Annotated in this window: 97 protein-coding genes and 12 pseudogenes (2 of these 109 cut by a window edge); 47 read left to right on the top strand and 62 right to left on the bottom strand. The window is 68.9% G+C overall.

All coding sequences use genetic code 11. The features are described 5' to 3' along the window. Positions 1–130: pseudogene (locus E5671_RS03340) on the top strand (winged helix-turn-helix transcriptional regulator) (its annotated part extends 32 nt beyond the left edge of the window); the annotation flags it as partial. A 533-nt stretch (positions 131–663) separates the two neighbouring features. Here the strand turns inward: E5671_RS03340 and yicI are convergent. Continuing rightward, the gene (gene yicI, locus E5671_RS03335; protein WP_160502358.1) at positions 664–2,901 is read right to left on the bottom strand and encodes an alpha-xylosidase; all 2,238 of its coding nucleotides are present in this window, start codon (positions 2,899–2,901) and stop codon (positions 664–666) included. 23 nt (positions 2,902–2,924) lie between these two features. Here yicI and E5671_RS46895 point away from each other — a divergent pair, with 23 nt between their 5' ends. From E5671_RS46895 to E5671_RS03310, 6 genes are all read left to right on the top strand, one after another. Further along, positions 2,925–3,047, top strand: coding sequence for a hypothetical protein (locus E5671_RS46895; protein ID WP_272902813.1), 123 nt, complete (start codon positions 2,925–2,927; stop codon positions 3,045–3,047). 200 nt (positions 3,048–3,247) lie between these two features. Further along, positions 3,248–4,417 (top strand): xylose isomerase, encoded by a 1,170-nt coding sequence (gene xylA, locus E5671_RS03330; RefSeq protein ID WP_160509959.1) that lies wholly within the window; start codon positions 3,248–3,250, stop codon positions 4,415–4,417. A gap of 125 nt (positions 4,418–4,542) precedes the next feature. Beyond that, positions 4,543–5,808 (top strand): ABC transporter substrate-binding protein, encoded by a 1,266-nt coding sequence (locus E5671_RS03325; RefSeq protein ID WP_443032561.1) that lies wholly within the window; start codon positions 4,543–4,545, stop codon positions 5,806–5,808. Positions 5,809–5,818: 10 nt separating this feature from the next. Further along, positions 5,819–6,778, top strand: coding sequence for a carbohydrate ABC transporter permease (locus tag E5671_RS03320; RefSeq protein WP_160502356.1), 960 nt, complete (start codon positions 5,819–5,821; stop codon positions 6,776–6,778). 5 nt (positions 6,779–6,783) lie between these two features. After that, complete coding sequence (locus tag E5671_RS03315) at positions 6,784–7,641, top strand: carbohydrate ABC transporter permease (RefSeq protein ID WP_160502355.1); 858 nt, start codon at positions 6,784–6,786, stop codon at positions 7,639–7,641. 44 nt (positions 7,642–7,685) lie between these two features. After that, a complete protein-coding gene (locus tag E5671_RS03310) occupies positions 7,686–9,065 on the top strand; it encodes a GH1 family beta-glucosidase (protein ID WP_160502354.1) in 1,380 nt (459 codons plus the stop codon). A 57-nt stretch (positions 9,066–9,122) separates the two neighbouring features. On the opposite strand, the gene E5671_RS03305 is transcribed toward E5671_RS03310, so the two are convergent. After that, a complete protein-coding gene (locus tag E5671_RS03305) occupies positions 9,123–10,367 on the bottom strand; it encodes an ROK family transcriptional regulator (RefSeq protein WP_160502353.1) in 1,245 nt (414 codons plus the stop codon). A gap of 522 nt (positions 10,368–10,889) precedes the next feature. Here E5671_RS03305 and E5671_RS03300 point away from each other — a divergent pair. Next, a complete protein-coding gene (locus E5671_RS03300; protein WP_160502352.1) occupies positions 10,890–11,084 on the top strand; it encodes a hypothetical protein in 195 nt (64 codons plus the stop codon). A 36-nt stretch (positions 11,085–11,120) separates the two neighbouring features. Beyond that, complete coding sequence (locus tag E5671_RS03295) at positions 11,121–12,479, top strand: 2,3-diphosphoglycerate synthetase (protein ID WP_160502351.1); 1,359 nt, start codon at positions 11,121–11,123, stop codon at positions 12,477–12,479. 579 nt (positions 12,480–13,058) lie between these two features. Here the strand turns inward: E5671_RS03295 and E5671_RS03290 are convergent. The 8 genes and pseudogenes from E5671_RS03290 to E5671_RS03260 form a co-directional block, all read right to left on the bottom strand. Further along, positions 13,059–13,583 carry a hypothetical protein gene (locus tag E5671_RS03290; RefSeq protein ID WP_160502350.1) on the bottom strand — a complete coding sequence of 175 codons (525 nt, stop codon included), beginning with the start codon at positions 13,581–13,583 and terminating at the stop codon, positions 13,059–13,061. Positions 13,584–13,981: 398 nt separating this feature from the next. Beyond that, positions 13,982–14,722, bottom strand: coding sequence for a 2OG-Fe dioxygenase family protein (locus E5671_RS03285; protein ID WP_160502349.1), 741 nt, complete (start codon positions 14,720–14,722; stop codon positions 13,982–13,984). A 462-nt stretch (positions 14,723–15,184) separates the two neighbouring features. After that, positions 15,185–15,244: pseudogene (locus tag E5671_RS45975) on the bottom strand (hypothetical protein); the annotation flags it as partial. Further along, on the bottom strand, positions 15,241–15,432 hold the full coding sequence (locus E5671_RS45970) for a hypothetical protein (protein WP_237330077.1): 192 nt from the start codon (positions 15,430–15,432) through the stop codon (positions 15,241–15,243). The gene E5671_RS45970 and the pseudogene E5671_RS45975, both read right to left, overlap by 4 nt. Positions 15,433–16,017: 585 nt before the next feature. After that, positions 16,018–24,591, bottom strand: coding sequence for a type I polyketide synthase (locus E5671_RS03275; protein WP_160502348.1), 8,574 nt, complete (start codon positions 24,589–24,591; stop codon positions 16,018–16,020). 199 nt (positions 24,592–24,790) lie between these two features. After that, positions 24,791–25,795 (bottom strand): annotated as a pseudogene (locus E5671_RS47310) (IS110 family transposase); the annotation flags it as partial. 40 nt (positions 25,796–25,835) lie between these two features. Further along, positions 25,836–26,141 (bottom strand): hypothetical protein, encoded by a 306-nt coding sequence (locus E5671_RS03265; protein WP_160502347.1) that lies wholly within the window; start codon positions 26,139–26,141, stop codon positions 25,836–25,838. A 490-nt stretch (positions 26,142–26,631) separates the two neighbouring features. Beyond that, positions 26,632–27,135 carry an NUDIX hydrolase gene (locus tag E5671_RS03260; protein ID WP_160502346.1) on the bottom strand — a complete coding sequence of 168 codons (504 nt, stop codon included), beginning with the start codon at positions 27,133–27,135 and terminating at the stop codon, positions 26,632–26,634. Positions 27,136–27,190: 55 nt separating this feature from the next. Between E5671_RS03260 and E5671_RS03255 the strand changes: the two genes are divergently transcribed. Beyond that, positions 27,191–28,119 (top strand): IS5 family transposase gene (locus tag E5671_RS03255; RefSeq protein ID WP_202121526.1). Its coding sequence is split into 2 segments (ribosomal slippage): positions 27,191–27,227 and positions 27,227–28,119, totalling 930 coding nucleotides; the frame shifts between segments, so codons are not numbered across the junction. A gap of 15 nt (positions 28,120–28,134) precedes the next feature. On the opposite strand, the gene E5671_RS03250 is transcribed toward E5671_RS03255, so the two are convergent. Both E5671_RS03250 and E5671_RS03245 read right to left on the bottom strand, forming a co-directional pair. Next, positions 28,135–29,253 carry a fatty acid desaturase family protein gene (locus E5671_RS03250; protein WP_160502345.1) on the bottom strand — a complete coding sequence of 373 codons (1,119 nt, stop codon included), beginning with the start codon at positions 29,251–29,253 and terminating at the stop codon, positions 28,135–28,137. A gap of 7 nt (positions 29,254–29,260) precedes the next feature. Beyond that, the gene (locus E5671_RS03245) at positions 29,261–30,316 is read right to left on the bottom strand and encodes a ferredoxin reductase (RefSeq protein WP_160502344.1); all 1,056 of its coding nucleotides are present in this window, start codon (positions 30,314–30,316) and stop codon (positions 29,261–29,263) included. 87 nt (positions 30,317–30,403) lie between these two features. On the opposite strand from E5671_RS03245, the gene E5671_RS03240 reads away from it, so the two are divergent. The 4 genes from E5671_RS03240 (at position 30,404) to E5671_RS03220 (ending at position 33,603) form a co-directional block, all read left to right on the top strand. Further along, positions 30,404–31,555 (top strand): helix-turn-helix domain-containing protein, encoded by a 1,152-nt coding sequence (locus E5671_RS03240; protein WP_160502343.1) that lies wholly within the window; start codon positions 30,404–30,406, stop codon positions 31,553–31,555. A gap of 385 nt (positions 31,556–31,940) precedes the next feature. Next, a complete protein-coding gene (locus E5671_RS03235) occupies positions 31,941–32,279 on the top strand; it encodes a thioredoxin family protein (protein ID WP_160502342.1) in 339 nt (112 codons plus the stop codon). 383 nt (positions 32,280–32,662) lie between these two features. Beyond that, entirely contained in the window at positions 32,663–32,974 is a 312-nt protein-coding gene (locus E5671_RS03225) for a trypco2 family protein (protein WP_160502341.1), read from the top strand. 38 nt (positions 32,975–33,012) lie between these two features. Next, on the top strand, positions 33,013–33,603 hold the full coding sequence (locus tag E5671_RS03220; RefSeq protein ID WP_160502340.1) for a trypsin-like peptidase domain-containing protein: 591 nt from the start codon (positions 33,013–33,015) through the stop codon (positions 33,601–33,603). A 357-nt stretch (positions 33,604–33,960) separates the two neighbouring features. Here the strand turns inward: E5671_RS03220 and E5671_RS46890 are convergent, their stop codons facing one another. Further along, positions 33,961–34,086 (bottom strand): hypothetical protein, encoded by a 126-nt coding sequence (locus tag E5671_RS46890; protein ID WP_272902812.1) that lies wholly within the window; start codon positions 34,084–34,086, stop codon positions 33,961–33,963. Positions 34,087–34,135: 49 nt separating this feature from the next. Here E5671_RS46890 and E5671_RS03215 point away from each other — a divergent pair, with 49 nt between their 5' ends. Then, the gene (locus E5671_RS03215; RefSeq protein WP_160502339.1) at positions 34,136–34,606 is read left to right on the top strand and encodes a hypothetical protein; all 471 of its coding nucleotides are present in this window, start codon (positions 34,136–34,138) and stop codon (positions 34,604–34,606) included. Positions 34,607–34,667: 61 nt separating this feature from the next. On the opposite strand, the gene E5671_RS03210 is transcribed toward E5671_RS03215, so the two are convergent. Both E5671_RS03210 and E5671_RS03205 read right to left on the bottom strand, forming a co-directional pair. Then, on the bottom strand, positions 34,668–35,009 hold the full coding sequence (locus tag E5671_RS03210; RefSeq protein ID WP_160502338.1) for a dihydrofolate reductase family protein: 342 nt from the start codon (positions 35,007–35,009) through the stop codon (positions 34,668–34,670). Beyond that, positions 34,966–36,183, bottom strand: a complete 1,218-nt coding sequence (locus E5671_RS03205; RefSeq protein WP_160509958.1) for a CoA transferase — start codon at positions 36,181–36,183, stop codon at positions 34,966–34,968. Before E5671_RS03205 ends, E5671_RS03210 begins: the two co-directional genes overlap by 44 nt. 1,375 nt (positions 36,184–37,558) lie before the next feature. Here E5671_RS03205 and E5671_RS03200 point away from each other — a divergent pair. Next, a complete protein-coding gene (locus E5671_RS03200; protein WP_237330074.1) occupies positions 37,559–37,966 on the top strand; it encodes an SMI1/KNR4 family protein in 408 nt (135 codons plus the stop codon). Between the two features lie 4 nt (positions 37,967–37,970). On the opposite strand, the pseudogene E5671_RS03195 reads toward E5671_RS03200, so the two are convergent. The 3 genes and pseudogenes from E5671_RS03195 to E5671_RS03185 all read right to left on the bottom strand — a co-directional run. Then, positions 37,971–38,096, bottom strand: a pseudogene (locus E5671_RS03195) (IS21-like element helper ATPase IstB); the annotation flags it as partial. Positions 38,097–38,261: 165 nt separating this feature from the next. Beyond that, positions 38,262–39,197 (bottom strand): annotated as a pseudogene (locus E5671_RS47305) (IS630 family transposase); the annotation flags it as partial. A 132-nt stretch (positions 39,198–39,329) separates the two neighbouring features. After that, complete coding sequence (locus E5671_RS03185; RefSeq protein WP_202121000.1) at positions 39,330–39,836, bottom strand: GNAT family N-acetyltransferase; 507 nt, start codon at positions 39,834–39,836, stop codon at positions 39,330–39,332. Between the two features lie 694 nt (positions 39,837–40,530). Here E5671_RS03185 and E5671_RS03180 point away from each other — a divergent pair. Then, positions 40,531–42,216: a membrane-associated oxidoreductase gene (locus tag E5671_RS03180; RefSeq protein WP_160502336.1), complete on the top strand. Its 1,686-nt coding sequence runs from the start codon at positions 40,531–40,533 to the stop codon at positions 42,214–42,216. 190 nt (positions 42,217–42,406) lie between these two features. After that, positions 42,407–42,637 (top strand): hypothetical protein, encoded by a 231-nt coding sequence (locus tag E5671_RS45260; protein ID WP_202122780.1) that lies wholly within the window; start codon positions 42,407–42,409, stop codon positions 42,635–42,637. A gap of 36 nt (positions 42,638–42,673) precedes the next feature. Here E5671_RS45260 and E5671_RS03175 read toward each other — a convergent pair whose 3' ends face one another. Continuing rightward, on the bottom strand, positions 42,674–42,958 hold the full coding sequence (locus E5671_RS03175) for a nuclear transport factor 2 family protein (RefSeq protein WP_202120999.1): 285 nt from the start codon (positions 42,956–42,958) through the stop codon (positions 42,674–42,676). Between the two features lie 185 nt (positions 42,959–43,143). Here E5671_RS03175 and E5671_RS03170 point away from each other — a divergent pair, with 185 nt between their 5' ends. Then, positions 43,144–44,103, top strand: coding sequence for a LysR family transcriptional regulator (locus tag E5671_RS03170; RefSeq protein ID WP_237330072.1), 960 nt, complete (start codon positions 43,144–43,146; stop codon positions 44,101–44,103). A 182-nt stretch (positions 44,104–44,285) separates the two neighbouring features. Here the strand turns inward: E5671_RS03170 and E5671_RS03165 are convergent, their stop codons facing one another. Continuing rightward, positions 44,286–44,681: a nuclear transport factor 2 family protein gene (locus tag E5671_RS03165; protein ID WP_160502335.1), complete on the bottom strand. Its 396-nt coding sequence runs from the start codon at positions 44,679–44,681 to the stop codon at positions 44,286–44,288. A gap of 26 nt (positions 44,682–44,707) precedes the next feature. On the opposite strand from E5671_RS03165, the pseudogene E5671_RS47690 reads away from it, so the two are divergent. From E5671_RS47690 to E5671_RS45250, 3 genes and pseudogenes are all read left to right on the top strand, one after another. Next, positions 44,708–44,926: pseudogene (locus tag E5671_RS47690) on the top strand (TetR/AcrR family transcriptional regulator); the annotation flags it as partial. A gap of 117 nt (positions 44,927–45,043) precedes the next feature. Continuing rightward, positions 45,044–45,337, top strand: coding sequence for a hypothetical protein (locus E5671_RS45945; protein ID WP_237330071.1), 294 nt, complete (start codon positions 45,044–45,046; stop codon positions 45,335–45,337). A 276-nt stretch (positions 45,338–45,613) separates the two neighbouring features. Further along, entirely contained in the window at positions 45,614–45,751 is a 138-nt protein-coding gene (locus tag E5671_RS45250) for a hypothetical protein (RefSeq protein ID WP_202122779.1), read from the top strand. Between the two features lie 87 nt (positions 45,752–45,838). Here the strand turns inward: E5671_RS45250 and E5671_RS03155 are convergent, their stop codons facing one another. After that, positions 45,839–46,879 (bottom strand): hypothetical protein, encoded by a 1,041-nt coding sequence (locus tag E5671_RS03155; RefSeq protein WP_160502334.1) that lies wholly within the window; start codon positions 46,877–46,879, stop codon positions 45,839–45,841. Between the two features lie 519 nt (positions 46,880–47,398). Between E5671_RS03155 and E5671_RS03150 the strand changes: the two genes are divergently transcribed. Continuing rightward, positions 47,399–47,740 (top strand): SH3 domain-containing protein, encoded by a 342-nt coding sequence (locus E5671_RS03150; protein ID WP_160502333.1) that lies wholly within the window; start codon positions 47,399–47,401, stop codon positions 47,738–47,740. 504 nt (positions 47,741–48,244) lie between these two features. On the opposite strand, the gene E5671_RS03145 is transcribed toward E5671_RS03150, so the two are convergent. Both E5671_RS03145 and E5671_RS03140 read right to left on the bottom strand, forming a co-directional pair. Continuing rightward, entirely contained in the window at positions 48,245–49,474 is a 1,230-nt protein-coding gene (locus tag E5671_RS03145; protein ID WP_160502332.1) for an IS110 family transposase, read from the bottom strand. A 573-nt stretch (positions 49,475–50,047) separates the two neighbouring features. Beyond that, on the bottom strand, positions 50,048–51,058 hold the full coding sequence (locus tag E5671_RS03140; protein WP_160502331.1) for a transposase: 1,011 nt from the start codon (positions 51,056–51,058) through the stop codon (positions 50,048–50,050). A 159-nt stretch (positions 51,059–51,217) separates the two neighbouring features. Here E5671_RS03140 and E5671_RS03135 point away from each other — a divergent pair, with 159 nt between their 5' ends. After that, complete coding sequence (locus tag E5671_RS03135) at positions 51,218–51,943, top strand: nucleotidyltransferase domain-containing protein (protein ID WP_160502330.1); 726 nt, start codon at positions 51,218–51,220, stop codon at positions 51,941–51,943. 580 nt (positions 51,944–52,523) lie between these two features. Here the strand turns inward: E5671_RS03135 and E5671_RS03130 are convergent. The 14 genes from E5671_RS03130 to E5671_RS03065 form a co-directional block, all read right to left on the bottom strand. Further along, positions 52,524–52,631, bottom strand: a complete 108-nt coding sequence (locus E5671_RS03130; RefSeq protein WP_160509954.1) for a LacI family DNA-binding transcriptional regulator — start codon at positions 52,629–52,631, stop codon at positions 52,524–52,526. A 248-nt stretch (positions 52,632–52,879) separates the two neighbouring features. Further along, positions 52,880–54,934 carry a glycoside hydrolase family 6 protein gene (locus E5671_RS03125; RefSeq protein ID WP_160509953.1) on the bottom strand — a complete coding sequence of 685 codons (2,055 nt, stop codon included), beginning with the start codon at positions 54,932–54,934 and terminating at the stop codon, positions 52,880–52,882. Between the two features lie 177 nt (positions 54,935–55,111). Next, positions 55,112–56,644 (bottom strand): GH12 family glycosyl hydrolase domain-containing protein, encoded by a 1,533-nt coding sequence (locus tag E5671_RS03120; protein ID WP_160502329.1) that lies wholly within the window; start codon positions 56,642–56,644, stop codon positions 55,112–55,114. Continuing rightward, on the bottom strand, positions 56,641–59,400 hold the full coding sequence (locus tag E5671_RS03115) for a glycoside hydrolase family 48 protein (RefSeq protein WP_160502328.1): 2,760 nt from the start codon (positions 59,398–59,400) through the stop codon (positions 56,641–56,643). Before E5671_RS03115 ends, E5671_RS03120 begins: the two co-directional genes overlap by 4 nt. Before the next feature lie 160 nt (positions 59,401–59,560). Next, entirely contained in the window at positions 59,561–61,387 is a 1,827-nt protein-coding gene (locus tag E5671_RS03110) for an endo-1,4-beta-xylanase (protein ID WP_160502327.1), read from the bottom strand. A 643-nt stretch (positions 61,388–62,030) separates the two neighbouring features. Then, positions 62,031–63,530, bottom strand: a complete 1,500-nt coding sequence (locus tag E5671_RS03105; protein WP_443032558.1) for a SulP family inorganic anion transporter — start codon at positions 63,528–63,530, stop codon at positions 62,031–62,033. Continuing rightward, positions 63,527–64,117: a carbonic anhydrase gene (locus E5671_RS03100; RefSeq protein ID WP_160502326.1), complete on the bottom strand. Its 591-nt coding sequence runs from the start codon at positions 64,115–64,117 to the stop codon at positions 63,527–63,529. Before E5671_RS03100 ends, E5671_RS03105 begins: the two co-directional genes overlap by 4 nt. 223 nt (positions 64,118–64,340) lie before the next feature. Next, positions 64,341–66,683, bottom strand: a complete 2,343-nt coding sequence (gene secD, locus E5671_RS03095; RefSeq protein ID WP_160502325.1) for a protein translocase subunit SecD — start codon at positions 66,681–66,683, stop codon at positions 64,341–64,343. A gap of 62 nt (positions 66,684–66,745) precedes the next feature. Further along, positions 66,746–67,150 carry a hypothetical protein gene (locus E5671_RS03090; RefSeq protein ID WP_160502324.1) on the bottom strand — a complete coding sequence of 135 codons (405 nt, stop codon included), beginning with the start codon at positions 67,148–67,150 and terminating at the stop codon, positions 66,746–66,748. A gap of 523 nt (positions 67,151–67,673) precedes the next feature. After that, positions 67,674–68,393, bottom strand: coding sequence for a GDSL-type esterase/lipase family protein (locus E5671_RS03085; RefSeq protein ID WP_160502323.1), 720 nt, complete (start codon positions 68,391–68,393; stop codon positions 67,674–67,676). After that, the gene (locus tag E5671_RS03080; RefSeq protein ID WP_160502322.1) at positions 68,390–68,869 is read right to left on the bottom strand and encodes a cupin domain-containing protein; all 480 of its coding nucleotides are present in this window, start codon (positions 68,867–68,869) and stop codon (positions 68,390–68,392) included. The genes E5671_RS03085 and E5671_RS03080 overlap by 4 nt, the downstream gene beginning before the upstream one ends. 83 nt (positions 68,870–68,952) lie before the next feature. After that, the gene (locus E5671_RS03075) at positions 68,953–69,786 is read right to left on the bottom strand and encodes a helix-turn-helix domain-containing protein (protein ID WP_160502321.1); all 834 of its coding nucleotides are present in this window, start codon (positions 69,784–69,786) and stop codon (positions 68,953–68,955) included. 515 nt (positions 69,787–70,301) lie between these two features. Then, positions 70,302–70,493 (bottom strand): DUF4236 domain-containing protein, encoded by a 192-nt coding sequence (locus E5671_RS03070; RefSeq protein ID WP_160502320.1) that lies wholly within the window; start codon positions 70,491–70,493, stop codon positions 70,302–70,304. 407 nt (positions 70,494–70,900) lie between these two features. Next, a complete protein-coding gene (locus E5671_RS03065) occupies positions 70,901–71,908 on the bottom strand; it encodes a helix-turn-helix transcriptional regulator (protein ID WP_160502319.1) in 1,008 nt (335 codons plus the stop codon). Between the two features lie 92 nt (positions 71,909–72,000). Between E5671_RS03065 and E5671_RS03060 the strand changes: the two genes are divergently transcribed. Then, entirely contained in the window at positions 72,001–72,411 is a 411-nt protein-coding gene (locus E5671_RS03060; protein ID WP_160502318.1) for a VOC family protein, read from the top strand. Between the two features lie 549 nt (positions 72,412–72,960). Here E5671_RS03060 and E5671_RS03055 read toward each other — a convergent pair. From E5671_RS03055 to E5671_RS03040, 4 genes are all read right to left on the bottom strand, one after another. Continuing rightward, positions 72,961–73,341: a hypothetical protein gene (locus E5671_RS03055; RefSeq protein ID WP_237330070.1), complete on the bottom strand. Its 381-nt coding sequence runs from the start codon at positions 73,339–73,341 to the stop codon at positions 72,961–72,963. An 813-nt stretch (positions 73,342–74,154) separates the two neighbouring features. Further along, positions 74,155–74,499: a hypothetical protein gene (locus E5671_RS03050; protein ID WP_160502317.1), complete on the bottom strand. Its 345-nt coding sequence runs from the start codon at positions 74,497–74,499 to the stop codon at positions 74,155–74,157. A gap of 776 nt (positions 74,500–75,275) precedes the next feature. After that, on the bottom strand, positions 75,276–75,788 hold the full coding sequence (locus E5671_RS03045; RefSeq protein WP_237330069.1) for a zinc-binding dehydrogenase: 513 nt from the start codon (positions 75,786–75,788) through the stop codon (positions 75,276–75,278). A gap of 425 nt (positions 75,789–76,213) precedes the next feature. After that, positions 76,214–76,825 carry a TetR/AcrR family transcriptional regulator gene (locus tag E5671_RS03040; protein ID WP_030574250.1) on the bottom strand — a complete coding sequence of 204 codons (612 nt, stop codon included), beginning with the start codon at positions 76,823–76,825 and terminating at the stop codon, positions 76,214–76,216. Positions 76,826–76,969: 144 nt separating this feature from the next. Here E5671_RS03040 and E5671_RS03035 point away from each other — a divergent pair, with 144 nt between their 5' ends. The 3 genes from E5671_RS03035 to E5671_RS03025 are packed head-to-tail and all read left to right on the top strand — an operon-like array spanning position 76,970 to position 79,285. Continuing rightward, entirely contained in the window at positions 76,970–77,704 is a 735-nt protein-coding gene (locus E5671_RS03035) for an SDR family NAD(P)-dependent oxidoreductase (RefSeq protein ID WP_160502316.1), read from the top strand. Positions 77,705–77,736: 32 nt separating this feature from the next. Continuing rightward, complete coding sequence (locus tag E5671_RS03030) at positions 77,737–78,360, top strand: NADPH-dependent F420 reductase (RefSeq protein WP_160502315.1); 624 nt, start codon at positions 77,737–77,739, stop codon at positions 78,358–78,360. A 34-nt stretch (positions 78,361–78,394) separates the two neighbouring features. After that, positions 78,395–79,285 carry a TIGR03619 family F420-dependent LLM class oxidoreductase gene (locus E5671_RS03025; RefSeq protein ID WP_160502314.1) on the top strand — a complete coding sequence of 297 codons (891 nt, stop codon included), beginning with the start codon at positions 78,395–78,397 and terminating at the stop codon, positions 79,283–79,285. A gap of 520 nt (positions 79,286–79,805) precedes the next feature. Here E5671_RS03025 and E5671_RS45245 read toward each other — a convergent pair. Beyond that, complete coding sequence (locus E5671_RS45245) at positions 79,806–80,330, bottom strand: hypothetical protein (protein WP_202120997.1); 525 nt, start codon at positions 80,328–80,330, stop codon at positions 79,806–79,808. Between the two features lie 524 nt (positions 80,331–80,854). Here E5671_RS45245 and E5671_RS03015 point away from each other — a divergent pair. From E5671_RS03015 to E5671_RS47300, 4 genes and pseudogenes are all read left to right on the top strand, one after another. Further along, positions 80,855–81,070: a hypothetical protein gene (locus E5671_RS03015; protein ID WP_202120996.1), complete on the top strand. Its 216-nt coding sequence runs from the start codon at positions 80,855–80,857 to the stop codon at positions 81,068–81,070. Beyond that, positions 81,067–81,264 (top strand): hypothetical protein, encoded by a 198-nt coding sequence (locus E5671_RS45240; protein WP_202120995.1) that lies wholly within the window; start codon positions 81,067–81,069, stop codon positions 81,262–81,264. The genes E5671_RS03015 and E5671_RS45240 overlap by 4 nt, the downstream gene beginning before the upstream one ends. Positions 81,265–81,328: 64 nt before the next feature. Further along, positions 81,329–81,645 (top strand): annotated as a pseudogene (locus E5671_RS03010) (transposase); the annotation flags it as partial. 608 nt (positions 81,646–82,253) lie between these two features. Then, complete coding sequence (locus E5671_RS47300; RefSeq protein ID WP_336606032.1) at positions 82,254–82,610, top strand: chaplin; 357 nt, start codon at positions 82,254–82,256, stop codon at positions 82,608–82,610. A gap of 122 nt (positions 82,611–82,732) precedes the next feature. On the opposite strand, the gene E5671_RS03000 is transcribed toward E5671_RS47300, so the two are convergent. From E5671_RS03000 to E5671_RS02990, 3 genes are read right to left on the bottom strand one after another with little or no spacing between them, the layout of a single operon-like run. Next, entirely contained in the window at positions 82,733–83,950 is a 1,218-nt protein-coding gene (locus tag E5671_RS03000) for a beta-ketoacyl-ACP synthase II (RefSeq protein ID WP_160502312.1), read from the bottom strand. Continuing rightward, the gene (locus tag E5671_RS02995; RefSeq protein WP_160502311.1) at positions 83,947–84,300 is read right to left on the bottom strand and encodes an acyl carrier protein; all 354 of its coding nucleotides are present in this window, start codon (positions 84,298–84,300) and stop codon (positions 83,947–83,949) included. The genes E5671_RS03000 and E5671_RS02995 overlap by 4 nt, the downstream gene beginning before the upstream one ends. A 49-nt stretch (positions 84,301–84,349) precedes the next feature. Then, positions 84,350–85,498, bottom strand: coding sequence for an SDR family oxidoreductase (locus E5671_RS02990; protein ID WP_160502310.1), 1,149 nt, complete (start codon positions 85,496–85,498; stop codon positions 84,350–84,352). A 640-nt stretch (positions 85,499–86,138) separates the two neighbouring features. Here E5671_RS02990 and E5671_RS02985 point away from each other — a divergent pair. The 3 genes from E5671_RS02985 to E5671_RS02975 are packed head-to-tail and all read left to right on the top strand — an operon-like array spanning position 86,139 to position 88,560. Beyond that, positions 86,139–86,894, top strand: a complete 756-nt coding sequence (locus E5671_RS02985; RefSeq protein WP_160509950.1) for an ABC transporter substrate-binding protein — start codon at positions 86,139–86,141, stop codon at positions 86,892–86,894. Between the two features lie 41 nt (positions 86,895–86,935). Further along, on the top strand, positions 86,936–87,721 hold the full coding sequence (locus E5671_RS02980; protein ID WP_160502309.1) for an amino acid ABC transporter permease: 786 nt from the start codon (positions 86,936–86,938) through the stop codon (positions 87,719–87,721). A gap of 5 nt (positions 87,722–87,726) precedes the next feature. After that, a complete protein-coding gene (locus E5671_RS02975; RefSeq protein ID WP_160502308.1) occupies positions 87,727–88,560 on the top strand; it encodes an amino acid ABC transporter ATP-binding protein in 834 nt (277 codons plus the stop codon). 253 nt (positions 88,561–88,813) lie between these two features. On the opposite strand, the pseudogene E5671_RS02970 reads toward E5671_RS02975, so the two are convergent. Both E5671_RS02970 and E5671_RS02965 read right to left on the bottom strand, forming a co-directional pair. Continuing rightward, positions 88,814–89,245, bottom strand: a pseudogene (locus tag E5671_RS02970) (IS21 family transposase); the annotation flags it as partial. 1,102 nt (positions 89,246–90,347) lie between these two features. Beyond that, positions 90,348–91,166, bottom strand: a complete 819-nt coding sequence (locus tag E5671_RS02965; protein WP_160502307.1) for a TetR/AcrR family transcriptional regulator C-terminal domain-containing protein — start codon at positions 91,164–91,166, stop codon at positions 90,348–90,350. 86 nt (positions 91,167–91,252) lie between these two features. On the opposite strand from E5671_RS02965, the gene E5671_RS02960 reads away from it, so the two are divergent. The 5 genes from E5671_RS02960 to E5671_RS46885 all read left to right on the top strand — a co-directional run bounded on the left by E5671_RS02960 (position 91,253) and on the right by E5671_RS46885 (position 94,781). After that, positions 91,253–92,212: an ATP-binding cassette domain-containing protein gene (locus E5671_RS02960; protein ID WP_160509949.1), complete on the top strand. Its 960-nt coding sequence runs from the start codon at positions 91,253–91,255 to the stop codon at positions 92,210–92,212. Beyond that, complete coding sequence (locus E5671_RS02955; RefSeq protein ID WP_160502306.1) at positions 92,212–93,033, top strand: ABC transporter permease; 822 nt, start codon at positions 92,212–92,214, stop codon at positions 93,031–93,033. Before E5671_RS02960 ends, E5671_RS02955 begins: the two co-directional genes overlap by 1 nt. 153 nt (positions 93,034–93,186) lie before the next feature. Next, positions 93,187–93,819 carry an FMN-dependent NADH-azoreductase gene (locus E5671_RS02950; protein WP_160502305.1) on the top strand — a complete coding sequence of 211 codons (633 nt, stop codon included), beginning with the start codon at positions 93,187–93,189 and terminating at the stop codon, positions 93,817–93,819. A gap of 309 nt (positions 93,820–94,128) precedes the next feature. Beyond that, the gene (locus tag E5671_RS02945) at positions 94,129–94,650 is read left to right on the top strand and encodes a recombinase family protein (RefSeq protein ID WP_336605647.1); all 522 of its coding nucleotides are present in this window, start codon (positions 94,129–94,131) and stop codon (positions 94,648–94,650) included. Between the two features lie 2 nt (positions 94,651–94,652). Then, positions 94,653–94,781, top strand: a complete 129-nt coding sequence (locus E5671_RS46885) for a hypothetical protein (protein WP_272902811.1) — start codon at positions 94,653–94,655, stop codon at positions 94,779–94,781. Between the two features lie 100 nt (positions 94,782–94,881). On the opposite strand, the gene E5671_RS02940 is transcribed toward E5671_RS46885, so the two are convergent. Further along, positions 94,882–95,598 (bottom strand): TetR/AcrR family transcriptional regulator, encoded by a 717-nt coding sequence (locus E5671_RS02940; protein ID WP_160502304.1) that lies wholly within the window; start codon positions 95,596–95,598, stop codon positions 94,882–94,884. 98 nt (positions 95,599–95,696) lie between these two features. On the opposite strand from E5671_RS02940, the gene E5671_RS02935 reads away from it, so the two are divergent. The 3 genes from E5671_RS02935 to E5671_RS02920 all read left to right on the top strand — a co-directional run bounded on the left by E5671_RS02935 (position 95,697) and on the right by E5671_RS02920 (position 97,937). After that, a complete protein-coding gene (locus tag E5671_RS02935; RefSeq protein ID WP_160502303.1) occupies positions 95,697–96,899 on the top strand; it encodes an FAD-dependent monooxygenase in 1,203 nt (400 codons plus the stop codon). Positions 96,900–97,204: 305 nt separating this feature from the next. Continuing rightward, the gene (locus E5671_RS02925; RefSeq protein WP_160502302.1) at positions 97,205–97,546 is read left to right on the top strand and encodes a hypothetical protein; all 342 of its coding nucleotides are present in this window, start codon (positions 97,205–97,207) and stop codon (positions 97,544–97,546) included. A gap of 166 nt (positions 97,547–97,712) precedes the next feature. Then, positions 97,713–97,937: a hypothetical protein gene (locus E5671_RS02920; protein ID WP_160502301.1), complete on the top strand. Its 225-nt coding sequence runs from the start codon at positions 97,713–97,715 to the stop codon at positions 97,935–97,937. Here the strand turns inward: E5671_RS02920 and E5671_RS02915 are convergent. From E5671_RS02915 to E5671_RS45940, 3 genes and pseudogenes are all read right to left on the bottom strand, one after another. After that, positions 97,909–98,250, bottom strand: a pseudogene (locus tag E5671_RS02915) (DNA polymerase III subunit alpha); the annotation flags it as partial. The gene E5671_RS02920 and the pseudogene E5671_RS02915 overlap by 29 nt on opposite strands. A 48-nt stretch (positions 98,251–98,298) precedes the next feature. Next, the gene (locus E5671_RS02910; RefSeq protein WP_160502300.1) at positions 98,299–98,688 is read right to left on the bottom strand and encodes a VOC family protein; all 390 of its coding nucleotides are present in this window, start codon (positions 98,686–98,688) and stop codon (positions 98,299–98,301) included. A 268-nt stretch (positions 98,689–98,956) separates the two neighbouring features. Beyond that, positions 98,957–99,122, bottom strand: a pseudogene (locus E5671_RS45940) (IS5 family transposase); the annotation flags it as partial. A 275-nt stretch (positions 99,123–99,397) separates the two neighbouring features. On the opposite strand from E5671_RS45940, the gene E5671_RS02905 reads away from it, so the two are divergent. The 3 genes from E5671_RS02905 to E5671_RS02895 all read left to right on the top strand — a co-directional run bounded on the left by E5671_RS02905 (position 99,398) and on the right by E5671_RS02895 (position 101,596). Beyond that, the gene (locus E5671_RS02905; protein ID WP_202121517.1) at positions 99,398–99,742 is read left to right on the top strand and encodes a hypothetical protein; all 345 of its coding nucleotides are present in this window, start codon (positions 99,398–99,400) and stop codon (positions 99,740–99,742) included. Between the two features lie 167 nt (positions 99,743–99,909). Then, a complete protein-coding gene (locus E5671_RS02900) occupies positions 99,910–100,221 on the top strand; it encodes a hypothetical protein (RefSeq protein ID WP_336605646.1) in 312 nt (103 codons plus the stop codon). A gap of 310 nt (positions 100,222–100,531) precedes the next feature. Then, the gene (locus E5671_RS02895) at positions 100,532–101,596 is read left to right on the top strand and encodes a fatty acid desaturase family protein (RefSeq protein WP_160502298.1); all 1,065 of its coding nucleotides are present in this window, start codon (positions 100,532–100,534) and stop codon (positions 101,594–101,596) included. 794 nt (positions 101,597–102,390) lie between these two features. Here E5671_RS02895 and E5671_RS47295 read toward each other — a convergent pair. The 10 genes and pseudogenes from E5671_RS47295 to E5671_RS02840 all read right to left on the bottom strand — a co-directional run bounded on the left by E5671_RS47295 (position 102,391) and on the right by E5671_RS02840 (position 113,615). Next, positions 102,391–102,555: a DUF6300 family protein gene (locus E5671_RS47295; protein ID WP_336605645.1), complete on the bottom strand. Its 165-nt coding sequence runs from the start codon at positions 102,553–102,555 to the stop codon at positions 102,391–102,393. 1,106 nt (positions 102,556–103,661) lie between these two features. Next, positions 103,662–103,937, bottom strand: a pseudogene (locus tag E5671_RS02885) (transposase); the annotation flags it as partial. Positions 103,938–104,871: 934 nt separating this feature from the next. Continuing rightward, positions 104,872–105,619 (bottom strand): annotated as a pseudogene (locus tag E5671_RS02880) (transposase). Positions 105,620–106,354: 735 nt separating this feature from the next. Further along, positions 106,355–106,645 carry a hypothetical protein gene (locus E5671_RS02875; protein ID WP_202120994.1) on the bottom strand — a complete coding sequence of 97 codons (291 nt, stop codon included), beginning with the start codon at positions 106,643–106,645 and terminating at the stop codon, positions 106,355–106,357. Between the two features lie 33 nt (positions 106,646–106,678). Further along, the gene (locus tag E5671_RS02870) at positions 106,679–108,028 is read right to left on the bottom strand and encodes a TRAP transporter large permease subunit (protein WP_160502297.1); all 1,350 of its coding nucleotides are present in this window, start codon (positions 108,026–108,028) and stop codon (positions 106,679–106,681) included. Further along, on the bottom strand, positions 108,025–109,458 hold the full coding sequence (locus tag E5671_RS45935; RefSeq protein ID WP_237330066.1) for a class II aldolase/adducin family protein: 1,434 nt from the start codon (positions 109,456–109,458) through the stop codon (positions 108,025–108,027). The genes E5671_RS02870 and E5671_RS45935 overlap by 4 nt, the downstream gene beginning before the upstream one ends. Next, complete coding sequence (gene otnK, locus E5671_RS02855; protein ID WP_160502296.1) at positions 109,455–110,771, bottom strand: 3-oxo-tetronate kinase; 1,317 nt, start codon at positions 110,769–110,771, stop codon at positions 109,455–109,457. Before otnK ends, E5671_RS45935 begins: the two co-directional genes overlap by 4 nt. Further along, positions 110,759–111,646 (bottom strand): hypothetical protein, encoded by an 888-nt coding sequence (locus E5671_RS02850; RefSeq protein ID WP_237330065.1) that lies wholly within the window; start codon positions 111,644–111,646, stop codon positions 110,759–110,761. Before E5671_RS02850 ends, otnK begins: the two co-directional genes overlap by 13 nt. Beyond that, a complete protein-coding gene (locus E5671_RS02845) occupies positions 111,643–112,518 on the bottom strand; it encodes a hydroxypyruvate isomerase family protein (protein WP_160502295.1) in 876 nt (291 codons plus the stop codon). Before E5671_RS02845 ends, E5671_RS02850 begins: the two co-directional genes overlap by 4 nt. Before the next feature lie 89 nt (positions 112,519–112,607). Next, positions 112,608–113,615 (bottom strand): phosphoglycerate dehydrogenase, encoded by a 1,008-nt coding sequence (locus E5671_RS02840; protein WP_202120993.1) that lies wholly within the window; start codon positions 113,613–113,615, stop codon positions 112,608–112,610. Between the two features lie 120 nt (positions 113,616–113,735). Here E5671_RS02840 and E5671_RS02835 point away from each other — a divergent pair, with 120 nt between their 5' ends. Then, a complete protein-coding gene (locus tag E5671_RS02835) occupies positions 113,736–114,413 on the top strand; it encodes a GntR family transcriptional regulator (protein WP_237330064.1) in 678 nt (225 codons plus the stop codon). A 354-nt stretch (positions 114,414–114,767) separates the two neighbouring features. On the opposite strand, the gene E5671_RS02830 is transcribed toward E5671_RS02835, so the two are convergent. Then, positions 114,768–115,343, bottom strand: the 3' portion of a protein-coding gene (locus tag E5671_RS02830; RefSeq protein ID WP_160502293.1) for a winged helix DNA-binding domain-containing protein. 513 nt of this gene lie beyond the right edge of the window; the window shows 576 of its 1,089 coding nt (coding positions 514–1,089); its start codon lies off the right edge, out of view; the stop codon is at positions 114,768–114,770.

Raw genomic sequence — 115,343 nt, 5'->3', positions numbered from 1 at the left:
GGCGGGCAGCCGGTATGACCTGTTTCACACCGACTGCCCCGCGCGGGACGTGGTCGACCACGTGACCAGCAGGTGGGGCATCTGGGTGCTGATCTCCTTGCGGAGCAACGACCTTCGGTTCTACGAGCTGGTCAGGACGTCGGTGAGCCGCTGACGGACTTGTTCGACCGGGATCACACAGCGACTACCCCCGCGCAGCCCGGGATAGTGCGGTAGCGGTCGGCCTCGAAGGCGAATCCAGCGCGACCTAGTGACCTACGTTGATGCGTCGGCAGTAACACGCGACGTTGTCGAGGATCTGCTAGGCCGACCAGGACCTCCGGTCCAGTTCGGCGAGGAACTTCTTGAACTCCGCGGTGCGGTGCCGGCGGTGGAGCGAGCCGATCACCCTGCCGCTGGCCGCACCCAGTGCCGCGAAGAGGGTGGTGGTGCCCGAGCGGAGCCATCCGTGGCTGCGGAGTTCGTGTACCCGCAGCCGCGCCGCCGAGATCCCACCCGCTACGGAGTGCCACGCTGAGAGATGTGGCCTGCTGCGGGCAGCCGCCGAACGGGCGGGGAGTCAGGCCGCCTTTGCCCGTAGCCGCACTCCACGTGTGCCACCGGGACCGGCTCAACCGGCAGATGCCCCCGTCAGTGACGGGGGCATCTGCCGGGACCCGGACTTCACAGGTCGGCCGACACCACCGTGCGCGGCGCGCTGTGTCCTTCCGGCGGCGTCACGGTCACCGTCATGCCCGTCGCCTCGCGCGTCACCTGGTAAGCGGCGGCAGGGCGGCCGGCGTGGTCGGGGACAGTGACCGTGACCTGGTGTGCGTCGGGGGTGACGAGCAGGGTGAGGTCGTCGAGCCAGTCCCCGTCGGGTCGCTGTGTGTCGGAGCCGAGCGGGAGGACCGCTCCTGGGCGGACGTACAGGGGCAGGCTGTCGAAGCCGTGCCTCTCGCGGCGCCAGGCCGGGCCCCGGACATGTTCGCCGGTCAGGAGGTGGGTCCAGGTGCCCTCGGGCAGGTAGTACTCGACGACGCCGTCGGCGGAGAAGACAGGGGCGACGAGCAGGTCGGGGCCGAGCATGTACTGCCGGTCCAGGCCGCGGGCGGCGGGGTCATCGGGGAACTCGAGGAGCATGGGCCGCATCAGGGGCACGCCGGTGTGGTGTGCTTCGGCCGCGGCGCCGTACAGATAGGGCATGAGCCGGTGCTTGAGCCGCGTGAACCGCCGTGTCACGTCGACGGCTTCGTCACCGAACTCCCACGGCACCCGGTAGGAGCTGGAGCCGTGCAGGCGGCTGTGGGAGGAGAGCAGGCCGAAGGCGAGCCAGCGCTTGAAGACCGCCGGGTCCGGTGTGCCCTCGAAGCCGCCGATGTCGTGCGACCAGAAGCCGAAGCCCGACAATGACAGTGACAGACCACCGCGCAACGACTCTGCCATGGCACCGAACGACGACCAGCAGTCGCCGCCCCAGTGCACCGGGTACTGCTGGCCGCCCGCCGTCGCCGAGCGCGCGAACAGGACGGCCTCGCCCGTGCCGCGTTCCTTTTCCAGGAGTTCGAAGACGGTGCGGTTGTACAGGTGCGTGTAGTAGTTGTGCATGCGCTCCGGGTCGGAGCCGTCGTGCCACACCACGTCGGTGGGGATGCGCTCCCCGAAGTCGGTCTTGAAGCAGTCGACGCCCTGGTTGAGCAGCACCTTCAGCTTCGCCTGGAACCACGCGCAGGCCTCGGGGTTGGTGAAGTCGACGAGCGCCATGCCCGCCTGCCACAGGTCCCACTGCCAGATGTCGCCGTTCGCCCGCTTCACCAGGTGTCCCGCGGCGGCGGCCTCGTCGAACAGGGCGGACTTCTGCGCGATGTACGGGTTGATCCACACGGAGAGCTTCAGCCCCCGTCCCTTGAGCCGGGCCAGCATGCCTTCGGGGTCGGGGAAGACATCCGGATCCCACTCGAAGTCCGACCACTGGTACTCGCGCATCCAGAAGCAGTCGAAGTGGAAGACGCTCAGCGGAATGTCCCGCTCGGCCATGCCGTCGACGAACGACGTCACCGTCTCCTCGTCGTACTGCGTGGTGAAAGACGTGGTGAGCCACAGTCCGAACGACCAGGCGGGCGGCAGCGCCGGGCGGCCGGTGAGGGCGGTGTAGCGGCGCAGGATGTCTTTGGGCGTCGGGCCCGCGACGACGTAGTACTCCAGCGTCTGGTCCTCGACGCTGAACTGCATCTGGCCGACCGCCTCCGAGCCGATCTCGTAGCTCACCTTGCCCGGGTGGTTGACGAACACGCCGTATGCGCCGGCGGGGGAGACGTGCAGGCTGAACGGGACGTTCTTGTAAGCCTGTTCGCTGCTCGTGCCGCCGTCGGCCTGCCACATGTCCACGACCTGGCCGTTCTTGACGAACGGAGTGAAGCGTTCGCCCAGGCCGTAGACCTGTTCGCCGACGCCGAGCGCCAACCGCCCGGCCATGTGGTGCGCGCCGTCGCCGGTGGTGAAGAAGGCCGTGCCCTTGCGGCCCGCCGATGTCACCTCCCTGCCGTCCGCGTCACGGAACGACAGCGCCCAGGGCGCGGCTTGGTCAAGGCGTGCGGTGAGAGGGCCACTGGTCAGCTCGATCATGTCGCCGTCGCGGCGCACCTGACCGACCCCGGTGTCGGCGCCCGGCAGGCCGAAGTCCGGGCCGGGGTGGAGCTTGCCCGCCAGGTGCGTGGTGCGGACGCCGATGACGCCCTCGGCGGGGGAGAAGCAGTCGACGGTCAGCAGAGGGGAGTTGAGGGTGTCGCCGCGGCGCTCGACGCGCTTGATCGCGGCGTGGGCGGTGAAGCGGTCGGCGTCGGCTCGGACACTGCGGACCTCGGTCGCGTACGAGGCCTCGACCCCGTCGCGCATGAGCCAGAAGCCGTCGGTGAACTTCATGATCTTCCTCAGGGTGGTGCGGGGTGGCAGTTCGGGTCGCGGGAGCCGTCGGACTTGCCCTGCCGATGACGGCGCTGGTCGGTGGCGTGACGCCGGCCGGTGGCGTGGAGCCCCTCAACTGGCTTGCGATCTCGAAGGAGAAGTAGCTGCGCGGGCCATTTGATCGTACAGAAAACAAAACAGCAAGGGCCCTTCTTCGGCGTGAGTACGGAAGCGCTTCGATTCCTGATAGCGCCAGGTAGCGATGCTTTTGCAGGGCGTGAAGTTGGCGTCAGGGTCTAGCGTCGAAGCGCTTCGTCGCGTATTAGTCATGTCAGAAAACAAACTCGCAGCAAAGGGCCGCACCATGTCCGACCGCTTCACCCCCACCCCCGAAGACACGTTCACGTTCGGTTTGTGGACCGTCGGTTGGCGGGGCAACGACCCCTTCGGCGATACCACCCGCCCCGCCCTCGACCCCGTCGACTCCGTACGCCGGCTCGCCGAACTCGGTGCGTACGGCGTGACGTTCCACGACGACGACCTGATCCCCTTCGGTTCCTCCGACGCCGAGCGCGAGGCCATCGTCAAGCGGTTCCGTGCCGCCCTCGACGAGACCGGGCTCGCGGTGCCGATGGCCACCACGAACCTGTTCACCCACCCCGTCTTCAAGGACGGCGGCTTCACCGCCAACGACCGGGACGTACGCCGTTTCGCGCTGCGCAAGACCATCCGCAACATCGACCTCGCGGTGGAGCTCGGCGCCACGACGTACGTCGCCTGGGGCGGTCGTGAGGGCGCGGAGTCCGGCGGCGCCAAGGACGTGAGCGTCGCGCTCGACCGGATGAAGGAGGCCTTCGATCTGCTCGGCGAGTACGTCGTCGAGCAGGGCTACGACCTCCGGTTCGCGATCGAGCCCAAGCCGAACGAACCGCGCGGCGACATCCTCCTGCCGACCATCGGCCACGCCCTGGCGTTCATCGAGCGCCTGGAGCGCCCCGAACTCGTGGGCGTCAACCCGGAGGTCGGCCACGAGCAGATGGCGGGCCTGAACTTCCCGCACGGCATCGCCCAGGCTCTGTGGGCGGGCAAGCTCTTCCACATCGACCTCAACGGCCAGACCGGCATCAAGTACGACCAGGACCTGCGCTTCGGCGCCGGTGACGTGCGCCAGGCGTTCTGGCTCGTCGACCTGCTCGAGAGCGCCGGCTACCAGGGGCCGCGCCACTTCGACTTCAAGCCGGCGCGCACAGACGGTGTCGACGGCGTGTGGGAGTCCGCGAAGAACTGCATGCGCAACTACCTGATCCTCAAGGAGCGTTCGGCCGCGTTCCGGTCCGACCCCGAGGTGCGGCAGGCGCTGCGCGACTCCCGCCTCGACCAGCTCGCACAGCCCACCGCCGCCGAGGGCCTGGCCGAGCTCCTGGCCGACAATGGCGCGTACGAGGACTTCGACGTGAACGCCGCCGCCCAGCGCTCCATGGCCTTCGAGCACCTCGACCAGCTCGCCATGGAGCACCTGCTCGGCGCGCGCTGATCCCCGCACTCCGCGATCGAGCCCGTACGGCCGCGGCCGGAGCCGTACCGGGATCTGCGAACACCCCCGGCGGGACACGGGCGTCCCGCCGGGCCGGCCACCCCTCCCAGGCAAGGGCAACCACCGTGACAGCAGCACACATACCGCAGCGCGCGCGTGGCAGGCGTCGCCGCGACGGTCGGCGGGTGACGGTCCCGCTCACCGTTGTCTCCGCGCTCGTGGCCACCGCGGCGCTCGCCGGCTGCGGCCAGCAACGCGACGACGATGTCTACACCGTCCTCAACTCGTCGACCGACGACTCGTATCACGGCTGGGACGCCGCCACCCTGTCCCGCTGCAGCAAGCGGCTCGGCATCACCATCGAGCAGCAGAGCGTTCCGGCCGCACAGGTCATGACGAAGTCCCTGCGGATGGCGTCGTCGAAGTCACTGCCGGACGTCATCCAGTTCGACGCCTCCGAGATGCCGACGTTCGCCGAGGCCGGCGGCCTGATCGACCTGCGCACGCTGGGCCTGTCCACCCGGGACATCCCGCGGGGCATCGTCGACTTCGGCTCCTACAAGGGCACGTACTACGGGGCTGCGCGCACGGTGAACACCCTCGCCCTGTTCTACAACAAGGACACCTTGAAGAAGGCGGGCCTCGAAGTCCCCACCACCTGGGACGAGATGCGACAGACCGCCAAGAAGCTCACCAAGGGCAAGCAGTACGGCATCGCCCTGAGCGCGGGCGGCGCGGAGGACGGCGTCTTCCAGTTCACTCCGTTCATGTGGTCCAACGGCGGGGACGAGTCGCACCTCGCGAGCAAGCAGGTCGCCCAGGCGCTCGACTACTGGAAGAGCCTCATCAAGGACGGCTCGCTGTCCAAGTCGACCGTCAACTGGACCCAGGCCGACGTCAACGACCAGTTCATGGCGGGCAACGCCGCGATGATGATCAATGGTCCGTGGCAGGTCGAGACCCTCAACACCAAGAAGAACCTGGACTGGGGCATCGCCCGGATCCCCGTGCCGAAGGCGGGGGATGACTCCGTCGGCCCGCTCGGCGGCGCCGTGCTGACCGTGCCCAAGACCGGTGACACCGCGCGCGAGAAGACCGCCGCGAAGATCATCGACTGCATGGCCGGCGAGAAGGAGCAGATCACCTACGCGCGCAACAGCTGGATGGTCCCCGCCAACGAGAAGGCCGCCGCCGTCTGGCGCAAGGAAGTGCCCGAACTCGACGCCCTCGCCGACCAGGTGGCCACCGCACGCTCACGCACCGCCAAGGTCGGCGCGCGCTGGTCGTCGGTGTCGCTCGCCCTGCAGAGCGCCTTCCAGTCCGCCCTCACCGGGCAGTCCAGCGAGGCCGCGCTCAAGCGAGCCCAGCAGCGTGCCACGAGCGGGAAGTGACGTGACGAACATGTCGACCACCACAGCCTCCGCGACCGCACCCGCCGCCGATCACCCGGCGACCACCGTCAAGAAGCCCGACCCGGCACGCGCCCGGCGCCGCCGCAGGCTCTCCCAGTGGGGCTTCATCGCGCCCGCGGTCATCTTCATGGTGCTCTTCTTCGGCTACCCGCTCGTACGCAACGTCCTGATGAGCTTTCAGGACTACTCGCCCTCCACCTTCTTCGACGGCAAGGCCCCGTTCAACGGCACCGACAACTGGAGCAAGGTCTTCCAGGACGACCTCTTCGGCAAGGCGCTGTGGCACACCGTCGTCTTCACCATCGGTTCCCTGATCGGGCAGTTCGGCATCGGCCTCGCGCTCGCCGTGTTCTTCACCAAGAGATTCCCGCTCAACGGCGTGCTGCGCTCCCTGATCCTGCTGCCCTGGCTCGTCCCGATGGTCGTCTCCGGCATCGTGTGGCGCCGCATCCTGGACCAGGACACCGGCGTCCTCAACTCCTTCCTCGACACCCTCGGGCTGGGCGGCGCCACACCCTGGCTGACCAGCCCCGGCATGGCCCTGTTCTCCGTCATCCTGGTGAACATCTGGATCGGCATCCCCTTCAACATGGTGATCCTGTACGGCGGCCTACAGGAGGTCCCCAAGGAGCTGTACGAGGCCGCGTCCCTGGACGGCGCGTCCGCCTGGCGCACGTTCCGCTCGATCACGCTGCCGCTGCTGAAGCCGGTCATCACCGTGGTGCTGGTTCTCGGCTTCATGTCGACGGTCAAGATCCTCGATCTGATCCTCGCCCTGACCGACGGCGGCCCCGCCGACTCCACCCAGACCCTGGGCACCCTCACTTACCAGAACTCCTTCGTGCAGCTGGACTTCGGCGCGGGCGCCGTCGTCGGCAACGTCCTGATCCTGATCTCCGCCGTCTTCGCGGTGTTCTACCTGCGGGCCAACCGCTCCGAGGGGAAGTGACCGGCATGGCGACCACCACCGTCACCGAGACACCCGCCGCCCACGCGCCTGTCACCAGGGCGAAGCGCCGCTGGGGCGCCACCGTCGGCGGCGTACTGATCCTGGGCGTGATGCTCTTCCCGCTCTACTGGATGCTCAACACGGCCCTGCAGCCCGAAGCGGGCCTCCTGGAGGTCTCGCCCATCCCGCACGGGGTGGACCTGTCCGGGTTCACCTCCGCGATCCGTGAGCAGGGCGGCCACCTGCTTACCTCGCTCGCCGTCGCCTTCGGCGCCGTCACCATCTGCCTCGCGATCGCCGCCCCCGCCGCCTACGGGCTCGCCCAGTTCCGCCTCCGCGGCACCCGCACCATCGTCTTCGGCACGCTCATCACCCAGATGGTGCCGGGCATCGTCATCGCCAACGCGCTCTACAGCGCGTACGTCGATCTCGGCCTGGTCAACTCCTACTTCGGCCTCATGCTCGCCGACGCCTCGCTCGGCATCCCCTTCGCCATCGTCCTGATGCGCTCCTTCATGGTGGCCATCCCCAAGGAGGTCATCGAGGCGGCCGAGGTCGACGGCGCGGGCCGGCTGCGCACCTTCGTGCAGGTGGTGCTCCCGATGAGCCGCAACTCCCTGATCACCGCGGGCCTGTTCTCCTTCCTGTACGCGTGGAGCGACTTCATGTTCGCGCTCACGCTCAACACCACCGACGACGTCAAGCCGGTCACCCTCGGCATCTACCAGTACATCGGCGCGCACGTCGGCGACTGGGGCTCCGTCATGGCCGCATCCGTCCTGTCAGCGATCCCGGCAGCGGTGCTGCTCGTCCTCGCCCAGAAGTACATCGCCGCCGGCATCACCGGCGGATCCGTCAAGTAAGCCACGCACGCCAAGTAAGCCACGTACGCCAAGTAAGGCCATCCATGAGTGACTTGCCCGTCTTTCCCTCCGGCTTCGTCTTCGGCGCGGCCACCGCCTCCTACCAGATCGAGGGCGCCGCGCAGGAGGACGGCCGCGGCCCCTCCATCTGGGACACCTACTGCCACACCCCGGGCCGCGTCGACGGCGGCGACACCGGCGACGTGGCCTGCGACCACTACCACCGCTACCCCGAGGACGTAGCCCTGCTGCGCGGCCTGGGGGTCGACTCCTACCGCTTCTCCATCGCCTGGCCCCGCATCCAGCCCCCCGGATCCGGTCCCGCCAACGCCAAGGGCCTGGACTTCTACTCGCGGCTCGTGGACGAACTCCTCGAGGCCGGCATCGAACCGGCCGCCACCCTCTACCACTGGGATCTGCCGCAGGCCCTGGAAGACCAAGGCGGCTGGCGGGTGCGCGAGACCGCCGAACGCTTCGGCGAGTACGCGCAGATCGTCGCCGAGCACCTCGCCGACCGCGTACCCCGCTGGATCACCCTCAACGAGCCATGGTGCAGCGCGTTCCTCGGCTACTCCGTCGGCCGCCACGCCCCCGGCGCCCAGGAGGGCACCGGCGCCCTGGCCGCCGCACACCACCTGCTCGTCGGCCACGGCCTGGCGATGAAGGCGCTGCGCGCGGCCGGTGTCCGGGAGGCGGGCATCACCCTCAACCTCGACCGCAACGTGCCCGCGAACGACACGCCCGCCGACCGCGCGGCCGTCGTACGCGCCGACACCCAGCACAACCTGGTGTGGACGGAGCCGATCCTCGCGGGCCGCTATCCGGCGAGCGAGCAGGACACCTGGGGCGAGCTGATCGCCCGCCAGGACTTCCGCCGCGACGGGGACCTCGATCTGATCGCCCAGCCGCTGGACTTCCTCGGCATCAACTACTACCGGCCGATCGTGGTCGTCGACGCCCCCTACCGCGAGCCTGACCCCGCCCACCGCGTCGCCACGGACAACCGCTACCAGGAGATGGCCTACCCGGAGGTGCGGCGTACGGCCATGAACTGGCCTGTGGTGCCCGAGTCCTTCACCGACCTGCTGACCGCGCTGAAGGACACCTACGGCGAGGCCCTGCCGCCGATCCACATCACCGAGAACGGCTCGGCCGAACACGATGTGGTGGACTCCGACGGCGGCGTCCACGACGCGGACCGCGTCGACTATCTGCACAGCCACCTGACGGCTCTGCGCGCCGCCATGGACGCGGGCGTCGACGTACGCGGCTACTACGTCTGGTCGCTGCTCGACAACTTCGAGTGGGCGCTTGGCTATGCCAAGCGGTTCGGGATCGTACGCGTCGACTACGACACCCAGCAGCGCACTCCGAAGGACAGCTACCACTGGTACCGGAAGCTGATCGCGGCACACCGCGGCTGACATCGTCCCGGAGCGCGCGGCGCACCGACACCGCCAGGCCCTCCCCGGGCCGAGGTGTCAGTCCGCCACGCGCTCCACGTACGCAGCCGGGTCCGCCAGGACCTCGCGCACCACGCGCGCTGCCGCGCCCCGCGCCGCGTCACCGGACGAGGACGAGGCCCGCAGCCGCTTGCCACCCGGCGTCCACAGACCCGACACCACACGGGCGGTCAACTCCCCATCGGCGGCGGGGGCGAGCCACGGCATGAGGTCGCGGAAGACACCGCCCAGAATCACCGCGTCCGGGTCGATGAGATTCACCGCCCCCGAGAGCACCCGGCCAAGCCTGCGCCCGGCCTCCTCGATCGCGTTCCGGGCTTGCGGCTCGCCCTCGCGCGCCAGGCGCTCCAGCTCCGCGAGCCCGGTCAGGCCCGCGCTCTCGTCGAGACCCGCCGCCCTCAACAGCGCCGCCTGTCCCGCGTACTGCTCCAGACAGCCCCGCGCACCGCAGCGGCACTCGGGACCGTCCGGCTCCACCACAACATGCCCGATCTCACCGGCGAACCCGTGGGCACCGCGCAGGAGTTGACCGTTCAGCACCAGGGCGCCGCCGATACCGATCTCGCCGGTCAGGTAGATGAAGCTGGTCACGCGGTCGTCGCTGTCGCCGAACCACAGCTCGGCCATGGCCGCCAGGTTCGCCTCGTTGTCGGCGCTGACCGGCAGTGCGCGGTGGGTGGGATGCAGCGCCGTCAACGCCTGTGCGAACAGTCCCTCCACGGCCACCCGGTTCCAGCCCAGGTTCGGCGCCTGCCGCACCGAACCACCGGAGACCAGGGCGGGCAGGGCCAGTTCGGCACCGACGGGGCGAAGCTTCTGCTCCGTGGCGGACTCGATGGCCCGTGACGCGAGCCGCGCCGCCCGGGCCAGGACCGTGGCGGGCGGGGCGCCCCGGTTGTCGGTGCGCTCCACCAGGCGTACGCGGTCGGTGCCTGCGAGGTCGATGACGCACACCGTCACGTAGTCGATGTTGATCTCGACCCCGAGTCCGGCGGGCCCGGTCCGCGCCACCTGCAACGCCGTGCCCGGCCGCCCCGCCTGCCCGCTGAACGTCTTGCCCCACTCGGTGAGGAACCCCTCGGTGAGGAGCTGATCCACGAGCGAGGACACCGCGGCCCGGGTCAGCCCCACCCGCGCGGCCACCCCGGCGCGCGTCGTCTCACCGGCGTCATGGACCGTGCGCAGCACCAGGCTCAGGTTGTGCCGCCGTACGGTCGCCTTGTCGGCCTTGGACGGCGCGGCGGACGGATCGTTGCTGTTCATCGTGGGTCCGACCCTATGCGAAGGGCCGTGACGACCTGCACTGCCGTGGCTGAGCCTGGTGCCTCGGGTCGAAGCGCTGACCCACGGCAACCACGATGCGGACGTACGCGGCCTCGCGTCGCTCCCGCGTCCGGGACGGACGTGCCGAGCCGCCGGGGGATCGCGGCCACGCCGTCAAGGATTGCCCCCAGCCCGACCAGACTCACGATGATCTTCACCGCACGCACACTGCTGTGGCGGAAAGCGGGGGAGGGGCGATGGCGACGCGCCGGGAACGGGCCGGCGACACCCGCCAAGGTGACGGCTCAACACCACGCGACGTTCCCGGCGTTGGCGAGAAGGCATACGCCGAGGCCCGCTCCGAGTCCGCCTCCAGCGGCCGACCCGGACGCCGCGCCAAGGCCGAGCTGCCGTCCTTCTCGGCAAGGACGTCCTCAGCGTCGAATACGTTGCCCAGCCGAGCACCCCCGAGCGCGCTCGCGAGGTCGCCGTGGCCACGTCGGCAACAGTGCTGGGGGGACTGTGAGCAGCCGTAACCGCACCCGCACGGCCCTGCTGACAGCGCTGTCGATCGTGCTGATCGTCCTGGCCAGTGGCGTGGTGAGCATCTGGTTCCACCGTGACGAGGAGTCCGACCGCCGCGCTCGGGTCGACCAGCAGCACCCTTCCCCGACGGCCGCCCTCCCGGACTCGTTCGTCACCGGCCCGCCACGGTGACCACCCGGTCCGCTTGCAAGGGCTGCAAGGACCGTGGTGAGACTGGCTGCTGACGTATCCCAGAGCCGATCCGCTCCGCAGGCGGGCGATGGACCGCCGAAGCTCCGGGCACGGGCTGCGCCATCGGCCTTTTCCCTTCGCGAGGCGGGAGAGCATCCCGTCCTTGCCCTGCTGGCCGGTGGCCGCGAGAAGCTCGGTCAGCGTCGGCTGGAGGTCGGAGTACCGGTCGAGACGCCGGAAGACGCCGAGGCCGGGCTCGCCGAGGCGCTCTCTCGAACCGGCGCCGGTACCGTCTTCGACCTGTCCGACGCCCCGGTCCTGAGCAACGCCCGCCGTTGCCGCATGGCCTCCATCGCCCTGTGGCAAAGAGCCACATACCGTGGAGCGGACTTCACGTTCACTCCGCCACCTCGCCCGCCGGTCGGAGGGGTGCCGTCCGTGGCAGTCCTGGGCATGGGCAAACGGATGGGCAAGACTGCACTGACTGGCCACGCGGCCCGCGTATGGCGTGACAGCGGTCTGTCTCCGGTAGTGGTCGCGATGGGGCGCGGAGGGCCGAGTGAACCTCAAGTCCTGGGGCGGGGGTCGGAGTTGACGCCACGCGTCCTGCTGGACTGGGTGGCACGGGGCCGGCACGCAGCCAGCGACTACGTCGAGGGCGCGCTGTTCGCGGGCGTGCCGACGGTGGGAACCTGGCGCGCGGGCGGTGGTCTTGCGGGGGCGACGTGCTTCGATGACTACCGGCGGGCTCTTGAGCGTGCCCTGGAGTTGGCCCCGGGGCTGCTCGTCCTGGAATCCAGCGGCTGTGCGGTACCGCCCGCCCGCACCGATGCCGGGCTACTGGTCGTCGGAGCCGAGACAAGCCCCGCGGACCTGTTCGGTTATTTCGGTCTGTACCGCACGCTGCTGGCCGACCTGATCGTGCTCACCAAGTGCGAGCACGATGCTGACAGGCAGCACCTCGCCGCGCTGGAAACCATCGTCCGGGAAACGCCCTCCCCACCCGAGGTCATCAGGACCGTCTTCCGCCCACGCCCGCTCGACGGCGTGGCAGGCAAGCGTGTGTGGTTCGCCACCACCGCCGACCCGCGGTACGGGCCTGTCCTGCGGCAGCATCTCGAAGACGCCCACGGGGCAGAGGTGACCGGCCTCAGCCACGCGCTCGCGGATCGCGACCGACTACGCGTCGACCTGGACACGCAGGCCGCCCGCGGCGCGGAGGTGCTGGCTGTGGAGTTGAAGGCGGCAGCCGTGGACGTGGTCACCCAGTGCGCGACCGAGCGCGATGTCGAGGTGGTGTACGTCGAGAACCGGCCCGTCGCACCCGATGGGGCGGCGGTCGACGCGCCCTTCCTCGCGCTGTCCGAGTCAGCCCTCACGCGGTACCGGGCATGAGCAAGCACCGGCATGAGCAAGCACCGGGTATGGGCGATAGCCCGACAACGGACAAGCCTGGTCCCCCGGACAGTCCGTAACGGTTCATCGCGCGGCGGGCAGCAACGCAAGATCCCATCCTTCAGGCCGCGGGGCATTACCTGTGCAGGCGTGGCGGCCCCTGCTTGGCCAACCGAGTGGGGCACCTGGCAAATGTCGGGAGAACCGTCCAACTTCTGCTGCCAGATCGCATCGCGAACATGTCTGCAAGCGGACGTCGGGCAGTCCCTGCTGTACACCCCGTACGGCGAGCGCCGCACCCGCCGCTTCGGCTGGGCGGCATCGAGACCATCGACGCGTGATGGACTTGGCGGTCGTGTCGTCGTCTCAGCCGACTGAGTCCACGGTGAAAGGTGCACGTCACGCCACTGCAGGGCTCGTACTGAGCAACGCGCGGCCCCGCAGGGGAGACGGAGTGCCTTCGCCGACTGCGTCGGTCTCGCACCGCGATAGCGGGCGGACCCGGCGCCCGTCACATCGGTGGCAGCCCAGCCACAGCGCGGGCGCCCCCCCCGGCTGTGGTCGACCAGCGCCAGCTGGTCAGCGCAGGACGAGGTCGACGCGATTGTGGGGGAGAGTGGTGGTGACGTAGTGCTCTTCGATGGCTTGCCAGCAGGCGAGCCACGCCAGTCGCTCTGGAGACTGGCCGCGGGCGTGCAGCCGGGTCCGGCAGAGGTCGGGTGGCGTGTCGAGGAAGACGGTCAACTCGTAGAGGGCGGCAAGTTCCGGACGGGCGACGAAGACTCCTTCGACGATCACGAGTCGGCCAGGTTCGATTTCTACCGTGCTGTGTTCGGGAGTCGAGTTGGTATCGGGGTCGTAACGCCGGTAGCGGGCCGGCCGTCCGCCCCGCAGGGGCGACAGGACCTGTCTTTGGAGACGGTCTACGTCGAAGAGCGACTGGTATCCCTCCTGGGCGCCGAGCGTGAGGCGCGCCTGCCAGCTCATCGGCCGCAGGAAGTCGTCCCCGTGGACGATCGCTGCCCCGCGGGGGCCGCCGAGGTGTGCGGCGATGTCTGCCGCGAGGGTGGTCTTGCCGGCGCCAGCGCGTCCGTCGAGGGCCACCAGCCCCCCGCCGGTTAGACCGAGGGGCGCGCTGGCCTGGACGACCGCCGTAACAAAATGGTCCGTCACTTCACGGCGGCTGGGGCATGTCGGCGGGAGCGAATCCATGCTCGAAGGTTGTACCGCTCACGCAGCCGACGCGGCGCGCCAGCTGCGGCACGAAGTTCACCGACGAACGGTGGTAGGCGCTCGAGCCCGCCCGGTGGGGCGCCCCACGGGAGACCCGCCGCCGAACGCCAAACCGAGCACACTCAGCCTGATCATCAGGAGCACGACCAGGCCGTGCCCGGGCAGAAGGCCGACGGCACCTGGCTCTCCCGCTTCCGCACATGATGCGGGTGCTGGCGTATCGGGGCGGTCTTGGACAACCGGGCGCCCCGATTCCACAGCCCTACGGGTCATCGGGCCGTCAGTGTGGTGACCAGTACGTCACGCTGGGCTGGGGAGGCGGCGTCCAGCGGGTGGATCGGGGTCACTTCGTGGAAAGTGCTGCGGTCGTCTCCCAGGAGCAAGGCCCCTGGATCCCTGAGTGTGGTGGTCAGGAGGTGTCTGCCGCGCGGCGTGAAGACGGAGCTTTGTCCACCGGCCGCGTTGGTTCGTGCTACCAGCAGCGAGGACACAAGAGTCACCCCGTCCCGGTGCCTGCCCTCCGGCGTCGGCTCTCCGGTATTACCCGGTAGGGCCGTCACGCGGAAGAGGTGGACGTTCACGCTCCACTCGGCCGCGTGTACGATCCCGGCAGCCACTCGGCCCAGCATGGACAGCAGTGCGGTCAGGACGGGCTCCGCGCAGAATGCCTCGGTGAGGGGGGCGAGGTGACGGTCCTTGTCAATGTAGAGGGGGTTGGACTGTTCGCCCTGGCGGAAGGGGACGTGGGGCATTGGTGTGACGTGGCCGTCCCGTGTGAGGGAGAAGCGGCCGTAGCGGCGCAGGCGAAGGGTACCTTCGCGAGCCGCATAGGCGTCAGGTCCAAGGTCCTCCCAGTGGCTGGCGAAGCGCTTCCAGGCCCCGGTATCCACCTCCAGACATCCCAGCAGGTCGTCCGCCGCCACCAGGTACACACCCGTCGAGGACAGAGAACGGTACGCGAGCTGCGTCATCGCGTCGCGCGCCGTCGTACCGCAGGCTTCCTCTTCCATTCCCTCCATGCTTGGCCCAGGGACTGACTGTTCGCATCCGCTCGTACGCTGGTTGGCTACCGGGCATACCGCCTGCTCCCCGGTCCTCGACCTCGACCTCGACAGGGCGGGCGGTGATGGACACCAGGCCGCGGATGATGCGCCGCCCGGTAGGTCGATGGGCCATCTTCGGGCGGCGCATGGCCGGGCTGACCGCAGGCGCTGAGTGAGGCTGCGGTCGATTGCGTGGCGGCGACGAGGGTCGTGGAGCGAGAGGTAGATCGCTTCGTGCGAGAGCCAGCTTCGCCTCCACCAGGGCACGCAGAGCCGGTCGTTGGGCGAGCTTGGACGCTGCTTGGGCCGGCGCCCGCGCGCGTAGGCGGCCTCATCGGCGGATGCGGCACCGTAGCGGTCCCGGCCTCCGTTTCGGGTGATCTCGCGGGGGACGGTCGAGGGCGATCGGCCCAGCCGCCTGGCCAACTGCCGGCCAGATTCCCTGGCGGCGATGCCGCGGGATATCTCTTCGCGCTCGCTGCCGTTCAAATGCCGCTCTGATCGCTGCTGCGGGGTGAGGCGTCGCCGCCGCTCTGGTGCAGGAACCGACGGGCGTTCTGCATCGGTGCCCCAAGCGCCCGCCCGATCAAGCTGAACGATTGCCCCTCGCGCCAGCGTCTCCAGATCTCATCCTGCTGAGCCGGCGAAAACCCGTAGTCACGCACCTGTGCCTCCACGATCACATGATCATCCGTGGGTGGTGCGTTGATCACCTGAGGGTGCCGCTGACGTGACTGGTCTGATCAGCAACGACGACAGCCAGGGTCAGGGCCGCCACAGCTGCGGCACGACCAAAGGCGCCTGTCAGGCCCCTAATCGGCACGGCCAGATGTAGCGCATCTCCCTACTTCTCAAGGAGGCTCCGCGTTATCTCCTGCTGTCAAGCGCCGCCCCGCAGCCGAAGGAGCACGCGGCATGAGTTCCTCAGCCGTCCCCGGCAACGGGTGCCGCCACCGCGATGCTGCTCGTCGACCCTCGCCGGGCGTCCCAGGGACCGCACCAAGTGCGTGACCTCGCTGAGGAGTTCATTGCGTCCGGCCGAGGGCAACGCGGCCGCGCGGTACGGACTCCAGGCTGCGGCGCCCCTCCCGGGCGGCCCGCTTTCGGGGCGGCGCTGACGCCGCGACCATTGGGGCGGTCGGAGGGGGGCGAGGCCTTCGAAGTGAAGCCACCGTCCAGGCGGAGGGCACGCGGATGCCGTGCGGCGCGCTGGCCAATCGGCTGCCGTCCGGCTTCCCCGTCGTGGCCCTGAGGCCCGCGTCTCAGGAGGCGTCCACTCGGAGGTGCTCCGAGAGCCAGGTGTGGATGGCCAGCGCTGTCGTGCGGGAATGATCCTCAAGAACGGTGAAGTGGTCGCCGGGCACGGTGATCTCGAAGTGCGGCAGGTTCCATGGTTCGGCTGCTTCGATGCCCGGCAGGCGGTCTCCGGCCCGGACGAAGAGGGTGGGGGCCGACAGGGAGGCCGGCTTCCAGCCGGCGTAGAGCTCCAGGTAGCCGGCCATCGCAGTGAGCCGGTCGGTCTCGACCGAGGCGAACTGCGAGGCGTTCTCCAGCATGCCTGCGGTCATCGCCGAGAGCGCGGGTCCGTCGCCGCCGGGGCCTCCTGAACTGCTTTCCGCGCCGGGATAGGTGTCGATCAGGACGACAGCGGAGGGAATCAGGCCCATGCTCTCAAGCTTCTCGGCGACCGCGTGTGCCACCCATCCGCCGGCCGACCGCCCCAGCAGGACGAACGGCTCGTCTCCGACGCACGCGTGCACGGCGGAGGCCTGTGCCGCCACGAAGGCATCGAGTGTGGCGGGCAACAGTTCCTCCGGCAGGAAGCCCGGGTTCGGCAGTACCGAAACCGGGCGCCGGTCCTGGAGGGCCGACCCCAATCGGGTGTATTCGTGCGGCCCAGACAGTGCGCTGAGGGCGGGGAAACAGATCAGGCGGGTCCCGGAGCCCCCCGTCGCAAGGGTGACGGCCGCGGGCGGCGAGCCAAGGACCGCGGCGTCTTCGAACACCTCACGGAGACGTGCGGCTATCGTCAGGAGGGCCATCCCGTCCCACGCCTTGCCACGGGCGCACGCCGTACGGAAGAGCGCGGACAAGGAGTCGGCGGCGTTCGTGGCCTTCGGAGCCGAAGTACTCAGCGACGCACCCTCCTGCCGCTGTGGTGCGGCCAACGCGCCCGATGATTCAGGGGTGTTCAAGGACCAGAGCTCATCCAAGTGGGCGGCAACGGCGCGCGGCGTCGGGTAGTCGAACAGGAGCGTGGCAGGCAAGGCGAGGCCCGTCAGCGCGGCGAGCCGGTTGCGCAGCTCGACCGCGGCCAGTGAGTCGAGGCCCAGCTCGGCCAGCGCGCGGTCCGCCTCGACCGCACAATCCCCCGAGCCATGGCCGAGCGCCAGGGCGGCTTCCGCTCGGACCTGCGAGAGGAGCAGCGCACCGCGTTCGACCGCGGGCATGGCGGCCAGCCGTCGGCGCAGGGAGTCCTCACCTCCGGTGCCGGGCCCTGCCAGCGATGCGGAGGCCCTCCGTACGGGCCCTCGGCCCGGTACACGTGAGAGCGGTGCCCCGGGGTCCGCGGATGCCGCCGCTGCCGCCGGGTCGAGACGCGCGGCCACCAGGGCCGCCTCCTGTCCTTCGATGGCGGCGTCGAAGAGCGAAAGGCCCTCCTCGGTCCGCAGCGGGAGGAAACCGGAACGGGCCATCCTGCGCAGGTCCGCGCCCCGGAGCCCGGCCGTCATCCCGCCGCTCTGCTGCCATGGCCCCCAGGCGAGAGAGGTGCCGGGCAGCCCGAGCACCCTGCGGTGCTGTGCCAGCGCGTCCAGGAACGAGTTCGCCGCCGCGTAGTTGCCCTGCCCACCGGAGCCGAACACCCCGGCCACCGACGAGAACAGGGCGAACACCGCCAGGTCGCAGCTCCGGGTCAACTCGTGCAGGGCCAGGCCCGCGTCCACCTTCGGCCGCAGTACGCGGTCCAGCCGCTCCTGGGTGAGCGCGGGCACCACTCCGTCGTCCAGGACCCCCGCGGTGTGCACCACTCCGGTCAGTGGGTGTGCCTCCGGAACGCTCGCGAGCAGGGCGGCGAGCGCCGTGCGGTCGGCGACGTCGCAGGCCGCGAAGGTGACCTCTGCGCCCAGTCCGGTGAGGTCCGCGCCGAGTTCGGCGGCACCGGGCGCGTCCGCTCCGCGCCGTCCCACGAGCAACAGGTGACGTACGCCGTGTGCGACCACGAGGTGACGGGCGAACAGCATGCCCAGGGAGCCGGTGCCCCCGGTCACCAGGACGGTGCCATCCGGGTGCAGCCGCCGCGGTGCGCCATCGGCCGCCGCAGCGGTCGCCGTCACCGGCGTTGCCGTTGCCGCCTGGGTTGCGCGGACCAGTCTCGGTACGTACGCGACACCGTGGCGTATGGCCGTCTGCGGCTCGGTACTCATCAGGGCTCGGGCCAAGGCGCCCGCGGACTCGGGGTGGTCGTCGATGTCGATCAGCGAGAAGCGGCCCGGGTTCTCGGTCTGCGCCGAGCGGAGCAGCCCCCACACAGGTGCATGGACTAGTGCGGCATCGTCGTTGGTGATGCTCGCGTCCGGATCGGCTCCGGGGGTGATGACGCCCGAGGTAACGAGGCCGGAGGTGACGGCGCCCGAAGTGAGCACGGCGAGACGTGAGTTGGCGAGTCGGTCTTCGGCGAGCCAGTTCTGTACGAGCCGCAGCGCCCAGCCGGTTGCGCGGTGTGCGGCCGACGCACGGTCAGGTTCGTCCACCCTCGTGAGCGGTGGGCAGGCGATCACGACGGCCGGTGCGTCGGGTGCCGCCGAAGCAGGGTCCGTGTAGACCGTCGGCCGGATGCCCAATTGCGCGAGTGCGCCGCTCAGTTCTGGGGACGGTTCGCCGAGGAGTCCGTACAGAGGCGGCCCCGCCGGCCGCGTCGGCACCGGGGCGGCGGAATCCGGCAGAGGTGTCCACTCAAGGCGGAACAGACTGTCGCTGTGCGCGCGTACGCCGCTCAACTGCTCGGGGGCGAGCGGCCGCAGGGTGAGCGAGTGCACCGTGGCCACGGGGGCTCCGGCCTCGTCGGTCAGTTCCAGCCGGACACTCTTTCCCTTCGCTTTCCCCTCCGTTTCCCTCTTCGCCCGGGACACCCGCACCCGCAGGGCGCGGGCGCCGGACGCGTGCAGCCGCACACCGCTCCAGGCGAACGGGAGCGACAAACCCGCCCCGGTTCCGCTGCCGCGGTCGCCCTCCGGGACGGACTGATACTGATCCAGCGTCAGGGTGTGCAGTGCCGAGTCCAGCAGCGCCGGATGCAGAGTGAACAGGCCGGCGTTTACGTGTTCACCCTCCGGGAGTTCGACCTCGGCGAGGAGGTCGTCCCCCAGGCGCCAAGCGGCCCGCAGGCCCTGGAAGGCCGGCCCGTAACGGAGCCCGCCGTGCGCAAGTCCCTCGTAGAGGCCGATACCCGCCTCGGTGCCGAGCGGCAGCGGTACGGCGCCCGCCGGAGGCCATGGAGAGGGTGAGTCCGTGGAAGCCCGCTGTTCCGGAAGGCTGAAGTCCGCAGGGGTCAGGACTCCGGAGGCGTGGCGGGTCCAGGGACGGTCGTCGTAACCGGGAGCGTGCGTCCGTGCGTGGAAGACCACCGCCCGGCGCCCCTCCGCGTCGGCTCGCGCCACCTTCACCTGGAGCTCGACCGGCTCGTCGGGGGAGAGTACGAGCGGCGCCGTCAGCGTCAGTTCCTCCAGTGTGGAGGCACCCGTCCGGTCCCCGGCGTGGATCGCCATGTCGACGAAGGCCGTCGCCGGCAGGAGCACCGTGTCCAGCACCGCGTGGTCGGCGAGCCAGGGCTGATCACCCAGGGACAGCCGGCCGCTCAGCAGCAGGCCGTCGTCGTCCGCCGTCGACGTCACCGCCCGGAGGAAGGGGTGGGGCTCGGGGCCGGGCTCAGCCGCGGATGTCGACGAGTCGGCCGCCGTAGCGGATCCGGCCGAGTCGGCCTCGAGCCAGTATCGCTCGCGCTGGAACGCGTAGGTGGGCAGCGCCGTGTGCCGTGCGCCGCGTCCGGCGAAGACCGCGCGCCAGTCCACGTCCACACCGTGGGCGTGGAGTGCGGCCACGGTGGCGAGCAGTGCCGCTGCCTCCGGCCGCGGGCCGCGCAGCGTCGGGACGACCAGCGGTTCGGGGCCGTCCGTACCGTCGCCGGATGCCACCGCCGCCGGGTCGGCGGTGGCCGCGTTCGCCGTGGCCTCGTCCGCCGTGGCCGTCGGGCGGCGGCCGGAGAGACAGTCGCGCGCCAGACCCGCGAGGACGCTGTTCGGGCCGAGCTCCACGAAGTGCGTGGCCCCCCGCTCCCGTAGGTACCGCACCGAGTCGGCGAATCGGACCGGTCGGCGTACGTGGTCCACCCAGTACCGCGGCGAGCAGATCTCCTCGGTGGTCGCGGGCCGGTCCACCACCGCGGTGACGAAGGGCAGTTGCGGAGGGGAGTAGGTGATCCCCTGCGCGACTAGGCCGAAGGCATCGATCATGGGTTCCATGTGCGCCGAGTGGAAGGCGTGGCTCACCCGCAGCCGGGTGGTCTCGCGGCCTTGTTCGCGCCAGTACGCGATGGCCTCCAGCACTGCGGATTCGTCCCCGGAGACAACGACGGAGCGACCGTTCACGGCTGAGATGTCCACCCTTGGGGCACTGTCCACGCCTCGGGTGCGGTCCGCTCCGCCTGCCAGGTACGAGGTGACCTCGCTTTCGTTGGCCTGAACCGACGCCATCGCCCCACCGGTTGGCAGGGCGTCCATCAGCCGACCCCGCGCCGCGACCAAGGTGCAGGCGTCCGCGAGGGACAGCACCCCGGCGACATGAGCCGCCGCCAGTTCGCCGACCGAGTGCCCTGCCACCATGTCGGGGCGTACGCCCCAGGACTCCAGCAGCCGGAACAGGGAGACCTCCAGAGCGAAGAGTGCGGGCTGCGCGAAGCGCGTTGTGTGCAGGAGCGCGCCGAGCCCGCCGAGCACGCCCGCTCGCGAGCCGCCGACACACTCGGCACTTCCCGTGCCGTCACCTTCGATGTTCTCGGCGGTATCGGCGGATTCGGCGGTTTCGGCGGCGAACACCACGTCCCGCAGCGGCTCCGGCAGAAGCGGGTCCAGCAGGGCGCATATCTCGTCGAAGGAACGGGCGTAGACGGGGTGCGCCTCGTACAGTTCCCGGCCCATGCCGGTCCGCTGGCTGCCCTGCCCGGTGAACATGAAGACGACAGGGCCCGCCGGGCGGGGGCCGCTCGTGGCCAGGCCCGGCCGGTAGCGGCCCTCCGCCAACGCTTCGAGCGAGGCGAGCAGTTCTTCGCGGTCACGGGCGACCGGCACCGCGCGATGCTCGAAATGGGAGCGGGTCGTGGCCAGGGAGAAACCGAGGTCCAGCAGGTCTGTTCCGGGACGTTCGGCCACGTAGGCGTGCAGTCGCTGAGCCTGCGCCCGCAGCGCCGGGGCGCTCCTTGCCGACACCGGAAACGACACGGCCGCCCCCGGTACCGACCGAGCGGGCACCTGAGTGGCCGTAGTACCGCTGTCCGACCGGCCCGGGGCACCGGCACCCGACCTCTCCACGGGCGGCTGCTCGATCACCACATGCGCGTTGGTCCCGCTGATCCCGAAGGACGACACACCCGCCCGCCGGGGCCGCCCGGTCCGGGGCCAGGGCCTCGAACGGGTGAGCAGCGAGACCGCGCCCGAGGACCAGTCCACGCCGGGATTGGGCTGCTCGGCGTGGAGCGTACGCGGCAGTACGCCGTGCTCCATCGCCTGGACCATCTTCATCACGGCGGCCATGCCCGCCGCCGCCTGCGTATGCCCGATGTTGGACTTCGCCGAGCCCAGCCACAACGGATGTTCGCGTGTTCCGGCCTGCCCGCCCGCCTCCTGCCCGCCCGCCTCCGGTCCGTACGCCTCCAGGAAGGCCTTCGCCTCGATCACGTCGCCGAGCCGGGTGCCTGTGCCATGGGCCTCCACCGCGTCGATGTCCGCGGGCGCGAGGCCGGCGTCCGCCAGAGCCTGGCGGATCACCCGTTGCTGGGCCGGTCCGTGCGGCGCGGTCAGGCCGTTGCTCGCGCCGTCCTGGTTCACCGCGGAACCGCGCACCACGGCCAGGACCCGATGGCCGGCGCGCCGGGCCTCCGAGAGCCGGGTCATGAGCAGCATTCCTGCGCCTTCGGCCCATCCGGTGCCGTCCGCCGCCGCCCCGAACGCCTTGCAGCGGCCGTCGGGGGCGAGTGCGCGCTGCCTGCTGAACTCGACGAAGGAGTGGGGTGCCGACATCACGGTGGCGCCTCCGGCGAGCGCCATCGAGCACTCGCCCCTGCGCAGGGCCTGGGCTGCCAGGTGCAGGGCCACCAGGGACGACGAGCACGCCGTGTCCACGGTGACCGCAGGACCCTCCAGGCCCAGGGTGTAGGCGATACGGCCGGAGGCGACGCTGCCCGCGTTGCCGATACCGAGGTAGCCCTCCACCCGTTCCGGCGTGCGGGCGAGACGACTGGCGTAGTCGCTGTACATGAGTCCGGCGTACACACCAGTGGGGGTGGCGCGCACCGTGCCGGGATCGATCCCCGCGTGTTCGAAGGCTTCCCAGGCGACTTCGAGCAGCAATCGGTGCTGCGGATCCATGGCCAGGGCCTCGCGGGGCGAGATCCCGAAGAAGGCGGGGTCGAAGCGGTCGACGCCGGACAGGAAGCCTCCCTCGCGTACGTACGTACGTCCTGGCTGCCCGGGATCCGGGTCGTACAGCCCGTCCACGTCCCACCCCCGGTCGGTGGGGAAGGGGGTGATGGCGTCGATCCCGTCCTCGACCAGCCGCCACAGATCCTCGGGATTCTGTACGCCGCCGGGGAAACGGCACGCCATGCCGACGATGACCACGGGGTCCTCGTCCGAACCAGCTGTCTCTGCCGGACGGCTGGGCGTGGCAGTCACCGTCCCACCGGCGAGCCGCGCCCGCAGATGTGCGGCGAGCTCGGCAGCGGTGGGGAAGTCGAAGGGCGCGGCCTCGGACAGGGAGAGCCCGGTCGCCGTCGCCAAGCGGTCGCGCAGCGCCGTCGACGTCAATGAGTCAAGGCCCAGGTCACGGAACGCGGTGCTCTGCTCCACCTCGTCCACGGCGCAGCCGAGCACGGCGGCGACCTCGGCCCGCACCAGAGCCGTCAGGTCCGTCGTCTCCACCTCTTGCGGCGTGAGGGCTTGGGGCGGCAGAGGGCGCGCGGACACGTCTGCGAGGGTGTACCGCTTCACCTTGCCCGAGGCGGTACGAGGGATCGCCTCCACCTCGTAGAAGGCGGCGGGCACCTTGAACGGTGAGAGGTGTTCCCGGCAGGCGGCGAGAATCTCTCTCCTGTCGAGGGCACCGGCGTGCGCCGGAACCAGGTAAGCAGCCGGGACCTCACCGTGTACGTCGTCCGAGAGGCCGGCCACGGCGGCGTCCTGTATTCCCGGCAGCGCCAGCAGCACCGCCTCCACCTCGGAGGGATGGATGTTCTCCCCGGCCCTGATGATCAGCTCGCTGACCCGGCCCGTGAGGGTGATTTCACCGTCGGTGCCGATCCGGGCCAGGTCACCGGTGCGGTACCACCCGTCGCGCAGGACCTCGGCGGTGTCGTCGGGCCGCTGGTGGTAACCGGCCATGACACCGGGCCCGGAGACCCACAACTCGCCCTCTTTCTCGCCCTCTTCCCCGCCCTCTCCCGGGGCTTCGGAGTCGCAGCCGTCGCCGATACGCGCCCGCATACCTGGCAGCACACGGCCGCAGGAGCCGGCCGTCCTGGCGGCGCCCGGCGCCGTCATGGTGACGGGCCCCGCCTCAGTGCTTCCGTAATGATCGAGGAACGGAACCCGGCAGACTTCCTCGAAAGCCCGCTGGAAAGCGGGAGGAGCGGTCGCACCCCCGCTGACGCAGCCACGCAGGGCGGGCGCCCCAAGGCCTCCGTCCCCTACGGCGTCAACGAGCTTGCGGTACGCCGCCGGCACACCGGCCAGCAGCGTGAAAGGGTCCTCGGTCCGGCGGAGTTCAGCCAGCACGTCCGTCACGGAGAACCGCGGAAGGAGCTTGGCGGACGCGCCCGTGGCGGTCACCCCGAGGACGCACAGGAGCTGCCCCATGGCGTGGTGGAGGGGGAGGGGCCAGAGCAGGCGGTCGTCCGCCGACAGGCCGAGGACGTCGACGAAACCGGACGCCACCGACGACAGCCGGTGGCGCTGGGTGGACAGCACCCCCTTGGGCAGGCCGGTCGACCCGGAGGTGTAGAGGAGCCAGGCCACCTCGTCGAGCCCGAGATCATCCGGAGCCGGCACAGGCGGCTCGGTGACGGCCAGGGCGGCGTAGCGGAGGATGCCCGCTACGCGGGCCGAACCGCCACTCGTCTCTGCTGCCGCTGCCGTTTCCGCTGCCGGTGATCCGTCTCGTGCCCCGGCATCCTCGACGAGCACCACGCCAAGCAGGGGGCGCTCGCGCAGCAGCGGCTGCAACTGCTCCAGGGAGTTGCGGTCGGTGAAGAGGACCAGGGCCCCGCTGTCGTCCAGCAGGTGTGCCAACTCGGCGGTGGTGCTCCGCGGGTCCATCGGTACCCCGACCGCGCCCGCCCTGGTGACGGCGAGGACGCTCTCGACGGCCTCCACCCGGCTGCCCAGAAGGATCGCCGCTCGTTCCCCGTGCCGCAGACCGAGGCCGACGAGGTGTCCCGCCAGCCGGCCGGTTCGCAGTTCCAGCTCCCCGTAGGTCACCTGGGAAAGGGCGTCCTGGAAGGCGGTCTTGGAACCGAAACGCCGGGCATGCTCCCGTAGTAGATCAGGCAAGGGGCGGAGGGCGGTCATGTGCGCTGTCACCAGGATGAACGCTTCCTCTGGATACGGGAGTTGCTGTGATCACGATAGTCGACCTGCGCCGAACAGGGGGAGCGCCGCCGGACGCGAGCCGCGACGGAGCGGAGCTGCCGTACTGCGTGGTCACGGATTGAAGTCCTCTACGGGAGCGGTGAGTTGGCTACCTCGACTCTGAAGCTCCTATGGATCGTCAAGTGGCTGGAGATGTTGATGGTGCGCTGGTGAGGTGGTGGTAGACCTCTCGCGCGACGAAGCGCTTGAGGCACCTGAAGATGTCTTTCGTCTTGAGCCCTTCGAGGGTGCATCGTGCGACGTAGTCGCGGGTGCGTGGGTCGTGACGCATGCGAACCAGGACGATGGTATGCAGCGCGCGGTTGGCCTGGCGGTCGCCGCCGCGGTTGAGTCGATGGCGATCCGTGCGGCCCGAGGATGCCGGCACGGGTGCAGCCGCACATAGATGGGCGAAGGACGCCTCCGAGGTGAGCCTGGCGGGGTTGTCCCCAGCGGTGACCAGCAACTGCCCGGCGGTTTCGGTCCCGACGCCCGGTAGCGCGAGCAGGCCGGGTTGCGGTGTGGGTGATCAGGGCGCCCAACTCGGCGTCCGCGTCCGCGATCTCTTCGCTCAGGTGCTATCGCTTGGCCAGGCGTTTGAGTGCGAGTTTGACGGCGGCGGCCGGGGTGGTCAGGTCGGAGCCGGGTCGGCTGGCGGCCAGACGGCGTATCAGCTCGGTGGTGGTCAGCGAGCGCAGTGCTTCGCGTGTCGCAGCGGGCGCGGTGATGATCAGTGATTTGAGCTGGTTGATGGTCTGGGTGCGGGCCTTGATGGCGCTGGCGCGTACCACGCGCAGTGTGCGGATTGCCTCGACCGCGCCGTCGCGGTCCTTCGGGGTGCTGCTGGCACGGCCGAGAGCACTGCGGTAGCGGCGGCGTAGGCGTCGATGGGGTCGGATTTGCCTGCGGCGCGACGAGCTCGACGATCGGGTCGATCCACTTCGACCAGAGTCATCTCGTTGGCACGCAGGTACCGGGCCAGTTCGGCACCGAAGGATCCGGTGCCCTCCATGCCCACCATCAGCACCTGGCCGTGCGAGCGCAGCCACGCCAGTAGGCGCCGATAGCCTTCAGGTGTGGTGTGGAATGCGTCGGTGGCCAGGTGCCGGCCGATGGTGTCGATGACGGCAGCCTGGTGGACGTCGGGTACCGGGTGGGCAGTGCGGTAGCGCCGCCTGGTCGGGTCAGGGGACGACGACGTGGAAGGGCTCGTCGGTGGCTGTGCCGTTCACGCCGGTCAGGACCTGGATGGTGTGGTCAGTATCGGCGCTGGCCGGGACGCTGACGTAGATCTCGCCGTGCCAGTCCGCAGACCGGTTGAGCGTGGCCACGGGGACACACATGCGGACGTCGATGTCCTCGCTGAGGGTGATCGTGTAGCGGCCCTTGTCCGTCCGCTTCACATCCGTCACGCCCTTGGACCGCTCGATCGTTCCGTCCTTCTTCACGACGGCGGCAGCTTGGGCGTATGGAGCGACGACCTGAGGCATGGTGCTTCTCCTTCGGCTGCCCTCCCCGGGGCTGGAACGCCCCGGGGAGGTTGATGGATTGGGATCACCTGTGCTGGACGGCAATGTGGAGATCCGAGTCGAGTCCAGCCTGGGTGAACTTCGCTGTGCCGAATGCACTTGCGTCCGCGGGGCACCCCCAGGGCTCGAAGACCACGCCCCGGCGAGCACCGCAGCTGGCTGGTCCGATCCTCCGGCCCGACCACACAGTGCACAAGGTCGATTACCAGGCGTGCTCGAAGTGGCTTGATCGTGGCACGCCGACCGGCGGCCAGCCCTCATGCAGCAGATCATCCACCCGTACGCACCTCACGGCCAGAGCTCAAAGGCAGCCACCTTGGGCGCCTGAGGAGGGCCAACTCGTCGAGTTCGACGTGACCCAGGGCCAAGGGACCATCAAGCCGAAAACGTACGACCCCTCTTCTGGGCGTCCTTCCGAAACCTGATCGCCCTAGTTGGCCAGACTGGCCAACTAGGGCTTGTCCGGGCGATCTTCGATGGCCCGTGCGATGACGTCGTGGATCAAGAACTCCCCGGGCCTGCGGTTCTCTTTGAGGCGGGCGAGGTTGTCGGGGCTGAACCAGTCGTAGGCAGAGTGCTTGGACCATTCCAGCGTGGGGTGATCCAAGTCGCCATCGACCTCGACGAGATAGTCGGCTTCGTGACGGAGTCCACCGCCGTCGTCCCCGGTCCAGGTCGCGGTGCCAAGGAACCGCCGCACGTGGGTCAGGCACCAACCGGTCTCCTCCTGGACCTCGCGTGCGAGAGCCTCCAAAACCGTTTCCCCAGCCTCGACGTGGCCGCCCACGATGTCCCAGGTATCAGGAAACAGGCGACGGCTTGGGCTCCGCTTTTGGGCGAAAGCCTGGCCGTCCTGATTGAGGATGACGGCGCCGACGGTCCAGACCTCGCCTGAGGCGGGATCAGGCACCTCGACGTCGTCGTCGACAGTGAACGACGGGTTGTGAGTGCTCATGACCGACAGCGTAGGACGGGCGTTTCCGCGCCTTGCCGGTTTCGTTGTGGTGGGCATGGGGCGGGGAGATCTGAGTGATTCCGAGTGGAACGGCTACGGCCGTTCCTGCCGGTCAGCAACAGGCGTTGTGGCAGGTGGAGGGATCACCGGCAGGTGATCGACGGGATTCTGCACCGAGTGCGGACCGGGGTGCAGTGGCGTGACCTGCCCGCACGGTTCGGGCCGTGGAAGACGGTCTACGAACGGCGCCGGCTGTGGTCGGCCGACGGGACGTGGGAGCGTCTGCTCCAGCAAGTCCAGGCTGCGGCGTTCGCCGCAGGTGAGATCGACCGGGATGTCTCGGTCGACTCCACCATCGTGCGGGCGCATCAGCATGCGGCGGGTGCCCGTACCGGCCCGCCGTCGGCGCCAGCCAAAGGGGGCCGAAGGGTCAGAACATCAGGACGAAACGCCCTGGCAGAGTCTGCACGCCCGCCTGGCGGAGGTGGTGCGGGAGGTGAGGGCCTGGGCCGCTCGCGCGGCGGGTTCACCACCAAACTCGACCTGAGCGCGGACGGCCGTTGTCGCCCGTTGTCTTTGATCGTCACACCAGGCCAGCGAGCGGACTGCACCCAGTTCAAGCCGGTGCTGGAGAAGATCCGAGTCCCGAAGTCGGGATCGGGTAGGCCTCGCAAGAAGCCTGACAGCGTCGCGGCCGACAAGGCCTACAGCAACGGGCCCTGTCGCGAATACCTGCGGCGCCGGGGCATCTGGCACACGATTCCGGAGAAAGCCGACAGCCGGGCCGCCCGCCTGCGAAAACGCTCACGCGGCGGGCGGCCACCCGGCTTCGACGAGGAGCGGTACAGGAAACGCAACACCGTTGAGCGAGCCATCAACCGGCTCAAGCAGCACCGGGCTGTGGCCACCCGCTATGACAATCGCCGTTACGTCTACCTCGGCACCGCCACCGCCGCAGCCCTCACCATCTGGCTCCGCACATGATCGGCCGGACCAGTCCTAGGCGGCAACGAGCTCCTGCTCGCGGTCCGGTGTCTTGACCGTGGGCTTCTTGTTCGGCAGTGAGAGCCGGAAGACCTTGTGCCACGCGGAGAACACCTGCTTGGGCAGAGGCCCGGTGACGTACTCCAGCTCGTACTTTTCGAACAGCGCGCGCACCTTCACCGCGACCTCGGCGTACCGGTTGCTCGGCAGGTCCGGGAACAGGTGGTGCTCGATCTGGTGCGACAGGTTGCCGGTCATGAAGTGCATGGCCTTGCTGCCGCTGATGTTCGCCGAGCCCATCATCTGGCGCAGGTACCACTGGCCGCGCGTCTCGCCCTTGATCGACCGGCGCTCGAAGACCTGTACGCCCTCGGGGAAGTGCCCGCACATGATCACCGAGTGGGTCCAGATGTTGCGGACCAGGTTCGCGGTGAACGTGGCGGCGAGCGTGGGGAGGAACGACGGGCCCGAAAGCAGCGGGTGGATCACGTAGTCCTTGAGCACCTGCTTGCGGATCTTGCGGCCCACGGCCTTGGCCCGTGCGCGGAACTCCGGGTCCTTGCGGCGGCGCTTGCTCAGGTTCTTGCCGAGCTCCAGGTCGTAGGCGGCGATGCCGTACTCGAAGAAGCAGGCGTTGAGGAAGTTCCACAGCGGCTGGCCGAGGTGGAACGGGTGCCACTTCTGGTCCTCGTCGACGCGCATGATGCCGTAGCCGAGGTCGTTGTCCTTGCCGATCACGTTGGTGTACGTGTGGTGCAGCTCGTTGTGCGAGTGCTTCCACTGCTCGGACGGCGAGACGTGATCCCACTCCCAGGTGGTGGAGTGGATCTTCGGGTCCCGCATCCAGTCCCACTGGCCGTGCAGGATGTTGTGGCCGATCTCCATGTTGTCCATGATCTTCGCCACGGACAGCCCGGCGGTGCCGAGCAGCCACGCGGGCGGGAAGATCGAGAACAACAGCACGCCCCTGCTGGCCAGTTCGAGCTTGCGCTGCGCCGAGATGACCTTACGGATGTAGGCGGCGTCCTTCTCGCCGCGGTCGGCGATCACTTCGTCGCGGATCGCGTCCAGCTCGCGGCCCAGCTCTTCGATCTGCTCCGCGGTCAGGTGGGCGGTGGGGTCGATGGCGGTCAAAGTGCTCCTACCGTTCGATGTCGCAAGGGCCCGCCGCGGCGGACACGCAGGTCTGGATGAGGACGCCCGGCTCGGCCTCGGTGATCTCGCCGGTGCGCAGGTCGCGGACGGCGCCCGCCTTGAGCGGCGTGACGCAGCCGAAGCAGATGCCCATGCGGCACCCGGAGGGCATGAGCACGCCGGCCTCCTCGCCGATGTCCAGCAACGGCGTGGCACCGTCCGCGTCGACGGTCCTGCCGGTGGCGCTGAACGTCACCTCGCCGCCGTCGCCGGCGACGACGATGCTGGGGCGGAAGCGTTCGGTGTGCAGGTGCTCCTGGATGCCGTGCTCGGTCCAGTGCTTTTCGGCGGCATCCAGCAGGCCCGCGGGCCCGCAGGCCCAGGTCTCGCGCTCGGCCCAGTCGGGCACGAGTTCGTCGAGACGGGCGATGTCGAGCATGCCGTCTGTGTCGGTGTGCACCTCGGTGAGCCGCAGCTTCTTGTCCGCGACCAGGTCATGCAGTTCGTTGCGGAAGATCACGTCTTGCGGCTGTGGCGCGCAGTGGACCATGACGACGTCGTCGAACTCGGTGTCGCGCAGCATGCCCATCACGGGCGTGATGCCGCTGCCGGCCGTCAGGTAGAGCACCTTGGCGGGCTTGGCCTGCGGCAGCACGAAGTCACCGGTCGCCTGGTCGAGCTGGATCAGCGTGCCCGGCTTCGCCCTGCGGACCAGGTGGTTGCTGACCTTGCCGTCCGGGATCGCCTTCACGGTGATCGTGACGCGGCCGTCCTGGCGGCTGGTCGGCGAGGTGAGGGAGTAGGCACGCCACAGGCGCACCCCGTCGACGTCGATGCCGATCCGCACATACTGACCGGCTGTGTGGCCGCGCCAGCCCTGTCCCGGCCTGATCACGATGGTCGCGGCGTCACCCGTCTCGGGATGCACGGCCTCGATGCGCCCACGCAGGTCAGCGCCCGCACGCAGCGGGCTGACCAGGTCGAGGTAGTCCGACGGCAGCAGCGGCGTCGTGACCATCTCCAGCAGTTTCCACGCCCTGCTGCGAAGCGCTGCACTCGTCATGACTTCAGCTTGCTGCGCCTCAAGGAGTAAAGTCCTGACCGTAAGACGTAAATCTGGTCGGCTGAATTGTTCGCAGGGAACAAAAACGTGAGCCATGCAATCCGGAGGGCCAGCGAACTGGCCCTGGATGAGACGACGGTCACCGCACTTCGGGCCGCGCTGAAGAGCACCGCCGACGAGGTCGTCCAGGCGATCATCGACGAGGTCCCTTCCTACGCCAACGCCCTTTCGGGCAGCATGGGCGCCACCATCCGCCGAGCCGTCCGCACCGCCCTGGGGCACTACCTGGACCTCGCGAGCGGGAAAGCCACAGGCGGCGACGCCGGTGACGCCGCCTATGAGCTGGGCCGCGGCGAGGTGCGCGACGGCCGTTCGATGGACGCCCTGCTCAGCGCCTACCGCGTCGGCGCCCGCGTGGCCTGGCGATGCCTGGCAGCGGGTGCCGTACCAGCGGGTCTGCCCGCCGCCGAGGTCGCCAAGTTCGCCGAGCTGACGTTCGCCTACATTGACGAGCTCTCTGCCGCGAGCGCCGCGGGCCACGCCGACGAACTGGCCGCCCGGGGCAGGGACCAGGAGCGCCACCTGGAACACCTGGCCCGCGACCTCCTCGCCGGGGCGAGCCCGGACGTGCTCCTCGCCTCTGTTCAACGGGCCGGGTGGCAGCCTCCGGTTTCGCTGACCGCGGTCCTGCTGCCCGCGGCCCAGGCCCGGCCCGCCTACCGCGCGCTCGACCCGAGCACCCTCGTCCTCGACGATCTGCCGGATGCCATGCCGGATGCCACCGGTGTGCTGCTCGTCCCCGATGCCGACCGATCACATCTCTTGCGGCAGCTGACCGACCGCACCGCCGTGGTCGGCCCGGCCCGGCCATGGACTCGTGCGTCCACCTCGTACGCACGAGCCGTACGCGCGCGCTCCCTCTCCTCTGATATTCGCGACACCGAGGCCCACCTGCCCGAGCTGGTGCTGAGCGCCGACATGGACGCGTTCGCAGACCTGCGTGCCCGAGCCCTCGCACCATTGCGGACCTTGCCTGCCGCGACCGCACGGCGCCTGGAGGAGACGCTGCGGGCCTGGCTGCTGCACCAGGGCAGGCGGGACGAGGTGGCGGCGGCGCTGTTCGTCCATCCCCAGACAGTCCGGTACCGGATGTCGCAGGTGCGGGAGCTGTTTCCGGATCTAGCATCGCCACACAGGGTCCTTGAACTGACGCTGGCGGTCGGTCTTCGGGCCGGCTGACGCGTACGTCGACAGCTCACGACCGCGTCCGCGAGCGGTCCAGGAATCGTGCCTCGTTCTCGGTTCCATCAGCTGGCTCATGCGGCCCGGGGAAGAGCGGCATTAGCCAGCTGAGACCGGCTTTCATGCTGTCGTGGAGGGCGCTGTCCTGGCGCGAGCTGACCCGCGGGCGCTCGGCGAGCTGCAGCTGGGCGACCGGCGGGGCGGCCAGGCCGGGTCGCCAGGGGCGGGGGGCCGGGCCGCTCGCGCCGGGGACCACCGTGGTTCTGCGACGGCCCTGTGCCTCCCTTCCGACAGGTGAACCGGACGACCGGCCGGGCCGGCCTGGCACACCGCGCGAGGGATGATGGGGATGGAATGACGGAACGTGAGGTCAGGAGCTTGCATGGCGAACCGGGTTCACCGACCCCGTGAGGACGCGGAGTTCAATTTCATCCTCGGGATGAGCGGAGTTCCGGTCCTCGCCTACTTCACCGGGACATGGCCCAAGGCAATCGAGCCCTGCCGGATGATGGACCTCGTCGTGGGCGGCATCGCCGACGACTACACGGGCCGCCTGACGGCCGTCCGCGCCGACATCACGCGTTGTCCGGCCGCAACCGAGCGATACGGGATCACCGGAGCCCCGTCCTACGTCCTGCTGAAGGAGGGAGAGGCGGTGGCGCACAGCACGGGGACAATGACCATCGCCGAGGTACGGGAGTTCCTGGACGGCCACCTCTGAGCGGCTGCTGCGGCACGTGGCCGCGACACCCGTCACGTCTCGTCTATGGGGCTGCGCCGCCTGAGACACCTTGGGGCGGAGACACCCCTACAGGTCACATAACACCGTCCAGGACCAGGCCGGGCGGCAGATCGGCGGCCGCGCGCACCAGGTCCGGGAACCGATCCTGGATGAGGTCGCCTCGCCGGGACTGCAGCAGCACCGCACCAGCTGTCGGGCCGGGCGTGAACAGGAGCGCTCTACAGCCACCACTTCGGCGGGCGATCTGGGCCCCGGACTCCGCAAGACCACCGGCGGCCGCGGCACACCGTCGTACGCTGGGCAGAACGATGACGTGCTGTCAGCCGTGGCGCCCCACGCGGGTGCCCAACAGGTGGCCAGCGGTGGAGATCGGACTCGCGGAAGCGTTGAGAGCCCTCCAGGAGGAGTTGGCGGCGGCCGAGTTGGAGGCAGCGGGACAGCCCGTCAGGCTGCACGTCGAGACGATCAACCTCGACCTGCAAGTGGCCGTGACCAACTCCCGGGAAGCCGGTGGCGGCGCCAGATTCTGGGTCCTGTCCGCGGACGGAAAAGCCGCCAGGGACACCGCGGTGACCCATACGGTGTCGCTCCAGCTGAAGGCCGAGACGCCCACGGGCGGACGCGTGCGCACCGGGACGGATGACGGCGGGCAGCTTCCTCTCGCGGACGACTAGTCGTGTGGCCCCCACAGGGCGCCCACGCGATCGGGGCGGTGAGCCACCTCGATCGCGTCGTGCAGGTCGTCCGCCGGGCTCCGGCCGGCCGGCCCTACTTCCAGGCCTCCGGATTCCTGCTCGTCGGTGACGTGGTGATCACCGCCGCCCACGTGGTGCGGGACCACGCCTCGACGTACGAGGTGCGGCCGCTTCGGCCTGCCTCGCTCCCTGCGCGTGTCGTGGTGCGGCGTGTGGTGACCCACGCGGGACGTGATCTCGCTCTGCTGATCCTGGACACGGAGCGGTCAGCACTGCCGTCCCTGCGGTTCGGAGAGCTGCCCCACGACATCGGGCAGGCAAGGATCCACGCGGTCGGGTTTCCCCGCTTCACGGTGGAGGACTCGCTTCCCAGGGCTCACCAGATCGACGGGACCGTCCAGCTCGGCTCGGACCGTACGGGCCATCAGCTCCAACTGTCCGTGCACAGCACCGACCCTCCGCAGGTACACATCGGCGGTTCACCTTGGGCCGGCTACTCCGGCGCGGGGATCCTCACCAAGCGCGAAGGGCTCCTGGTCGCCATCGCCGCCAGCCATCGTCCGGACGGCGACCGCAAGAACACCACGGGCACCGATCTGGTCGGCTGAGCGGACCCGGAGTTCCTCGGGGTCCTTGCCGAGCACGGAATCGACGCGACCCCGCTTCCCGTACGGCCCGAAGGCGGTCGGCCCGCCGCCGGGTCACCGCACTGGCTGCCGCGGTCGGTGCGCTCCACGCTGGCCGCCCAGAAGGTGGACGCCGACGAACTCCCTCACCACTTCCGGCAGGACAGACAGCCGCGGACCCTGACAGCGGTGTACGTCCGGCAGAAGCTGAGTCAGGAGGACACCCGCGAGGAGGATGAGCCGACCGCGGGCAGAGGGGACACCTTCGAGCCGCCCGTCGACCGCAGGACGGGCCGAGGCCCTGGACCCGCCAACGTCCAGGGCAGTACGGGGCCGAGCTCACACCCTGCCCAGCACGCCGGCCCGCCGCGGCTCCTGGAGGACGTCCTGCGCGACGGCTCCACCGGCGCGCACCTGCTCGTCCAGGCGGAACCCGGCGCGGGGAAGTCCACCCTGCTGCACCACAGCGCCCTCCGCCTGAGCGACGAGGCGCTGACGGCGACCGCCGGGTCCGGTGCCCTCCTACGCGGTACGGATCCTGCGTGGCGCCCTGTGCAGCCGCCGCGTCGGCGGTTACGACCGAGTGGAGTCGATGGCAAGGCCCGTCCGCCTCGGAGACCGATACCGCGATACGGCGGCACACACCGCGAGGGCGCCTTCCCGGCATTGGCAGTGGTACGAAAGCGACCAACAGGAACTCATCGACCTCATGCTGTCCAGCGGCGAGGAGTACAGGCCGTTGGCGGCCGAGGCCCTTGTCGACTTCATCTCCAGGCGCGACGTGAGCGCCGATGACCGCGACCGAGCCGTCGTCGCTGTTCTGTCCCTGGGACCTGAATTCAGAGATCACGCCGTGCGGGCTCTGTGGGGTGTCGCCCGCAGGCGGAAGCGGCCACGAGAGCGGCCGTACGACCGGAGACGTGCCAAGGACACCCTGGTGCGCCTGTCGGTCGAGGAAGCCCTCGACCGCAACGCCCTGTCGTAGCCCTCCTGGAACCCCACCCGTCGCACCCGAATAGCGTCAGCGTTTCGGCCATCCCGAGTCGTCACTCGATCCCGTCGTCCCGCTGCCGTACTCGTTTCTTCGCGTACGTGAGGAAGATGGTGCCGCTCTCCATGATCTTGCTGTCGGCCAGGGCGAACAACGTCGGGTCGAACGGCCTCTTCTCCCCGAACAGTGGCGTCCCCGAGCCGATCGCCATCGGCGCCAGCTTGACGACCAGTTGGTCGATCTCCGAGAAGAGCACCCCGGCCAGCTCTCCGCCCCCGCACAGCCAGATGTCCTTGCCGTCCTCCTGCTTGAGTTCGCCATCGTTATTTGAAGGCCCAAGGGCCGTCGCGTTTTTAGGCCCAGTTCGGCAGATCGGTGCCCCACTGGGTCGGTGCATGGTCCCAGTTCACGGGTGCGCCGTTGTAGTGGACTGGGGGCAGGGCATGACGCAGCAGTCCGTAAGGCGATTCGGTCTCGGTGAGCCAGGATCCGGAATCGTAGGTGTCGGCTTCGCCCTGTGCGGGGGCGGGGCGGATGTCGTGCAGCAGCCAGGACGCTGTGCCTGCCAGGGAGAGGCGAAGATGACGTCCACCGCCGGTGGTCTGGCGGTCGCTCAGCGCACGGAGGACGGCGGCGGCGAGCAGGTACCCGGTTCCGTGGTCCAGCGCCTGTGCGGGCAGTACACCAGGGCGGCCGTCGGCCGTGGTCTCGATCGCGGCGATACCGGTACCGGCTTGGACCAGGCTGTCGAAGCCGCGACGATCGGCCCAGGGGCCGGACCAGTCCCAGGCGCACAGTTGGGCCACGATCAGGTCGGGATACCGGTCCAGGAGCACGTCGGGGGTCAGTCCGTGCCGGTCCAGGGCGCCGGGGCGGTAGCCGGTCACCACGACATCTGCCTGGCTGAGAAGGTCCTCGAAGGCGTGCTGATCGCCAGGGCTGCTGAGGTCCAGCAACGTGGAGCGTTTGCCCATGCCGGTGTCGGCGTGAGCATCTGCGTCCTCGGGGAGCTGGGGGGCGTCCACGCGCAGCACGTCGGCGCCCAGCAGCGCCAGTGTGCGTGTGGCGACGGGGCCGGCGATGACGCGGGTCAGGTCCAGGACCCGCACGTCTTGGGCCGGTACGGATGCGGGCGCCAGCAACCGAGGGCTGCTCTGACCCACGTGCCGCGTCTCGACCAGGGCGGGCCCGGCCGCAGCGGGTGCGGAAGCCACGGCCACGGCCAGGCCGCCCGCCGCGTAGATGGTCTCCTGGACCTCCCGGGCCGGACGCGATGCCAACTCCTTCGAGAGCACACCCACCAGCGCCTGGTCCCCTCCCGTGTCCGCGATACCCAGGGCGCTGAGCAGCCGGGCTCGGTGGTGAGGGTAGTTGGCGTGGGTGCGAACCCATCCGTCGGCCGCCTGCCAGAACCCGGACAGCGGGGCGAAAGGCGTCGGGGCCCGGCCGTCGATTCGCAGGTGACGTTCACTGACGAACGCGGTGGCCACCGCCGCCTCGTTCACCCGCACTGTGGGCACCGGCACGCGGTTGCGCAGCGCCAGCAGTTCCGCCGCCGCCAGCGAGGACACTCCGACGCTGGCCCGCGCCAGTTCCCTCACCGGCAGACGCGACGGCAGGACAGCGCCCGCCCCCTCGAAGGACACGCTCTGAACCAGTTGGCTCCGGCCCCCCAGGGCCGCCCAGGCGTGTGCGGTGGCCGCATCCTCGGTATACGTCATCCGCTCATTGTGCGACACCACCAGGATGACGCCTCGCTCGGCTCTGACCTGCGCAGTCACTTCCTCGCTGAGGCCAACTGGCCGAGGGGTTACTGGTGCCGAACCCAACTCGCCCACGATGTCCCTTTCACCAACGCCGACCCCGATTGCTTCGCCTTACGCCGCCTGCACCCGCGCTGGCACGCCGTCAGTGACTGGTTGTGGAGGTTTGAACGGGAGTCGTTCTGCGATGTCAGCGGGAGTTACTTCCGTTCGTACAGCAACGACCGCGATGGGTTTGGGAGTCACCGCCATCAGCGGCCAGCGGGCACCGCTCCGCCTCTTTCCTCGGTAGCTGTGGGCCTTTGCCGTCGACGAAGGCGCAGCTCTAGGTGGAGCGTCTCCAGAGGGGTTTTGCTACGGTCGCAGCGGTGACCAAACGGCTGGCTGGCCGCCTGCCGCAACTCGGCGTGAGGACCCGGCACGGCCTTGCGCTCAGTGGCTACCCATCTCGTCGTCGGCCCTCGCGCCAGAGATCCAGTTATTGGCCCGCTGGCTCTCCGCCATGCCTTCAATCCCCGAGCAATCCCCGAGGAATCGACCTGTTGGAGCGTGGTTGGCGTACTGTCCTCGCTGCCCAGGAAGCCCGTGGCCAGTTCCTGTTGCCTCTGCTGGGGGGGGCTGGCTCTTCAGCCACTGCTGGTTGTCCGGGCTGAGTAGCCCCCGAAGCAGCGTCTCCAACGATGTCAGTCATGCAGGTCTGCTGTTCGGTGCGTGGGCCCTGCGACCTCGGTGTTACGTGTAGCCGGCGCGCGGTCGCCGACACCGGCAGCCGTGCCCAATAGCCCGGCCGGAGATGTGACCGCCACGGAAGATGCATCCTAATAGCCCGCCATGCCAGGCCCGCGCCTTTGGAACACGCTCTTCGCGAACAGAGACACAGGCTGGCAGCGGCATCCGAAGTCGCCGACTTTGATCATCGTCTCGAGGTAGCGACCGGCATCCGAAGCCATCGCGAAACGACATCCGATCGGACCTCTACAGCCATGCGACTATGTCGGTGTCGCCGAGTGGCGTTTGTCGATGAGTTCGGATGTCACTTGCCGATCTTGGCGGGGTGAGATGTCGGTGAGTTTCGATGTCACTCCGGGGCGGGTGACGGGCGTTTGAGGGCGTGATCGGCTTGTTGTGATCGTCGAGGTCCTGCGATGCTCGCCGGATGTGGCGTGAACGGATCATGGAAGTCATGGCAGACGCGGAGCTTGCCGAGCCGGCGACCAGCGAGGCATTGGCCGAGGTCGAACGTGTGCTGGGGCAGCCGCTGCCCGAGGATCTCGCGTCCCTGCTCCGTGAGTGCAATGGAATGTGCGGACACTTCGGCACTGACGTGGTGTGGAGTGCCGAGCGGATCGCTAAGGAGAACGCATCCTTCCGCGCCTCGGCGGACTTCGCCAAGCTCTATATGCCCTTTGAGCCGCTGATGTTCTTCGGTGACAACGGTGGCGGGGATCGGTTCGGCTTTGTCAGGGTCCCGCTGCGTGACGACGTGTTCGTCTGGGATCACGAGACGGACGGGCGTTCATGGGCGGCGAACGGGCTGGACGACTACTTGCGTCGAACCCTGGAAGACTCCGGGGATTGGTGGCGGGGCTGAGCACTCAGTTTTCGGGGGCTTCGTCCAGGCGGGCTTGGGTGTGGGCGAGGCGGTAGGACTTGCTGCCGGTCTCGATGATGTTGCCGCCGAAGGTGAGTCGATCGACGATGGCCGCGCAGAGCCGGAGGTCGGCCGGCCGCCCCGGCACGGCAAGGAGTTCAGCTTGGCCCGCCCCGAGTCGTTGCCCGGAGCCGTCCGTGGTCACGGTGAACGACACGGCTCGCTACGGCAAGGCCGAGGCGCGTTCCAGGGAGTAGCGCAGGGCGGTGAACTGGGCCTCGATGCGGTTCAGTCAGGAACTGTTGGTCGGGGTGTAGGCGAACTCAACTCGACGTTGTTCGCCGCGGCCCGGTCGCCGACCCGGCTGTCCTTCTTCGTGGTCAGATGCGGGGAGAAGTTGTCGAGCACGATCGCGATGCGGGTCTCGGGCGGGTGGAGGCTGCGCAGGTAGCGGCAGAACTCCAGGAACCTCGTGCGGTTCTTCTTCGGCTTGATGTGACCGTAGAGCTTGTCCCGGGCCGGGTCGTAGGCGGCGAACAGGTGCCGGACCCCGTGCGGGCGGGTGTAGGTTTCCCGCCGCCGGGGGCGGGGTTCGCGTTCGGGATCCTTGTGCTTGCCGCCGCGTTCGGCCCACCGCCGGCCCGGGTGGGGCTGGAGGTTGAGCGGCCCAAACTCGTCCAGGCAGTACACGACGTCAGGCTCGCCGTCCTCGGGTATAACCTCGCCGTCGGCGATGGCGTACAGGTGCTCCACTCGTGCCTTCTTGGCCGCGTAGTCGGGGCCACGGGAGGCTTTCCAGGTCTTTGATCATTGAAAGGTGACGCCTTCCTCGCGGAGCAGGATGCGCAGGCCCTCGTGGCTGATGTCGTCGACCATCCCCTCGGCGACCAGGAAGTCCGCCAGTTCGGCCAGGCTCCAGGTCGAATACGGCAGGCCGTGCTCGGCCGGTCGGGGCTTGGCGATCATCTTGATCTCGCGGCGCTCGGGCAGCGTGAAGGTCTTCGGCCGGCCACCCTTGTACTTCGGGTAGAGCGCCTCGAAGCCGTCGGTGTTGAAGTTGTGGATCACGTCGCGGATCCGGTCCGCGCTGGTGAAGGTGACCTGGGCGATCTTTCGTCACGGGCATGCCCTGCGCGGACAGCAGCACCGTCTGGGCCCGCCTCCAGGTCACCACCGAGCCGGTGCCACGGCGGATGATCCGCAGCAGCCGTGTGCCCTCATCGTCGTCGATCTCGCGGACGCGACTCGTTCTGCCACCCGCACAGCCCGATGGCCGCGCAGGCCGGAAACAAAACCCGGCTTCGCTCACGTCCGGGGACAGCGTTCTGTCAGGGGATGTTCCCGCACCGACGACACCGTGGTGTCACAGCGCCCGGCGCATGCAGGCCCGCGGCCATCGGTCCAGGCCGTGTGCCGCCTCGCGCTCGCGGATCTTCCGCAGACCGGGAGTGAGCCTGTTGTCGTCCATGAGTTGAAAACCACAGCGAGCGTAGTAGGGGGCGTTCCAGGGGACCCGAGTGAACGTGGTGAGGGTCAGAGCGGGCGCCCCCTCGCTCCTGGCGTGGGCTGCCAGATGGTCCAGCAGCAACCGGCCGACACCGCGACGCGCGCTGTCCGGGTGCACCGAGACCTGCTCGACGTGGAGGTTGCCGTCGACGCGGTCGGCGATCAGGTAGGCGACCGGGGCGTCGGCGTCGTTGGCCACGACCCAGGCCAGCCCCGTGTGGTGGTAGCGGGCGAGCTCACCGAGCGTGAGCGGCTCATCCTCGGCGATCTCCGGCATGCCCACATCTCGAAAACACTGCCCGGCGGCCCTCTCGATGTCTTGGAGGACGGGCAGTTCGTCCAGGCTCATGGCTCGGATGTGCATGGACGCATTCTCCACGGCACGCCGGATGGCGCCACCGATTAGGCGTCCTGTGACGGCGGTTCACCGGCGGTGGCTGCGTGACGAAGGGCCCGCATCGACCGGCCCGTGCGTCGCTCACCCGATGCCAGCGGTCACAACAGGGGGAACGTTGCCTGATGAGGCACTAGAGACGACAGTTCCAGCGGCGTCGGCGTCACCAGCAGTACTGGCCCCTCCTACCGCCCCTCCGGGTGAGGAGATCCTTGATCGGCCGTCAGGAGACTGCTGAGCGCCTCTGGTTCTCTGGGGGTGGCTGTCGGCCGCCGAACTGAGTGGGGTCGGGGACTGGAAACGGAGCGGAAGCCACCGCGCCAGTCCCCGACCCTAGAGCCCGTCCGTGAACTCGACGTGCGGGGGTCTGTGGGTGTGGTGATGGAGCTGTCCGGCCTATCGCTGGATGTATACCTCTCTCAACGGGCCGCCAAGGAGAACGAGGAGTTGCTCTGCCGCGGCCGCTGTCCCGTCGAAGTGCATCTGTCAGATGGCAAGCCGCTGACCTGATGGGGTGGCACGTTGCTTGAGAACACCGGGTCTCAGTGTTCGCAACTGACATGGCTCTCGTGGAATCGTGCTGGACGGACGGGACAGCTCTGTTGATCGTGGTGACCCCGTAGACCCGTTGACAAAGACCGACCCGCGTGGCCACAGTCGCGCGATGGAGATCGATGAGCTGACCCCGGCCGAGCTGCGAGTCTGGCAGGCGTTTCCGCGCGGGACCGAGGTCAACTTCCGTACGACCCCCGACGAGGAAGCCGTGGCCGGGAACACCTGGGGGCCCGAACGCACCGTGCGCGCAGCGGTGTTGCGCACCTTGCTGCTCAACGGGCCTCGCACGGCGGGCGAGACCGCCGTGCTCAAGGTGGCGGGAGCCCGGATCACGGGCCGGCTCGACCTCCAGTACGCGGCCGTCGACTGCCCCGTCCACCTGTGGGCCTGCTACTTCGAGGAAGAAGTCGACCTGTACGGCGCCCAGTTACGCCGCCTTAGCCTCGGCGTCTCCGTCCTGCCGTCGCTGCATGCCACGGCGCTCAGACTCGACGACTCACTGCGCTTGACGCTGTGCCGGGTGCGCGGCCCCGTACGCCTGGCCGGGGCGCGGATCACGGGGGCGCTCTTCCTGGACCGTGCCCGCATCGGCGAACCGGCTCAGGGGGCCGACGCGCCCCCCGCGCCGCTGCCCGACGACACCTCCGTCCCGCCCATGCCACCTGTCCCGAACCGGCGTCGCGAGGACGTCCTGCAGCTCAACGGCGCCGTGATCGAGGACCACCTCTCGGCACGCGGCCTGACCGTGCACGGCACGCTCCGTCTGTACGGCGCAAGCATCGCGGGCGCCCTCGACCTCGACGAAGCGCAGCTCAACTGCCCCGCGGGCGTGGCCCTGCGCGGCACTGGCCTGGCGGTTGGCTCCGACCTCAATGCCCGGTACCTGACGGCGAACGGCGAACTCTGCCTCAAGGGAGCGACGATCGCGGGCACGCTCGCACTCAGCGACTCGCGGCTCGACAACCCCACTGCCACCGCCCTGCATGCCTCGACGCTCAGCGTCGGCGCGGATCTGAACGCGATGCGGCTCGTCTCGAACGGCCGGATTAATCTGCGCGGCGCGCGCATACCAGGCCAGCTCAATTTTTCCTACGCAACGCTCGCCCGCCCGGATGGTGTCGCTCTGAGAGCCAGCAGCCTGGTCGCCGGTGAACTCTGGTTCCGCGAGGCCCGGCCCATCCAGGGCATGGTCTCACTGCGCCGCTCCCAACTGGATCTGCTCCACATCGCCCCGGAGACCTGGCCCGACGAGGTCCGGCTCGACGGCCTGACCTACACCACACTCGCCCCGCACGAGCCGGCCGAACGCCGGCTGGCGCTGCTGCGGCGGGACAGAGACGGCCACGTCCCGTTCTCGTACGAACAACTCACCGCCTCCTACCGCCGCATCGGCGACGACGACGCGGCCCGCACGGTCCAACTCGCCAAACAGCGTCGACACCGCGCAACTCTGTCGCCTTACGCCCGCCTGTGGGGCTACGTCCAGGACGCTACGGTCGGCTACGGCTTCCGCCCCGTCCGCGCGGCCTCCTGGCTGTTCTCACTCCTGCTGATCGGCACACTCGCCTACACGGCCGAGCGCCCCCGCGCCCTGAAACCGGACGAGGCCCCGACCTTCAACTCGCTCTTCTACACACTCGACCTTCTGCTGCCGATCATCGACTTCGGCCAGGAACATGCCTATACGCCGACCAGCACCGGACTCCAGTTGCTGGCCTACGCCCTGATCATCATGGGCTGGGTCCTCGCGACGACGATCGCGGCCGGCGTCACCCGCACGATCAGCCGCCAATGACGAGGAACGGCCGCGACTTACGCCGCGGCCAGCCGATCGGCCTTGGCCCTGGTTCGGGCGACCGCGGCGCGCTCTGTGGGCGGGCCGCCGAGGAAGTTCGGATCACCCGCAAGACGCTGCTGACGCTGCCCGCCCCGCAACCGCGGGCACCGAAGCTGCCAGACCACCGGCCTACCAGCAGATCACGGCGGTGTTCACTGCGGCCGATCATCCGCTGCGGGCGCGGCAGGTCTGCGAGGTGATGGACCTGACGGTCGCGCCCCACAACATCAACAACGTCCGTCTGCAGCTCAAACGGCTGACCGGCCGCGGGAGCCTGGCCGAGACCGAGCAAGGCTTGTTCACCCAGCCGCGGCCATGGCCGCCCGGCGACTTCGCGGCCAGCCTGCTTACCCCTCCCGAAAGAGCGAAACGAACATGAGCTCACGCACCGCCTCCCACACCGGGTAATGAAGCGTCAGCCCGCCCACATGGTGCTGTTCACGTGCGCGGTGTCGTGGTGTTCGTGGTATTTGCTGATCTTTCCGCCGCTGATCTCGAAGAGGAGGTGATAGTGGTTGCGGTAGTCTCGCGTGTTCTTCAGTTTCATGGTCGAGTACGCCTCCACGGCGACCCTGGGGCCTTGAATGGTCCATGCGGTGGGTGTGATGACCAGCGGGCCGTCCGTGATCGAGTCGAGCGGCTTGAGCATGGCGCGGAACTGGTCCTTGGTGACGTGACCGTCTCCCGGAGCCCCGCTCATCCACCAGGAGCTCCTCCAGCGGTTCCGTGTTGTCGGCCGCTCCCCACCGCCCCTTGGCGTAGAGGCTCAGGAAGTGTTCGACGATTGCCCTCTTCTGTGCGTCGTCCATCACGCAACTCCGGTTTCTGGTGGGTTGGTGGCCGGTGTGCGCGACCCAGCGTGCATGACCGCAGGTACGCGCACAAATGATGATTGAGAACCCCAGGTATGCATTCCAGGAATACCTCGGCTGTAGAGTGAAGGGCATGACGGATGTGACTCTCGTGGGACTGCGCGTGGTGCGCGAAGTCGCTGCGACGGGCTCCTTCAGCGAGGCAGCAGCTTCCCTCGGCTACACGCAATCGGCTGTATCCCGGCAGGTGAAAGTTGTCGAGTCCGCCGTGGGCGCGGCCCTTTTCGAGAGGAGAGCACGCGGGGTAACACCCACGGAGGCCGGCGTGGCATTCGCACGGCACGCGGCCGACGTGCTGTCGGGCCTCGACGCCGCCGTCCGTGAGGTCAGCGCGCTGCGTCAACACATCACGGGCTGTGTGACGATCGGCGCGATCCCGTCTGCGGCGGCAGCTCTGGTTCCGCGTGCTCTCGCGCAGCTGGCGGACGAACACCCCCATGTGACCGTCGGCTTCGTGGAGGATTCAACCCCCAGCCTTTTGCGGCAGCTACGTTCCAACCGTCTGGACATTGCCGTCGTGGGTGTATGCGCCGGGCCGCAGGAGCATGACCTCGACGGGCTGCGCCAGGAAACGCTCCTGGAAGACGATCTACGTGTCGCGCTGCCCCGGCATCACCCATTGGCCACCCGGCCCCTGGTGCGGGCCGACGAACTGCGCCACGACAGTTGGATCGTCGAGAACACTGCCGGTGACACCCCGTACTACGGTGCCTGGCCCACCCTCGTTCGGCCAACGGTCGCCCATCAGGCGCGCGAATGGTCCACGCGCCTGGGAATGGTGGCTGCCGGCCTGGGGGTCTGCCTGCTGCCGGGCATGGCGGTCTCCTCCGCTCCAGCCGGTGTGAGAATCGTCCGGGTCGAGGACCGCCACTGGCAGGGACGCGCGACCATCGCCGTGACCAACGAACAGCGCTCAGCGGAAGCCGACGCGGCTGTCGCAGCCCTCAGACAACAGGCGCCTGACCTGCATTGAGATTTTCCCAGCAGGACTGCAGGCGTGCCAACCGTGTTCGACGGGGGCACGCGCCAGGGCCCGGCTCGCACTGCAACCTGGCTAGGGCCTTTCGTTCGGATCTCCGAGGTGTCGCAGGTTCTGGTGTGCGGGCCTGCGCCGGATCTCACGTCTCCTCCCGCAGGGCGGTTTCAGCGGGTCGCTCAAATCGCCGAAATCTCCAATGGAATCATGTAGTCGCGGAATCGGGTTACGTAGCCGTCCCGGCGCGTGACGAACCAGATGTAACTCAGGTCGATCGGTGCTCCGTCTGCGGGGCGGTGATGACGGGCGACTGCCTCGACGATCAGATCGTCGCCGGTCTCGTAGGCTCGGACTTCCGTAAGAGAGCCGTAGCGAAGCCGGCCGCCGTCGAGCAGGCCACGCATGAAAGTGTCGATCTCCTCGCGGCTCGTCAGCCGCACCGGGCCGGTGGGGGTGAAGGGAATCTCGTAGAGCGCGTCCGGAGCGAAGATCGATGTGAAGCCGTCGAGGTCACCGGCCCACAGTGAGCCGAGTGCCCGAGAGAACCACGGGGGCAGGGTGGATGATGAGGCCATTGCGTCTCCAGTGAGGTGTTCGACCTGTGTGTCCTGAAGGGCCTAACACCATTACGGACCGACAGTCCGAAAATAAGAGGCCGAGGCGAGGTCGCCCTCCGACCTCGCCTGAGGTCGTACTCGCGGCCGCGGACGCCCTCTTCGCGCGAGCTGACGTCAGCAGCGTCTCCGTCGATGACATCGCAGCGGAGGCACAGGTCAGGAAAGGGACGATCTTCCGGCTCTTCGGCAGTCGCGACGGCCTGCTGGATGCGCTGTGGGCCACCAAAGCCCGAGACCTACGGGAACAGGTGGACAGCGGCCCCCCACCCCTTGGCCCCGGAGCGCCCGCGCGGGACCGAGCCGTCGCCTTCCTTGATGCGGTGCTCACATTCAAGCTCGACAACGGCAACCTGCTGAGAGCTCGTGAAGCCACAACGTCAGGACTGCTGCAAAGCGAGCAATACCGGTGGATGAGGGACCTGCTGGCGCGGACCGCGATGGAGGCCGTCCCCACCCTGACAGCCAAGGACGCCGAATACTTGGCGCACATCTTGCTGGCCGCCGTGCACATCGATCTTGTCGACGAACTACTGGCATCCGGACAGACGCCCTCCGCGATACGCCGCATCCAACGAGCGCACGTACTCGCCGTTTTGAGCAGCGAACTCAGCTAGGCAGTCTCGTTTGGACCAGCCGGCCGTTGGTCCCCGTGCTGATGGCCCAGGCCGACGCGGACGAGGAGCTCAACTGGGCCGTCGCGGCGGACTCCACGACCGTGCGTGCCCACCAGCACGCGGCGGGTGCCCGCAAGAAGGGCCCCGGCAAACGAATCCGGCGACCACGCCATCGGCCGCTCCCGCGGCGGACTGACCACGAAGATAGCTACTGGCGGCACTGCTGGGGGGCGGAGACTCTTCTCAACTCCGCCCCCGCGTCCTGCCGAGCGGTGCGTGAGCAAGTGGAAACAGTTCCGCGCGGCCGCCCATCGGTACGACAAGCGCGACTACATCTTCAACGGCACCCTCACTGACGGCGCGATTGTCATCTGGCTCCATGGCGCCGTCAAAGAGCCATCAGAAACGATCTAGGGGTACGTACGACGACGGAGGCGGGCCCGGGCGCGTGTCACACGCACGGGTCCGCCTCAGTCCTCGTCGTCGCTGCGCCCGTGTGGCTCAGTCTTCCGACATCGGATAAACCGTCTTGCCGGGCAGCTTCAGGTCGCTGCAGCCGTGGATGCGGCTCTGCTCGGTGGCGAACTTCAGGAGCAGGGGCCGTAGTTGGGCGCCCGTCACGTACCGGTCCGAGGGGTCGGTGGCCCGGGGGTCGCTGTACGCCTGGAAGTTGGCGGCCTCGCCGTCGCACAGGGCGGTGGCGCGCCCCAGGTCCTCGGCCATCAGCGGGCCCTGGGCACTGCGGTCGGAGGGGTAGTCGACGTTTGCGGCGAGCAGCGTCTCGAACGGCTCGTCGGTCCAGTCGCCGAACCAGCCGGAGAACTCGACCACCGGCGCCCCGCCCTTGCCCTTCGCAGGGTCGACCAGGGCGCAGCTGGTGATCGGCATGTCACCGGCCGAGCGTTCCGCGAGCTCCCAGGGCCTGCCCGACGGGTTCTTCGGCAGCCGGACATCGGCCAGCCAGCCGCACTCCTTCGTCCCCGCGGCCTGGGACAACGGGCGGCTCTCCAGCTCGGCCACGCGCTCGGGCAACGGCAGCCGCTTTGCCCCGCAACCGGACTTCTCCGAGGCCGCGTTGGCTGCGGAAGCGGCGATCCGCAGCAGAGCGGGACTGGGCTCGTCGCTGGTATTCGGACCAATAGCCCTGGTCAATAGCCGCTGCTTTCGGCCCAGTTCGTCACGCCCGAGCTTGGGGCACTCCTGCAGGATCACGGCACCGAACTGGTCCGCGAAGCCGGGGGTTCCGTCGGGGAACACATAGTTCGGCTCATCTGGAATGGTGAACGACATGTCGAGCTCGCGACCGATCCCGGCGCCACCCGACATCACATCGACGGAGAGGGCGCGGTTGTCGTCTTCCGTACTGATCACGCACTTCATGCCGCCCCCTTCGAGGGAGACTTCGTCGGTGTGCTTCTGGAGCCGCTCGTCCGGCAGCACGTCCGCGAGGTCGGCCGAGGCGAGCGTCCCGCCGCACATCCTGGCCGCGAACCACCAGTGCTGCCACAGGGGTTTGGCCGTGTCGACGGCGAAGCCGAGCACGACCGCGGCAACTACCGTCCAGGCCGCTACCTTGCCGAAACGTTTCCATGGTGAGGGGGTGCGAGGCGCACCTGTACTCGGTGCGCTCGGTGCGCCGGACGTGCTCGGCGCGTCGCCCTGCACAGGTGTCGGCCGAACATCGGCGTGCTCAGAACTCAACAGGACCCCCGTGATCGCACTCACCATGCGGATGGTGCACATAAGGCCGGAACGACATGATCGCTCGGCAGCCTAGACGAGCCGTCACCGCTCCCGACGACCGCACCCGGGCGCCCGATTCCCGCCCGCCCCGCCATAATCCGCGATCGCCGCAGGTGGTGGAGGTGCCGGTTCAACACCGCCGCAGGGGCTGGGCAGCGCATCTTCACCGATGGTCCACCGAACCGGCGCGGATCTTGTCGGCGTACAGGTCGATGCCGCACCTAGAATCGGTGGCCGACGGGGGATGCAAGCCGCCAACCAGCCGTGCATTCAATGCCGTTGAAAGTACGAGTAAGAGTTCAACCGAAACGGGGACGTATGAAGAAGTCCAAGTTCGCCAGCGCGCTCGCGGTGGGCGCGATGGTGGTGACGGGGGTCCTGGCGGGCGCGTCGAGCGCCTCTGCCGTGGGTTCCTCGGCCTGTACCGAGAACACCCCGAACACCAAAGTCGCGGTCACCGAGACGGTCCACTTCCGCACCGGTCCCGGGAAGAGCTACACGTCCAAGGGCCTTGTGGGCAAGGCGGAAAACAAGTTCTACCAGTACTGCGAGCGCGGCGACTGGGCCTACGGGAAGGTCCTCAAGGGGGCCCACAAGGGCAAGATGGGCTGGATCAACGAGTACTACATCGGCTGGCCGATGAACCCTCCCGGCAGCTGATCCGCGGGGCGCATGAGTTGTGAGCGTGAGACATGCTCCGACTCATGCGCCAGGGGTGCAATGCCATGGGGAAGCGTGCCGAATCGTCGGCGCGCACACCCCGCACAGGCAGCCAGGTAACGGGCCCACGCCCGCGCACGACGCTCGGCCGGGAAACCCCGGCCGAGCGTTTCGCATGAGCGGGCCCACAGCCCACACGAATCCAGCTACGGCAGGTTCCTGGCCATGACGATCCGCTGGACAGGTCCTAACTGCGCTTTCGCCCTGTGAGGTGTGTTTGATCCCGGGTCAGGTTCCGCGCCGCGGCAGTCCCTACAACCAGTGCGGTGGAGCCGACTGGTATAGCGGGCACGTCGGGTTCGGCGCGGTCGGGTACGGTGTGAGCATGGTGCCGGGGCTGGTGGTCTTCTCCCAGGGCTTGCGCCGGTCGGCGGCGAGTGGTGCGGCGAGGCGGAGCTGGGTGTGCGCGGCGATCACCAGCCAGACGCCTCACGAAGCTAAAAGTCAAGCCGCAGCGGCATGCGAGCGAGGGAACGCCGTCACTTCATCGAACAACTCGTGGTTCTTCAGGCAGTGATAGAGCTGGCCGAGGAGGCGGTTGAAGAGGTTACGGAGGGCGGATGCGTGCCAGTCTCCGTGCTCGTCGCGGCGTCGGCGGTAGTGCGCCTTGGCACCCGGAGAGCCGTTCGGGGCAGAGAAGGCCCAGAGATAGCCAGCGTGGTTGAGGCGGTCGTTCTTGATCCGTCGTCGGGTGATGCTGGACTTCTTGCCAGAGGCTCGGGTGATGGGCGAGGCGCCCGCGTAGGCCTTCAGCCCACGGGCATCGGCGAACCGGGCGTGGTCGTCTCCGATCTCGGCCAGCACCCGGGCGCCGAGCTGAGCTCCAAGACCGGGGAAGCTCAGGATCACTTCAGCGTCCGGGTGCTGAGGGAAAGCCTCTTCCACCGCCTTCGCGAGGTCATCCGCGGCGGTGCAGGCAGCTTCCAGCTGGCCGAGGAGGGCGAGCATCTGCTGGCCGAGGGCATCTTCGACGAGCGGGGGCTGGTGGGCCGAGTCGGCACGGAAAGCTTCGCGGAGCCGCTCGGCCTCGGTCTCGATGCCTCGTTTGCGGCCGGCCCGTTTGAGGGCCGCGCTGATCTGCGTGCGGCTCAGTCGTGCAGCACTGGCGGGGGTGGGGGCGAGTTTGAGGAGCTCGCGGGCCTCGGGGCGGCAGAGGCCGTTCGTCCAGGTGGCGAAGGCGTCCAAGACGGCGGGGTAGTACTCACGGAGCAGAGAACGGAGTTGGTTGGCCATCTGCTGGCGGTTCCAGGTCGCATCCTGCTGGGCGCGGGCGAGGACCGCGATAGCGCGGGCCAGGTCGCTGTCGTTGGGCAGGGGCCGGTGGGCATGCATGTCGGTCCGCAGCACATTAGCGAGGACGAGGGCGTCGCCGGGGTCGGACTTCTTGCGCGAGACGCTGTGCCGGTCACGGTATCGGGCCGCGGCCATAGGATTGATCGCGAAGACCTTCCGCTTGCCTTGCCGCAGGACCGCGACCAGCAGGCCGCGGGAGGTCTCGATCGCCACCGGGATCGGATCATCTTCAGTGTCGCCGTACTCGGCCAACAGATCCAGCAAGGTCTTGTAGCCAGCGGCGTCATCGGTGATGTGCCGCTTGGCCAGTAACTCGCCTGTGTCGTTGACCAGGGCGAAATCGTGCGTCCTTTCCGCCCAGTCAATTCCGCAGTAGATCAAGGTAATCCCCTCCCCATAGTGCAGGTTCTGCGCTGGTCACGAGCGCATACGGAGCCACGCGGCGACCTAATTCCAGGACTCAACCGCTGGGGTCGGTCCGACGCCTCACTAGCCGTGTTCGTGGCACCAGCGCACCTCACGGGCCTCGGTCTATTGCGGGAGCTCAGACAGCTCAGGCGTATCGAGAGGTCACCGTGCAGTGGGCTCGCCCCACCAACACCAACGAGTGATCAAGCGAGTAGGTATTGACGCTCTATAGGTGCCGAGCGTCGTCGCTCTGGCTAGAGGCATCGAGGCCAGGTCCAGCGGAGACGTCCGCTCGGCGCCCATAGAACATCACCGCCGACCGTGGTGGCTGTCGTGAAGGCGCCGGGCGCCGCCAATCTGTCCGGAGGCATCAACGGCCAGGCCGACCGGAGGCGTCTCGGCCCGGCGCCCACACGACCACCACCACTGAGCACTGGGGACCACGCGCCGCTCTAAGCGGAGGCTTCACGAGCCCGGCTCGTACAAGGCGTCACGGCTCTCAGTAGTCGAACACCCGGGGAGATCTACCCGATGTCCCTGGGGTCCTTACGAAGGAATTAGGTCCAGCGGTCTGCGGCCTGTGGGTCGCGTAATCGTGGTCGGGTCCAGCCGAGGGACTGCTTGAACAGGCGGAAGGTATGTTCCAGGTCGAATCTGCGCAGTTAGCAGGACCAGGTGAAGTCGACGTCGTCCGAGGTGGCGCCGGTGGCGGAGGACCACAGCCACACCGGTGGTGCGTCGCGGTCGCCGGGCAGGTGGTCGACCTTGAGCCGGATCAGCGTGCCCTCGATGACGGGCAGTTCGCTGTCGTGGCCGATCCACGCGGACCGCTGCTGCAGCTTGGGGTGGAGCCGGTCCCAGGCGCGGGCTTCGGCCTTGCCGTAGCGGGAGGTGTCGTTGAGGGTCGTCTTGGACGGCTCGGGCCACGACTCGGGCCTGGCGAGGCTGAACTCCTTGCCGTGCTTGGGCGGCCGGCCGCCCGCCCTGGGGGTATGCCGCGGCGTACTCCTTGATCGTGGGCTTCGGCAGCCGCAGGACGCGGTCCGAGCGCAGGCGTCCGACGAGTTCGACGGGAAGGTCGCGCAGTACCCAGGCCAGGCGCATCACGTCGTAGCCCGCGTCCATCACGATCAGGATGTTCCGGTCGCTGCGCTGCCACTGACCGGCCGCGATCAGCCGCTCGACCACGTGCCGGAGCTGGTCGGCGGGGACGGCCGCGGCGTCGTCGGCCGGCCCCAGCCGGACCGCGTCCAGGACCTGCGTCCACGATGTGCGGTCCGGGGTGAGCGCGGCGACGAACGAGTACGGCCAGCCCGGGATGATCTGCGCGGCCTCACGAGAACGTCCGTGGACGTGGCAAAAGAGCCGCTCCGGTGAGCAGGCCGCGTCCGAGCGCAGCCACCGGGAGACATCCACGGTGAGCACGGTTGGGCCGCGAACGTCCCCCGCCGGTGGCTTGTCCCCGGGCTTCGACCCGGTGAGCACATCTCCGCGGTTGTCCTCGCGCGCCGTCTCATGGCTCGCCGGATCCCTATCCGCAGACCCGCACGACCGCATTGATCGAACTCGCCCAGGATCTGCCGCCCGCCGTCCTCGCGCCCATGCTCGGCCTGCATGTCATCACCGCGCAGCAATAGCGCCACCGCGCGGCCAACGACTGGACCGCCTATATCGAAGCCCGGCTGACAGATCCGCATGCTGGCAAGATGAGCGCCCATGAATGATCAAGAAGCCGTCGAAGCACACGCTCTTCGTGTGGTCACCGAGCTCTATCCCCATGCCCTTGGCGCCATACTCGGAGGCTCCGCCGCTCAGGGGCGCGCCACCGCGACCAGCGATCTGGATGTGGCCGTGCTCCTTCCCGACTCGGACGTCAGCCGGCGGGAAGTGATCCGTCACCAGGGCCGCATCATCGAGCTGTTCCTCAACACCCTGGCGGACATACCGGAGTTCTTCGCCTGGGACCGAGCCCGGCGCCGCGGGACCGTCCTGTTCATCTACGACCAGGGTCTGCCCCTAACAGACCCGCACGGACATGTAGCCCATGCGTGCCAGCTGGCCCGGGATGTCCTCGCCTCAGGGCCTCCGCCCCTCAGCACAGCCGAGTGGACATACGGCCGCTACGTTCTGACCTGCTTCCTGGACGACCTGACCCACACCCCACCCGACAACCGGTACGAACAGCTATCCCTCGCCGACCAAGTGCTGCGCCAGGCAGCAGACCTGCTCACCGCCTACCACGGCGGCTGGACAGGTATCGGCAAATGGCTTCCCCGCCGACTGCTCAGTGCAGACCCGGACCTGGGCAAAGCACTGCTGGACGGGCACCAGGCCGTAGCCGAGCACGCCGACCCCCGACTGTTGGCCACTGCAGTGAATCAGGTGCTCGGCCTGCTCGGCGGACCACTGCTGGAGGGCTTCTCCCATCCCTGGCGAGCCTGAGTTGCTCCTGATACGCCCCAGGAGAAGTCGTACCCGGCCTCCACCCGGACCGTACCTGCAACCATCACCGTCGTGGCGGCCATAGAGACGGGTGCACCGTCCGGGGTCTGCCAGAACGTGAAGTGCCTGTCCGCGTAGCGCGAGCCGGCCTAGGAGCCGATGTCCACGGCGGGGATCTCTCCGACTGTGTCGACGAACTCAGCTACCCATCGGACGAGTTGCTCATGCTCCTGATCGCCCACAGCGCGACTGGTGCCCTCCGGAAGCGGCTCAGGCGGGGTGATGGTGCCGAGACGGTAGAGACGGATCCGTTGGCTGAGTGTCGGCACCGCGCCTGTACGCCGCTGCCATGCCTCGGCGAAAGCGAAAGCGAAAGCGGTAACGGTAGCGGCGCCGTGGTCCGCGCTGACGCCGGGGACGGGGGCGGCCAAGGTCAGCCAGGCGAGCGGCGAGTAGGTCGGCCTGCTCGCGAGTGGCGGACGTGAGACTCAGGGGACCGGACGGAGTGCGCTGGTAGAAGGCGGCGCAGATCTCGCCCCCGAGCTCCAGCCGGCCGAATACAGGGACACCGGTGCCGCGCTCAGCCGCCCTCCCAGGTTTCGCCAGACACCCCTGGTCGGCCATTGAGCACCCGCGACACCGTGGGCACCGATACGCCCACCAACTCGGCGATATGCGCGATCTTCACCGACGTCGGCCCGCCACCCCGCGCGACCTTCCCGCGGTCCACCGAGGCTCCCCCATGACTGCCCGCCACGACTGCACCCCCGCTCCGGACGAACGGACCGCATGCGTGGTCGTACACCACCCACCCGCTCGACACCGCCTGCGAGCCGTCATTCTGGCACTGGAAAAAGCAACATGGGGAGTAGGGCGCCCCCGGGGCGGAAGGGCACCGGGGACGCGTCGTGCCGTACGTGCCTCAGGCCTTGCGGGTTACGGGGCGGTGCCCCACAGGAGTTGGCCGCCGGAGTAGACGCCGATCTTCGGTGCGTCCGTGTATGCACTTGCGGTGCCGTGGCTGTAGTCGTCGGCTTCGTTGAGGTTCGACCAGTCGGCCCGGTGCAGCCGCAGTTGGATGTCGCCGGTCGAGGCGCCCGCGGCGAGTGTGCCGTCGGTGACGTTGACCTTCAGGTAGCGGTTGGCGCCGGTCGTCGTGCCGTTCGTCGACACCGAGTGGGTGAGGCTGGAGCAGCCGATCTGCGCCCAGTCGCACCAGGTGGTGTACGAGGAGGCCGAGTCGTCGAACCAGTAGCGGATCTCGACGTCCTTCAGGCTTTGCGCACTGCTGCCGGTGTTGACCACCTGCAGGTTCATCCCGATGGCGTTGTCCGTGACGCTCGTATCGCTCGTCTTGTACTGCACCTTCAGGTTGCCGGTGCCCGTCCCACCCCCCGAAGTCGTCGTGCCGGCGACCTGGGCGGACTGGGCCGAGGCGTTCCCGGCGGCGTCCCGTGCCCGCACCTTGTACTGGTAGGTGGTGGAGGCGGTCAGAGCGCTGTCGGTGTACGTCGTGCCGCCGGTGGAGCCGACGAGGGTCCCGTTGCGGTACACGTCGTACGACGCGACGCCCACGTTGTCCGTCGAGGCGGTCCAGGACAGTGACACCGACGACGAGGTGGCGCCCGTCGTCTTCAGGCCCGCCGGGACGCTCGGCGCCTCGGTGTCGGGGCCCGGGTCGCCACCGCCGTTCAGCGGCGGGTAGGCGTTGGTCAGCAGCATCTGGAACTGTGCGGAGAACCAGCGGCCGGCCAGCGGGGCGTTGGCCATGGCACCGGTCGGATTGTTGCCGTTGCGTGCGTTGCCCTCATAGGTCGGGTCGCACATCCGGTCGAAGCCCTTGCCCTCGTCGTTGTCGATGGGCTGGCTGTTGCCGTCCGACTCGCCCGGGGGCTTGGCCCACACGTACGCGTCGATGCCCGGCTCGGGCGCGGTCCGCGGGCGTTCGCCGACTCCGGCTCCCTGCTGGTTGCACCAGTTGCCGGTGTGGATGCGGCGGTCCACCTTGCCGCCGTCGACGTAGGCGTCGACGGAGGTCTGCGGGCCAGGTCCTGTGGGTCGTGCGGTGCCGCCCCAGCCGTTGCGGGCGGTGTCGATGAGCATGCCGAGGCCGGGGTTGAAGCCGCCGCGGCTGACCAGGCGGTCGCGCAGCGCCTGGGCGAAGGACAGCTCGTCGACGTAGTAATTCCAGTCGACCCACTTGGCCTGGCGCACGGTGGTGCCGTTCACCGAGTCGGTGACCTTGAAGTTCGGCTCCTTCAGCGCACCGTAGTTGGCGGTGTTGACGATGAAGCCGGCGACGTCGTCGACCGTCGCGCCCTCGGAGGTGGCGGCCTTCTTGAACTCGTCCACCGCCGGGTCGAAGTTGGTGTCCCAGCCCAGCCAGCCGTGGTGTCCCGCGTCGATGTAGTTGTAGACGTTGGGGATGTCGCCGAGCTTGTTCAGCGCGTAGCCGACGCCCTTCTGGTACGACCCCAGCTCCTTCACGTGCCGGCAGGCCTCCGTGGCGCCGGCCGCGCTGCCCGCGTTGGTGACCATGTTGGGCAGCGAGTCCGGCTCGATCAGCGCGGAGATCCGCAGTTCCGCGTACTTCGGGTCGGCGAGGATCGCCGCGATCGGGTCGATGTACTCCGACTTGTACCGGCCGAGCTCCTCCGCCTTAAGCTCGCCGTTGGAGGCGAGCGCGGAGCAGTCGCGGCCCGGCAGGTCGTAGATGACGACCTGGAAGAGCGTGGCGCCCTGCGTCAGCGCGGTGTCGAGGTGGGCGCGCAGGCCACGGCCGTTGGAGGTGCCGGTGATCGCGGCGATCCGGTCCATCCAGACGAAGCTGGGCTCGTCGGCGATGGCGGAGCCGCCGGGCTCGGCCTTCGCCTTGGCGGACCAGTCGGGGTTGACGTACGGCTTGGCGCCCACGTACGGGTTGTCGACGCGGGCCGCCGCGGCCGCCGAGGCCGGTGCGGTAGGCAGCGCGACGCTGAGCGCGGCGCCCATGGCGAGCGCCGGCAGCAGCGCCGCGAGCCTCCTGAAGCGGCTCTTGCGTCTGAGGTGCATGGTGGTGTTCATCGTTGCTTGGTGTTCCTCTCGGAATCGGATAAGGGTGTGCGGAGGTACGGCCCGGTGGCGGGAGGCAGCGGGAAGGATTCCCGCCACCGGGTGTCCGGGGGTGAATCAGGGCGCGGTGCCCCACAGGAGTTGGCCGCCGGAGTAGACGCCGATCTTTGGTGCGTCCGTGTACGCGCTCGCGGTGCCGTGGCTGTAGTCGTCGGCCTCGTTGAGGTTCGACCAGTCGCTGCGGTGCAGCCGCAGTTGGATGTCGCCGGTCGAGGTGCCCGCGGCGAGTGTGCCGCCGGTGACGTTGACCTTCAGGTAGCGGTTGGCCCCGGTCGTCGTGCCGTTCGTCGACACCGAGTGGGTGAGGTTCGAGCAGCCGATCTGCGCCCAGTCGCACCAGGTGGTGTACGAGGAGGCCGAGTCGTCGAACCAGTAGCGGATCTCGAGGTCCTTCAGACTCTGCGCACCGCTGCCGGTGTTGACCAACCGCAGGTTCATCCCGATGGCGTTGTCCGTGACGCTCGTATCGCTCGTCTTGTACTGCACCTTCAGATTGCCGGTGCCCGACCCACCGCCCGGTGCGGTGGTGACGCTCACCGGACCGGCGGGCGGCGAGGCGTTCCCGGCCGCGTCCAGGGCGCGCACGGTGTAGCTGTACGCGGTGGACGCCGTCAGTCCCGTGTCGGTGTACGTCGTGCCGCCGGTGGAGCCGACACGGGTGCCGCCGCGGTAGACGTCGTACGACGTGACGCCGGTGTCGTCCGTGGCGGGGTCCCAGGCCAGCGAGGCGGACGACGAACTCGCCCCGGTGGACCGCAGGTTGCGGGGCGCGGTCGGCGGCGTGGTGTCCCCGCCGCCCGAGCCCTTACTGGCGTCGAACGAGAAGGAGTTCACGCCCAGTCCCTGGCCGCCCTGCCAGATCTCGAAGCCGGCCTCGGCGTCGATCAGGTAGTGCGCGGGGTTGATCTGGCCGCGTGCGGTGGCGTCGTCGACGAGGCGCTTCACGTCGAGGTCGGTCACCGCGGTGGCGCCGCCCTGCAGCACGTACGAGATGACCTTCCACCCGGAGGCGCCGGGACCGGTCCACACGTCCCACGTCCGGCCGTCCGCGGTGATCGTCGCCGTGCGGGAGCCGATGGGCTGGACGCCGCCGCGGTGGTTGATCCAGATCATCAACTCGGTGCCGTCCGGCTGGTCGTCGGTGGTGGGCGTGGAGTTGAACCACAGGTCGTACGCGGCGTTCCAGGCACCGGAGGCGACCTGAGTGGTGTCGAACGTCGACCGGGCGCTGCCCAGCTCGCTCACCCGGATCGGCAGGCCGCTGTTCGCGGTGCAAGCGCCCCAGTGGCAGCCCTTGTAGCTGGACGGGTAGGTGGCGGGCGGCCCCGCCGTGGTGAGCGAGAAGTTCGCCTCGGTCAGCTTCCAGGCGCCGGTCGCGGTGTCCACGCTGACGCACTGGCGGGCCGAGGAGTTCCACTCGTTCTGCTGGTACGTGTACGCGCCGCCCTGCATCTCGGTGGTGCCCCACTGGGTGCAGTCGGTGACCGGCGCGGCCGCCGCCGGGCCCGCGCCGGTGAACAGCGCGAGCCCGGCGAGCAGGATGCCCGCGGCGGTGGCGGCGAGGGCGCCGCGCAGGTGTCGTCCCGTCACGGCGCCGTCCCCCAGACGAGCTCGCCGCCGACATATGCGGTGATCTTGGAGGCGTCCGCGAAGGACGCGTTGGTGCCGCGGCTGTAGTCGTCGGCCTCGTTGAAGTTCGACCAGTTGCTCTTGTGCACGCGCAGCTGTATCTCGCCGGAGTCGCCGCCCGCGGCGACGCTGCCCGCGCCGGCGCTGAAGCCGACCTCCAGGTAGTGGTCCGCGCCCGTCTTCGGGCTGCTCATGGCGACCACCCGGTGGGTGATGTTGGCGGCGCCGAGCATCGCCCAGTCGCACCAGGTGGTGTACGTGGACGGCCCGCCGTCGCCGGTGAAGTAGTAGCGGACGGTCACCGTGGAGAGGCTGAGCGCGCCGCCGCCGGTGTTGCCGACCTTCAGGGACATGCGCAGGGCGTTGTCGGTGGCGTTGGAATCGGTGCTCTTGTACTGGACCTTGGCCCCGCCCGTACCGCCGCCGGCCTTGGTAGTGCCGGTGACCTCGGCGGACAGTGCGGAGGCGTTGCCCGCGGCGTCGCGGGCGGCGACCCGGTAGTGGTACGCGGTGGCAGCGGAGAGCCCGGTGTCGGTGTAGGTGGTCGCGGTCGGGGTGCCGACCGGGGTGCCGTCGCGGTAGACGTCGTACGCCGCGACGCCGGTGTCGTCGGTGGACGCCGTCCAGCTCAGCGACACGCTGGTGCCGGTCGTCGCCGTCACCGTCAGGCCGGTCGGGACGGTCGGCGCGGTGGTGTCGCCGCCGCCGGGGCCGCCCTCGTCGCCGAGGAGCTCGGCGTACGAGGCGAAGGAGAGCGCCATCGCGGCCTGCGCCCAGAAGCGGTGGTACGTGAAGACCGGCGGGGCGCCGCCGTCGAGGTACGTCTGCACCTTCGACCAGCCCGGCTCCTGTTTGAGCCACGGCCGCATCCCGATGAAGGTCGTGCCGGAGCCCAGCTTCACGCCCTGCGGGGAGGTGCCGGACCAGCCCGCCGGGAAGTACACCGGGTCGTCGAAGCGGTCGTAGTCGCGGCGGGTCTCGGGGACGGCGATGCCCTTGGCGTCGGCGTGCTCGGCCATGGCGTCGAGCAGGGACTTGGCGAGTCCGGCGGCGTCGGCGTCCCCGGACTTCGCGGCGTAATAGATCAGCGTCATGGACAGCGCCGCGCCCACGCCGACGTCGTCGCCGTAGTCGACGACCGATACGTGCAGGCCGGTGTTGGCGCCGGGGTTCGTGGCGCTCCAGGTGTCGGGGGCGCCGGTCCAGCGCAGGGTGGCGGGGAAGCGGTAGCTGCCGTCGGCGCCGACGGTGGTCTCCTCGGAGGCCCAGGCCACCCACTTGTCGAGGACTGCCTTGGCGGTCGCGTTGTTGGTGACGTAGTAGTACTGGGCGACGCGCTCCATGCACCAGACCTGGAAGCCGAACCAGTTGTTGCTCGGCGGGTCGTGGTAGACGGGCTGCCAGTCGTACGCCATGCCGTAGAAGGTCGGTGTGCCGGCCGGCGGGGTGCCGTACTGGCCGTCCCAGCTGTTGGAGCAGCCGCCGGCGAGCCCGCCCTCGGAGGACTGCAGCCAGCGCAGGAACTCCAGCTGCCGGGTGAGCGACTTCTGCCAATCGCCCTTCGCTGTCGGCGACTTGGGGGTAAGGGCGGGGATGGTGGACAGCGCCCAGGCAGCGAGGGGGTTCTGGTAGCCCTGGTGGGCGATGCCGTCGCCGATGCGCCAGGCCCAGCCGCCGCCGGTGCCTGCGGAGCCGCCCCAGGCGTAGTACCAGGACAGCAGGTAGTGCTGGGCATCGCGGCCGGAGGCGGGCTGGCAGCCGGTCGGGCTGGTGCAGTTGCCGATTTTCTTGAAGTACTTGTCGAACATCGAGTAGCGCAGGTAGTCGCCCATCTTCGCGGCCTTGGCCACGGAGGCGGAGACCTGGCTCCCCTTGCCCTGCGCCGTCGCCCACGTCAGCGCCCAGTACGCGGCCTGCACGGCGCGCGCGTCGGCGTCGGGGGCGTTGGTGTACTTCCACTGCTTCGCGTACGAGGCGTCCTTGACGAAGAGGTCGAGGTAGCCGTTGGGGCCGCCGTACTTGAAGAGGTCGGTGCTGGGCTGCGGGATGGTCTCCCAGACCGACTCCTGCGCGCCGCGCTGGTAGCTGTTGATGAAGGACGCCATCTTGCCGGGGCCGAGCTCGTCGCCGGTGCCGGGCTTGTTGCCGAAGCCGTAGACGTTGTCGAGGTCCATCAGCCAGTGCATGCCGTAGACGTCCATCGTCCCGTACACGGAGGCGAGTTCGGCGGCGATGGGGTCGGAGCCGACGGAAACGGAGGGGTTCAGCTCGGACGGGTAGCTGGTGACCTGCGGGTGCTCGGGCGCGTAGGTGGCGGGCTTGGAGGGGGTGTACGAGTCGTTGGTGGGCTGGTCGATGTGCGGCGGGATGATCGAGGCCTCGGCGACCTCCCAGGACTTGTTGAACGGGGCCCAGTCGCCGGTGACCCGGCCGTACGCCGCCTCCAGCCAGATCCAGAAGCTGAACGCCTCGGAGGTCGTCTGGTGGCCGTGGTCGGGAGCCTCGACGATCAGGGTCTCGGCGCAGTGGTACGGGATGCCGTCCGGGCTGAAGTAGCCGCTGTCCGGGCTCTTGATCTTGTTGTACTGAGTGAGGAAGGCCTCCGTGTAGGGGCCGTCGGCGGCGGCCGCCGCTTGTGCGGCGGACCCGGCCGGGGCCTCGGCAGCCTGGGCGAACGCCTGCCCGGCGCCGAGGGCGACGAGCGCGCCGCCGGTCACGCCGACGAAGGAACGCCGGGAGAGTAACGCGGATCTTTCGGATCTTTCGGGCACTTCGGGGTGTGCGGACACAGGTCCTCCAAGAGGGGGTCCGGGTGGGAGTGGTGGTGGTGCCGCCGAAACGGTCCGGGCGGGCGGGGCCGGCCGCCCGGACCGCGGTTCAGGGGGTGGTGCCGTAGACCGTCCGGCCGTCGAGGTGGACGGTGATCTTCGGCGCGTCCGCGAAGGAGGTGTTCGTACCGCGGCTGTAGTCGTCGGCCTCGCTGAAGTTCGACCAGTCGCTCTTGTTGAACCGCAGTTGTGCCTCGCCGCTCGAGGCCCCCGGGGCGAGGCTGCCCGCCGTGGCGGCGAAGCCCACCTCCAGGTAGTGGTCGGCGCCGGCCTTCGGGCTGCTCATCGCGACGACCCGGTGCGTGAGCGTCCCGCAGCCGAGCACCGCCCAGTCGCACCAGGTGTTGTACGTCGTGGCGCCGGACCCGCTGCTGAAGTAGTAGCGGACGGTCACCTCGGAGAGATCGACGGCCGAGTCGCCGGTGTTGACCAGTTGTAGCCCGGGCTTGATCGAGTTGTCGCCGGCGGACTGGTCGTTGTTCTTGTACTGGACCTTCAGGGCGCCGCCGCCCGTCCCCGCCGGCTGCGTCGTCGCGCTCACCGGGGCGGACTGCGCCGAGACGTTCCCGGCGGCGTCGCGGGCCCGCACCGTGTAGGCGTACGCGGTGGAGGCGGCGAGCCCGCTGTCGGTGAAGGACGTACCGGAGGCCGTCCCCACCTTCGTGCCGCCGCGGTAGACGTCGTACCCGGTGACGCCCGTGTCGTCGGTGGCGGCGTTCCACGCCAGGGAGACGGAGGCCGAGGTGGTGCCGGTCACCCGCAGCCCCGACGGCACGCTCGGGGCCTGGGTGTCGACCGCGCCGGTGTCGCCGAGGGCCTTACGGATCGCGTCCATGACGACGGGCTTGGGCTGCAGGTTCCCGTCCCACGGGAGGGCCGAGCCCTCGCCGTCGAAGACGCCGGGGATCCAGGAGTACTTGTCGGTGTAGTCCCAGACCGTGATCCCGACGCACCGGGTGACGGCCAGGCAGGCCTCGGTGACCCGGCGGTAGTACTCGGCCTGGGTGGCCTCCTTCGCCGAGTCCTCCGGCAACTGCATCCGCACGTCGAGCTCGGTGACGGCCACGTCGAGGCCGAGGTCGGCGAAGCGCTGGATGTTCTGCCGCATCTGGTTCGGGAATCCGTACTGGATCGCCAGATGCGCCTGCAGCCCGACACCGTCGAGCGGCACGCCCGCCGCCTTCAGGTCGCGGGCGAGGGCGTAGAGGGCGTCGCTCTTCGAGCCGAGTCCCTCGACGTTGTAGTCGTTGATGTACAGCTTGGCGTCGGGGTCGGCGGCCCGGGCGGCGCGCAGGGCGTGGGCGATGAAATCCTTACCCATGGCGTTGTGGAACGGCGAGTTGCGGAAGCTGCCGTCCTCGTTGAAGGGCTCGTTGACGACGTCCCAGGCGAACACCTTGCCGCGATAGTGGCCGGCGACATTGGCGATGTGGTTCTCCATGGCGGGGCGCACCTGTGAGGCGGGCAGCTGCCCCACCCAGCCGGGTAACTGGCTGTGCCACACCAGGGTGTGGCCGCGAACGCTCTGGCCGTGCGCCTGGGCGAAGTCCACGATCTGGTCGCCGCCCGAGAAGCTGAACTGCCCCTGGGTGCGCTCGGTGCTGTCCCACTTCATGGAGTTGCCGGGGGTGATCTGCCCGAACTGGGAACCCAGGATCTGGGTGTACGGGGCGTCGGACAGTTCCCCGTTGTCGGTCGCCGAGCCGAAGTACCTGCCCTTGGCGTCGGCGAGCTGATGCAGCGTCGGCGGCTCGGCCGCGGACGCCGGCGAAGGCGTGAGCCCGATCGCGGCCGCCGCGAGGGCGAGGGTGGCGATCAGGGCGGCGATGCTCCGAGACGCCCGTCTTCGGGCGGGGGTTATGGGCGCCAGCGTCATGCTGGTTCCTCTCTCCGAATGCGGGAGGGGGATGCTCGGGTGTCACCGAAGCCCTGCGACGGGGGTCCAACCGGTCACGGCGCTCCGTCTCCTCCCCGCGGCTCTGGTGGGAGATGGTGCAAGCCTTGAAGTCGTGGGAGCGCTCCCAAAGTGCTGTAGCGGGGTGCACCTGTCAAGAGTTGGGTCGAAACTTGCGTAGCAACTGACGAAAATGACGACAGCTCGGGCCTTGCGGATGTCTTCCTGCCCTCCGCAGACAAGAACCAGCACAACCGCAATCCGGACGACAACCGGAAGGTGATCTGCCCTGACGGCTGGGCAGCCACCTACGGCAACCCGGATTTGCCACCAAGGCCACCGAGATGAGCTCCACCGACAAGGTGTCCTGTGACGAGTTCGCCTATCGACCTTCGACTGCGACGTCCCCACACGGCCCCCAGTGGCAGAAGCACAATCCACCGTCCCACCGCAAGCCCCGCGGTCGAACCGCTTTTCCGGCGCTGGGGGGGGGAGCGGCGAAACCAGGACACTCCGAGGCGCCCGGAACCTGAGCCCCGATCGCCGACCAGCGTCCCTCTCTCGGGCCCCGCCACGTCAGGCAGGGGCTCGAGCGAGGGACGCTACGCTCCCGCGAGAGGGTGCGTCAGCCGGACGTTGCCCGCTCCAATGGCATCTCAGTGACCTCCACCGGCTCGGTCCCGGCCGCACTGTGCCGCGCCGACCAGTTCTCCAGCGCCGTCCCGCATGCGTGGTCGAGGTGGTGCAGGCCCGAGAGATCCAGCCGGATGGGACGGTCCTGAGGCAGCGCCTCCAGGCTGTCGAGGATCTTCGGCAGCCGCAGGAAGGTCGCATTGCCCGTCAGGCACGCCTCGATGGGGCCGGCGCCCTTGTCGGTGACCTCCAGCTTGATGTGCGAGGCCTGCCAGGCAGTCTTCGCCACGGACAGCGCCAGGCCGATCAGAACACCCTCGAACATGTTCACCGCGACGATCGCCACCGCGGTGACCACCAGGATCAGCGCCTCGCCCCGGTGCGCGCGCCACAGCGTCACTGTCGAACGCAGCGGGATGAGCTTCCACCCCGCATGGACGAGGATGCCCGCGAGGGCCGGGATCGGGATGAGCGCCAGTGCGAAGGGGAGCAACGCCGCGAACAGCAGCAGCCATACGCCATGAAGGACGCGCGAGGCCTTGGTCCGCGCGCCTGCCTGGACGTTGGCGGAGCTGCGCACGATGACCGCGGTCATCGGCAGCGCGCCGAGGAACCCGCTCACGACGTTGCCTGTGCCCTGGGCGATGAGCTCCTTGTCGTACTCGGTGCGCGGCCCGTCGTGCAGCCGGTCCACGGCCGCCGCGCTGAACAGGCTCTCGGCCGACGCGATCAGGGTGAAGGCCAGAACTGTCCCGAGCACGCTCACGTCGGCGAGCCCACCGATGGCGTCGAGCCCTGGCAGTTGAATGGAGCCGGCCAGCCCTTGCACCTCGACCGTGTCGACCGGCATGGCGAATGCCACAGAGGCCAGTGTGGCCAGCGCGACCGCGGCGAGCGCCGCCGGAACGGACCGTACGGGCCGCGGCAGCCGCTTCCACACCAGCATGACGGCGATGGTGCCCGCGCCGAGAGCGAGGGATGCGAGGGCAGTACTGCTCCCGGCGGCAGCGACCAGTGCCCGGGGCAGCCCGGAGATCTTGCCCAGGCCCGAGGCCGGGGCCGTCATGCCGGCCGCCGCGTACAACTGGCCCGCGATGATCACGAGTCCGATGCCGGCGAGCATGCCCTCGACGACCGAGACCGAGATGGCCCGGAACCAGCTCCCCAGCCTGAAGGCTCCCATGGCCAGTTGGAGAAGGCCGGACGCGAGCACGATCACCCCGAGTGCGGGCAGCCCGAATTCCTGCACGGCCTCGAAGACCAGAACGGTCAGTCCGGCGGCAGGGCCCGAGACCTGGAAGCTGCTGCCGCGCATCATGCCGGTGACCAGACCGCCCACGATGCCGGTGATCAGGCCCAGTTCGGCCGGCACACCGGAGGCCACGGCGACGCCCACGCACAGTGGCAGGGCGACCAGGAACACGACGAGCGAGGCGGCGAAGTCCTGCCGCAGATGAGGGAATTTCGTCCGGTGGTCCACGGTCGCGCTCACAGGGCCTGGAAGGTGTCGCCGTGCACGTCATGGGCCAGTACTGACCCCGTGTGCACTTCGTAGAACCAACCGTGCAGGCGGAGTTGGTTCTGCGCGAGGCGGCTTTCGACGTAAGGATGGGAACGAAGTCGCAACAGCTGTGTCAGCACGTGGTTCTGCACGGCCTGGGCGACGGCCGGGTCTTCCACCACCCCGTCGGGCCGGGGCGTCGCGTACGCGAGCCAGTCGCGCACCGCGGGGACGGAGGTCAGGTCGTCACCGCGTAGCAGCGCGCCCACCGCGCCGCAGTGCGAGTGGCCGCAGACGACGATGTCCTGGACTCCGAGCACCTCCACCGCGTACTCGATGGTGGCCGCCTCGCCCGTGGGCTGCTCGGAGGCGTACGGAGGGACGATGTTGCCCGCGGTCCGCAGCTCGAAGAGATCACCAGGACGGGCCCCGGTGATCAATGAGGGGACGACCCGGGAGTCGGAACAGGTGATGAACAGAACCTGCGGGGACTGGCCCTCGGCCAGTCGGGCAAACTCCTCGGGTCGTGCCGCGGACTGTAGGTGGAAGGACCGGGCGTGATCGATGAGGGGCTGCATATCGGAAAGTTCCTCCTGGCACGCCAATTGACGGCGCGTCGGTTGGTGCGAGGCGGTGGGCTCGACAAGATCCACAGTGACGGAGTGATCCTGAAGACAACCTGAAGCCACCTGAACCCGTCTTCAGGTGGCCGGTGGCAGGGTGGGGACCCGCCTTCAGGTGGCCGGTGGCCGGCGGTAGGGGGGCGACTCACCGCTCGTCGCGCGCCCTCTCACCTCCCGCTCACACCACGGCGCCGGAATCCCGCGCCCGTCCGCGTCGCTCCAGCGGGCTCCGCGCTCCGTTGTCCTCGCCGCGCTTGGGGTGCACCGGCGGCGCCGGGCGGCTGCCCTCGAGCTGCACGGCGATCGGCACGGCCGTGAACACCGTCGACGCCATACCGATCAGCACGCCGGCGATCAGCGCCATGGAGAAGTCCGCGAGCGAGTCGCCGCCGAGCACGGCCAGGGCGGCCAGGATGAACAGTGCGCCCATACCGGTGTTCACCGTGCGCGGCAGCGTCTGGATGACGGCCTTGTTCGCGGTGGTTTCCAGGTCTGCCGCCGGATCGCGGCGGCGCGCCTCGCGTACCCGGTCGAAGACGACGACGGTGTCGTTGACGGAGTACCCGATGACCGTGAGCAGGGCCGCCAGGAAGATGCTGTCCACGGGCTTGCCGAGCCAGGCGAACAGACCCACCACGAGCAGCACGTCGTGCACCATCGCCAGTACCGCCGCGGCGGCGAACGTCCACCGGAACCGCACACTGAGGTAGACCAGCTGGGCGGCTACGGCGATGCCGAGCGCGATGAGCGCGTGCCGGCGCAGCTCGTCACCCAGGCTCGGCCCGATCAGCTCGTCGCGCTCGACGGTGACTTCGCCGCCCTCCTTCGCCAGCGCCGATTTGATCGTGTGCTGCTGGTCGTTGCTCAGCTCACCGGTGCGTACGGAGATGTCCCCGGCCCCCGACTCCTGCACCACCGCGCGCGGGAACCCGGCGTCCGTGACCGCCGTGCGGGCCGCGTCCACGTCCACGGGCCTGCTGGTGCTGTACTCCACCAGGCGCCCGCCGGTGAACTCCACCCCGAAGTGCAGGCCGCGCAGGCCGATTCCGGCGACGGCAACCACGATCAGCAGCGCGCTGACGCCGAGCCGGCGACGCCGGTGGTGCACCAGGCGGGGGGTGCGGTGTGCGAGCCAGGCTCGTACCCGGCCGGTGGAGGTGATGCCCGTCAGGCCGGGCCGGTTGCGTACGAAGCGCCGCCCGATCGCGAAGTCGGCGAGGACCCGGGTAATCACCAGGGCCGAGATCATCGAGACGAGGACACCGATGGAGAGTGTGACACCGAAGCCTTTGACAGGGCCGGTGGCGAAGAAGAAGAGCAGCCCGGCCGCGAGCAGGGTGGTCACATTCGAGTCGACGACCGCGCTCCACGCCTTGCCGAAGCCGGTGCGCAGCGGCTTGTCCAGATGCGCCGAGGCCGGATTCAGGGTGCGCACTCCCAGATATTCCTCGCGGGCACGCTCGAAGACCAGCACGTTCGCATCCACAGCCATGCCGATCGCCAGGACGAAACCGGCGAGTCCGGGCAGTGTCAGGGTCGCCCCCAAGGCGACCAGAGCGGCATAGGAGATCAGCCCGTACAGCGCGAGCGCGATGGTGGCCAGGGCGCCCAGCAGCCGGTAGACGACGAGGATGAACAGCCCCGTCAGGGTGAGTCCGATGACCGCGGCCTGGGTGCTGGCGGCGATGGCGTCGGCACCGAGCGTGGGGCCGACGGTGCGCTGCTCCATGACCTCTACGGGCACCGGCAGCGCACCCCCCTTGACGAGCGCGGCCAGATCGCGGGCCTCGTCCTGGCCGAAGCCGCCGGTGATCTGCGTGGAGCCGCCGGAGATGCCGACCTTGCACGCCACATCCGCGCTGACGCCGGGCGCCGAGAGGATCTTGCCGTCCAGGACGATGGCGACGCGCCGCTCGGGGGCGCCCTGCGGGGCACAGGCCGCCGCCCCGGTGACCCGTGCCCAGTCCTTGTCCGCCTGGCCGCGGAAGGTGAGGTCGACCATCCAGCCCGACATCTTCTGCTGGTCGAGCACCGCTTCGGCGTCCTTGACGCCCTCGCCGGTGAGGGCGGTGGGCCCAAGCTGGAGGAACGCGCCCTTCCGGTCGGGGACGGCCAGGGTGCGCGAGCCGTCCTTGGCCGGCTTCCCCTTGTTCTCGTCCTGCTGGTCCGTCGCGCCCTGGACGGGGTGGACGGTCAACTGCGCGGTGCGGCCGATGACGTCGGCCGCCTCACGCGGGTCCTGCACGCCGGGCAGTTCGACGATGATCCGCTGCTGCCCGGACCGGTACAGGCTCGGCTCGGACACACCGAGAGCGTCGACCCTCTGACGGAGCACCTCCAGGGCCCGCTGGGTCGATTCGGCATCCGCCTCGACGACGGGTGAGTTCTTGGTCTCCAGGACGATCTGGGTGCCGCCGCGCAGGTCGAGGCCGAGGCGGGCGGATTGGGTGAGAGCGAAGAAGAGTGAGGCGGCGATCACGCCTAGGGCGACGATCGCCCGCCACATCTGTGCGCGAGACATGAGTTCTCCACGATGGGCAGGCAGACGGAGTCGACGTCTGCCCCGGGCGCGGTGTCGAACGGTCAGGCGTCGATATGGACTTCGGTGCTCCATCGGGACGGTGGGCCACGCGGGCGATGGGCGTCGGCGTCCTGGCTCGCTCCTGTGGCCGAGGTCGCCACGGCCACGGCGGGGCCGCCGACGGAGCGGTGCGGGGCCGCGTCCCCGGCGCCAGGGCGCAGGAAACCGTGGAACGGGTAGGGCACGGCCTCGGCGTGGCCGAGCAGGGGGTGCGCCACGGTGACGGTTCGCTGCGCGTGGACGGTCGCGGATGCCTGCGCGGTCACCGTCGCGGCCGTGCCCGTCGAGGACGGGCGGGGCGCGGCCACCGATTTGGCCGACGCCGGCAGGAGGAAGGTCAGGGCCGCGAGGAGCGCGGCGAGAACGACGGCGGCCGGACGCGTGGGGTGAGCGTGGTGGTGCTGCACGCCTCTTGCCCCCGCTCAAGTCGTTGTACGGAACCAGCAGTTGGGCACTGTGAGCCGACGACACGGCTCGCCCGGTCGTCATTGACACGAACGCCCTCGAGCACCCGGAGGTTCCCGACTCACCGCAGGAACGCCTCCGGCGGTGGCGTGCGCTGGTACTTCGTCCCTGGAGATGAGTGGGTGGAGGACGGCTCCGCGTCTACCCACCCCCGACCAGCACCGCTAGCAACTCACGGTGTGAACCACGATCTTCCTCAGCAAGAGCTACCCCCTTCGTACCCCCTTCGTCGATTCGCGGGGATCTTCGCATCAGGCGCCGACAGTGCGATCGCTGAGCGAGGAGGGCGTGCTTGCGGAGGAGTTCGAAGCCGGCTCGGCCGAACATCTGACGCTTGAGATACGCCGCCGTGAACTGTCGGATGACGAGTGGGCCACCGGCCTCCTTCGCGCAGCAGCGGCGGCCCCTCAGTCACCAACTCGCCGGCCACAATGTCGAGTGCGACGTCGACTCCTCATGAACCGGCTATGTGCTCTGGGGCGGCAGACAGTTGTCGATGACCTCGGCGACAAGGGCGGCGCCGCGGCTGTTCTGGTGGATGTGATCGGTTGTGAGCACGAGCCCCCGGCGTCGCGAGATCGTGTCGAGGCTGCGGCGCAGCACGGCGTGCCGGACGAGGACGCTGACGCCCGCAGCGGGCGTCAGCTCCCGGTATGGGATCGGCGCCGGGTCCGCTTGGCGTAGTTCCTCGATCTGGCGTTCGTGGAGCGGAAGGTAGGTCGCCTCGTTGGTGGTGGCAACCTCGGCGATCATCCGGCTGTACGCCTGCGATGCTTGCGCCGCCGCTCCGTCGAGTTGTTGGCCGAGGACCGGGAGCGACAGCAGACCGATCGTCGCGTCGGTCTCCGTTCGCAGCCGTTCGACGACGGCTCCCAGGCACTGCTGGAACCAGCCGGCCGACGGGCGCTCGGGCAGCTGCTTGCGCTTCATGGCCCGCTCGACGGGGTAGCCGGCGAGGCTCGCTCGGGCGTCGTTGGTCCCGATCAACACGGTGATCACATCAGGCGGATCTGCGACGACGGCATCGAGGCGCCGCGAGAGGTTGTAGACGAAGTCGCCGTTGGCGCCGAAGCGGGCGAGCCGCACGGTGCCGGGAGGGTGGCGTCGCTTGAGAAGGTCCAGGTAGTCGACGCTGAGCTGCGCGCGGGTGAGGCTGTCGCCCAGGCACGCGACACGTGTCGTCACGGCGCTTGCGTGCCGGGCGTGCCGACGTGCTCGGTCGGGCGGGTATCGGTTCGGGGACGGTGGTCGGTGCCCAGTCCGGCGGTGATGGTCAAGATGGACGCCGGCCCCGTCATGTCGACCGCGTGCCATGCCCCGGCCGGGTTGACGGTGGCCTCGCCAGGCCCGAGCACCACGCGCTCGGGCACCGCGTCCACATCGCGGGTGACCGTCACCGACCCGCTGAGGCAGATGACCAGTTCGTCGCCGGAGGGGTGGCGCTCCCAGTGGTCGCTGAGGCCGTCGCCATCGCCGTCGCCGTCGAAGATCGCCACTATCCGGCCCTCCGCGCCGTCCGCTGCGACCGCGGCGCTGTAGGCCTGAAGCACCTGCGGGTTCCAGGCGAAGCCCTCGATGGGTTTCGCTCTCGATCCCAGTCCGAGGTGCACGGGGGTGGTCCGCAAGTCGATGGCATTGCGTTCGTCGTTGACGAGTCTCATGCTGACGATCGTCACAGGACGGGGATCGGGTGGTCTTGAAGAAAAGGGAACGGAAGTAGGGGCGGCGGGCAGCCGGTCCGCGACTACCCGGTCCCGAGGAGGACTTCGCTGCGACGCCAGGCTGTCGGCGATCGGCCCGTGAACTCGCGCCAGTCCCGGACGAGGTGGGCCTGGTCGGCGTAGCCGGAGACGTTCGCCACCTCGGCCCAGGGGAGCGGAGCGTGCACTGTTGCCAGTGCGTGGGCGTGCTCGAAGCGCAGAACGCGGGCGAAGGTCTTGGGCGACAGGCCCACCTCACCGCGAAACCGCTCGGTGAGGTAGCGGCGGCTCCAGCCCAGTTCTGCGGCGAGCGCCCCAACCTGGGCGCGGCCTCGCGCGGCGACGAGACGGCGCCACGCCTCGGCCACCTCGGGCCCCTCCCGGGGCACGCGATCACCGCCTCCGCGGCCGACGGCTCGTAGGAGCAACTCATCCAGCGCGGCGAACCGCGCGGCCCATGTTGTCGCCGCTCGAAGCCGGTCGACCAACTCGACGCCAAGCCCTCCGAGAAGCTCCTCGAGTGGGATGAGTTGATGGGCGAGCGCAGCGGCGGGCATGCCATAGACGGCCCGGGCCCCCAGCGGTGTCAGCGACACCCGCACACCTTGTTGGCGTCCGTCGTGGTGGATCGCGACGGACCGGCACATCAGACCACTGGCCACGCTGTCGAATCGGGTGACCGGTGACCCGTCGTCGACGCCCGCCGCCACCTCCAAAGGGTCGGACAGGCTGATCACCGCAGTGAGCACCCGGCCCGGCGGACCGCAGTGCACCCCCGCCGGGAACCCGCGAAGGTCGAACCCGACATACGAGCCGACGTACCGCCGCAAGGCGGGCGCTGGACGTGCAGTGATCCTGGTAGCCGTATGATCCTCCACCTTCGTCAGTGTACGAACTGGCGAGCCCGGAACGGCCACCGCCCGAGCGAACTCGCTCTGCTCGCCGACCACTTCAGTGTCCACGGCCTGGTCCTGGGCCGCTCGACCGCGCCCCGGCGACGACATCGGCGATGGGTCGATCGCCGCAAGAAATGGGTTGAAATGGGTGGGTGCGCACTTTCGAGCCGTCATCGGCGGGCCGGTTGCGCCGTGGCCTGATCTGCGGTGGTCGGGTCGGGCGGGGGAGTGGTCGGGGTCGGCTCGCTCGCCGCGGTGGTGGGCGGCGACGGTTCAGGGTGCGGGCGGGCCCTTTCCCGTGCGGCGAGTGCACGTTGAACGTCGCTCCTTCCACGCAGACCCGTCAGAACGGCCGGATTGCGGGGACGGCAGCGCTCGGCTGGGGTTTCTAGCCGAGCGCTTGGCGTGCGTGGCCGTAACAGGGCGCAGCGCGTCGCGGGATCAAATTTTTCCGGGCAGGTCCGGAGCCGACTCAAGGCTGCTCACCTGCTGTCCTCTTACCGTCGCTTCGTTGTGCGCCGCCAGCCGAACGGGCCCGGCAGGTCCATCGACGTGGTGCGCCGGCCGGTGCTGCTGTGGGTGCGGCGGGGGCCGTGGCGGCCGCCTGTGGTGAGGGACCACGAGCGCTTGTTGATGTTCAGCCGTACGCCGGGAAGTATGCGGAAGCTCTTGCGGAACGTGAGCGGCATGGAGTCCTCCTGATGTCCGTCTCCGAGTACCCGGACAGGGCCGCCCCTCACGTACGCGGCGGCCCCCGTGTCCATTCCCCGAGGCGATCGCTCAGGGTAAACCCCCACTCACAGGGACCAGTTGGGAGGACGTGGCTGCTGGGGGAGACCGGCGAAGCTCACCCGCATGACGAAACCCAAGCACACCGCCCCTCTGCTCACGGCCGCCGCCGTCCTCTGCGGCCGGTCGAAGCGGGCGGAATGTTGGCAGTCAGCCAGGAACGAAGCGTCGGGTTCGTCGAGTTCGACGGGGCAGCGGATGCCGCGGGCACGGAAGCGGCGCAGATCGCGACGCCCCTTCGATGCCTGGGTCGCCCGGAACACCGCCCCTTTCCGTTGAGACACCTCGATGACTCGGGCTCGGGTCGCTAGGAGCGCTCGGTCCGGGCGCAGTGCACGAGCCGTTCGGCGAAGGCTTCGACGAGGTCGCGGAGCTCGTCCGGGCGCTCGATGACGAAGGGCCGGTCCAGCGAGGCCAGTACGGCAGGCAGCCAGTCGAGCCGGTCCACGCGCATCTCTACGCGAGACCACGGCTCATCCGGCGGGTCCGTGCTGTCCGGAGTCTCCCGGGCCGGCAGTTCCTCCACGAGCGCGACGCCCGGCGGAAGCCGGGTGTGAATGTGCTCGGTCGTGCCTTGGACGCGCAGGGTCACCGCATGCCGGTACGGAGCCGTGGCGAGCCCTGTCAGGACGCGCTCGGCGGAGTCGAGTCCAGCGGGCGGCTCGAACGAGCCCGGCAGGGCCCGTACGTCGGTGACGCGGTCCAGGCGAAACGTGCGGTCCTGGCCGCCGGTCGAAAGGTCCGCCCCCGTCACGTACCACTTGCCGGAGTGGGCGACGAGCCCATAAGGGTGCAGTGTGCGTTCGCTGGGTCGGCCGCTCGCGTCGGTGTACCTGATCGAGACCGGCCGGTGGTGGTGCACCGCGTCGGCGACCGGCAGTAGGACCTCCGAGTCCGGGGCGACTGTTTCGCCGGGCTGAGCGGTAAAGGCAAGGGAAGCGAGCACGGCGTCGAGTCCGAGCCGCAGCCGCTCGGGCAGTACTCGGCGGATCTTGGCCGTCGCCGTCTCACCCGCCGTACCGGTGGCGGCCGTCAGGCCGGTGCGCCGACCCGCGACCAGGCCGAGCAGCACGGCCAGCGCCTCGTCGTCGCCGAGCATCAGCGGAGGCATGCGGTGGCCAGGGGAGAGCCGGTAGCCGCCGTAACGGCCACGGACCGCTTCGACGGGCACATCGAGGTCGACGAGGTGGCTGACGTAGTGCCGCACCGTGCGTTCGTCGACGTCGAGACGGTCGGCGAGTTCGGACGCGGTTCTGATGCCGCCCGACTGCAGGAGCTCAAGGAGGGTGAGTACGCGGGCGATGGGACGAGGCATGTGCGGAAGTCTCCCCGACAATACCGGGCGGGTTTCGCCCGGTATTGGTCATAGTCTCAGGTCAGAAGCACGGATCGACCAGGAGAAGACCGATGAAATTTGTCTCTGTCCGCATCATCACGAGCGACGTCGCCCGCCTCGTCGACTTCTACGAGCGCGCCACCGGCGTGGTCGCCGACTGGGCCAACGAGGACTTCGCCGAACTCAGGGTCGCCTCGGCCACCCTCGCCATTGGCAGCACCCGTACGGTTCCGCTGTTCGCGCCCGGATCCGCCCGCCCGTCCGACAACCACAGCGTCATCCTCGAATTTCTCGTCGACGACGTGGACGCTGTGCACAAGAACCTGACCGGCTTCGTGGAGGACTTCGTAAACGAGCCCACTACGCTGCCGTGGGGCAACCGCTCGCTCCTGTTCCGCGATCCCGACGGCAACCTGGTCAACTTCTTCACCCCCGTCACACCGGCGGCCGTCGAGAAGTTCGGCACACCTCTTCTCCCATGACATCTTTCTGCGCCCCCACCCCAGCGGCGGAGGCGCAGAAAGATGCGGTCCAGGACGTGAGGGTGAGTCGGCTCTTGCGGCCTCCTGATCACATAGGCCCGATCCAGATTCTGTGCCATGGTCGCCGCCGCGACCGGCGGCACCGAGCCAACCCTTGAGCAAGCCGAAGCTGTTGAACTCAGATCTGGATGCGGGGGCATGGGGTCCGTAGGACCGCTGTGCCGGCCGCCGCAGTGCTGGCTGGGACCGGGCAGGTGGCCTTCCTGTGTCCCGGCGGCGACGCGTTCTGCCTTCGTCGTACGTGGCCCCGGTCGGCGGTGTAGAGGCGAAGGGCGATGTTTCCTGCCGCCCCTGCACCGGGATCCGGCCGGACAGCGGGTGCCCGCCGATGACCTGTACGAGGGGTGTTGATGGCGATGCCGCAGTGGGGCGCGATTCACGTTGCGGCAGGTGGCGTCGCTGTTGGGGATCTCAAGGTCTGCGGCTCATCGCATCCTCAGTCACTTCGCACCGCCACCGGCTATCTCGCAAAATCCGCCGCGCCTGCCCTCAGCAGGTCAAGCGACGTTCGGCGCTCTCGTAGGTGGCGAGGTTGGAGTCGACACCCACGACCGTTTTGTAGGTGTAGGTGCCAGAACCCGTGCAGTTCCAATACGCCAGTTTGGTGCCGCTCTCCAGCGGGGTCCAGTCCATCTCCTCCCAGCCGTACCAGCGGTGACGCTGCAGGGATATCGTGGCGTCCGTGCAGCCGCTGCGGGTCTTGCCGGCCTTGCCGATGATCTCGCTGATGCCCTTGTAGGGGGCCGAGATGCTGTAGCAGTTCCGGTCCCAGTCCGAGGCGGCGGCCGGAGTGGCGGGCATCAACAACGTGGCCGCGCAGGCCAGTGCGAGGGCGACGGATGACTTTCCGGCGAACCCGAGAGTGCTCATGACAAACGTTCCTGTCTGCGAAAACATGCGGGATGCAACCTACAAGAACACTCTTTCACCGGGGCCGAGACAAGATCAAGCCAGCGCCTTCACACCGTCAAACTCGTGCGAGCTGCGGCGACTTGGCGTCAACCGTACCCGCCGGTGAGGCACTTTCGACCTGCGGTCGAGGTGGCATGGTGCAGGGTGAATGCGGCTTGGACAAGGCCTGTGATGCGGCTGGTCGAGCAGTGAAGTCACCTCCGGCCGGCCCGGGCCGATGAGGAGACGAGCGAGCGGCTGGTCGGCGGCCGCGAACATCGCGCCGGCCTCGGTGCTCTCCGCCCCAGGGGATCTCACAGACGCCAGGCTCACGCCATCACTCAACGGAACCGAACTTCCCGGGCACACGCCGGGGGCCTTCTACTTCGGCGCCGACTTGACCAAGATTGTCGGCCCCATCGGATCGGCGGGACCCCGGTTCGCGGCGGTTGCGGCGGAGTGGCTGCAACTCGCGGCGCGGACGCGCGATGCGGTGGCGGTGGCCTCGCGCGGCGGCGTGTGCCCGTCCCCGGGGTTCTCGCCCCTGACGGGGTCTCCTCTGTGCGGGGCGGGCATTGATGGGCGGTGAGGGGGCTGTTCAGGGCTTCCGGTTCTTCTCTGGCTCACGGCCAGTCGGCTAGCTGACTGGCCGATCAGTCAGGAACTGCCTCAGAAGTGCCTTGAGGCCGGCTCCGTGTTCGGCGGCCTCAACACTGTGCCGGGCCCGCTCCCGGGGCCGCCCGCCCTGGCGGCGAGTCGGCCCTGAAGGGAGATCGGCGGATGAGAATGCGCTCAGTCGAAGACGACCGAGCGCACCTTCAGTCGCTCCGAAGCGCCGCCGGTGTGCGGGCGGAGTTTGAAGAACGCGCCCTGGCAGTCGGGCTCGCTGAAGACCGTGGCCCAGGCGTCGGTGCGGTTCTTGGGGGAGTGGCCGGGTTGGGGGTTGTCCTGGCCGACGCCGGGAAGAGTGAGGCACTGTTCGTTGGGCGGGTTGGTGAGGAAGCCGGTGACGTCGTAGCCCTCGTCGGTGACGTAGTCGTACCGGAACTGGCCGGTTGCGGCGGAGGCGGAAGCGGGGTTCATGGCGAGGAGCAGGGCGGCGCCGAGAACGGCTGTGAAGGCGGAACGAAAACGCATCGAGGGGTCTTTCTGCCGGGCGGGAACGGAACATGCCGTGGCCTTATTGCCCACTCAACGCAGAGGGCACCGGTGCTTCACCCGTATGGACAGTGAGGAAACGAACCTGCATTACTCCGAAAGGCTCCGGGGCCCGCTTTGGGGTCAATCCAGCTATGCCGACGTGGACTTGTATGCGACCAGCGGCTTCGACGCCCCGCGGCTGGTGCTGTACTCCTGGATCAGCCGACTGCCGTCGAGTCTCTCGGGGGAAGTCATGCGCAGCACGATCAGGTATGCCGTCGTTGTTGTCCCGCATCCGTAGCCAGGCGGGGCATCTGCTGGGGTGTGAGTGGGTGGTGGGGCGGCGGTGGTTGGTCAGCAGTCGGTTTGATCTTCCAGGCCGTGTTTGTACGCGGGTCGGTGTGCGAATATCCGTGATTGTGTCGACTGCCATGAGTTGACTGTCGGCTGCCGTGGAGTTCCTAGCGTGGGGCCTGAGTCCACCCCCTTGCGCATACCGCATGACATCGGCGTAGCGCGAAGCACCCGCCGTGTCACCCCCGACAACCCTTCGGGAAGGTCAGTAGGAACAGTTCGGGTGCCTCAGTCTCGCTTGTTGTCTGACCAGATCCAGCTCCGAGTCACACGCGCGCCGCCTTATATGGACGCCAACTGTCTCAATCGCGCCGAGAGAGAGTTTGCCTCTCCTTGGAGGCCAGCCGGGATGTCGAACTCGATAAGCGTCCTGGCATGCATGATCCGGGCTGAGGGGGCCGGTGTCGGCGTCGCTCGGGTCAGGGGGTCAGGACGGTCTTGCCGGCCAGCTCTCCGGCGGCAGCCGGGGAGCGGACCGCGCCCTGGTCGGCGCGCAGCCGCTCGGCCAGGTCTCCGCCCTCGACGCGGGCGGCGAGCTCGGCGATTCGGGCGAACCGGCCGGCGGCGCGGGCGTGGACCGTGGCCAGGTCGGCCAGGGGCAGCCGCTGGGCCACCTCGATCGCCAGATCGCCTGCGTCGATTCGGGCGACCAGTTCGGCGAGCTGGGTGACGTCGCTGCGCACGAACACGTGCACCGTGCGCACGCCGCGCCCGGCGTCCTGCGGGCCGGGGGTGGTGATGCTGACGAAGGCTCCGCCGTCGGCGACCAGGTCCACCAGCTGCGCGTTCTCCTCGGGTCTTGCGGGAGTCAGCTGCAGCACCACGTCGAAGTGCTGCCCGGCCAGCGCCTGCACAACGGGGGTCACGGTGTAGTCGACGGTCCGGTCCGCGCCGTAGGAGCGGACACGGTCGCGGCTGCGCGCTACTGGCAAGTGCGGCTATGAGAACTTGCGGAATACCCAAGGGGCAGAGGGCTACGTCGACAGGACCGGGCAAGACGGAGCCCCCGTACGGATCAGTGAGCATTTTCAGCATGGCCACCGATCGGGTGTCGGTGGCAGGGTGAGGGCAAGGCCCGCAACGGACAAGCCCCCGGCGCCATTGAGCCGTCCGGCAGAGCGCTGAGGCTGTTCAGCCACTACGGCAGCCTGCTGGGCCGGCATCTATCCGGCCGACCACGGCGGCGGATCCTCGCGGGTCGCCGGTCTCCCCAGCGGCTTCTACTGCGGCCTTCAGCGGGCGGCCAGTTCCGTAAAAAGCCAGCAGGTCCGGTTCAGGTGCCGGGCGAAGGGTGTCGCCTACCAGCGGGTGCAGCAGCGTGACCGGCAACGAGTCCAGCCCGGCCCGGAGTGCCGGGTCAACTCGACACTCCCTCCCGTCGGCGGTTGTGGCCCGCAGTGGCGGGGAGAGCGTTATCGATGAGGACGGCGGCGATCGCGGCGGCGGTGGGGAAGGCATCAGCGTCGAGGACCCGGGTGCGGGCAGCGGCGCCATCGATGAGCAGGGCGAGCTGCTCGCCGAGCTGTTCAGGGTCGGCGGCGCCGGCTTCGCGGGCGGTGTCGGCGAGCCGCGCGGCAACGGCCTTCTTGTAGTCGCGTGCGTACTGGGACGCGGGGTGCTGGGGGTCGTGGAGCTCCACGGCGGCAGCGATGTACGGGCACAGGGGTGTGTCTGGGGAGATGTCGAAGGCAGCGAGGAGCCGTTCGCGGGGTGTGAGGTCGGTGCGGTCGAACACGCCGGACAGAACGGAGGGGTCGAACCGTCGCAGGTATTCGGCGACGAGTTCGTCCTTGCCGGTGAAGTGCTGGTAGGCCGTGCGCTTGGACACCTCGGCCGCCGCACAGAGCTCGTTCATGCCGGTGCGGTTGATGCCCTGCTCGCGGAACAACTGCTGGGACGCGCTGATGATGCGCTCGCGGGCGCCCCGGCCGCGGCGGCTGCCCGTGGGGCCCTTCTCCAACTCCGTCATGGGTCCAGCGTACCGCAGCTAGGTAACGACCGGTGTACATAGCTTGCGCCCCGGCCACCCGCCGCGTACGTTAAGCACACTAGGCGGTGTACTTAACTCCGTCGTCCCAGGCACACACGGCACCACCGACCCAAGGGAATGACCATGGGAAAGCTCGACGGCAAGGTCGCGGTCATCACCGGCGGCACCACCGGCATGGCGCTGGCCGGCGCGAAGCTGTTCGTCGACGAGGGAGCACACGTCTTCATCACCGGCCGCCGCCAGGACGCCCTGGACGAGGCCGTGAAGCAGATCGGCCGCAACGTCACCGGCGTCCAGGGCGACGCCGCCAACCTCGACGACCTGGACCGCCTGTACGACACCGTCAAGCGGGAGAAGGGAAGCCTCGACGTGTTGTGGGCCAGCGCCGGCGGCGGCGCGCCCGCCCCGCTCGGCGAGATCACCGAGGCCCAGTTCGACACCTGGTTCGGGCTCAACGCCCGCGGCACCCTGTTCACCGTCCAAAAGGCCCTCCCGCTCTTCAACGACGGCGGCTCCATCCTCATGACCGGCTCCAACGCCTCCCTCGGCGCCTTCCCCGGCTGGAGCGTCTACGCCGGCAGCAAGGCCGTCCAGCAGGCCTGGGCCCGCATCTGGCTCAACGAGCTCAAGGACCGCCGCATCCGCGTCAACGTCCTGACCCCCGGCCAGGTCGCCACCGCCAAGCAGGAAGAACTCTTCGACGAGGCCACCAGGCGCCAGTTCGAGTCCCTCATCCCCCGCGGCCAGATGGGCCGCCCCGACGAAATCGCCACCGCCGCCCTCTTCCTCGCCTCCGACGACTCCAGCTACGTCAACGGCATGGAACTCGTCGCCGACGGCGGCACCACCGCCATCTGAACCCAACAAGACGCACCAGGACAGGACACCTCATGAGCAACATCAGCATCATCGGCACCGGGAACATGGCCCGCACCATCGGCGCGCGGGCGATAGCGGGCGGCAACACCGTCGAGATCATGGGCCGCGATCAGTCCAAGGCCACCGACCTCGCCAAGACGCTCGGCGGCGCCGCCACGACGGGAGAATGGGGCGCCGCCCCGGCCGGGGACATCGTCATCGTCGCCCTGCTGCACGACGGCGTCGTACCGGCCGTCGCCCAGTACGGAGAAGCCCTCGCGGGCAAGGTCATCGTCGACATCAGCAACCCCTTCAACTCCACGCACGACGGGCTGGCCCACCGCGAGCAGACCTCGATCGCGCAGGAAGTCGCCAAGACGGCACCCGCAAGCGCCAGCGTGGTGAAGGCGTTCAACACCGTCTTCCGCCATGTCCTGGAAAAGGGTCGGCCCGACGTCTTCCTCGCCGGCGACAATGCGCGGGCCAAGGCAAGTGTGGAGGCGTTCATCAAGAGCCTCGGGCTGCGCCCGCTGGACGTCGGCGGCCTGACAATGGCGCACTGGCTGGAAGGAGCGGGCGTGGTCACGGTGGGCCTGGCCAACCACGGGGTGGGGAACCTGGACTTCGCCCTCAGCATCACCGAGCTTCCCGTCTGACCGGACGGTTGACGGAACACCGAAAGGACTCGGCATGAAGCTTGGTTTCACACTTCCCATCATCGGGCCCGCTATCAGCAGCGCCGCTGGCCTGAGCGCGTTCTGCCGCGGAATCGAGGACCTTGGCTACGACACGCTGTGGGTCGGCGATCGCCTGGTACAGCCGGTCGAGATGCACAGCACCTATCCGGGCAGAGAGCAGCCGTACCCGCCGCAGATGAAGCGATACCTCGACCCGGTGCTGCTGTGGACCGTCGCCGCGACGGCGACCAGCCGGGTGCGGCTGAATGCAAGCACGCTCAGCACCTTCTACTGGGAGCCACCGCACCTGGCCCGGATGCTGACCACACTCGACGTGCTCAGCGAAGGACGTCTCGAAGTCGGCGTGGGACTCGGGTGGATGAAGGACGAGCACGACATCTCCCGCAGCGCAGACTGGCACCGGCGCGGGCGGATGCTCGATGACCTCGTGGCGTTCCTGCACGAGTGGTGGACGGCCAACCCGGTTTCCTGGGAAAGCGAGTTCTTCTCGCTGCCGCCGGTCCACGCCGACCTGCGACCGGTGCAAGCAGGCGGGCCGCCCATCTGGATTGGCGGCACCAGCGAGGCCGCGATGCGCCGGGTCGGCCGCAGCGCCACCGGCTGGCTCGGGATCGATTTCCTCCCGGACGAGGTCGCCGACCAATTGTGGTTGCTCGCGCGCCAGGCGGCGCAGGGGGCCGGCCGCGATCCCGACGCGCTGAAGAAGGCCATCCGTATCAACCTCGAACCGGGCACGTCCGTTGGTTCGCTGGCCGACAAGCTCAAGCGCTTGGCCGAGTCCGGTGCGGACGAGGCGTTCGTGGACGCCTTCGCACTGTTCCCCGACCTTGAGCAAATGCTTGACTTCGCCGGCCAGGTGATCGCGCGTACCGGTCGGTTGTGACTACCCAGGAGCAGTAGGCCAAGGACTTCCTCGCCTGGTTGCCCGTCGGGAACACGGAACGCTGCGCGGCTTAACGTCCCCGCCCCACTGGGCCAGGAGCGCGGCGCCCCGCGGCCTTGGCCCAGTGGCACTCAGACATTCAACCCGTTTCGCCATCGAGACTGTTCAACGGGGCGGGATCATTTGCACCCCCTGCGTGCTATGTCTGCCGCGTAGCCGAGTCTCGTGTTGCCGGCGTCGTGGGACCAGGCCACCGCGCAGGTGATTGAGAGGCCCAGAACCTCGCTCAATACCGACGCCGGGATCTGAGCTGCAAGGTCCAGCAGGGCTGTGTTGCGGCTGGCGCGAGCACGGATGCCGAGCCTGTTGAGCCGTACGGTCAGGTGGCTTGCGGTCATGGCTTGTCCGGCGCGGCCGCCTGGGAAGAGCCACGGGCCTTGGCCGTGGTGTCCCAGGACAGCGAAAGCCTGTCGGCTACGGGCGAGTTCGAGGAGCAATGATCCCAGCGGGTCGGGAATCTCTACTGGTCGGGATCCCAGCTGGAGCTGAACGCCATCGGCTTCAGCCAGGATCTTGTCTGTGGTGACCGCTCCTGTTCCAGTGGCGCCACAACTCCTCCTTCGGCTCGCTGACCGAAAGCGCCGTGATGCGGTTGCTGCGGCAGGTCTGCAACCGGATCGGTCAGTACGCCCCGCGGTTCGCCGACCTGGCCTTTACCGCGTACGACTTCCGACGCCTGTTCGCCACCGACCTGTGAGGCTTCGTCCAGTGGTTCCTCGACCTCTCGTCGAGGAGTTGCTCCCACTCGGCCCAAGTGGAGCACTGCGTGGGCGCTGGCTGCATCCGGACCGCAGAGGTCTGCCTGGGTGAAGGCGGGGATGCCGAGGTCGACCAGCTGTGGCCGGCCGTCGGCGCGGCTGGTCTTGAGGCCGTTGAGCTTGGCCATCGCGGCGCCGAAACTGACCTGGAGTCCTTCGACCTCGCCAAGCCATAACCGCATCGATCCTGCCTCTGCGACCTGTCCAGGAACGTCGTCGGCGGCCACCTGGAGCATTTTGTTCGGCGTATACGGTGAAGCGGGTCCTTCAATGGCGATCCTGCCCCTGCGGAGAGCCCATTGGCCGACCCATGAGGCGTCGTTTTCCCACTCACGGTCGGACGGAGTGATGCTCCAGGTGCCATCCCCAACTTCGACGTGGATAGGTGTGTTGTCCCAGATGTCGGGAGAGACGACCTCCCATGATCCCTTGAGGAAGGCGCTGACTGCCCGCCCGACAGGGCCGGTGCCTGTCCCGGTCGCGGAAGCGGGACTCTTGTCACCGTCCTGCTCCTTGCCGCATGCGCCAAGGAGCGATGCCCCCACGCCGACGGCCAAGTACCGTAACGCGGTCCGCCGCCTCAACACCTGCGTCACAGCCCGCACGCCGCGAAGACGCGGTTTGCCAGTTGCCACAGAGCCTCCTGGTGTCTGCCAACCGGAATTGTAGTGAGCATGCCCTTCTGTCGTTGGTTCGAAATACGAAGGTGGCGTCCCTCTGTGTGGCATAAGAAGGCATCTGATCTAGGCAGTTGGTGTTCTGGGACTACGCCAAGTGGGAAGCCGACGGCACCACTCAACAGGTCCACGACCTGCTCCGGGACAAGACCCGGCAAGCCCAAGGCCGCAACCCGCAGCCGACGGTGGCCGTGATCGATGCGCAAAGCGTGAAGACCTCGACCAACGTCGCCGAGACCAGCCAGGGCGTCGACGCGGGCAAGAAGATCAAGGACGCAAGCGGCACTTGATCACCGGCACTTTGGGGCTCGTGCTGGCCGTCCTGCCGACAGACGAAGCCGAGGCCGCCGCCTTGATCGGCAACGGCGCAGACAAGATCGTCGGTGGCCCGAAGAAGTACGTGCTGGGGCACTTCAACGCCCTGCGCGAGTTCTACCATGCCGCATCCCAACGGCAGCTTCTCGTCGTGCTCTGGTGGGACTGACACCGACCGCCTCACCGTCGGCTCACGTCAGCAGCTGGGGAATTACGTGAGCGTCCACACAGCCGCCGCCAACCGCCTCGGCCTGCGCAAGGTGTGGGTCGACGGCGGCTACCGCAAGCACTTCATCGACCGCGCCGCCATTCTCGGCATCGACCTCGAGATCGCTCAACGCACTCCCGGGAGCAGGGGGTTCACCCCGATCCAAAACGCTGGGCCGTGCAGCGGACCTACGGCTGGCTCATGCTGCACCGCCGCCTGGCGCGCGACTACGAGACCCACTCGCACCGCTCTGAAGCCATGATCCACCTCGCCATGACCGACCTCATGGCCCGCCGTCTCACCGGCGAGAACACCATCTCTTGGCACGACCCCGGTCCCAAACCCTCCAGCCCAGGCCCCGGGCGGCCGCCCGGCTCGAAGAACCAACGGCCGCCCACACGCCACGACATCGGTTCGGTCTCGAACTCGTCACCGGCTAGCCCTACCGTCGGCCCGCCCACCACAAGACGGGCGCCGAACCACGGAGAGTCAGTTGAGCAGCCGGGTCAAGGCCTCTCCGGCCGAGCGGCAACTGCATCGATCCCAGACGCGCGCAGCTTGCGAGCCAGAAACTCCATCTCGGGCATCGTGCCTGAGTGGGTTCCCGCCACGACCTCGCTCAGCACGGACTTGACGTCGGCCAGACCAATACCGAGTTCTGCCCGTAGAACGCGCATGATCGCAGCGTTCCTTGCCGAGGGAACTACCTGAAGGTGCGCTGGTCCACACTGGGCGAGCAGCTGGCTCCGTAGTGCGGCTGGAAGGTCATCACCGCACGAAGCCAGCGCAAACCCGCAGGCTGGACACCTGGACTCCGTGTCCCAGCGCAAAGAGCCACTTACCAGGGCTTGGACACCCCAGCACTCCAACTCCGCACCACAGTCCTGGCACCCAGCCGAGTACCTGATGGACTCGACGACCATCTGCTCCATCCCCACCCCTTCAAGGAGATGAGGTTAAACGACAAGCTCACGGGGATGCCACGATGCTCCCTTTGGGCGATTGCCGGTGCGTGCGCTTCGTCGTTGGCAGTGCGAAACGGGCGAGCTCATCGACATCGTGGAGGATCCATGCGTGCTCACGCATTTGCTGCTGCTGTCTGTATGGCGGTCACGGGAGTGCTGTCTGGGGCTGGGGCGGCAGCGGCTGGTGCCGGGGCGGGAGTGGCAACTGCCGGTTCGCCCGGCGTGTACTCCGGCGGGATTCTGTCCGTGCCGGTCAACGTACCGGTTCACCTGTGTGGCGGGAACACCAATGTAGTGGGGCTGCTGAACCCGTCTTTCGGCACCGCTTGCGCCGGGCGCTGACGAGTGACGGGCCGTGCACCACGAGCGGGTGTGTGGCCCGGCCGCGGGTGAAGCCAAGAGGAGGCCGGGCCGTCCGGGGGAGAGGGCTTGGCGCCTGAGTGTGTGGAGGAGAGGGCTCGCGCTCAGGGCTTGCGCAAGATGATGGCGGCGTTGTGTCCGCCGAAGCCGACGGAGTTCGACAGCACGGCAGAAAGGGCTGCGGTGCGGGGCTTCTTGGTGACGATGTCGAGGTCGATGTCAGGGTCGGGACGGTCGAGGTTGGCGGTCGGGGGGATGATGCCGTGGTGCAGGGACAGCACGCTGCAGACGGCCTCGATCGCGCCGCCACCGCCGATGGAGTGCCCGAACACGCTCTTGTTGGCGGTGACCGGCGGCGGTGTGCCGAAGACGCGGCGTAGCGCGCGGGCCTCGGCCAGGTCGTTGAGGGAGGTGGAGGTGCCGTGGGCGTTGACGTGGTCGATGTCGGCGGCGCGGAGTCCGGCATCGTTGAGGGCGGCATGCATGGCGCGTGTGGCGCCCTCTCCCTCCGGGTGCGGGGCGACGCAGTGGTAGGCATCGCTGGACAGGCCCTGGCCGGCCAGTTCGGCGTAGAGGGGGGCGTTGCGGGCCCGGGCGTGTTCGGTGCGCTCCAGGACAAGGACGCCGGCGCCTTCGGCCAGGACGAAGCCGTCGCGATCGGCGTCGAAGGGGCGGGAGGCCCTGGCTGGGTCGTCGCAGCGGCCGGAGAGCGCGCCCATCCGCCAGAAGGCGATCGCCCCCAGCTGGCAGCGTGCCGAGTCGGTACCACCGGCGATGACGATGTCGCAGCTGCCGGAGTCCAACAGCATTTTCGCCGCGCCCAGGGCGGCGGTTCCCGAGGCGCAGACGGTGCTGGTGCACATGGTCGGGCCCTGAGCGCCGAGGTCGAGGCCGACCTCTCCGGCGGCCATGCCGGGCTGGCTGCGGGCGACGAGGCTGGGGGTGACCGCTCCGTACCGTCCCTGGGCGACTTTGGCGTATTCGGGCATGTGCTCCAGGGCGCTGCCGCCGACGCCGATGACCACGCCGACTCGGGTGCTGTCCCATTCGGCGGGGTACAGGCCCGCGTCGGCGACGGCCTCGCGTGCGGCGATCACGGCGAACTGGATGAACCGGTCGGTGCGCCACCGCAGACCCCGGCCGAGCGAGTCGGCGAGTAGCTGCTGCGGCACGCGGCAGGAGAAGTCCACGGGCAAGCCCTGGAGTTCGGGATCGGTGGCTGCGGTGGGTGTCGCGCTGAGCAGGCGTTCCCAGGAGCCTTTGGTGCCGATACCGGCCGGGGTGACCAGGCCCAGGCCGGTGACGGCTACGGCGGCGCTCACCGCGGTGTGTCCGTCGAGGGGATCAGCGGTCGTGCGCCGTCCTGCTCGGAGCCCGGTTGCGCTCCGATGGATGCCGTCGCCTGGGCGGCGTGCAGCGCGCGGGCGTCGGCGAGGAGTTGGGCGAGGATGGGTGCGCCCTCGGCGAGGGTGGTCTGTGCGCCGATGCCGGGGATGCTGGCAGGCATGGGTACGCCTTCCTCGTCCTCGAGGATGGCCAGCATCTCGGCCATCGCCAGGGAGTCCATGTCCAGCTCTGCGAAGGTGGCTTCGGGGCGCACCAGATCCTCCTCGATCTCGAAGTGTTCGCGCAGCATGGTGACGATGCGGTCCTCCAGCGGCTGGGATGCCATGGTGTTCTCCTTCGTGGTGGCAGACGCGCCGCGGCGCGTGCGTCCGGCTTCAGATGCCTGAATGCAGCGGCGTCGTGGGGCGCGCGGGGCTGCTCAGGGCCGCCTTGAGGTAGGTGGCATCCAGGGCGGGCGGGGCGGCGGCGCCGTCGCGCTGTTCGGCCAGGTCCAGGGCAGTGCGCTCGTAGTGACGACGGTGGTAGCTGTAGCGGTCGGAGCCGGGCAGCAGGGACGCCACGAAGGTTTCCAGGCTGGTGGGATCCGGCAGGTGGCCGACGATCCGGGTGCGCACCCAGGGGGCATTGGCGGCCATGGCGCCGAGCCAGTGGGCGAGAGGGGTGTCGGCCGGGTGCACCACGTGGTGTGTCGTGGTGCCCGGCGCGCTGTCGGCCCGGGCCAGACGGATCATGGCATCGGCGGCGTATTCCACGGGTGTCAGGTTGATCAGGCTGTCGGGGCGGCCGGGCAGCCGGATCTGCACATTGCCTTCGGCGTCCGGTGCGAGGCCGAAGCGCTGGGCCAGAGCGTGAGGACCGTGGGCGGCCAGCCGGTTCAGCTTCAGCCGGAGGGCGGCGTGCGGGTGGCGGGGGCCGCGCAGGCCGGGGGGCCGGTCGCTCAGCAGGGTGCTGGGGCGCAGCACCAGGGCGCGGCGGCCCTCGGCGGCCCAGGCCCGTACCAACTGCTCGGCGTGGTACTTGGACTCCTCATACGGGGTCAGAAAGCCGTGCGAGGCATCCAAGGCGTCCGCACCGATCATACCGGTGGGGCGCCCGCCTGCGACAAAGGCCGTGCTGATGTGGACAAAACGCGGTCGACGGCGCCCGGCGGCCGCCAGGTGCAGCATCCTGCGCGTGCCGTCCACGTTGACCTGACTGACCACCTCCCAAGGCGCTTGCAGGTCTGTGCAGGCGGCGCTGTGCCAGATTTCGTCGGCCTCGTCAGCCAGCTGCTGGAACACGGGCGGTTCGGCGCCCAGCTGCTGTCGGTGCAGGTCTGCCGGCACGACGCGTAGCTGGCCGGTCTGCAGGAAGTGCCCTGCTGCCGGCAGGCCGGCGAAGTGCAGGGCCCGTACCAGGCGGCGACCGGCAAAGGCCGGGGTGCCGCGCGTCAGGGCGAGGACGGCGACGCCCGCGGACAGCATCCGGGCCATCAGATGGGCTCCCAGGAAGCCGGTTGCCCCGGAGAGCACAATCGTGGGCATGTATGGCGCCTTCCTCAGGGGTCGGAGTTGGTCGCTCGTGCGCCGATGCACTGCAGCAAAGCGGGTGACTCTGGCACGTACAGCCGGTGGCGGGCAGGGACAGCCGGGCTCCACCAGCCTGGCGCCTGCACCTCACGGGCACCAATGGCACACGCACGGCGTCACCCGGATGCCTCAGACGTCGCGCGTGCCGGATCGGAGGGCTTCGCACACGGGCCACGAGCCGCAGCCCCGGAGCTCCGGGTGCGGGCAGATCCGGGGCCTGCGTGACCCCACGCAGGCGGTGGTCGTCGCGTACGAGTCGGGGCTCGTGGTGCCGGGCGCTACGGGGACATAACCTCTCTGCGTCTCCGGCTGCCCCTCGCCGCCGATTCGGAAGCTGACGCAGAGTAAGGCCATGATGGCAGAGGGGAGTTGATGTCGTGGAGATCGAGTGTGTTACCCATACGCAATCCCGAGGGCGGGACAAGAGCCCTGGTCGGTGGCAGGATGCACCGCAACTTGCGCAGCACACAGCGCTGTTGATCTCGCTCGCGCCCTGGTTCGAGCCTGCCCTGGAGGTCCTGTGTCCGCTCGTCCCCCGAAGTCCGTTCGTTCCCCGGTGGCTGCCATAGCCCTGACCGCAGTCGCCGGCCTGCTGATGACGGGCTGCACCAGCACCAAGGCCGACAGCGACGGCGACAAGGGCGCCTCGGGGATCAAGCTCGTCTCGTCCGGCAAGATCAAGACCTGCACGCATCTGCCCTATCCGCCGTTCCAGTCGAAGAAGGACGGCAAGATCGTCGGCTTCGACGTGGATCTGGTCGACCTGGTCGCCAAGGAACTGGGGGTCGAGCAGGAGATCGTCAACACACCCTTCGAGGGCATCGAAACCGGCCAGGACTTCAACATCCGCAAGTGTGACCTGGCCGCCGCAGGCATGACGATCACCGACGAGCGCGACAAGGTCATGGACTTCTCGGACCCCTACTTCAACGCCACCCAGGCGCTGATCACCAAGAAGGGGAAGCCCTACAAGACCTTCGAGGACCTCAAGGGAAAGAAGCTCGGCTACCAGAAGGCCACCACCGGCGGCATCTACGCCAAGAAGGAGAGCAAGGGCCTCGACATGGAGCTCGTGGAGTACGAGGACGTCGGCTTGCTGCTCACGGCGGTCAAGGCCGGCAAAGTCGACGCGGGCATCAACGACAACGGCGTGCTCTTCGAATACATCAAGGACAACCCGGACACCGAGGTGACCGCGGAGTTCGACACCGGTGAGAAGTACGGAATCGGCTTCCGCACGGGCAACGACTCACTGCGCACGAAGGTCAACGAGGTCCTCAAGGAGGCCCGGACCGACGGCAGTTACGACAAGATCTACAAGAAGTGGTTCGGCACCACTCCGCAGAGCTGACCTCGAGCATTCAAACGGCTGACCAGAGGAGTTCTGCACGTATGTCCATGTCCCGACGGCGGCGGGCACGGCTGTTCCGCGGCGTCCAGTACGCCGTGCTGCTCATCGCCATAGCCGTGTTCGCGCTGGTGGCCGACTGGGGGACACTGCGCCAGGCGTTCTTCGACGTGGAGATCGCCAAGGCGCTGTTCCCCGAGGTGATCACCACCGCGCTGGTCAACACCGCCTACTACACGCTGCTCGGCTTCGGCTTCGGCCTGGGGCTCGGCATCGTGCTGGCACTGATGCGGCTGTCCCCGGTGCCTCCGTACCGCTGGATCGCGATCGCCTATATCGAGTTCTTCCGCGGCGTTCCCTCCCTGCTGGTGTTCATCGCGCTCGGCTTCGGTGTGCCGCTGGCCTTCGAGGTCGCGCTCGACATGGACATCACGGTGATGCTGTCTCTGGGCCTGGTGGGCGCCGCCTATATGGCCGAGACGATCCGCGCGGGCATTTTGGCGGTGCCCAAGGGGCAGACGGAGGCGGCCCGTTCGCTGGGCATGTCACCGGGGCGTGCGATGGTGTCGATCGTGATGCCGCAGGCGTTCCGGATCGTGCTGCCGCCGCTGACCAACGAGCTGATCCTGCTCACCAAGGACTCCTCACTGGTGTATCTGCTCGGCCTCTCGCTCGGCCAGTTCGAGCTGGCCAACTTCGGCCGGGACGCGCTGAACGAGCACAAGAGCCTGACCCCGATCCTGATCGCCGGACTGCTGTATCTCGTCATCACCCTCCCGCTCGGCCATCTGGTGCGGCGGCTCGAGGCCCATACGGCGAAAGCCAGGTGAGCACCATGAAGTTGGACAAGGCACCCGACGCGCCCGCACCTTCGGGCCAGGCGATCGAGGTGCGCGAGCTGCGCAAGTCGTTCGGCGATCTGGAGGTGCTCAAGGGCATCGACTTGACGGTCGGGCGCGGTGACGTGGTCTGTGTCATCGGCCCTTCGGGCTCCGGCAAATCGACCCTGCTGCGCTGCGTCAATCTCCTGGAAGAGCCCACGTCGGGCACGGTGACGGTGGCCGGCACGGAGGTCACCGACCCCGATGTGGACATCGATCGCGTACGCCGTCGGATCGGCATGGTCTTCCAGTCCTTCAACCTCTTCCCGCACCTCACGGCACTGGAGAACCTGACCATCGCGCAGCGCCGCGTGCTGCGGCGGAGCAAGGAGGAGGCGGAGCGCATCGCGCGGGCCAACCTCGCGCGGGTGGGCCTCGTCGACAAGGAGCAGTCCTATCCGGCGCAGCTCTCCGGCGGCCAGCAGCAGCGGGTCGCGATCGCCAGGGCGCTGTCCATGGACCCCGAGCTGATGCTCTTCGACGAGCCGACCTCCGCGCTCGACCCCGAACTGGTCGGGGACGTACTCGCGGTGATGCGCTCGCTCGCCCAGGAGGGGATGACGATGCTGGTCGTCACCCATGAGATGAGCTTCGCGCGCGAGGTCGCCGACCGGGTGGTCTTCATGGACGACGGAGTGATCGTCGAGGAGGGCACGCCCGAACGTGTGGTGGGCGACCCGCAGCACGAACGGACCCGAATTTTCCTGGCGCGCGTACTCGATCCTGCGGCGGCGGAAATAGGCGAGGTCCCGGACACAGGACCGCACGAGAAGCGCGTGGACCGCTGAGTGCACCTCGGGACCGGGTATCCCGGCGTGCGGGCATGCGGGAGAGGTGCCCCTCAGGGACGCTGACCTGCACGGACAAGTGGATCGGTGGGTCTGACAGACACATTTCCCGCGTTCTCGGGTAGCGGGGCCGTTGTGCAATCCTGTCGTTCATCTTCGCCATGATCCGGCGGACGTCCGCCGATCCGGCTTCCACCAGCCAGGACGCGGCGCCAGGGCCAAGCGCTAGGAAGGCGGCCTCCACAGACGGCCTCCACAGAACTGTCTTGCGTCCCTGGATCGTTGGCCCGTCGCCGAAGTCGTACTGAAGCCAGAGGCCCGGCTCGGTCACCCACGGTCGATAGACCCGCCGCCGTCCGGCTCTGAACTGGGTTTTTGCTTCCGCGACGGTGCGGCGGGTGGTGCGTTCCCCGCCTGTGAAGCCCATCGCGACGATCCGCTTGTGAACCACGTCCGCACGGATCTTGCCCTGCGAACGCACCACGAGTTCCTCGATCTTCGGCAAATAGTCGTCGATCGCGCGAGCTCGATGACGCCTCTGATCGGGGTGCTGACCGGCAGCCCGCATCTACACGTATCGGGCCACCGTGTGGTGATCGCACCCAGCCAGCTCGGCCGCGGCACGGTAACTGCCTGTCAGGTCATACGCCTCAGGGATCTCCATGATCTCCCTGCTGTTCTTCACCCGCTCCGGGCTGCCCAGAGCAAACTTGTCCAAGCGGGTGGGGAGTTCTAACCAGCCGTACGTGGTCAGGCGGGTGTAGTGGTGGGTGGCGGCCAGGTCGCGCCAGGCGGGTGGCGCGGAAGGCCAGGCGCTGGGCCAGGGGCGGCGGGATCAGCGGGCAAACTCAAGGAACTACGGGCCCGGGACGCCGGGAAACTCGCCCAGCTGGGCCAGGACGTCGAACATCTCGTCTACGCTCTCCACCAACTCACAGCAGATAACGACCAGTTGCGCACCTGTGCAGCGGCCCTGCACGGCCACACCCGTGCACTGCCCACGCCGCCGCGCGCCGCGGGCGCTCGTCCGCCGGGTGCACCGCAGAACCTGGATCATGAGTCATGCGACCATCCGCTGACCGCTGCCTCACCGTGCGGACGGAAGGTCGCTGGCCGTCATGTCGCCGCGCAAGCGCAGTACGCGGGGCCGATGACGGAATCGGCCATACTCATCCGGTCGTTCCTGGTCGGCCTCGATTTCCACCACCACGCTCGCGCTGACCGGCAGGTAGCTGACCGGGGCGGCGCCGGGCAGTCCGCCCACCGTTCCGGGGAGTTCGGCCAGGTCCTAGCCGATGGGCTGCAGCAAGGGCGCCAGCTCGCGGCGGACCGCCTGCGTTTGCGGCAGGCTCACGCCCACTGCCCGCATCCGGCCATCGCCCCGGGGCAGGCCGAGCACCAGGCACTGAGTGGCCGGGGTCCGGCCGCTGACACCGAGCACGGCGGCCTCGCTGGTATGCGTGCGCCGGCACTTCAGCCAGCCCGAGAACGGCCCGCGACATAGGGGAGGTTCGGTTTGACCGCCAAGCCCTCGACGCCGCCCAGACTGCCCACCCACCGCAGAGCCGTCTGTACGTCGCCGGTGGCCGGGACCTGCCCCGGTGGCCGGGACCGGCCGAATGGGCGCTGGCCCACCCTCCAGTACCTCAAGCAGCCTGCCTCGGCGCTCCTCACAACAAAAACGACGTGAAGTCGTGGACGAGGACGTCGGATGCAGAACCGCGGTGGCGTACTACGGCCGCGGGGAACATCGGTACAGCCGTGGCATTTAAGGCACGGCTGTGCGTCTATCTGGCTCTTGATGTTCTCTCGGATGGCCGACGACGAGCCTGCCCTGGCCCGTCCTGGTCTTCCCGCCCCTCTCGGTGCGCCGACGTCGGAGACTCGGCCGTTGATGGGAGGGCCGCGGCGATGCAGTCGAGGACGCGCTGAAGCCCATGCCGGAACTGGGCTTCGCGGCTCAGATGCGGCTGGCGCGCCTCCATCACGATCTTGGTGAAGATCGGGTACTCCCCGCTCTTCACCAGCCGGTCGATGTACGGGTAGCTCCGCGCCATCCATTCCGACTCGCTGAGTCCGCTGCGTTGGACTTCCCTGGCCGTGCTGATTTCCTCGCGGACGGTGCCCTCGGCGTAGCTGTTCAGCAGGGCCACGAGGTCGAGGTTCTCGTCGATGGGGACGAAGGCGTCGAGCACCCCCATCAGCCGTTCGACCAGGAGCAGTTGGTTGGGGCCGAAGCTGGGGAGGGAGCGCTGCACGGTGGCGATCCACGGGTGCCTCATCCACATGGTCCGCAGTCCGTCGGCGTAGCGGGTCAGGTCGGCGCGCCAGTCGCCCGAGGGCATGTCCGTGACGTCGATCTCGCCCATCACCTGGTCGGCCATGAGCTCGACCAGGTTCTCGCGGCTCGGGACGTACCGGTAGAGCGACATCACGCCGGCGCCGATCTCGGCGGCGATCCGCCGCATGGTGGCGGCCTCCAGCCCTTCGGCGTCGGCGATCCGGACGGCGGCCTCGGTGATCTTCGCTCGGCTGTAGACCGGCGTCGGCCCGTAGGTCGCGCGCTCGGGCCGCATCCAGATGTTCACGTACTCGGCGTCAGTCACCGTTCCACCTCCTTGGTTGCGTACATAGTACCCAGTCGCTTAGCGTGTCGGTCGAGACCGCGTACAAGGTACCCAGTGGAGGCGTTATGCCTGACCCGATCGTGGTCGCAGAAGGGCTGCACAAATCCTTCGGCGACACCCGCGCCCTGCGGGGTCTGGACCTGAGCGTCCCGAGAGGAACGGTCTGTGGCGTGCTGGGGCCGAACGGCGCGGGCAAGACGACCGCGGTGCGCATCCTGGCGACCTTGTCCGATCCTGATGCCGGGCATGCCCGTATCGCCGGATACGACGTCGTGCGCGAGGCCGGCAAGGTGCGTGCCAGGATCGGGCTCGCGGGCCAGCATGCGGCCGTTGACGAGAAGCTCACCGGCCGCGGCAACCTGCGCATGTTCGCGCGCCTGTCCCATCTGTCCCGGCGCGACGCGCGCCGACGGGCCGACGAGCTGCTGGAGCGCTTCGCTCTGATGGACGCTGCCGATCGGCCGGTCGCGGGCTACTCCGGCGGCATGCGCCGCCGCCTCGACCTGATCACCAGCCTCATCCTGCGCCCCGAGGTGCTCTTTCTGGACGAGCCGACCACCGGCCTGGATCCGCGCAGCCGCGGCGAGATCTGGGACAGCATCCGCGAGCTGGTGGCGGACGGCACCACGGTGCTGCTCACCACGCAGTACCTGGACGAGGCCGACCAGCTGGCCGACGACATCGCGGTCGTCGACCACGGACGGGTGATCGCCACGGGCTCTCCCGACGAGCTGAAGACCACGATCGGCGATCGCCTGGATGTCGAACTCGAAGACCCTGCCACCCTCGATCCGGCGGCGGCCGCGCTGAAAGCACTAGCCGGGGCCGATCCCCTCGTGACGGGCGCCGACCGGCTCAGCGTCGCGCTGCCTGGCCGCAGCTTCCGGTTCACGGAGATCGTGCGTGAGCTCGAACGAGCCGGTGTCGCCGCGGCCGACGTGCAGCTGCGCCGCCCCACCCTCGACGAAGTGTTCCTGCGCCTCACCGACCAGACCGACCAAACCGATGAAAAGGAGCTGGTCTGATGAGCGACCTCGCCCCGCCGCTGGGCAACCGCCTGCGGTGGACGTTCACCGACGGGCTGACCCTGGTCGGCCGTGAGCTGGGCCGACTGCGGCAGGCTCCCGGCGAAATCGTCGCGGCGCTGATCTTCCCGGCCGTCATGGTCGTGCTGTTCGGGTACGTCTTCGGCAGCGCGATACAGGTGCCGGGCGGCGGCGACTACCGCGAGTACCTCATGCCCGGCCTGTTCGCCATGGTGACCTTCTCCGCGTGGCTGGGGGTCATGACGCGGATGGCCGCCGACGCCTCCCGCGGTGTGATGGACCGGTTCCGCTCCATGCCGATGGCGCGCTTGGCGGTACCGTTCGGGCAGACCGGCGCTGACCTGCTGACCGGCCTGATGATGCTGGCCGTGATGGTGAGCACGGGCCTGCTCGTGGGCTGGCAGCCGCACCGCGGCCTGCTCCCCACCCTCCAGGCGTTCCTGCTGATGATCGTGCTGCGGTACGCGCTGAGCTGGGTGGGCGTTTATGTGGGCCTTGCGGTGAAGAACGACCAGGTCGCCGACGCGATGGTCCCGCTGGGCCTGCCGTTCACGATGCTGTCGAACGCCTTCGTCCCGACCGACGGCATGCCGGGCTGGCTGCGCTTTTTGGCCGACTGGAACCCGGTGAGCGCGCTCACCGTCGCCGCACGGGAGCTGTTTGGCAATCCGGGCGCTCCGGCCGGAAACGTGGCCTGGTCACTGGCGCATCCGGTGACCACCGTCCTGCTCTGGTCGGCTGCGCTCCTGGTGATCTTCGTCCCGTTGTCACTGCGCGCCTACACGCGCAGAGGGCGCTGAATGCTGCGGTCATCTGCCTGAATGCCCCGCGCCGCGCCAGCGCGGTGCGAGGCGCCACCGACAACCCCCGATCGATGAGAGACCGCGCACCTCAAACCGCGTCGAGGGACACGAACCACTGGATCGCGCGACTACCCACACCATGGAGACGTTATGAACTTGTTCCGACTCGACGCCAGTATCCTTCCCGGTACATCCGCCAGCGCCGAACTCGCCGACCTCGTGGAATCGGAGTGGACCGCAGTTCACCCGGACGTGCCGGTGGTACGCCGCCACCTGGGCACCGATCCGCTGCCCGCCGATGCCTGGGCGTACGCCCACACCGGCAATCTGACGCCCGAGCTGGACCGCACTCCCGCCCAGCGCGACGCGCTCACCCTCGCGGGGGCGCTCACCGCGGAACTCGAGGCCGCCGAGGCGGTGGTGCTGGCCGTGCCGCTGTACAACTTCGGTGTCTCCCAGCACTTCAAGACCTGGGTGGACCTGATCATCGCCGGGTCGCCCCTGGGAAGTCCGGTACTCAAGGACAAGCCAACCTTCCTGGCGACCGTGCGAGGCGGCGGCTACGCCCCCGGCACTCCGCGCGAAGGCTGGGACCACTCCACCCCCTACCTCAAGCGCATCCTCGCCGACGTGTGGCAGGCCGACCTCGTTGTCATCGAACGCGAGCTCACCCTCGCCGCGACCTCCCCCGGCATGGAACATCTGCGGGACCTCGCCGCCGAGCTGCATACCAAAGCCCTGGCCGCGGCCCGCGACGCCGGCCGTGAAACCACAGCCAAGTGACGCCGCCCGCATCGGTGCACTTTGCATCCGCCGGGCCAATGACGGTTGATCGGCAGTGCGGTCAGCAACACCCTCATGGAACAAACCGGGGTTGTGAGTGACGACTTCAAGCGCGTGGAAGCGCATGCCTGCCCGTTGTCGACCTGTGCCGCCCCCGCGGGCTCGCCCTGCCGCACCGGCAAGGGCAAGGGTGCCCCGCCAGTACCACACCGCCCGCTTCCGCCTCGTGCCCCAACTCGCCAAGGCCCTCAGCGTGCCGACCCCCGCCGTGCACAAGTCGGGTTGGTGTGGGCCGAGCTGCCGCGGCCGGTGAGCGCCGGCGCCGAACCGGTCGGGCACGTCGGCCTTGGCCATGCCCGCGCCTCGACCGCCCGGCAGTCCCTCGACGCACAGCTCGACTCACTCGCCGAGGCCGGGGTGGCGCGGGTCTTCTCGGAGAAGATCTCCACCCGTGCCACGAAATGGCCCGAGCTGGAGGCCGTCGTGAAGCTCGCCGGGGAGATCCGCTCCTCCGGCGCCGCCGTGACCCTCGTCGTCCATGAGCACAAGCAGCTCGGCCGCGGCATCGAACTCGCCATGCTCGCCGAGGAACTGAAGGCGAGCGATGTCGGGCTGGAGTTCCTCACCGGAGAGTTGAAGGGCTCGTATGACCCGTCCGGCATCGTGTTCACCGTACTCGCGGCCATGTCCGGGAGGAGCGCGAGTACATCCGCGACCGCACCCTCGAAGGCCACGAGTCCGTCCGCAGGCGCGGCAAGACCATCGGCGGCGCAGGCGTCACCGACGAGTCCATGCTGTCCATGGCCCTTCATCTACGCGACCAGGAGATGAGCTTGCGCGACATCGCCAAGCAGCTCGTCATCACCACCGGCACGAAGAAAGGCCAGCACCCCTCGCCCGCCACCGTCATGCGGATGCTGCGCGAACACGGCGAGCAGGCCGCTACGGCGGCGAGCGCGTGATCACCCCGCTACTTTGCGGCTGGTGTCTGAGCCAGGACACCGGGGCCGTCACTGTGCGGTGCTCAGCAAGGAAGCCAGACGGCTGTGATCCAAGCCGCGGTCAACGTGCGCGTTGGTCGATGAATGTGGCCAAACCGTCCAGGATCCGCTGCAGGCCGAAATCCCATGCCTGATCTTGCCCGTCGGACTGGGCGGCTGAAGCGAAGGCCGCAGTGAGCGCGGGGAATCGCTCGCCGTGAGACTGCATCAGATCGCCGAGGATGGCGCCCAGTTGGGCTTCGGGGTTGCCTGCGGGGCCTGCCGCACGGGCCTGCTGGCTGATGCCGCGTACGTGACCGACCAGCAGGACAGCCGCGTCCATTCGCTCGGCACCGCTCAAACCGGTGCCGTCCAGGGCGGACACGGCACGCTCCAGCCAGGACAGCTCTCCAGGCCCCATGATCCGCGGCCCGACGGTGGCGTCCAGTGCCCAGGAGTGCTGACGAAAGACAGTGAGCAACTGGCGGGCCCATTCCTCCAGCTGCTCACGCCAGCCACCGCGCGGAGCCTTCGCCGCCGGGTAGGGGCCGATCGCGGTGTCCACCATCAGAGCGACCAGCTCGGCTTTGCCAGGCACGTACCGGTACAGCGCCATCTTGGTCACGCCCAGTTGCGCGGCGACCCGCTGCATGGACACATCGGCCAACCCCTCCGAGTCGGCGATCTCGATCCCGGCCCGCGCGATGCGGTCCAGGTCGAGTGTCGGCCTGGGGCCTCGCGCGGGCTTGGGGTGCGGCCCCCACAGCAGCCGCACCACCTCGGCGTGCTTGCCACCCATGGCCGCCCTCCTGCCCTGCCTTGCCGAATCAACTGTGTCTAGAGTACACAGTAAATATCAGTGTCCATTGGACACAGTTTTTCGAGCGGAGGGATCCCGTGAACAGGAACGTCCTCATCTCCGGCGCGAGCATTGCCGGCCCGGCGCTGGCCTACTGGCTGGGACGCCACGGCTTCCAGCCCACCGTCGTCGAGCTGGCCCCGGCCCTGCGCCAGGGCGGTCAGGCCGTCGACTTCCGCGGTGAAACGCACCTGACCGTGCTGGAACGCATGGGCCTGCTTCCCGTACTGCGCCGCGTCCAGACCGGCGGCAGCCCGATGCGCTTCGTTGATGAACGCGGCCGCACACGTCTGGACCTGCCGGCCGAGTTCGCCGGCGGTGAGATAGAGGTGCTCCGCGGAGACCTGGCCCGAGTGCTCTACGGGCACAGCGCGCCCTACACCGAGTACGTCTTCGGCGACTCGATCGTCAGCCTCACCGAGACCTCCTCCAGCGTGCGGGCCGACTTCCGAAGCGGAATCTCGCGCGACTTCGACCTGGTCATCGGCGCGGACGGGCTGCACTCCAACGTCCGTCGGCTCACCTTCGGACCGGAGGAGGATTACGTGAGCCACCTCGGCTACTACGCCGCCACCTGGCAACTGCGCAACGACCTGGGAGCAGGAAGGGGGTCGATCGGATACAACGTGCCGGGGCGGTTGGCCTCCGTCGGAACCGACCACCGGGATCCGGCACGGGCAGGGGCATTCTTCGTCTTCGCCGCACCGGAGCTGTCGTATGACCGCCACGACCTCGAACAGCAGAAGCGTCTGATCGACAACGCGTTCTCCGGCCTCAGCTGGGAGGTGCCACACCTGCTCGACTCGCTGCACCAGGCCCCCGACCTGTACTTCGACTCGATCAGCCGGGCGGACGTGGACACCTGGTCCACAGGGCGCGTGTGCCTCGTCGGCGACGCCGCCTGCGGGGCCACCATCGGCGGCATGGGCACGGGAACCGCGGTGGTCGCCGCATACGTCCTGGCCGGCGAACTCGCGCGAGCCCAGGGCGATCACCTGGCGGCCTTCGCCCGCTACGAGAGCAGGCTCCGCAAGTATGCCGAGGGCTGCCAGGCAGGCGGCGACCGCACCGGTAAGTTCCTCGCCCCCGCCACCGCCACCGGCATACGTCTCCGCAACACCCTGCTGTCCCAGCGCCTGTTGCTTAACGGCATGCTCAAGCTGGGCGAGAAAGTCAGCAGCACCGTGGCCCTGCCCAACTACCCAGCCACCTCAGCTGGTGACTGGCACGGTCTTCACTGAGAGCCGGAACCGCCCGCATCGTCAGCCGCTCGGAGCTGCCCCATTCGCCGAGCAATCGCTGGACCGCAGCCACGATCTCCCGGCGACGCCGCGAACCCTGCCCGTCCCACTGACTGCCACCAGTCGGCCCTGCCTCCATCGCGTGCACTCCCTTCCTGCCCAAGCCGCGAGGTTTTCCGTACAAAGATCGGAATGCCCGCCGGTAGCAACGACCTGCGGACCGCTTACAGGGGCACGGCCCGCGCCGCCGCCAGCTGCTAGCGACTAACGTGGGCTACTGGCAGACGAGATGAGAGGTGCATACGGTGGCTCACACGCCGGCTGAGGGCGTCCTGGCCCGCTCATACACCTCCGATGATGGCGCGACCAGGTTCAATGTCACCGACCTGACGGTAGACCACCAACCGAACCGCAGCCTCACCTTGACCTACCGGCTCATCATCGAGCGCAAGGGTCACGCTGACGAGTGCTGGGTGTTCACACTGCCATGGAGCGACAGATCCTTTGTGGACGTGTTCACCTCGTCTGCCCCTGATCCTGAGCGTCTTCGCCAACTGGTTGAGCTGGTGCGGGGCCTTTTGGAAGAGTGGTGGGATACCAAGGGGTACAACCGCCACTTCGCGAAGATGGGGCGCCGGTGTCCCTGAGCTGCCTCTCACCGGAATCCGGCCGCCGTCACGATCTGCGGGCATCGGGCCCAGACGGCATGGGCCAATGGTGCAGCCCCCACGTCGGGGACACGCTGATGCGGAAGCTGGCTTCCAGGCGAGGTGCCTGGTCACACTCACCGCCCTATGAGGCGTCCATCAGTTCGTGATCGCCGTGCGCGGCTGCAGGGGGGTGGAGAAGCCCGATACGCACATCGTCCATCTCCGGTTCCGCGCGGACGGCCCGGCGGTGACCGGGTCGTGGACCGACAAGGAAGTCGCCGAGTCCAAGTTCAAGCGCGAGATCGGGGGCTACGGCTCCATCCCGGGCGTGGTCATCACGCTGTCGGTACAGGCAGCCGGCCACGAGGAAACAATCCTGAAGACCTGAACAACGCCCCGAACTCCTCCTGCCGCTCCGCGAGCTGGCGCAGCTCGGGCAGCTCGGCGAGCGCGGAGCGGATGTCGCACGCGCGGGTATGCGGGAAGCTCTTGGCGATCATGTCGACGGTCTGCGGGTCGATCCCGAGCGCGAGACCGGTATCCCGCAGCGCGTGCCGGGCCCTGTACGTCTCGGGCATGCCCGTGACGGCGACCCGCTCGGATCCGAACCGTTCGAAGATGCGGTCGTAGACCTCCAGGCGGCGGGCGGACTCTACATCGACGTCGATGTCCGGCAGCGACGTACGCCGCGCGCTGAGGAAGTCGAGTTTACTGAGCCTCGGAGTGTCCGTGTTGGTTCTGAACTGGAGTTACGCGTCGCGTAGACGTCCGTGACGAAGCGTTTTCGGGGGATTGAATACGCAGAACTCGTTGCCCTCCGGGTCGGCAACGACGATCCAACGAAAGCCGTGTTCGCTGAGTTGTTCAGAGAGCTTCGCAGCGCCCAGCTGTTCGAGGCGATTGACCTCGGACGTCAGGTCTGCGGTGCCGAAGTCGAGGTCAAGATGCATGCGGTTCTTGCCCTGCTTCGGTTCTGGGACGTGCTGCAGGAGAAGGGTTGGGGCAGGAGCGGGCCCGACCAGGCTCAGGTAGGGAGGTCCGTGGAAGCCGCGACGATAGTCCAGCGGGGCGAGCGCGCCGAGCCAGAAGTTCGCTTGCGCTTCAATGTCGACACAGTCCAGCGTCACAACGATCTGCATGGCGGAACGCTAGGAGGTAGGTCCGCCATGACGATCCATTTTCGGCAAGACCTAGGTGTGCTGCCAATCTTCAGGCTCAGGCACATCTGCAGCCCTGGTTCGAGGGGCACCATCGGCCCTGCTCAAGGATTTTTGCTTCAAGATCAGCGATGCGTTTGTTGGCGAAACGGAGGTTGGAGCGGGCCCCTTCGAGCCGTTCCTGGAGTTTGCGGTGTTCTCCAGTCAGCTGCTGGACTTGCCGCTTAAGAGGTCGTTTCATCCCGTTGTTTCATCCCTGAATGCGGCTTTGATGCGCTGATGCCGGATTGTGCCAGGAGATGGTGTTTTCGCCGGTGAGGCGGCGGGCCATGAGGTCGATCATCGCGAGGTGGGCCATGGCTTCGGACCGGTGCGGGTGAGTTTCGTAGGCGCGCTAGGCGGCGGTGGAGCATCCAGCTCCTTCTCCCACGCCGTGCCCGAGGCCGTGAAGGGGAACTCCGACCCGCCCTGTTCCGGCAGATTCCGCCCGCCGGCCCATCCCGCAAAGGCGTACCGACACGGCGCGCGGAGCACCCGAAAGCTCTACGCTGGCTCCCACGGCACGCCGCCGATCCGGGTTCCTGATCGGCCCTCAGCTCGTCGGCCCACAACTCATCAACCCGTTGCTCATCGGCCCAGTGGGCTCGTTCCGACTTCGCCGACACGACGCACAGGAAAGCGACACACGATGATGTACGACCAGGCACGTGCTCAGCAGCCGCCGGACAAGGTTCGGGGTTCCACCGAACGCCGCGCTCTGGGCCCGGAGTCGCTGCTTCCGGCGGACGAACGGGACCGGCTCGCCCTGCGACTCCAGGAGGCCCTCAACAACTTCGCCGACAGCCCGCTCGAGGCGCTGGAAGAGGCTGAGGGCATCTTCGATGAAGCCGCCGCCCATCTCGCGAGCTCTCTCGCGGAACGACGGCGCGCTCTCCACGACGGGTGGCAGGACCATGACGCCGAAACACAGTCGGATGAACTCCGGCATGCGATGAGGCAGTACCGAGAGATCACACAGCGGCTGCTGCGCATCTGAGCAGGGGGCGCGCTTCGTCGCTGAGCTGTCAAGCGGTCAAGTGGCCCTGTGGGAAGGGCTATCCGTCGGCATCGGTGTATCCGCGCCCCCTTGCCCGGGGCTACGCTGTGAGGCGAGGCCCCTGTCCCCGGCAGCGATGATCCATTCCGCCCGGGAGGTGCCACCCCATGATCGTCTTACTCGCCCTCCTTGTTGTTGCTCTGTTCGGCCTCGGCTTCCTCAATGCCATGTGGTGGGTGGCCGCAGCCGTGCTGATCTTCGCAGTTGTCCACTACGGCCGTGGCGGTCTGGGGGCACGGGCCGAGGCGGTAATTCCGAGTACCGCGACTATCGGGACCGCCGGGACCGGCAGGACCGCTGGGACCGCCGCTACCGGCGCCAGCGCCGGGGGAGCTGGATGCGCCAGGGCCGCCGCAACCGCGAACATCGCAGGTGATCTGAGGGCGGGTCTCGTCGTCGCCGCTCCTTACGTGATGTGAACACGGCTATGGGTACTCTGATGCAGGATGCCCTAGTCCTTGGCTGCTCTTCCTGGAGTCCCAGAAGACGTACTGGCTCCGCACTCAGTCGCGATGACGGCGCGCACAAGCAATGCGCCACGACTGTGCGGGCCCGATCTCTACGACACGTCGCCACGGCTGCGTGACAGATCACACCGCTACCGCCTGCCCCAGATCCTCGTGTGACGGTCTTGCCTGACGTCGCTCGCAGCGATCAGGCACCTGGCGGGAAAAGAGGCATCATGCCGGTCACCCTCCGCTCTTCGTCGACGCAACAACAGGCCCGCCGATGAGCACACAGACACCGCTGGGGGCGGGCACAACCGTGGACACACCGGTACGACGTGGGGGCAGTGACTACGCCCGGCTGTCGAAGGAGATCAAGCACGCCGGACTGATGCGGCGCCGTCCCTTCTACTACGGCGTGCGGATGGCCTTGGTGGCCTCAGCCTTCGCGGGGGGCTGGCTGGCCTTCGTGGCCGTCGGTGACAGCTGGTGGACGCTCGCTGTCGCCGCTTTCCTCGCTCTGGTCTTCGGACAGATCGCACTCGTCACGCACGACGTCGGCCACCGCCAGGTGTTCCGAAGGACTCCGGTGAGCGCGCTGATCGGTCGTCTCGCAGGCAACCTGGGGATCGGTATGGGGTACGGCTGGTGGCAGGACAAGCACTCGCGCCACCACGCGAACCCCAACCACGAGGAGCTCGATCCCGATGTCGCCCCCGACATTCTGGTCTGGAGTCAGGCGCAGGCCCGAGCGGCCAGCGGCCTGCCCCGCCTGATCGGGAAGGCGCAGGCCTATCTGTTCTTCCCCTTGCTGGCCTTGGAGGGCTTCAACCTGCACGTCGCGGGGGTGCGTGCCCTGGCGGACCGGTCCCTGAAGCAGCGCAGGCTCGAGGGGACGCTGCTGGCCGCGCACTTCCTGCTGTACTTCGGAGCCCTGTTCGTCATGCTCTCCCCAGGCAAGGCAATGGTGTTCGTCGTTGTGCACCAGTGCCTGTTCGGGCTCTACTTGGGCGCCATCTTCGCCCCGAACCACAAGGGCATGCCCACGTTCACCGGCAACGACCGGCCCGACTTCCTGCGCCGCCAGGTCCTCACCTCCCGCAACGTGCGCGGAAGCTGGTTCACGGACGTGGTCCTCGGAGGACTGAACTACCAGATCGAGCATCACCTGTTTCCCAGCATGCCGTCGCCGAACCTGCGCAAGGCCCAACTCCTGGTCCACCGCTACTGTGACGAGTTGGGCGTGGCCTACCTCCAGACCTCGCTCATCGCCTCCTACGGCCAGGCGCTCAAGAGCCTGCACCAGGCGAGCCGCCCCCTGCGGCAGCCGATCCATCTGACGCGTTGAGCGCCGGCGGCAAGCTCTCGCACCCGTGCTGCCAACCCGCGCGGAAGGCCTTCCTCAAGATCGGAGTCGGTTCGCCGGCGTAGGCGGCGGTGTCGAGGGATCGACCGGAGGCAACGACCCTGGCCCGTCGGCTTACGGCAACTGTGCAGCTGGATATGCATCGGCTGGCGGTCAGATCGGTCGTGGCGATAGAGGCAAGCCTTCGGTTGCCGGTAGCGGTGGACTCGGCACGTACGCCTCAACGCCGACCTGTAGTGGCGGGCTCCAAGTGCAGTTTTGATCCCGAAGCCCCGCGCGCAGACCGATCCATATCGAGAGGAGACCTCGTGCGGGTGTCCTGGGACAGCTACTGGTCCACCGGGGAAGCCGCGTTCAGCAACGCGACCTGACGCCGCCCTGGTATGGATCGGCGTCACCCACGCGGTCATCGACCGCCGCTGGCCCGTCGTTCGGTGGATGGCCTTCGCCCGGCAATCCCGGTTCGCAGAGCGTGGCGGGGCCGCCCTAGTCGACCAGGCCGCCCACATCACCATCCTCCCGTTGCCGCATTCGTGATGACCGCTCTGTAGCCGGCTCCGCCGTCTTCTACAAAGGCCCCCACCCATCGGTGCGGGCCTTCGTCATGCCGTCATCCCGACAGGCCCAGTACGGTCACACCTCTTGCATCTATAGGGCCGTCAGACGGCGTTCAGGGATGGTTGGGCGGGGCGTCTTGCAAGTACCAGCCGTGGACAGCCATACACTCCTTCGCCCACTCCATCAGCAGATGTGCGCCCTCCTGGACGCGGCTTTCGTCAATGGCCGCCTCCGTCGGCGAACCATTGGACGAACATGCCGGCCGCCGGGCGGTCGGCGTCGCCGGTGTCGCAGATCGGGCACAACTCCAGGTGGATTGGCCGTCCTTGTTCGTCGTTCTGCGGCGCTACGCCGCTCAGGATGAGGTCGCCTCGGGTGAACACTGCGGCAGTCGGTCGGCGAACTTGAGCGGTTCCATGGCCGGCCCCCTTGCTCTGGACGTGGCACCCCACCCAAGACCTGCTGACCTGCGCCGTCAACCCCTTCGACGGGCGGCAGGAAACCGGTGGGCTTCCGCCCCAGGCATCGGTTGCGGCAATCTCCCCACGAGCCCGGTCACCGTCGCGCCCTGTGGCAAGTTCCCCGAAATCGGGGAAGGCTCGACCATCGACTTCAGTGGTTGCCGCTGACTGACCGCCCAGGTGGGAGTGGCCCCAACACCGTGCCGGGGCGTCATGACCCCACCACGCCGAGATCGTTGTCAGGGGGCGGGTGTGTGCAGGCGAAAGCGCCGCACTCCGATCGGGCGCACTCCCGAAAGGGCCCTGAACTGTAGCCAGGCTGGGCGGCTGGAGCGGGTGGTGTCGGCGAATCCCTCCTGATGGTGTTCTGGAGACATCCACTCGGACAGGTTGACTACCCGCCGACCGTCCGTGCTGACGTGGAAGTTGGCCGAGATGCCCCACGGGTGGTCCGGCTCCGGGTCCGCCGCCAGTGCCTGGGTGACGGCGTCGAGCATGTCCTGGGCCGCCTCTGCGTCGTCGACGTCGATCTCGGCGAACGCGATGACACCGGGCACCCGCCTCTCGTCGTCCGCGATCACGCTCAGGCGGCGGTAGAACGTCCTCGCCCTCGCGTCGGCCGGGATGGCGTCCTTATCTGCCCACTGCTCGTAACTGAGGAGAGCGTCATGGTCGGTGCCCACAAAGAGACTGCGGGACAGCAGCGCATCGGGCCACGGCTCCTGCCCCCACGTCTCGAGCAGGTCGGCGGCCTTCGCGCTCTGTTCTTCCTTTCCCTGCGCTGCCCACTCATGGATCCGGACCAGAGCGGAGTCGGGACGTCGGATGTCGGGGTGGTCACCGGCTGTCATACGGGATGTCTTCCTGGTCATTTGCAGCTCCTCGGTCGGTGACGGATGGGCCGCCGCCCGCACGGGGCGAACACCGCTGAGCCAGCCTCTTACCTCAACGTGACTTGACAAGCACCTTGTGTCGCCCCGGCCCGTGCTGGGGCCACTGCGGTATTCCGCTGCGCAGGACGTGTCGGGTGGCAACGGCAGCCCGGCCAGCACCGTCCGTAATCGTTCAACGTCGATCCGGCCATGGTTGAGGGCTCCGTACAACGCTCCGTGCCCTCGCCGATGTTCAGGCACCAGCGTCAGATCCACCGGCGAGACCACCGGTCCTTCGACACACAGCACCGCGTCAGCCAGTTCGACCAGCTCGTCCCGCCGGGCGGTCAGACACGCGTAGAACTCGCCGCGGAAACGTGAGGCGTCCGCCAACGCCTCCGCCCGGGCAGCGTCAGCCAGCAGACTCACCATCACGGCCTTCGTCGCAGTCACGTGCATCCTGGTCGGAGCACAAGATCAGACGGAGCCTTCCTCCATCACCGCTGAACTGCGCGGCATTCACGAAACTGCGGCCAGAACCAAAACCGCGGATCCCCATCACTCCCCTGCTACCAATGCCATCTGGGTGCCCCTCCCCGTGAATGGTGCTGCGACAACGGCGATGCTACGCAGCTGCTCTCCAGCGACGACGGGAGGCCCAACTCCCAATGTGGTCAGCGCGGCACACAGCGGCGCAGCGGTTCAGCGCGGCCGAGGACGATTGCGCTGGTGCAGGGCCACACGGAGTGGCCGACATCGGATGTGCAGCGTGCGCATATCTCCCCTCGGACCCGCAGGTGGTCGCGCAGCCGCCGCCGCAGCCCTCGTCGCTGGTGCCGCAGCCTGTACAGGTCCGCTTCTGTCCGAACGTGGGCGACATGCGGAACGGCAGGGGTGTGCCGGGGATGCACACGCGGCAGGGGTCCTTGCCGCGGACGATCGCGTCGTACTCGGGCTCGTGGCGGATACGCCGGGCAAGGAGCCGGCCGGGCGCCCACCCTTCGCCTGGCCCGGAAGGCGCGGCAGTCGGCAGTGCGGTGGTACCGGTGGCCGCCCTGGGAGTGGACGACGGAGTCGCTCCCGCCCGGCCCCGTCGCGGTCTTTGCGTCGTTGTTCATGCCCACTCAATCCCCAGCTCGGCCAGGGAGGTGTCCAGGGTCGGTCTTTTGATCAGTAGTTGGTGGTCTGGCCTGCACTGATCAGTTTGTGGTGCTTCGGTGGGCGGGGGATTGCAGTGTGCCAGTAGCTGCAGTGAATGTGGGCGCTGTGCCGGATCATCGGCCTGGCCTGTGGCTTTGTCAGTTAGCTGGTGGGCGATCAGGTCGTGTCATCTGTGCTGCGCAAGGCTCAGGTTCACTGAGCTTCTTCAGCGTTGCAGCTCCAGTGTGAGGACGGCCTTGGCGATTGACGCCATGCGGTTGGGACTGCATCGGGACCTGCGGAAGATCCGCCAGGACTTCAGGCGGGCGACACCGCGTTCGACGGGTGCCCGTGTGGCGGCCAGGGCACGGTTGCGGGTCTTCTCAGTCGGGGTCAGTTCCTGCAGGGGCCTGCGTTTGATGCCCGAGGTCAGCCACGGACCGGCGCCCTGGTAGGCGAGATCGGCCACGATGGGAAGGCCCTGGCGCTCGCATGCGGATGATCCGGTGGGTGCGGGCGGCGGTCAGGTCGTGAGTGCGGCCCGGCAGGGCGGGCGAGAGCCACAGCAGCCGGCCGCCGGGATCGGTGACGACCTGCACGTTCACGCCGTGGCGCCGGTGCTTGTGGGAGTAGTCGGCCCGGCCGTCACCGACCCGGTCGCACTCGGCAAGGGTTCCGTCGAGCAGGACGAAGTCGGGGTCATGCTCGCGCAGCGTCCTCAGCTGACCCGGCGCACGCGCGGCGAGCAGGTCGACGACCGCGCTGATGTAGGCATGGGCGGTGGACTCGCTGATCCCGAACCCGGCGGCGATCTTCGCCAAAGTGGTGTGCTCGCGCAGGTATACCAGTGCCACCATCGCGCGCTGGGACGGACGGAGCTTGCAGCGCCGGTCGCCCTCATGGGTGACGATCAGCATGGTGACCCACTCCACGAGTGCGTGCGGCAGGTCGAGTGCGGCAGGATGGACGACCAACGAGGCCCCCGAGCAACGTAATTGAGACGTCAGACATCTCGATCAACAGCCCGGGGTCTCGCTCGTTTCGCTTCACGGACCGTCACCCGATCGGTGGCCAACTCGAAGAAGCTCACTGTTGTCCGGTCGACGGGTTGGGCACCCGGCTCTACCCCTGCGGTATCGCCACGTCTACTGCCGTAGACAATTCGACGTGGCCTCCTGATTCAGACAGACGAGACCCAACCAGAAGTTCCCCGCTCTCGAGAGAGAGCGGGTGCGCACCGCGAACCAGCCCAAATCCACCGGGTTAGAGCTGGCGAGCTGTCAAGAGGCGTAACGTAACCGGTTTCTCGCGTATACCTTCCCGTCTCGCTCACCGCGCCCGGCCCATCCGGTAGTTCTGGGCCGTCGCGACTTTGTCGCGGTTACTTCCACCCTTCCCGGCGATCCCCGGGGCAGGCTCCCTCCAGCTTCGTCCCGCCGCTACGACGGCGGAACGATGGGCGGTCTTTCACCCCCATCCGGTACATCAGCGCTTCGTGGCGCACCGTCGGTCAGCTCGAAGAACGCATCCGCCCGCGCAGTCAGACACCCGTAGAAGGCCGTCCGGAAGCGGGACAGTTCCGCGAGCGCCTCCCGCCGGTCGGCCCCGTACGCAGTGGCAGAGTTCAGCATCGCGAGGAAGGCCACCCCGCACCCTGCAATCACTCCAAAGAGTGATGATCCGGCCGGGGTGGAGGATAAGGAACAAGCTCAGTCCCAGACACTTTTGCCGTCATTCTCGGCTGGTCCGCTCCCGTGGCGCCGCGGGGCATCGCCGGTGCTGCGGTCCCGTACGTACAGGAGAAGGAACGAGCAGATGCCCGCGGCCCCCGCCATCATGCACACCACCTCGGTGACTTCCGTGCCGAACAGCTCCATGAGGTGCCGGTCGCCGGCAAAGAGGGCCACGACTTGGCCGATCACCACAAGGAGTCCGCCGAGCAGGAAGGCGATGAGCAGGACGCGGGTCGCGCCCAGGAGGAAGGCACGGATGTACTGCATGAGGCTCTCCGTTCTCTGTGCGGCTCATCGGGTTCAGCCCGGGATCCACAGCACGCCCACCGCCATCAGGACACCGAACACATAGGTCGGCAGCAGGTAGTAAAGGGCGACGGGCACGAAGATGTGGGCGGGGTTGATGTCGGCGATGCCGGCGGCCACGTACAGCGGCGCGGCGCCCGGCGGCGAACACCCCTCCGAGGAGGCCCATACGATGACCGACGCGAAGGCGACGTGCGCGGGGATGCCCGCGGCGGTGAGTGCGGCGAACGCGACGGGACCGACGGCCGACAGGGTGGAGGTGGTGTTGAGGGGGCCCGCGACAATAACGAGGACCAGGCCCACCACGAGCGCCGCCGCCAGCGATGGCACGCCCTGGAGGTCCTCCAGGTAGGGCGCGAGCTCTTCGCCGAGGCCGAGCCGGGCGAGGACCTCCGAGGCCGCGAACGCCGACACCATCGTCACGCCCACAAGACCCAGCTTCGGGCCGATCTCGCCCAGGGTCCGCCACCAGTCGGGCCCGCCGTGCGGCAGTGCCCGCCGCTCCACCAGGAGCCCGGCGATCAGCATGACCACCGGCAGCCACACGAGCAGGGGCACCGCGTCCGCGGCGTCGAGTCCGCCGAGCCGGCCACTGGCCCAGTCGCTGGCCGGACCCGTCGTCAGCAGCACCGGCACGGCGACGGCGGCAAGGACCAGGAGCGAGGTCCAGCCCGTGCCGAAGGAGTCCCGCAACGGCCTGATGTCCGTCGCCGCCATGGTGCCCACTCCGCGCCACCGCACGATCGCGTACGCGATGACGAGCCGCATCGCGACCATCCACGCGCCGGTGACGAACAGGGTGGCCACGACATCGCGTGAGGAGAGCACCGGGACCACGGTCGGTGCCGCGAGCAGCACGAAGAACGCGCCGCTGAACGGAAAGGTGGCGCCCACCCCCGCGTTGCCGGACAGCACGAGCGCGGCCGTCTCGCCACTGGCGCGGGACCGCTTCATCCACGGAATGGCCAGGGAGCCGACGGTGGCGACGATGGCCGCGCCGTTGTGCGCGACGGCGCCGAACAGGCCGGAGGCGACCGTCGCCGCGTACGCGGAACCGCCCTTGCGGCGGCCGAGCAGCGAGCTGAGGATGTCGATCATCCGGTGCACCAGGCCGGTACGCGTGAGCAGTTCGCTGACGAAGACGAACGCGAGCGCCGCGAACGTGATCTCCGACTTCAGCCCCTCCATGAGGCTCTCCCCGGCCACGCGCGGCGCGTTCGTGCCGCCGAACGCCGCGCTCGCGAGGAACCCGAGCACCATGGCCTCGCCGATGTTCCGCCTGAACGCCACGTTCCATACGACGATGACGCCGATGAACGCCCCCAGGGCGAGGATGGCGTTCACCGGCGTGGGTCTTCGAGGCCGCACGCGCGGTACGCCGCACGCGCGGGGGCGGCGGTCAGGTGCCGCAGAAGGGCCGCGGCCCCGGCACTGCTCAGGGCATGCGCGCCCAGCGCCACAGAAAGCTCGGTGTAGTGCTGGACCTCCTCGGGGAAGGGGCCCGCAATCCGGGCGCCCGGAACGAAGCGCAGTTCGCTCAGCTGCTGTACGGCCAGGTCGGCGCGCCCGTCCGTCACCGCGAGCGCGGTGAAGCCCTTCTCGACCACCGTGCTACGGGAGTTGACCTCGTCCGCGATGCCGAGCCGCTCCAGGAGGGCGGCGAACGCGACACCGCTCGCGCCCGTCCGCGAGTACGCGACCGAGCGCGCGGACGTCAGTGCCCGTACGAGCGCGTCGGTACTGGAGAGATCCACGGCGGGCGCACCAGGCGGCACGGCCACCCCGATGCCCACCCGCGCGAGCGGCCGCAGCGAGGACGCCGCGAGCTGTCCGGAGGCTGCCAGCTGTTCGAGGGCGCCCGTCACGCCGACCATGACGTCGGGGCGCGCGCCGGAGGCCAGGTGGCGCAGCAGTACGTTCGTGGGTTCGTAGACGCCTTCGACATCGAGGCCGCTCGTGCTGGTGAAGGCCTCCAGAACGACATCGTCGAGCGCCTTCTTGATGGCGAGGGCACTGAACAGGGCCACCGGGCGTGGTGGTTGCGGGGTGAGGTCCGCGCGCTGCGCCTCGGTCAGCCGGGCGTGGTCCGTGCCGCGGAGCAGCAGGAAGATCCGCGCCGTCTGCTCCAGTTCCTCGACGGCCTCGAGGGCCGCGTCCAGGCCGGGGGCCGCTACGACCGGGCCGTGGTGGCGCAGCAGCAACGCCGCATGGGTGCGGGCCTTGTCCGCGGCCAGTTCGGCGAGCCGTACGTTTCCGGGCGCGGCGTAGGGGAGCAGCGGCAGCCGGCCGACACGCAGGGCGAAGTAGGCGGTGAGCGCGGGCAGCGCGTCGTCCGGGTCCAGGCCCTCGAGACAGGACAGGGCGGCGGCGTGCGGGGAATGCGTGTGCACGACGGCCCGTGCGTCGGGGCGCGCGCGCAGCACGGCCGCGTGCAGGAAGGCCTCCTTCGACGGCGGTGGCCCGTGCAGGTGGGTGCCCGCGGCGTCGATGACGGACAGGTCCTGTGCCTCTATGGCTGCCGGATCGGCGCCGGTCGGGGTGATGAGGATGGTGCCGTCGCCGGTACGCAGCGACACGTTGCCGGTGCGGCCGTGCACGAGCCCGCGGGCGGCCAGCGCGCGGGCGGTGGCGATGACGGCGGCGCGTGCGGCCGGGTGGGACAGGGATGCGGGGGTTGGCGCGTGTTCCGCGGGGGCAGGGGCGGTCGGCGGAGCGGCGGGCGCGGATATGGGGCCGGTGGGGGCGGTGGTGGAGTGGGGAGGCGTGGCGTTCATGAGCGGGCTCCTTCGGTGCGTCCGTAGGGGTGGAGCACGGGGGGCGGGGCAGGTGCCGATGCGGTGGCGAGGAAGTCGGGGCCGCCGAAGTTTCCCGACTTGAGCAGCAGCACGATGCCGGGGCCGGAGGTGGGGCGGATCCACGGGACGCCGGGCGCGGCGGCCCGGCCGACCCAGCCACCGGTGACCCTGAGTGCGGCGATCACCGCTCCCGACGTCTCGCCGCCGGCCGCGATCAGACGCCGTACGCCCCGCGTCACGAGTCCGGCGGCGATGCGTCCGGTGGCCTCTTCAAGGACGGTGGCGGCTCGTTCGGCGCCCAACTCCCGTTGAGTGGCGCGCAGTTCCTCGGGCGGGGCGGAGGAGTGGAAGACCGGTGCTCCGCGGGGCATGCCGGGCGCCAGCGCGTCGTACCAGTCCAGGGCGTTATCGGCGAGCGCGGCCGGGTCGGGGGTGGCGACAGGGTCGAGCCGGTGCACGGGCCGGCCCAGGGCGCGCAAGGCAGCGAGTTGCTCCAGGGTGCGTGCCGAGCAGCTGCCGCACAGGACGGCGGCGGGCCAGGCCGACATCGGCTCGTCCTCGTCCTCGTCGTAGGCGTCGGGGGCCTGGCCCCGCGCGGTGCGGGCGAGCCCGCCGGCCAGTCCGGCGGCCCCGGCGACCAGGGGGGCTCCGGCGGCGGCACGGCCGAGGGTGCGCAGGTCGTTCTCGTCGAGGGCGTCGGCCAGCAGGTAGCGGACACCGCGGGCCGCCGCGTCGACCATCGTCGTGCGGACGGCCTCGGCGCCCGCATGTACGGTTTGCCACCGCACAAGCCCGACCGGCCGGTTCGTCTGTGCCCGCAGCAGCCGGGGCAGCGACGAGTCGGTCATCGGCGTCACCGGGTGGTGCCGCATCGGTGATTCGGCCAACGGCTGGCCGTGCACGAAGAGGTGGCCCTCGTACTGGGTGCGGCCGTGCCGCGGCGAGCTGGGCGTCAAGAGCACGGCGGGCGCGTCCAGGGCGTCGGCCAGCGCGTCCAGGACCGGTCCGATGTTGCCGTCCGCGGTGGAGTCGAAGGTGGAACAGAACTTGAAGTAGACCTGCCGCACGCCGTGCCCGCGCAGCCGGCGCAGCGCCTCCAGCGAATCCGCGACGGCCCGCGCCGGGGTGGCCATCCGGCTCTTGAGTGCGATGACCACGGCCTCGTGCCCGCCGGGCGGCTCCAGGCCTTCGGCCGGCAGCCCGAAGTACAGGACGGTCCGTAGGCCGCTCTCCCGCAGGGCCAGCGCCACATCGCTCGCCCCCGTCACATCGTCCGCGATCACTCCGAGCACGCCGCACCTCCCTCGCCCGCCGTAGGGATGTCTCCCACTGCGGCCCGCAGGGCGCGGGCCGCGGTCCGCGGGCCCGCGTGCACGGGCAGCCCGAGAGCGGCGGAAAGCTCATCGGCGCGGGGCGCAAGCGAGTACTGGGCCAGGAGAATGGCGTCCGCCCCTGCCGGGTCCGGGCGGTCCCCCGGCGCGATCACCCGGCCGACGGCCTCGGTGGGGGAGTGGGCGGCCCGCGCCGCGGCGCGAAAGCGCTCCAGGCAATCGTCCAACGCCGCGGTGAACGTGGCGAGGACGAGCACGCGGCGGTGCCCGCCCGCCAGGGCCGCGGCGAAGGCGGCGGAATCCGCCGCCAGGACCGGGACACCCACATCCGCACGAGCCGCCACCGGCCCGTAGAGCGAACACGTCAGCAGCACCCCCCGGGCGCCGCCCTCGACGGCGTGCGTGATCAGCCGCCGCATCCGGTCGGCGAGGGCCGGGGTGAGCCCGCCCTGCGCGGCGGCGTCGGTGAGCAGGGCGTCGTCGAGCAGATTCCAGGGCTCCGCCTCGGGAAAGGCATCGGCGAGCCCGTCCACGGCGGGCCCGATCGCCGCCGGTGTGGCGCTGATCAGCGCGATGCGGGGGCGGGTGGAAGGGGCGTCGTTGCGGGGTGCAGCCGGGCGGGGGCCGGGTGCGGCGGTGCCGCCGCGAGCGGCGGCTGCACGGAGGCGAACTGAGGGGGCTTCGCTGTGTGCGGAGGTCATGTCGGACTGGGCGGAGGGGGTTTCGTTGTGCGCGCAGGTCGTGCCGGGCTGGGCGTAGGGGGTTTGGCTGTGTGCGGAAGCGACGCCGGGCCGAGTGTGAGCGGCGGGCGGGCGCGGGGGAGTGGGGGTGTTCATGCCCGCACCTCCGTGACCCAGCCGAGCCCGGCCGCCGTGCCGTCGGCGGGCCGGTACTCGCAGCCGACCCAGCCCGCGTACCCGGCCTCGTGCACGGCGTCCAAGACGCGCGGCCAGCGGACCTCGCCGGTGCCCGGCTCGGTGCGGTCGGGCGGGTCGGCGATCTGCAGGTGCAGGGCGTACGGCAGATAGGTGTGCACGGTCCGCACGAGATCTCCCTCGGTGACCTGGGCGTGGTAGAGGTCGAGCAGCAGCCCCGCCCGGTCGTGGCCCACCGCTTCCACGACCGCCGCCGCCTGGGCCTGGGTGCGCAGGAAGTACCCGGGCGCGTCACGCTCGTTCTGCGCCTCGATGACGATCCGCACGCCGGTGCCGTGCGCCCGGTCGGCGGCCCAGGCGAGGTGGGTGATGTACGTGGCGAAGGCGCGCTCGGCACTCACGTCCGGCGGCACGACCCCCGCCAGGACGTGCAGGAGCCCTGCGCCGAGATCGGCCGCGTACATCAGAGCGCGCTCGATCCCGGCGCGGAAGTCCGCGGTCCGCCCCGGATGGCAGGCGAGCCCCGCCCGCTCCGGTGAACCGGGCTCCCCGGCAGGCGAGTTGATGAGAACCTGCCGCAGCCCCGCGTCCCGCAGCAGCCCGCGCAGCCGCACCGGAGAATACGCATAGGGCGCCGCGTACTCGACGCCGGCGAAGCCCGCCTCGGCCGCCGCCTCGAAGCGCCGCTCGAAGGGCAGCTCCGTGAAGAGCCACTTGAGGTTGGCGGCCAGGGGCGGACCGCCCGGCACCCGAAGGGCGCCTGCGGGCACTGCGGACGACACACTGCCCGCAGGCGCCACCGGCTGTGCTTCCGGGTACGCGGCCAAGGGCATGCGCGCTGAAAGCGCCCCCCGCTGCGTACCCGCGCCCGCGGCCGGCAGGGCCCCCTTGCCGCGACTGCCCGGCCGCCCGACGGCCCCCATCACCGCACCTCGGCGCGGGCGGCCGCGCAGTCAGGATTGACGAGATGCGCGGGCGGCCGTCCGGATAGGACGTCGATCACCTGCCGAGCCGCCAAGAGGCTGGACCGAGACCGGGCCTGCACCGTGGCGCCCGCGATGTGACCGGTGACCAGCACATTGCCGAACGCCCGCAGCCGGGAGTCCGGCGGCAGTGGCTCCCGCTCTGTCACATCCAGTGCGGCGCCGGCGAGCAGGCCCCCGGCGAGCGCGTCGGCGAGGGCCTCCTCGTCGACGATGCCGCCGCGCGCGGTGTTGATCAGATACGCGCCGGGCCGCATCCGGCGCAGCGCGGCACCGTCGATCAAGTGCCGGGTCGAGGCGTCGAGTGCGAGGTGCAACGTCACGAAGTCGGCCTCGGCCAGCACCTCGTGCAGCGGCAGGGCGACAACCCCGCTCTCCTTGAGGAAGGCGGCATCCAGCTGCGGGTCGTGTCCCACGACCCGCATGCCGAGCGCCGTACCGAGGCGTGCGACGGCCCGCCCGATCGAGCCGAGCCCGACCACCCCGAGCGTGGCCCCCGCCAGCTCCCGTCCGCTGGGCTGGGACCAGCCCCCTGCTCGCACGTCGGCGACGCTCTGCGGAATGCCCCGAGCGCAGCTCACCATCAGTCCGAGGACATGTTCGGCGACCGACTGCCGGTTGGCGCCGGGCGTGTGGGTGACGGCGATGCCGTGCCGGGTGGCGGCGGCCACGTCCACGTTGTCGTAACCGGCGCCGCACCGGGCCACGACCCGCAGCCCGGTGGACGCCCGGAGCGCCTCGGCGGTGAACGCGTCGGTGCCCGCGACGATGCCCGAGGCTTTTGCGTGGGCGACGGCCGTCGGCATCGACCGTTCCGCGGCGCGCCGGTCCACCGGCCGCGCGAAGACGGTACGGAAACCGGCTTCCCGCAACAGGCGGTCGACCTCGCCCTCTGGTTCCAGATACGCCGTGGTCACGAGCACCACTGGCGGGCCGCTGACATGCATCGGGTCCCCTTCGAGTTGTCGCTATACTATAGCGCTAAGCAAAATAGTATAGGATTTGGCTGTGATCAAAAGTGAGGAGCGGCTGCGCTAGGGTCGGGCACTGAAGGAGGCATGATGGCTATGACGCGTCCGCCCGCCCGGCAACCCCTGGCCGACAAGATGTATGAGGTACTCCTCGGCCAGTTCATGGACGGTCTGTGGTCACCGGGGCAGTCCGTGAACATCGGAGCCCTGTCCCGGGAGCTGAATGTCAGCCAGACCCCGCTTCGCGAGGCCCTCGCACGCCTGGAGCACACCGGTCTGGTGCGCAGGGAAGCACTCAAGGGGTATCGCGTCGCACCGCTCTTCACCGAGCGCGAACTGATCAAACTGATGGACGCGCGGCTCGTCCTGGAACCGGCGATGGTCCACGAGGCGGCCCGGCGCACCACACCGGAGTTTCTGGACGAGCTCAAGGAGAGCATCCAGGAGCTGAAACGGTGTGCGACGGCGCCCCCTGCGGCCTCGGTGCGTCCGTACTGGGCCGCCGACGAGCGCTTCCATCTACGCATCGCCGCCCAGTGCGACAACCCGTTCCTGGAGACTGCCTACCGTTCCCTCGGCGGCCATGTCCAGCGTTTCCGTCTCTTCACCGAACTCGGCGCCTCCGAGGCCGAGTCCCCGGCGCGCGAACACTCCGCAGTACTCGACATGATGGCCGCGGGAGACGCGGAGGGCGCGTCGAAGAGGATGCGGCAGCACATCGAAAATGCCAAGGCGCGGGCTCTTACCGACCGCCGGGCGGTACGGGAGAGCTGACCCCGGCCGGACGTCCTCGGCTTCGCTCACAAGCTGTCGGACTGGCTCGAGGAGCACCCAGCGGTGAGAACGCGCCCTCGCGAGTAAGGACCTGACAGCCTGTCGGGGGTGGCCCTATTGCCCTTCGTCAAGGCCGGGCTGGTCATGTTGTGGCTGTTTCGGGGTTGCAGGGCGGCCAACCGACGGAATTCGCTGACCTGGTGAAACGCGGTCGCCGCCGAGTAGGTATCCCGCGCACCATCGTGATCGCGGCTGCGCGGCATGGTACGGAACTCGCCGCACCTGGCTGTAAGTTCGGCAGCGCCTCTGATCAACGCGGGCTTGCGGCACATTTGGACAGGGCGAGTGAGGCCATCAGCGCACGGTGATGTCGTAACCGGTGGTGTCCTCGACGAGGAAGGGCAGTAGTCGTGCGGCTTCCTCGGCCACGGCGGCGCTGTCTGTCCTCGATAGTGCCCGGAAGGGCGAGATCCACAGTCGGCGTTCCTCCAGGGCCCAGGTACCACGGACGAATCCGTCGACGAGGAAGGTGGGCAGGACCTGTCCCTGCCCGGGCATGACCAGCTTTCGGTCCTCGTCGCCGATGACCCGCGTCCGGTCTGCGTGGCCGAGGAGGAGGTTGTCGTAGGCCGGAAGGAGTCGCACCGGGGCCACACTGTCGGCGTGGGCGTAGGAGGCGTCCGCCAGGTCGAAGAGCTCGGAGCCCTGCTCGTCGTGGAGCACCCGCAGCCGGGCGCCCATGGTGACGACCACCTCGCGCAGGCGCGTCAGTCCGGACCACGCCTGCATGTCCTTGATGCTCGCGGGGCCGAAGGTCGCCAGGTAGCGGTCGATCAGCGTCTCGACGGACGCAGGTTCCATGGACCTCCCGGTCCAAGCCTCGGCCAGGGCTACCGGCATCGCGCCCCGGGTTCCCCATGTGCCCCAGGT

It is taken from the genome of Streptomyces sp. BA2 (assembly GCF_009769735.1).
Classification (GTDB): Bacteria; Actinomycetota; Actinomycetes; order Streptomycetales; family Streptomycetaceae; genus Streptomyces.
Note: the sequence above shows the minus strand (reverse complement) of the source record. Positions and strands in the feature narration are given on the sequence as shown.

What these genes read in the sequence shown, in the direction of transcription:
- E5671_RS03065 (WP_160502319.1), bottom strand. Translation starts at nt 71,908, where the DNA reads ATGCCTCGTCCCATCGCCCGCGTACTCACCCTCCTTGAGCTCCTGCAG.
- E5671_RS03165 (WP_160502335.1), bottom strand. Translation starts at nt 44,681, where the DNA reads ATGGCCTCATCATCCACCCTGCCCCCGTGGTTCTCTCGGGCACTCGGC.
- yicI (WP_160502358.1), bottom strand. Translation starts at nt 2,901, where the DNA reads ATGAAGTTCACCGACGGCTTCTGGCTCATGCGCGACGGGGTCGAGGCC.
- E5671_RS03025 (WP_160502314.1), top strand. Translation starts at nt 78,395, where the DNA reads ATGAAGCTTGGTTTCACACTTCCCATCATCGGGCCCGCTATCAGCAGC.
- E5671_RS03080 (WP_160502322.1), bottom strand. Translation starts at nt 68,869, where the DNA reads ATGAGACTCGTCAACGACGAACGCAATGCCATCGACTTGCGGACCACC.
- E5671_RS03150 (WP_160502333.1), top strand. Translation starts at nt 47,399, where the DNA reads ATGAAGAAGTCCAAGTTCGCCAGCGCGCTCGCGGTGGGCGCGATGGTG.
- E5671_RS03110 (WP_160502327.1), bottom strand. Translation starts at nt 61,387, where the DNA reads ATGACGCTGGCGCCCATAACCCCCGCCCGAAGACGGGCGTCTCGGAGC.
- E5671_RS02850 (WP_237330065.1), bottom strand. Translation starts at nt 111,646, where the DNA reads ATGAACACCCCCACTCCCCCGCGCCCGCCCGCCGCTCACACTCGGCCC.
- E5671_RS02940 (WP_160502304.1), bottom strand. Translation starts at nt 95,598, where the DNA reads ATGGGTGGCAAGCACGCCGAGGTGGTGCGGCTGCTGTGGGGGCCGCAC.
- E5671_RS47300 (WP_336606032.1), top strand. Translation starts at nt 82,254, where the DNA reads ATGAGGTTAAACGACAAGCTCACGGGGATGCCACGATGCTCCCTTTGG.
- E5671_RS02955 (WP_160502306.1), top strand. Translation starts at nt 92,212, where the DNA reads ATGAGCGACCTCGCCCCGCCGCTGGGCAACCGCCTGCGGTGGACGTTC.
- E5671_RS03050 (WP_160502317.1), bottom strand. Translation starts at nt 74,499, where the DNA reads ATGCGTTTTCGTTCCGCCTTCACAGCCGTTCTCGGCGCCGCCCTGCTC.
- E5671_RS02905 (WP_202121517.1), top strand. Translation starts at nt 99,398, where the DNA reads ATGTACGACCAGGCACGTGCTCAGCAGCCGCCGGACAAGGTTCGGGGT.
- secD (WP_160502325.1), bottom strand. Translation starts at nt 66,683, where the DNA reads ATGTCTCGCGCACAGATGTGGCGGGCGATCGTCGCCCTAGGCGTGATC.
- E5671_RS02975 (WP_160502308.1), top strand. Translation starts at nt 87,727, where the DNA reads ATGAAGTTGGACAAGGCACCCGACGCGCCCGCACCTTCGGGCCAGGCG.
- E5671_RS03100 (WP_160502326.1), bottom strand. Translation starts at nt 64,117, where the DNA reads ATGCAGCCCCTCATCGATCACGCCCGGTCCTTCCACCTACAGTCCGCG.
- E5671_RS02900 (WP_336605646.1), top strand. Translation starts at nt 99,910, where the DNA reads ATGATCGTCTTACTCGCCCTCCTTGTTGTTGCTCTGTTCGGCCTCGGC.
- E5671_RS03055 (WP_237330070.1), bottom strand. Translation starts at nt 73,341, where the DNA reads ATGAGCACTCTCGGGTTCGCCGGAAAGTCATCCGTCGCCCTCGCACTG.
- E5671_RS02840 (WP_202120993.1), bottom strand. Translation starts at nt 113,615, where the DNA reads ATGCATGTCAGCGGCCCGCCAGTGGTGCTCGTGACCACGGCGTATCTG.
- E5671_RS02910 (WP_160502300.1), bottom strand. Translation starts at nt 98,688, where the DNA reads ATGCAGATCGTTGTGACGCTGGACTGTGTCGACATTGAAGCGCAAGCG.
- E5671_RS03170 (WP_237330072.1), top strand. Translation starts at nt 43,144, where the DNA reads ATGATGATTGAGAACCCCAGGTATGCATTCCAGGAATACCTCGGCTGT.
- E5671_RS02985 (WP_160509950.1), top strand. Translation starts at nt 86,139, where the DNA reads ATGACGGGCTGCACCAGCACCAAGGCCGACAGCGACGGCGACAAGGGC.
- E5671_RS03275 (WP_160502348.1), bottom strand. Translation starts at nt 24,591, where the DNA reads ATGACCGCCCTCCGCCCCTTGCCTGATCTACTACGGGAGCATGCCCGG.
- E5671_RS45935 (WP_237330066.1), bottom strand. Translation starts at nt 109,458, where the DNA reads ATGAACGCCACGCCTCCCCACTCCACCACCGCCCCCACCGGCCCCATA.
- E5671_RS03200 (WP_237330074.1), top strand. Translation starts at nt 37,559, where the DNA reads ATGGCAGACGCGGAGCTTGCCGAGCCGGCGACCAGCGAGGCATTGGCC.
- E5671_RS03125 (WP_160509953.1), bottom strand. Translation starts at nt 54,934, where the DNA reads ATGGGCGCCGCGCTCAGCGTCGCGCTGCCTACCGCACCGGCCTCGGCG.
- E5671_RS02980 (WP_160502309.1), top strand. Translation starts at nt 86,936, where the DNA reads ATGTCCATGTCCCGACGGCGGCGGGCACGGCTGTTCCGCGGCGTCCAG.
- E5671_RS03265 (WP_160502347.1), bottom strand. Translation starts at nt 26,141, where the DNA reads ATGCCTCAGGTCGTCGCTCCATACGCCCAAGCTGCCGCCGTCGTGAAG.
- E5671_RS02995 (WP_160502311.1), bottom strand. Translation starts at nt 84,300, where the DNA reads ATGGCATCCCAGCCGCTGGAGGACCGCATCGTCACCATGCTGCGCGAA.
- E5671_RS03260 (WP_160502346.1), bottom strand. Translation starts at nt 27,135, where the DNA reads ATGAGCACTCACAACCCGTCGTTCACTGTCGACGACGACGTCGAGGTG.
- E5671_RS03030 (WP_160502315.1), top strand. Translation starts at nt 77,737, where the DNA reads ATGAGCAACATCAGCATCATCGGCACCGGGAACATGGCCCGCACCATC.
- E5671_RS02895 (WP_160502298.1), top strand. Translation starts at nt 100,532, where the DNA reads ATGAGCACACAGACACCGCTGGGGGCGGGCACAACCGTGGACACACCG.
- E5671_RS03070 (WP_160502320.1), bottom strand. Translation starts at nt 70,493, where the DNA reads ATGCCGCTCACGTTCCGCAAGAGCTTCCGCATACTTCCCGGCGTACGG.
- E5671_RS03040 (WP_030574250.1), bottom strand. Translation starts at nt 76,825, where the DNA reads ATGACGGAGTTGGAGAAGGGCCCCACGGGCAGCCGCCGCGGCCGGGGC.
- E5671_RS03210 (WP_160502338.1), bottom strand. Translation starts at nt 35,009, where the DNA reads ATGCACCGACCCAGTGGGGCACCGATCTGCCGAACTGGGCCTAAAAAC.
- E5671_RS03235 (WP_160502342.1), top strand. Translation starts at nt 31,941, where the DNA reads ATGGCGAACCGGGTTCACCGACCCCGTGAGGACGCGGAGTTCAATTTC.
- E5671_RS02950 (WP_160502305.1), top strand. Translation starts at nt 93,187, where the DNA reads ATGAACTTGTTCCGACTCGACGCCAGTATCCTTCCCGGTACATCCGCC.
- E5671_RS03140 (WP_160502331.1), bottom strand. Translation starts at nt 51,058, where the DNA reads ATGCGGTCGTGCGGGTCTGCGGATAGGGATCCGGCGAGCCATGAGACG.
- xylA (WP_160509959.1), top strand. Translation starts at nt 3,248, where the DNA reads ATGTCCGACCGCTTCACCCCCACCCCCGAAGACACGTTCACGTTCGGT.
- E5671_RS03135 (WP_160502330.1), top strand. Translation starts at nt 51,218, where the DNA reads ATGAATGATCAAGAAGCCGTCGAAGCACACGCTCTTCGTGTGGTCACC.
- E5671_RS03310 (WP_160502354.1), top strand. Translation starts at nt 7,686, where the DNA reads ATGAGTGACTTGCCCGTCTTTCCCTCCGGCTTCGTCTTCGGCGCGGCC.
- E5671_RS03060 (WP_160502318.1), top strand. Translation starts at nt 72,001, where the DNA reads ATGAAATTTGTCTCTGTCCGCATCATCACGAGCGACGTCGCCCGCCTC.
- E5671_RS03180 (WP_160502336.1), top strand. Translation starts at nt 40,531, where the DNA reads ATGGAGATCGATGAGCTGACCCCGGCCGAGCTGCGAGTCTGGCAGGCG.
- E5671_RS02990 (WP_160502310.1), bottom strand. Translation starts at nt 85,498, where the DNA reads ATGCCCACGATTGTGCTCTCCGGGGCAACCGGCTTCCTGGGAGCCCAT.
- E5671_RS02835 (WP_237330064.1), top strand. Translation starts at nt 113,736, where the DNA reads ATGACGCGTCCGCCCGCCCGGCAACCCCTGGCCGACAAGATGTATGAG.
- E5671_RS02875 (WP_202120994.1), bottom strand. Translation starts at nt 106,645, where the DNA reads ATGCAGTACATCCGTGCCTTCCTCCTGGGCGCGACCCGCGTCCTGCTC.
- E5671_RS03315 (WP_160502355.1), top strand. Translation starts at nt 6,784, where the DNA reads ATGGCGACCACCACCGTCACCGAGACACCCGCCGCCCACGCGCCTGTC.
- E5671_RS02845 (WP_160502295.1), bottom strand. Translation starts at nt 112,518, where the DNA reads ATGCCCTTGGCCGCGTACCCGGAAGCACAGCCGGTGGCGCCTGCGGGC.
- E5671_RS03185 (WP_202121000.1), bottom strand. Translation starts at nt 39,836, where the DNA reads ATGCACATCCGAGCCATGAGCCTGGACGAACTGCCCGTCCTCCAAGAC.
- E5671_RS03035 (WP_160502316.1), top strand. Translation starts at nt 76,970, where the DNA reads ATGGGAAAGCTCGACGGCAAGGTCGCGGTCATCACCGGCGGCACCACC.
- E5671_RS03175 (WP_202120999.1), bottom strand. Translation starts at nt 42,958, where the DNA reads ATGAGCGGGGCTCCGGGAGACGGTCACGTCACCAAGGACCAGTTCCGC.
- E5671_RS03285 (WP_160502349.1), bottom strand. Translation starts at nt 14,722, where the DNA reads ATGGAAGAGGAAGCCTGCGGTACGACGGCGCGCGACGCGATGACGCAG.
- E5671_RS03245 (WP_160502344.1), bottom strand. Translation starts at nt 30,316, where the DNA reads ATGACGAGTGCAGCGCTTCGCAGCAGGGCGTGGAAACTGCTGGAGATG.
- E5671_RS03320 (WP_160502356.1), top strand. Translation starts at nt 5,819, where the DNA reads ATGTCGACCACCACAGCCTCCGCGACCGCACCCGCCGCCGATCACCCG.
- E5671_RS03305 (WP_160502353.1), bottom strand. Translation starts at nt 10,367, where the DNA reads ATGAACAGCAACGATCCGTCCGCCGCGCCGTCCAAGGCCGACAAGGCG.
- E5671_RS02960 (WP_160509949.1), top strand. Translation starts at nt 91,253, where the DNA reads ATGCCTGACCCGATCGTGGTCGCAGAAGGGCTGCACAAATCCTTCGGC.